The following is a 112,222-nucleotide window of genomic DNA, read 5'->3' on the forward strand; positions in this document are numbered from 1 at the left end:
TACGCTGTAGGTGGGCTCGATGCCAATCGTTCTTCATCTCGACGAGGTCATGGCGGATAGGCATATCTCGTTGAATGACCTTGCCGACAAAGTGGGGATCACCAACGTAAATCTCTCTCGTATTAAAACCGGCAAAATCAGAGCCGTCCGCTTCAGCACGCTCGACATGCTGTGCGAAGTGCTCAAATGCCAGCCGGGGGACATCCTCAAGCACGTCTCCGCCGCCGAGGCCGACGCCATGTTTCTCGACGACGAAGGCGAGCTGTAAGTCCCGTTCGTGTGCATTTTTCAAATCGGGAGCAATTGCCATTTGACAAACGGTCGCAATACAGGCAAAATATTGCCTCGCGCGAAAGCGTATTACTCCGTGGGGATGTAGCTCAGCTGGGAGAGCACCACGTTCGCAACGTGGGGGTCGAGGGTTCGAATCCCTTCATCTCCACCACGGAAACTTGATCGGGGAGGCCAACGGCCTCCCCGATTTTTTGTGTTGGGGTATACTACGCTCTGACCTGCGATTCGATACCGAAAGTTGTCACGCGATCTGCGAAAAAGAAGCCGGAAGTTGGTTGAGCGAGCGCCGGGGCGCCCGCACTATAGGGGCATCGATCGCACAAACGAAGGATGGACCCATGAGCTTTCGCGACAACATGCAACACCTGCGCGCCACGCGCAACATGACGCAGGAGCAGCTTGCCATGCTGCTGGGCGTCAGCCGCCAATCGGTGTCGAAATGGGAGGCCGAGCGCGCGTACCCGGAAATGGACAAGCTGCTGCGCATGTGCGCCCTGTTCGAATGCACGCTCGACGAGCTGGTGTGCGGCGACCTGACCGCGCGCCCGGCCGCCGAGGCCTCCAGCGTGCCAGCGGGGAAGCCGCAGGACGTGACCGGCTACGACCAGGCTATGCGCACGTTCGCGTGGAAGCTCCCGCTCGGCATCGCCGTCATCATCCTGGGCGCCGCGCTGGCGCTGTTGCTGTCCGATCCCGCGCTCATGCCGACGCTTGAGGTGCGCAACTTCGCAACCGCGCTCGTGTTCGTCGGCGCGGCCGCCGGACTCGCGCTCATCCTTCCCGCGTCGTTCGAGCGCAGCGCGTTCCGCAAGGCGCACCCCTTCGTCGACGACTTCTACACGGCCGACCAGAAAATCCAAGCTCGAACGACCCTTTCGACGGGGCTCGTGGCGGGTATCGCCGTAGTCTTGGCGGGGATGGCTGCGACCATCGTGCTGCAAGCGGACGTGTGGCTCGCAAGCGCGGTGTTCTTCATGTGCGCTGCGGTCGGCGTGTTCGTCATCGTGCGCAGCTGCCTGCTGGGATCGCGCTGCAACCTCGCGCGCTACAACCGCAGGTCGCTCGGCGGCATGAGCGAGGAGCAGATCGAGGCCATGGGCGACGACGACCTCGCCGAGCGCGCCCGCCGTGCCAGGCGCGAGAGCGGCACCTACGCGGCCGTCATGTGCGTGGCGACGGCGGTCGGCCTCGTGCTGGCGTTCACGCCCGCGGCAGCCTTCTTCTTGCTGGCGTGGCCCGTCGGCGGCATCGTATGCGCCGCGATCAAGGCGTTCCGTTCCGCGCGGAGCAGCCGCTAAGGCGTCTCGCGCGCCATTTCAAACCGCTCGTTCATATGGTTCAACGCAAGGCGAAGGCTCCTTCGCCCCGGTCAATGATGCCAAAATCCAAAGGAGAGCGCATGGGCACTGAGAGAGAACGCATGGGCACGGCAGGAGAGCGTACGCGTGCCACCGTCGTCGCACACGAGGTGAAGAAATCGTTCAGTGCGGGGAGGGGGCGCAAGCGGCGGGTCGTCGACGTGCTGCGCGGCGTCAGCCTGCGCGTTGAACCCGGCGAGATGGTCAGCATCGTGGGGCCCAGCGGCTCGGGGAAGTCGACGCTGCTGTACTGCCTGTCGGGGCTGGAATCGGCCGACGCCGGCTCCATCGAGGTGATGGGCCGACAGGTCGTGCGCGCAAGCCGCACGGCGCTGTTCAAGACGCGCCGCGACCACGTGGGCTTCATCTTCCAGTCGTACAACCTCATCCCCTCGCTGAGCGCGGGGGAGAACGTGTCGCTGCCCGCGCGCCTGGCGGGCCGTCCGCTCTCTGCAGACCGGACGCGCGCGGTGCTCGAAAGCGTCGGCCTGGGCGGTCGGGAGAAGAGCCGCCCCGGCGACCTGTCGGGCGGCGAGCAGCAGCGCGTGGCCATCGCCCGCGCGCTCGCGGGCGGCGCGGACGTGATCTTCGCCGACGAGCCCACCGGCGCGCTGGACTCGCGCAACGGCCGCGAGGTGCTGGGCATGCTGCGCGGCATCGCCGACGACCCGCAGCGCTCGGTGGTGATGGTGACCCACGACCTGGAAGCCGCGTCGCTGGCCGACCGCGTCCTCGTGTTGAAGGACGGTCGGGTGGTCGCGGAATTGGGGCGCTCGAGCGCGGCCCAGATATTCAATGCGTTGGAGGAGAAGGGGGAACGGGCATGATGCGGCTCGTGTTCTCGGACTTGCGCGACCACGCCGTCACGTGGCTCGGCGCGTTCTTCGTGGCGGTAGGCTGCGGCTACATCGGCGGCTGGGCGGCGTCGATCGAGGCGACGGCGACCGCCTATCGGAACCTCCAGAATGTCAGCTCGGTGGTGATCGCGTTCTCGGTGGTCGCCGCCGTGATCGTGCTCGCGTCGGCCGCGAACCTGACCGTGTCGGTGCAGCGGCGCTCCTACGCCTTGTGGCAGCTGGCGAACGTGAAGCCGCGGCTGGTGAGCGCGGTGGTGCTCGTCCAGCTGGCCGTGGTGTCGATGGTGGGCGCCGCGTGCGGCACGCTGCTCGCAGCGGTCACGTTCGTGCCGCTGTTCCCGCTCGTGTTCGGCGCGCGCGGCGAATATGCGCAGGTGGTTCCCGAAGTGGGCGCGACGATGATGCCCGCCGTCTGGCTCGTGGTGACCGGCGTGTTCCTGCTCGGAGGGTTGAAGGGCGCCCGCAGCGCGGGCACCACGCCGCCGCTCACCGTGCTGCGCGAGCCGGAACCCAAGCGCGCGGGCATGACGTGGTTGCGTGCGCTGCTGTTCGCCGCGCTTGCCGTCTGCACCGGATGGGTCGTCTCGATCATGGTGGGATCCACCCCCGACGTGGTCGTGAACTACTCGCTCTACGTGCCCATCCTCATGGTGGCGACGGTGGCGCCCCTCGCGCCCCTCGTGTTCTCGGCCGTGCTGAGGGCGTGGACGGCGCTCGTGCCGCAAGCGCGCTGGAACGCCTGGTATCTCGCGCGGCACACCGCGCGCTACGGGTTGAGCACCAGCACCTCGGTCGAGACGCCCGTCATGGTGGGCTTCGGCTTGGTTGCGGGCATCTATTCCAGCGTCAGCGTGTGGGCCGCATGGGCGCGGCTCCAAGGCGACGCCGATTTCAACGGCATCGACTTCACCACGGCTCTCCTCATGTTCGGCGGCCCCATCCTCCTGTGCGCCATCGGCGCAGCGGTGAGCGTGGTCATGACGTCGCGCTCGCGCACCCGCGACGTCGCCCTGCTCATCGCGAGCGGGGCGCGCCCCCAGACGATGCTGGGGGCGGCTGTCTGCGAGGCGCTCATCCACGCGGTCACCGCCACGCTTGTGGGCGCGGCGGCCGTGGTCGCGTCCAACGCAACCATCGCGTACGCGGTGGGGTTGCCCCTGTTCGCGAACCTCGCGTTCGGCGAGGGGCTTGTCGTCTCGCTCGCGGGCTTCGTCCTCGTCCTGACAGCGACGCTCGTTCCCACCTGCGCCGCCCTCAACAAGGAGCCCGCTGCGGTTCTCACGCTGCAGGAGTAGCCGCGCGCCCCGCGCCACGCCACGAGTCCCGCCGCGCCCCGCACCGCGCGACCCGTCCCCGCTAGAGCCCCGCCGCCTCGCGCGCCTGCTCTTTCGCGAGCGGCTTCTCCTTCAGGAGCAGCATGAGCACCGTCCCGATGATCGCCAGCGGCACCATGGCCACGAACATGGGAACCAGCGCGTCGGTGTACGCGCCGCCGATGGCGCGCTGCAGCTCGCCCGGCAGCATATGCACGATGCCCGGCGTGATGGAGTTCGCCTCGACGCCCAGCGCCTCGAGGCCGCCGAAGCTCGCCAGCTTCTCGGAGAGCGTGCTGGCCAGCCCCCTCGTGAAGATGGCGCCCGCCACCGAGGCGCCCAGCGTGGTGCCCACTTCGCGGAAGAAGTTGGTGGCGGCGGTGACCGTGCCCACCTCCGAGGCGGGGAACTCGTTCTGCACGATCAGCACGAGGATCTCGAAGCTTAGCCCCATGCCGAAGCCGAGGACCACGAGGAACCCTCCGACGATCAGCACCACCGACGTGTCCTGCGTGATGGTGGTCATCGCCACGAGGCCGGCGATGACCAGCGCGAAGCTCACGATCATGAGCTTCTTGTAGCGGCCGTTCCTGCTCACCAGGAAGCCGGATACCAGCGACGACACGAGGTAGACCACGCTCATCGGGATCTCCATGTAGCCCGCGGTGGTGGCGTTCATGCCGTGCACGATCTGGAAGAACGTCGGCAGGTAGGTCATGGAGGCCATGAGCGCGAACATGACGAACAGGCCGGCGAGGGTGGACAGCACGAACGTGCGGTTCTTGAAGATGGACAGGGGCATGAGCGGGGTCTTCGCGCGGCGCTCGGCTAGCACGAACAGCGCGGAGAACGCCGCCACTCCTATAAACAGCCCGATGATCTGGGGAGACTCCCAGTCGTAGCGCACGCCGCCCCACGAGGTTGCCAGCACGAGCGCCACCACGGCGGCCGTGATGAACACGGTGCCCCACACGTCGAACGACGCCAGCGACTCCTTATGCTGCGGTTTGGGGAGGAAGCGGACGGCCGCGATGGCCGCCACGAGCGCGAGGGGCACGTTGATCCAGAACGCCCAGTGCCAGCTCAGGTGATCGGTGAACAGCCCGCCCAGCAACGGCCCCACCAGCATGGGCAGCACGAAGGCCACGCCCATGACGCCCATGTACTTGCCGCGGTCACGCGCGGGGACCACGTCGGCGATGATGGCCTGCGCCAAGATCATCAGCCCGCCGCCTCCCAGTCCTTGGATGCCGCGTCCCGCGATGAGCATCCCCATGTTCGACGCCAGCGCGCATACCACCGACCCGACGGTGAACAGCGCAAGCGCGAAGATGAACAGCCCCTTGCGCCCGACGAGGTCGCCCACCTTGCCGTAGACGGGCATCACGACGGTGGCCGTCAGCACGTAGGCCGTCGTCACCCACAGCATCTGGTTCACGCCGCCCAAATCGCCCACGATGGTGGGCAGGGCGGTGGACACGATGGTCTGGTCGAGCGCTGCCGCCACCATGGCGATGACGAGGCCGACGAACACCGCCAGCACCGAGCGCTTCGGCAGGTGCGTGTAGTGCTTTCCGTGATGATGGTCGGTCGCCGCCTGCGCGTCCAACGCGTTGTCCTTGCTTTCCATGCGGCCACTCCTTTCTCGATGGTAGTCCGAAATCAGACTAATTAGTCCGGTTTCGGACTATATCAGAAGGAGCGGACCGGCGGATGCATCGGCTCGGCTTTCACAAAAGGCACACGCGCGCAGGTGCGCGGGCGGGTTCTCGTTTGCTACACTGCGTTCCATGGACCCGATGGACGCACAGGCTTCTTCCGACGCGGCTCCCGCGAAGCGGGGACGGACGCTCGCCATGATGGCGAAGTACGTCGGCGTCTCGGCAAGCCAGACGGTGGTGGAGCTGGCGGTGTTCGCGTTGCTGGGGCTGGTGCTCGACCGGCAGATCGCCAACGCGGCGGCCATTGCGTGCTCGGCCACCTATCAATTCCTCATGAACCGCTCCGTCACGTTCAAATCGTCCAGCAGCATGGGGCGCAGCGTCGCGCTGTTCGTGCTGCTGTGGCTGTGGAACCTGGCGTTCAGCAGCTTCGTGCTGGCCCATGCGCCGGCGCTCGGCGTGGACCCGCTGCTTGCGAAGCTCGGGTGCATGGCGTGCCAAGGCGTGTGGGGCTGGCTGCTTTCCCGCTACGTCATCTTCCGATAAGGCGTGCGGCAAGGCCGGCGAGGACGGATCGCGCTTTTTCACCGCGTTTCAAAAAATCGTTGACCATAAAACTTCACATTGAGCCTGATCGCGGCGCTTTACCATTCTGACCTGCGAATAGTTAGATAGGGTTTTTCCCTAGGAGGTTGGTGGGAATCCCCCAAGAACGTTGATCCTCGCACATTTCGTTAAGAAAGGTTGTATATTTTGTGGAGGAGAGATCGTCAGTCGAAGGGAGGAGAATGTATGGCTAAGACTAAGAGGAACAAACTTGCCGTCTGGACCGCCTCCGTGTGCGCGTTTGGTATGGTCATGGGGTTGGTCGCATGCGCGCCCCAGGCAACTACAGACGACAAGACGGACCAGAAGGCAGACGAGAACAAAACGGTTCAGGTGGAAACGCCTGAGGCGGACAAGTTCGGCGTTGTCGTTGCCGAGTCGTGGAAGGACGCATATCCGGATCAGTACGCATCGTACCTGGAGAACGAGTCCAATTCGCCCGATTCCGGCAAGCACAACTACCTGGAGCTGTACCCGGCTCTGAACACCATGTACAAGGGCTACGCGTTCGCGCTGGGCTACGACGAGGCGTCGAGCCACCTGTACACGCTGCAGAGCGTGAAGGAAACCCCGCGTACCACGAAGAAGGAACAGCTCGCCGGTTGCATCACCTGCAAGACCCCGCAGTTCACGAAGATGGTCGAGGACGAGGGCGAGGGTGTGTACAAGGAGAAGTTCAACGACCTGATCGATGAGTTCGACGAGCCGATCAGCTGCTACAACTGCCACGAGAACGACCCGCAGACGCTCAACGTGACGGGTTCGTACTTCGTGGATTCGCTCGGCAAGGATGCCGGCGAGGGCAGCAAGGCCCCGATGAACGCTCAGGTGTGCGGCCAGTGCCACAACGAGTATTACTTCGATGGCGAGACGAAGGCCACGTCGAACCCCTACACGGGCCTCGACCAGATGACCCCGGACGCCATCCTTGCGTACTACGACGATATGAACTTCAAGGACTGGAACCACGCTGACACGTTCGCTCCGATGATCAAGGTTCAGCACCCCGAGTTCGAGACCATGTACGGCGGCGACCAGTCGCCGATGGCCAAGGCCGGCTACGGCTGCGCCGACTGCCACATGGCTCCGGCCGAGGGCGAGAACGGCGAGTACACGTCCCACAACTGGACGAGCCCGCTCGAGAACAAGCAGCTCATCGAGAACGACTGCAGCAAGTGCCATGACGACCTGGAGAAGAAGGTCAAGGACATCCAGGCCAGCGAAGAAGAGCGCGTGACCTCGATCAGCGAGAAGATCGAAGACATGACCGGCAAGATCGCCGAGAAGTACGCCGACGAGATCGCCGCCATGAAGGCTGCCAGCGAGGCCAAGACCGACATCCCCGCTGCGTCCGAGGAGCTTGCCAAGCTGCAGACGCTCCAGCGCAACGCTCAGTTCTACTGGGATTTCGTGATGGTTGAAAACAGCGAGGGAGCGCATAACTCCAAGCTGACCGACGAGACGCTCGACAAGGCCGAGGCCGCTGTCGACGAAGCTCTGACGATGCTCGCATAGCCGACAACGACGTTCTCTCCAACGTCTTTCGAGGGATGGGGAAAGGAAGCCTGGCTTCCTTTCCCCATCTTGGGAGTTTCGACCCCTTTGCTTGAAAAATCTGCCGAAAAGGGCTTTATCACACGAAAAACGGGGGCAATCCGGGCTAATTCCCCCCAAATGGGTGATAGGTTTTTTGTCGGTTGACCGGTAGTATGCTTGTGGTAAAGTGCTTGTGTTTCCGTTTGGCACCGAAATCGATGCCAACTTGTAACGGAGACGACGGAAATACAAGACGAGAAAATCGAAAGGGGGTTAGAGAGCATGAGCGAAGAGGAAACCAAAGTGGAAGCCGCCACTGAGGCACCTGCGACTGAAGGCTCTACGACCGAGGAAGCCGCTCCCAAGAAAAAGGGAAAGAAGTGGCCCATCGTCGTGGGTGTTGTCGTGGTTGTCTTGATTGCAGCCGGTGCCGGCTTCTGGGTTTGGCACGAGCAGCCGAGCTTCTGCGCCGCCATCTGCCACACGCCGATGGACGAGTACCTTGAAACGTACGAGCAGGAAGCGGGCACGACGGGCGTCGACAAGTGGGGCAACGAAGTGAGCAACACGAACGCGATGCTGGCCGTTTCGCACAAGACTCAGGGCAAGGACTGCATGTCTTGCCATGTGCCTACGCTGAGCGAGCAGATGTCCGAGGGCTTGAACTGGGTTACCGGCAACTACGTGTATCCGCTTGAAGAGCGCGACACGGAGATGCTGACCGAGGCGCGCGGTCTTGACAGCGACGAGTTCTGCCTGAACGAGAGCTGCCACAACCTGACGCGCGACGACCTGATCAAGGCCACGAGCGACATGGAGTTCAATCCGCACCAGGCGCAGCACGGCGAGATCGAGTGCAGCGAGTGCCACAAGGCGCACCGCGCTTCCGTGATGTACTGCACGCAGTGCCACAGCGAAGCCGAAGTGCCGGAGGGCTGGCTGACCGTTGCCGAGGCCAACAAGCTTTCGACGGCGGCGTAAGCCACCAAGCACCACCGCTCGTTCGCGAGCAGAGAACTGAATAAGCAAGAGGGAGCCCGCCGAAGCGCAATCGTACGCTTGGACGGGCTCCTTTTGTCAAAGGTCCGAAGAACGAAATGGTGGCTGCACAGCTCCCGCATCGAGGCGCATCGAGCGCCGCGCATGGTGAATCTTTGAATTCCGTGCCATTGCGCTCCTCGGAACTTTGAGGTACGTGAAAATGACGGTTGGAGAGAGACAAATAAGGAGGCGAGCGTGAACGCGAAAACGAAGCGCCGCATGGTTGTGGTGACCGGGGTCATCGTCATCGTGCTGGTGGTCATTTTGGCCGTCGTGGGCGGGGCGAGTTCCGCGAAGACCGTGTCGGTGGCGGAGGCTGCAACGGGGAACTACGCGGACCAGAAAATCCAAGTGAGCGGCAACGTCGTCGAGAACTCGTTCGTGACCGAGGACAACGTGCTGACGTTCGACATTTACGATCCGAACGGGGACGCATCCCAGCAGCTTCACGTGCGCTTCGAGGGTGGCGTTTCCGCCACGTTCGGCAACGACGTGACGGCGATCTGCACGGGCAAGATCGGCCAGGACGGCGTGCTCAACGCCAGCGAGCTGGTGACGAAGTGCCCGTCCAAGTACGAAAACGCTACGGACGCGCTCACGGTCTCCCAGTTGACGGGTTACGGTGACGAGGTCGTCGACAAGCCGGTGAAGGTGTCCGGCACGGTGAAGGAAGGCACGCTGAAGGCAGCGGGCGAGGGCGATCGCTTCGTGCTCGTCGATCCTGAAAACGGCGAAGAGCTTCCCGTGGAGTTCGACGACGCGATCTCGGACGAGGTGAAGGACGGCTCGTCGCTCGTCCTGACCGGCTCCTTGAACGCGCAGGGCAAGTTCACCGCGACCGAAGTGGCCCTCGAGGGCTAAGTCGCTCCCCATGAAATGAGGGGCGGCTTCCCGCCGCCCCCGAAAGGATAGTACATGCCAACAATAGGTTTGATCGGACTGCTCGTCGCGTTCGCCGGCGTAGCGGTATCCGTCGTGTGCCTGATTGCGGGGGCGATCCTGTCCCGCAAGAAGCCCGGCGGCGTGGGGGAAACGCTGACGTGGGGCGGCCATGTCGCCGTGCTCCTGTCCATGGCGGCCCTCACCGTATGCTGCGCCATCCTGGTGTACTGCTTCTTCTCGGGCGATATGAGCATCGAGTACGTGCTGCGCTACCACAGCGACTCCTCGAGCGACCTCGCCTGGCTCTACAAGCTGTCGGGCCTGTGGGCCGGCCGCGAAGGCTCGCTGCTGTTCTGGGCGTGGCTCATCTCGCTGTTCAACTCCGTGGTTGCCGTGCGCAACATGAAGTCGGGCCGCAAGCTTGATTCCATGGCCCTGCTCGTGTCGCAGCTCGTCATGGCCGCGTTCGTGGGCGTGCTGCTGTTCTCCGAGAGCAACATGCCGTTCACGGCCACGCCGGCCAAGTACTTCGACGGCTCGGGCAACCTGACGAGCGCCGCGTCGGTGCTCGGCATGAACACGCTGCTCGAGCACTGGGCCATGGCCATCCACCCGCCCACCCTGTTCGTGGGTTACGCGGGCCTCACCATTCCGTTCGCGTACGCCATCGCCGCCATCATCGTGAACGACTCCTCCAAGGAGTGGGTCGTGCGCTCGCAGCGCTACACGCTGTTCTCCTGGTTCTTCCTGGGCGTGGGCATCGGTCTGGGCGCCATCTGGGCGTACGTCGTGCTCGGCTGGGGCGGCTACTGGGGTTGGGACCCCGTCGAGAACGCCAGCTTGCTGTCGTGGATCGTCGGCGTGGCGCTCATCCACAGCTTCACCGTGTACCGCCAGCGCGGCGCCTTCAAGCGCTGGTCGGTGATGTGCGCGTGCCTGACGTTCGCGTTCGTCATCGTGGGCACGTTCATCTCGCGCTCGGGCCTCGTGCAGTCGGTGCACGCCTTCGAGGGCGACCCGGTGTCGCTCGCGCTGTTCGGCGTGCTCATCGGCGCCTCCATCCTGGCCGGCATCGTGGGCCTCGTCGTGCGGTGGAAGAGCTTCGGCCCGGCCGGCTCCGGTGCCGACGACGTGGAGAACATGCTATCGAAGGATGCCGCCTACTACTTCAACAACGTCATCATGGTCGTGTTCGCCGTCCTGCTGACGTACATGACCATCTCCTCGGCGCTGCCCTCGCAGCTGCCGTTCGGCGGCCAGTCGGTGTCGGCCGGCACGTACAACGCCATCGCGCGCCCGCTCGGCGTGATCTACCTGGCCATCCTCGCCGTGTGCCCGCTGCTTTCGTGGGGCCGCACCGAGGGCAAGCAGTTCTGGAAGCGCGCCCGCATCCCGGCCGTCTGCGCCGTCGTGCTGTTCGCCGTGCTCATGTTCTACTTCGTCACCTACCTGCTGCCCAGCTACAACGCCATCCTGGCGGCGGGCGGCACCGAGGCCGACGGCCTCCTGGAGCAGGGCCCGTCGTGGTACTACAACGGCGTGGCCGTGGTGGGCCTGTTGGTGGCCAGCCTGCTGTTCTTCAACTCGCTGTTCATGCTGGGCCGCGCCATCCGCGGGTACCAGAAGGGCCACGGCGGCAACGTGCTGGCGTCCGCCTGGGGCATGTTGGTGAACCGCGCGTCCACGTTCGGCGGCTTCGTCGCCCACCTGGGCATGGCCGTGATCCTCGTGGGCCTCATCGGCTCGTCCATGTACGTGACCGAGAAGACGGGGTACGTGAAGTACGACGAGGAGACCGACTCGGCTCCCGAATCGTTCGTCATCCAGGACTTCGAGCTGCGCTACACCGGCAACGTCATCGACCCGCAGCCGAACGACGACGACATCCTGTACACGGTGAACTTCGACGTGTACAAGGACGGCGAGTTCGTCGGCGCGGTGAGCCCCACCGTGCAGTTCGTCCAGTCCACGCAGCAGCAGAAGCTCGTGGCCAGCGTCATCTCGTTCCCGACCGAGGACCTGTTCGTGGTGTACCGCGGCGTGAACTCCGACGGCGACTTCTCGATGGACGTGCGCGTGAACCCGCTGATCTCGCAGGTGTGGATCGGCTTCGGCCTGCTGATGGCGGGCGTGCTCATCGCCACCGTCGGCCGACGCGGCGCGAAGCGCAAGCTGGCTGACGGCACGGAGGCGCCGAAGGGCGTCGACGCCGACGCCGTGGTGGTCGAGGTGGCCGAGAAGACCGAGAAGCTCGAACCCGCGAAAGACGAGGCGTAACCCGTCATGGAGGCCGTGGTGGAACCCGCGATCAAGACCAAGAAGCTCTCGAAGGTGTTCGGCAACCGCCGGGCCGTCGACAACGTGTCGATCGAGGTGCCGCAGGGCGCGTTCCTGTCCATCTTCGGGCCGAACGGCGCGGGCAAGACGACGCTGCTGCGCGTGCTGTCCACGCTGTCGCGGGCCACGTCGGGGGAAGCCCTGCTCATGGGCGTGGACCTGAAGGAAGATCCCGACAAGGCGCGCGACCACATCGGCCTCATCTCGCATAACTCGATGCTCTACCCCGACCTGACGGCAGAGCAGAACCTGTTGATCTACGCGCGCCTCTACGGGGTGGAGAATCCCGAGGCGCGCGTCCTCGAGCTGCTGGAGGCGGTGGAGCTCAAGCATCGCCGCCTCGACGTGGTACGCACGTTCTCGCGCGGCATGACGCAGCGCCTGTCCATCGCTCGCGCGCTCATCCACGATCCCGGCGTCGTGTTCCTGGACGAGCCGTACTCGGGCCTCGACCCGCACGCGGTGGAGATATTCGACGGCCTCATCGAGCAGCAGCGCGAAGACCGCACGTTCGTCATGGTGAGCCACGACCTGCAGAAGGGCTTCGCCATGTGCACGCACGCACTCGTGCTGGCGAAGGGCAAGGTGGTGGCGTTCGACGAGAAGGGCGCGTTCGACTTCGACGAGTTCGCGGCCCTGTACCGTTCGACGGTTGGCATGGGGGTGGCGTAAATGGCGGTCACGCTGAAGAAGCCCTCGACGTTCCAGCAGTACAAGACGCTGCTGCGCAAGGACCTGGAGCAGGAGTTCCGCACGAAGGAGATGCTCACGTCCATGGGCATCTACGCGCTGCTCGTGATCATCGTGTACGGCGCGGCGCTCGCGCAGACCTCGCAGACCACCGACGTGCTGCAGATGAGCGGCGGCCTCCTGTGGGCGCTCATCGTGTTCACGTCGCTGCTGGGGCTCAACCGCTCGTTCGCGCACGAGAAGGAGCAGGGCTGCCTCGAGGGCATCCTGCTCGTGCCGATGGACCGCTCGGTCGTCTTCCTGGCGAAGGCGACGTCGAACTTGCTGTTCCTGCTGGTGGTGGAAGTGATCGCCGTGCCGCTGTTCTACTTCTTCTTCCTGACCACCACCACGCCCTCGGAGAGCTTCTGGCTGCTCGTGGTGCCCCTGCTCATCGGCACCATCGGCGTGGCGGGCATCGGCACGTTGCTGTCCACCATCACCATCAACACGCGCGGCAAGGACGTCATGCTGGCCGTGCTGTTCATCCCGCTCATATTCCCGCTGCTGTACGCCTGCGTGTCTGCGACGACCGCGGCCATCGTGGGTGCGGAGGGGTATGCGGACGTGATGCTGACGTCGTTGGCGCTGGCCGGCGGCTACGACGTGATCATGATCCTCGTATCGTGGGTCCTGTATGATTTTGTGATTAGCGCTTGAGAGAAAAGGAGCGGTATGACTGAGGAAACGAAAAAGGCGCTCAAGCTTCCGGAGGCGGGCCAATGGCCCGACCGGATCGCGCCGGCGGTGCTCATTGCGGGCGCCGTGCTGTCGACGATCGGCTTCTTGCTGGCGTTCCTTTGGGCATCGCCCGTCAACGGCGCCGCGGTGAACGGCGTCGAGATGATCGGCGGCCAGATGGTGACCAACGTGCTGCTGTTGTCGCAGAAGATCTTCTACTTCCACATGCCGGTTGCCATCACGTCGTTCGTGGCGCTTGCGTTCGCGGGCTACTACGCCGTGCGCTTCCTCATGACGAAGAACCGCCGATTCGACACCTGCTCGAAGATCGCGATGGAGATAGCGCTGCTGTTCGTTGCGTGCACCATGATCACGGGCGATCTGTGGACGCGGTTCGAGTGGGGCGTGTGGTGGACCTGGGATCCGCGTCTGACGACGTACCTCATCCTCATGCTCATCATCATCGCGTACTTCATCCTGCGCAACGCCATCGACGAGCCCGAGCGGCGCGCGACGTACGGGGCGGTGCTCAGCATCATCGCCCTCATCGACGTGCCGATCTGCTTCATGGTGACGCGCCTCATCCCCTCGAGCATCCATCCGGTGGTCGTGCGCGAGGGCGGCATGTCGGGCGATATGGGCATCACGCTCATGTTTTGCCTCGCCGGCATCCTCATGGTCGGGTACGCGCTGTACCGCTTCCGCTTCCGCCAGGTTCGCCTGACCGAACGCGTCGAAGCGCTGAAGGAGCAGTTGGAAGATTAAGGGTTCCGCCGCGGGCAACGCGGTTGAGCATGCGAAGGAAGGTTGATTGATATGAATTCGGTTCTCGCTGAGATATACAGCACCATCGTCCCGTCGATGCCGTTCGTCATCGGGGCGTATGCGCTCATGTGGGTGGCTATCCTGGTGTACGTGCTGATCATCATGCTGAGCTACAAAAAGGCCGAGGCGCAGATGACGGTTCTGGAAGAGGCCGTCGCGGAGCTGCAGGCGAAGCAGTAGCATGGCGACGGGCTTTTCGCTCGTGCTACAATAGCTGAACGCAATGAACGAGGCGCCGCTTTTGCGGCGCTTCGCGTACGTTATCGAGAAAGGTTCGTCGTATGAAGGCTCTCATTCCCGCTGCCGGCCTCGGCACGCGCTTCCTGCCCGCCACGAAAGCGCAGCCGAAGGAAATGCTGCTCGTGGTGGATCGTCCGGCCATCCAGTACGTGGTGGAGGAGGGCCTCGCGTCGGACGCCGACGAGGTGGTCATCATCAACAGCCGCGAGAAGAAGGCCATCGAGGATCACTTCACGCCGAACCCAGAGCTCGTGGAGCTGCTGCGGGCGCGCGGGAAGGACTCGTACGCCGACGCGGTGGAGCGCGTGGGCAACTACAACGTGAGTTACGTGTACCAGGACGAGGCGCTGGGCCTGGGGCATGCGGTGCGCTGCGCGCACGAGAAGACGGGCGACGAGCCGTTTTACGTGCTGCTGGGCGACGTGCTGGTGCCTGACAACAAGATGCTGCCGCGCATGCAGGAGGTATCCGACGCGCACGGCGGCGCCAGCGTCATCGCGGTCATGCCGGTGCCGGACGACCAGGTGAGCCGCTTCGGCGTCATCGCCGGTGCGGCCGTGTCCGACGACGTGTGGAAGGTGGACGCGCTGGTGGAGAAGCCTGCGCTCGAGGATGCGCCCTCGAACCTGGCCGTGTTCGGCCGCTACCTGCTGAGCGCGCGCGTGATGGAGCTGCTGGCCGACGTGGAGCCCGGCGTGGGCGGCGAGATCCAGCTGACCGACGCGCTCGACGCCGTGCTGCGCGAGGAGGAGATGTACGCGCTCGTCATCGACCCCGCCGACGGCTTCGACACCGGCACCGTGGAAAGCTGGCTCGAAACGAACAACGTGCTGTTCGCCCGCAAGAACGGGTAGAGAAGCCCCAGCGGCGTGCGAGGAAGCGCGCTCATGCCTCTGCCGGTTGCGGATGCTTTGCCGTGCGATAGAGGCTGACGACCATGGCAACGAACTGCTCCTCCAATTCGAGGAGCTTCTTGCCTTTTTGCCAGAATATCGAGAGGGGCATTGCTATCTGATTGTCGTCGGCGTCGAGGATGGGCAGGATCCGAGTATGGTCGCTTCGCGTCGTCCTCGTCGCGTGCTGGTAGGGGCGTACCGTGTACAGGTTGCGCCCTTTGATGAAATCGATATCGTTGACCGTGCGGATTTGAAGGGGCGATAGCTTCAACTCGAGCTTTTCCTTCCGAGCCTGTTCGGTGAAGAAGCTGTTGAACGCGTTGTCTTCAGGGAACAGCATGAGATGGCCGGAAGCGAGCTCCTTGATGCTGGCGGCTTTCTTGTGCGCGAACGCCGCGTCCGATCGGGGGAGCACCGCCGCCAGGGGGAAACGATGGAGCACCATGCTGTCGAATTCGTCGAGCGCGGCTCCGTCCAGTACGCTGATCCCGAAACCCACCTCGCCCGAGGCAACCGATTCGATGATGGAATTGCCGCGCATCTCGAGGAATACCGGGGCGGCGTCGCTGTGCGCGTCGGAGAATGCGAGCAGGTCGTTCCAATCGATGGTGCCCCCGTTTTCCTTGAGGCACAGCGAGTGGACCCCGACGTTCAACGGCACGGCGTTCTCCCGCTGGTACCGCGCCGCCATGTTTTGCAGCCTATCGAGCGATTCGAGGACGGTCTTCGCTTCCTCGTAGAACAGAGCGCCGAACGCGGTAAGCTCGATGCCGTTGGGTCCGCGATCGAAAAGAGATGCGCCAATGCTGTGCTCGAGTATCTGCACCCCTTTCGAGATCGCCTGGGGAGAGACGAACGACCTCTTCGCGGCCGACGAGAAGCTGCCCGACGACGCGGCGGCGACGAAGTACTCAAGCTGCCTCATGTCGAGTTTGAGCATATGGTTCAAGCTGTCCTGCATAATCGAGCATCTCCCCTTCTCGATACGCGCTCTCCGCTTTCCGTCGATCATACCAGATTCCCCATGCGGCAGGGTGCATAGGCGTCGGCCTGCCTGAGGGGCTCCTACGATGTACGTGTGCTGGGAGGGGGTGGTTCCGAAATGGTTGGGCTGCCCAACTTCTCATTGCTTCACGGGCGGGTTCGCCGGATTGTATGCTCGAAGCGCAGTAATCCAAAAGGATCGTCGGGGGGCCGACATCCAGACGCTTGTGAAAGGGGAACTATCATGGCGGAATCGGTGGGAAGGCGGGAATTCCTTAAAAAGGCCGGGCTCGCAAGTGCTGCTTTGGTGGGTGGATCCATGCTTGCAGGATGCGCGAGCGGCGCGTCGGGGTCGTCGGAAGCCGCAGCCGAGGATCTTTCGGCTTCCGCGGTCAAATGGGATCGGGAGACCGATGTTCTCGTTGTCGGCTCGGGGTTTGCCGGCTTGGCTGCGGCCATCGAGGCCATCGAGGCGGGCAGCAACGTCGTCCTCATCGACAAGATGCCCGTATACGGCGGTAACTCGGCGCTCAACGGGGGAGACATGGCGGCGGTGGGCACGCCGCTTCAAAAGGAGGCCGGCGTTGAGGACAGCACCGACCTCATGGTGGCCGATATGCTCAAGGCTGGTAAGAAGTACAACCATGTCGATCGGGTGAAAACGGTGGTCGAGAACTCCGCGGCTGCGGTGGAATGGTGCACCACGTTGGGCGTCGAGTTCACGAAGCTGAATTTCCATGGCGGCCATTCGGTCCCCCGTACCAACACGACCTCGAACGCGACGGGGGCCGATATCATCAAGGCCCAAGTCGCCAAGCTTGAAGAGCTTGGATCCGAAGTCGAACTCAAGACGAAGCTCGAAAGGCTGATCGAGGACGAGAACGGGCGCATCGTGGGAGCCGAGGTGCGAGAGCATTATACCCTCGGAAAGGAAGACGGCGGCGACATAGCCTATATCAAGGCGAACAAGGGCGTCGTGCTCGCTTCCGGCGGCTTCTCCAACGACGTGAAGATGAGGACGATTCACGAACCTCGCCTCACCGAAGAGCTGAGCTCCACCAACCATGAGGGAGCGACGGGCGAGGCGCTTCGAGAGGCGCTGAAGCACAAGGCCATGGACGTGCATATGGATTGGATTCAGCTTGGCCCTTGGACGAGTCCCGACGAGCCGGGATTCGGCTTTTGCCCGCAGTTCTGCGAGCGTCTGGTAGGATGGGGCCTCATGATCGATCCCGAGACGGGAAAGCGCTTCGTCAAAGAGACGGGCGATCGCAAAGAGCGTGCCGACAAGATGCTCGAGCTCAACCACGTCACCTTGATTATCGGCGACGCTCCTGCGGCCGAGAAACAAGTGGCACCGCGCATCATGGAGGGCGGCTTGGAGAAAGGCGTCATCCTCGAGTTCCAAACGCTCGAGGAGATAGCCGATGAATTCTCCATCCCCAAAGACGTATTCGTTGCGGAAGTGGATCGCTGGAACGGTTTCGTCAGCGCCGGCGTCGATGACGATTTCGGTTCGCTGTTCCTTGCGGACGCTGCACCCATAGCGACGCCGCCCTTCTATGCCGCCAAGCTCTGGCCCAAGGTTCACCATACCATGGGCGGCCTGATGACCAATCTTCAGGCGCAGGTGACCGATCAGGATTACGAGCCGATCCCCGGCCTGTACGCCGCAGGCGAGATCGCGGGCGGCACGCACGGGGCTGTTCGCTTGGGCAGCTGCGCCATTACCGACTGCGTCGTGTTCGGCCGTATCGCCGGGCAGGAAGTGGCTAAAGAGAACGCCGGAGCGTAGTTCCGTCGATTGCGGGAAGGCGATTCGCCCTCCCGAATTCCCCCACGAAGGGGCCGTGTCTTTCGATGCGGCCCCTTCGTGCGTGCGGGTTCGTCATCCGACCTGCGGCGCTGCACCGAAAGGGGGTTCGTCCGAAAAAAGAGATTGGCCCGGGGAGAGGGGAGCTCCACCGGGCCGCAAGGAGGGGGATGCGGTACCTATTGGGTACCGACTCTGCTTTAAGGGGTAAGCAGATGCAAACTGAAAGGAGGGGAGCCTTTCGCTTGCTGTAGCCATTATAGAAGCTGGAGTTGATCATCGTATGTCGTGCGGATGCATGTTTTATGGATCGGCGACCCCGTAGGTAACGGATGGGTAACCAAGGCGAACATGCGCCCGCCCATCACCCCGCGAAGCGCTTTCCTCTTACGCCGTCAGATGGTCGATCGTGCGCTTGATACAGGTGTGGGCGTAGTTCCAGTAGGGGTCGAGCGCGCTTTGCATGATGTCCTGGTGCGTGTGGCCGAAGTGCCACTGAAGCCGTCCGAAGATGCCCATGACGTGATATTCCGCCAGGAAATTCAAGACGTCGGGCGGGATGACCTTGCTGCCCAGCATGTACCGGATGTCGTCCTTCACCGCCGGAACGTACAGCTGCACCAGGTAGGCGAACAGGTTGTTGTACGAGCGCTTGTCTATGCGGAACATGTTGGCGTAGTAATCGCGATTGTCCACCCAATGATACGAGATGGTCTTGAAGTACGGGCCCTGCGCCAGGAACCGGTCCTCCGTCTCGATCCGCACGTAGAACGGCCAGTCGCTGTAAGGGTCGTGCAGTTCGGGATGGGGCTTGACCAAGGTGCGCCCGGCGAACTCCGTCTCCACGGTACGCTTGAACGACGAGCGGAATATCCAGATGATTAGATCGTCGACGTTCTCGAAATAGTAGTAGAACGTCTTGCGCTCGCAACCCATGGCATTGGTGATGTCCACGACGCTTACGCGACGGTTGGGCGGGGAATCCGTGACCAGGCGCATGAACGTGGCGGCGAACTCGTGCTTCCGGGCATCCTTGACGCTCACTGACCATCACTCCTTGCGAAGGGCGTTTGGTTTTCTGGGAGAGTCGGAAGTGGTTGATTGCCCCATTATAAAAGGGTGCATAAAAAACCTTCCCGAGAACTGTCACCCAGTTCCTCGAATGTGGTTCTTGATACCCTGAAAATCAACCCACTTTGAGCGAACTGGTCATAGTTTCAGCCGATCAGAACCCATTTTCAAAACTGTGGTCATATTTGTTCACATGCACAATTTCATATACTCCAATCACCTCGAGGACGGCGGGTCGCACCCGCCCAAAGGGCGCAGGGCGCGCCCGTATCTTTCATCGAGAAGGAGGAGAGACATGGCTGGAGGAACGTACGATTTCGTGGTGCTCGGAGGCGGCCATAACGGTCTGCTGACCACCGCCTACCTGGCGAAGGCGGGATTCAAGGTGTGCTGTCTGGAAGCCAACGACGAGTTCGGCGGCGGCACGCGTTCGCAGGAGATCGCGCCCGACTACATCGCCGACACGGGCGGCATGGTGCACAACATGATCTCGAAGACGCCCATCGTTCGCGGCGACGAGCTGGGGCTGTTCTCGAAATACGGCTTGGAATACTGCTATCTCGATTCGCTGTTCTGCTCGATTTTCCCGGACGACACGAACCTCGTCATGACGAAGGACATCGACCAGTCGTGTCAGAACATCGCGAAGTTCTCCGAAAAGGATGCCGAGACCTACCTCGAATTCAACCGGTACATGACCAAGATGCTGTCGGTGGCCGGCATCGGCTCCCAGTCCCCGCCGCCTCCGTACGGCGCCATGATGAACGTCATGAGCATGAGCCCCGAGGGACGCGAGTTCCAGCGCGTCCTCAACTCGTCGGCGCAGCAGATCGTCGAGGAGTGGTTCGAAAGCGAGCAGGCGCGCGTCACGTTCACCCGCTGGTGCACCGAGATGATGATCGACCCGCGCGTCATCGGCACCGCGTCGCTGCTGTACTTCACGGCGGGCTTGCACGATCCGGCGAATCCCGGCGCGCCCTTCCCGAAGGGCGGCTGCATCAACTTCGTGAACGCCCTCAAGGCGTGCTGTGAGGACAACGGCGCCGATCTGTTCGAGAACGCGTGGGTCGACGAGATCACCGTGGCCGGAGGCGAGGTCAAGAGCGTGCGCACGAAGAACGGCGATGAGTACCGCGCGGAGAACGCGGTGATCAGCACCATCAACATCAAGGACGTGTTCGACATGCTGGGCGACGACGCTCCGGCCGAGGACGCCCATTACGTCAAGATACTCAAGCACTGTGACTTCATGGCGCTCAACCAGGCCTTCGCCCTGAGCAAGGTGCCCGAGTTCAAGACGGGCCCCGAAGTGAACAAGACGTTCTGCATCGAAGCCGCGCCGTGGGAGCCCGAGTACCTCGAGACGTTCAGCGAATACACGCTGGGCGGGTTCAATCCGAAGCTGCCCCTCATCACCATCCCGTCGCTCACCGACCCCACGCGCTGCCCCGAAGGCCACAGCGTGGTGAACGTGTACAGCTACGCGCCGTGGAACCTCGACGGCGACTGGCACAACTGGGAGACGCGCGGCGACGAGCTGAAGAAGCAGGTGTGGGACTTCTTCAAGAGCATGACGACGAACATCACCGACGACGACATCATCGCCAAATGGGGCCTCACGCCGCTCGAGTACACGGAATGGGACCCTGCGTTCAAGCACGGCGACATCGGCCAGATCGGCATGCAGCCCAGCCAGATGTACGACATGCGGCCCATCGTCGGCAAGGGGCATCTGTATCACGGCGATATCGAGAACCTGTACTTCCTCGGCAGCTCCAGCCATCCCGGCGGCGGTATCGCGGCAGGTGCGCGTGCGGGCGTGCAGAAGGTGCTCGAAGACTACGGCGTGGACTTCCGCGACGTGGTGAAGTAGCCGTTCGGTCGGGGAGGGGCGACGCGCTTCGCCGTCCCTTCCCGTCGATTGCCGAAAAGGAGGTGAATCATGGCTGGAAAGCCTCAGAAGAAGCCCTCGATCGTGGCGCGCACCGAGGACGGGAGCCCCGTCGTCGAAGTGTTCGGCATGAAGTTCGACGGGGAGAAGCTGATCATGGACTGCAAAGCCCTCGACAGCATGCGCATGGACGTGGTGATCGGCGCCGACGACATCGCGGCGGGTTGGCCGGTCATCTGGGAGAACAAGTCGCCGATCATGGCGTTCGGCAGACGTGTTCCGAAGGCGGTTCGGGCATGGAAGAAGGAGCAGAAGAAAGGGGCCTCATCGGGAAGGTGACGCCGCTCTCGAATGAGAGGAGGATGGTATGGGAACTTCGCAGGGAAAGAAGAGCTTCTTTCCGTATCTCGTGGTGGCGACGGGGATCGTCGGGTGCTTCGCGCCTTGCGCGCTAGCCCTCAGCTGCGCAGGCATTTTCTTCACGCCGGTGAGCGAGGCGCTGGGAGTGGGCAGGGGCGTGTTCGCGCTCTACCTCACCATCATGCTGCTGGCAACGACGATCGCGCTGCCGTTCGAGGGCAAGCTGATGGAGACGAAGGACTTGCGCGTGGTCCTGTCGGCGGCCGTGGTGCTGATCGGCGTGCCGCTTGTCTGCATGTCGTTCTTCACGGCGGTGTGGCAGTTCTACGTGGCAGGCGCGTTCATGGGCGTCGGGTTGGCGGCGTTGCTGATCCTGTCGGTTCCGACGCTGATCAATCGGTGGTTCCGGAAGAACGTGGGCTTCTACATCGGCTTGTGCATGGCGTTCACGGGCATTGGCGGCGTGGTGTTCAACCTGGTGGGAGGCGCTCTCATCGCCAGCGGCCCCGACGGATGGCGCATGGGGTACCTGGTGTTCGGCGTCATCACGCTGGTTTTGGCGCTGCCGTTCACGCTGTTCTGCGTGCGCAGCTTTCCCGGCGACAAGGGGCTGGAGCCGGTGGGGGCGGCAGAGGCCGTTCCGGGGAGTGCGGGGGTCGAGGCCGCGAGCGGTGCGACGGCCGCCGTCGCCCTGAGGACGGCGGCGTTCTTCCTCGTCGCCGTTTTCGCCGGGCTCATCAACCTGGCCATCAATTTCTACCAGTACCTGCCGTCGTACGCGACGTCGCTCACCCAGTACCCCGACGTCGTGGCCATTTCCGCGACCTTGGCGTCGGCGGCGATGCTCGGCCAGGCCATCGGCAAGGTGGTGCTCGGCATCATCAACGACAAGGCCAGCGTGTACGTCGGCCTGTTCGTGTCCACCGGGTGCGGCGCGCTCGGCCTCGCCGTCATGTGGCTGGTTCCGGGCTCGGTGCCGGCCATGTTGGCGGGAGGGTTCGCGTTCGGCGTGTTCTACGCAAGCGCGACCGTGCTGGCGCCGCTCATGGTGCGCACGATCTTCGGCACGCGCGAGTATTCGACCATCTATTCGCGCATCGCGATGGTGGGGTCGCTGGCGGGCGCGTTCGCCGCGAGCGTATGGGGCTTCATCGTCGACGCGGCGGGATTCTCGAACGTGTTCATCATCGGCATCGCCGGCGCGATCCTCGTGGCGCTGTTCGGCGTCCTCGCCCTCAACGCCCGGAAGAACGTCCCGCAGCACTAGCATGACGCTGCCGCCGCGCCTGAGGCGCGGCGGCACATGCTACACCACGTTCTGCGGATGCCCCTCGACGAAGGCGCCTACGTTGGCGGCTACCGTGGCCAGCAGGCGGGCGCGGGCCTCGTGGGTGGCCCAGGCGATGTGGGGCGTCACGACGATGTTGAGGCCCTGCGCCTGCAGCAGGGGGTTGTCAGCGCGCATGGGCTCCACCGACACGACGTCGGCCGCGAAGCCGGCCAGCTTGCCCGAGCGCAGCGCGTCCACTGCGGCCTGCTCGTCCACGAGCGTGCCGCGCGCGGTGTTCAGCAGGTAGGCACCCTCCTTCATGCGGGCGATGGTGCGCGCGTTCATCATGCGGTCGGTCGCGGGCGTGGCCGGCACGTGCAGGCTCACCACGTCCGAGGCGGCCAGCAGCTCGTCGAGGTCCACCTGGCGCATGCCGTCGCCTTCGAACTGCGGTTTCGCCGAGCGGTTCTCGAACACCACGAGCATGCCGAAGGCGCGGGCGATGCGGCATACGGCCTGCCCGATGCTTCCCATGCCCACGATGCCCAGCGTCTTGCCCGCCAGCTCCACGAGCGGCGTGTTCCAGAACGAGAAATCCTTGGCGCGCGTCCAGCCGCCGTCCATGACCAGCTGGGAGTGCTCGCCCACGTGCAGGCACAGCTCCAGCAGCAGGGCGAACGTCATCTGCGCCACGTCGGGCGTGGAGTAGGCCGGCACGTTCGACACCGTCACCCCGCGCTCGCGCGCCGCGTCGAGGTCCACGACGTTGTAGCCGGTGGATGTGAGCGCGATCATCTTGAGGTTCGGCGCCCAGCCGAGCGCTTCGGCGTCCCAGACCACCTTGCTCGACACGGCGATGTCGGCCTCGGCCACCCGCTGCGCCAGCTGGTCGCGCGGCGTGCGGTCGTACACGGTGACGGCGCCGTACGATTCGAGGGCGTCCCAGCTGAGGTCGCCGGGGTTGTTCACGTATCCTTCGAGAACCACGATGTTCAGGGGCTTCATAGGCGTTCCTTCCCGAGAAAAAAGGATTGGCCCGGGGAGAGGGGAGCTCCACCGGGCCACAAGGAGGGGATGATGCGGTACCTATTGGGTACCGACTCTGCTTTAAGGGGTAAGCAGATGCAAACTGGAAAGGAGGGGAGCCTTTCGTTTGCTGAAGCCATTATAAAAGTTGACATTGAATATCATATGACGTACACGTGCACGTTTTGTGAATTGGGGGCCTCGAAAGTAACAGATAGGTAAACATGAGGCAAAAACATAGGGAAAAACCCGTTCGCCCCTTGACAGGCCAGGCCTACGCGGATGCGCCCGCGCCTTCGTCGCAGTCGATCGTGCAGTCGATGCCGGCGGCCACGGGCACGAACTCCTCCGCGGCGGCGGGGTCCTCGATCGCACCCGATCCGCGGCGCAGGTACGCCCGCACGGCCTGCAGCGCGGCCATATGCTCGGGCGCCAGCGTGCCGTCGGCGCGGTCGCGCTGCAAGCCTGCCGCGAGCATGCCGAGGAAGCGTGCGGACACCACGGCCACGATGGTGGTGGTCAGCAGCAGCTGCACGCCGTCGATCTGCTGGGCGACCCAGGCGACGTCGGCGTAACCCGCATCGGCGAAGGCCGTTGCGAAGCCGTTCGTGGCCAGCAGCCCTACGGCCATGGGAAACGTCATGCCCGCGTAGCCGGGATGGAACTGCACGCTGAAGAACTTCGGCAGCTTCACGATCACGTAGCCCAGCGACACCACGACGCAGGCGAACAGCAGCGCCAGCACGACGAGGTTCGGCTCGGCGAAGGCGTTGACGTACGACACGAGGCACATGCTGCACGGCCCCAGCATGATGGCCTGCGAGTGCATCATGGCCTCGGCGACCTCGCAGCGCTTCATGCGCCACAGCATGAACGGCGTCACCGCCACGTAGATGACGATGCCCCACACCACGATGCCCGCCGCCAGCGGCTCGGGCATGAACTGCATGCCGGCCACGGTGGACACCATCACGCCGTTCGTGGTGACGTACCAGCTGGGCATGAACGTCTTCCATTCGAAGCGCCGCAGGAAGAAGCGGACGAAGAACACCGCGACGTGCACCACCAGCACGCCGAGCATCGTGAAGAACACCACCTCGGCCGCCGTCCACAGCGCGGGAACGAGCTGCGCGTAGAACACGCACAGCACCATGATGAGCATGGGCACCGTGGGGTACAGCGCCGCCAGCATGGGGTTCGCGTACTCGGCCGCGACGACGCTTCTGAGGTGGAACGCGATCTTCAAACAGTACGCTAGCGCCACGAGCGTGGCCACGATAACGGCGATCCAGTGGATGAGCGGGTAGCCCAGCGTGTCGTAGAATCCGCTCAGCACGAGCAGTCCCAGCGTGGCAGGCACTACGGGCAGCGGCAAACGCGACACCTTGTCTTTGAGGTACGCCATGGAGCCCCCCCCCTTTTTTTTTTCGCAGCTTCTCTCTGCATTCCGCTCATCATCATCATACACCCGGAAGCAATCAGAACAAATGTTTCACGTGAAACAATGCGCGCGTTCGATCGCGCGCGTGCGGCCCAGGGGAGGGAGGGGCCCCGGGCCGCACGTGAGAAGGGCGTCGAAGCGCGGGGCCGTCAGATCTTGCGAGCTGCCAGGTTCCCCGCCGCGATGGCTTCGGCGATGTTGAACGGCCTGTCGCAGTCGCCGACGGAGTAGACCTCCATGCCGGACAGCGCGTCGGCGATGCTCGTGTCGGGCAGCATGTCGAGCGCTTCGATGACCGTGTCGCACGGGTAGGTCATGTCCACGCCCGTGTCGCAGCTGATGGTGATGCTGCCCCCGCCCAGCGATTTCACCGAGGCGTTGGGCCATACGCGCGTGCCGCGGGTGTACAGCATGGGGATGACGAAGCCCTTGATGTGGTCCGACTGGCCTTTGTCCAGGGCCGTGAGCGGCAGCGGCGAGGCGATGGTCACGTGCTTCCCCTCGGCGACGAGGCGCAGCGCCACGTCGACGGCTTGCGCGTTCTCTCCGACGACGGTGACCTCCTGGCCGATGTCGGCCATGAGGAAGTCGTCGATGGAGACGACGTCCGTGCCGTCCGCGCTCTGCAATCCCAAGGTGTCGCGCACGCCGCCCGTGGCCACCACCACGGCGTCGGGGCTCTGCTGCTTCACGAAGTCGGCGTCCACCTCCTGGCCCGTGACCACCTTGACGCCGGCCACTTCCAGCTGGCGTGCGAGGTAGTCCCGCGTGCGGGCGATGTTCTCGTGCGGGCCCTTCACGTTCGCGGCGAACTCCAGCAGGCCGCCGACGCTGCCCTTCCGCTCGTACAGCGTGACGTCGTACCCGCGCAGCGCCGCCACGCGCGCCGCCTCCATGCCGGCGGGGCCGCCGCCCACCACCATCACGCTCTTGCTGCCGGTGCCGGCGGGCAGGTCGGGACCTTCGGGCATCTGCTCGGTGTAGGCGCGCATGTGCGCGGCGTTCATGCGGCAGTGCTCGTAGAACGCCCCGTCCTCGTCGAGGTCGAAGTGGCAATGCAGGCAGCGGTTGCAGGGGCGGATCTCGTCGAGGCGGTTTTCGCGCAGCTTGACGATGTACTCGGGATCCACCATGAACGGGCGGTTCATCAGGTAGAAGTCGGCCTTGCCGTCCTTGAGCGCCTGCTCGAAGAAGTCGGGCGCATGGGCGGGGTCCATGTAGGTGACCGTGCCCACGGGGATGCTCACGGCGTCTTTGAACTCCCGGGCGACGTCCAGCAGCATGCCGCAGCCCGAATGGTTGGCGATGAGCTTGCCTTCGAAGTGCCGCGAGAAGTCGAACTGGTTGCCGTAGCCGGTGGCCCCGTCGATCCCGTAGCCGGTGAAGTACATATCGGAGGCGAACTCGGCAGGATGGTTGTTGAAGGGCCCGAGGCGCACGTGGAGGCTGTCGGCGCCCGCCTTCTCCAACAGCTTCGCCATCTGGAGGTTCTCCTCCACGGTGGTCAGCGTGGCGTTCTGGCCGAGGTCGTAGTCGTTCTCTTCGATGGCGTTGATCAGCACCTGCACGGGGAAGTCGGCGCCGCATGCCGCTTTGATGCCCTCGATGATCTCGTTGACGAAGCGCGTGCGGTTCTCGAAGCTCTGCGGGCCGTACTCGTCGGTGCGCTCGTTGCGGTTGCGCGAGAGGAACGCCTGGCCGATGTTGTTGCCGGCGGCGTTGATCTCAACCGCGTCGAAGCCCTGTTCCTGCAAGAACTTCGCCGCGTCGACGAAGTCGGCCTGCACGAGGTGCACTTCGTCGAGCGTGAGGTCGTGGGCGTTCGCGCATTCGAACTGGGCTGCGGTGGTGGCGTCGAATCCGCTGAACGAGGCGCCCATGAGCGACAGCTGATAGCCGCAATAGCTGCCGGCCTCGTGGATGGCGTCCGCGACTTGCGCGAGGTCGGCGTTCTCGCGCGTGCGCACCTTGTAGGAGGCGGGGTAGTGCTCGAGCAGGCTGGCGTAGTCCTCCACCCACATGAGCTCGACGCCGCCCTTCGCCCAGTGCGTGTATTCCGCGATGGTCATCTCGGTGGTCCAGAAGGGCAGGTACGCCGAGCCCGCTGCCGATTTCACCATGCGGTTGTGCAGGGTGAGCGGGCCGAACGACCAGTCGCTGAACAGCGTGGTGCCCTCCCAGTCGGTGATGGAGTTGGCCGTGTAGTCGTAGTCCTGCGGGTTGAGCTGCGCGAGCGCGGTTTGCGGCGTGAGGTTGCCTGCGGCACCCGATGCGACGGCATCGCCTCCCGCTGCGGCCGCGGTTCCTTCCGTTTTGGGCGCGCAGCCGGCGAGCCCGCTTCCGGCGACGGTCGCTCCCACCGCGCTGAGCACGGCTCCCTTCAGAAACGAACGGCGTGATACTTCGGTTCCCATGATTCCCCTTTCCTTGGTACGTGCGATTCGTCCTGTTCGGACTCCTCCATTCAACCAAGGTTGCGGGGCGGCGTGAAGAATCGACGGGTTTAGGGGATGCGCCTTCTCGGTGCACCCGGACGTGCGAGTTGGGCATGCGCGCGCATGAAGTCGATCGTGCGCTGCTCGATGTCGGAATAGGAGCGGTCGAGGTACAGGAAGTCGAGCTGCCAGCAGAACGACTCGTCGGGGAAGGGGATGAGCGCCACATGGTCTTCGGCGACCTGGTCCAGGCAGTTTTCCGGAACGATGCTGGCCCCGTGCCCGCGCTTGACCTCCCTGAGGATCACGTCGTAGTCCTTGTACTGGTGGTTGGCGCGCAGCGTCATGCCGTGCGATGCGAACAGCGCCGCGAGCGCCCGATCTTCGGGCAGGTCGTCGCCCAGCGTGAGGAACGTGAGCGATTGGAGGTCCTCGAGCGTGCAGCCTTCGAGGGGGAATGCGACCAGATCGCGGGCGACGGCGACGTACGTGGGATAGCCGATGAGCGGGATGCGAAGCAGGTTGCGGTCGCGCGGCGCGCCCGAGCAGATGACGAAGTCGACCTCGCCACCCTCCAGCAGCTCGAGGCAATGAGCGACGGAATGCTTCTCCACGTGGTGCTCGGCGTGCGGGTTCGCGTCCTCGAGGCGCTCGAGGAAATCCTCGGGAAGGGCCGTGGCCACCCCGTACGCGAATGCGAGGCGCAGGTGCTGGCGCTGGTTGGCGAGGTAGTCGTCGCGCGCTTGCAGCATGCTGCGATAGTCGCCGATGCAGGTTCTCGCCTTCGGGTACAGCAGCCGCGCGAACTCCGTCGGCTCGACGCCGGCGGCATCGCGCTCGAACAGCGCGGCGCCCAGCTCGCCCTCCAGGCTCTTGATCGCTTTGCCGAACGCCTGGCGCGAAACGAACGCACGCTCGGCCGCCTTGGCGAACGAGCGCGTGTCGTACGCATGGCAGAACCACTCAAGCTGGTGAAGATTCATCCCCGATCATCCCCTTCGTCTCCCAGGGCCAGTATACCCGATTTCGCGAGCGAACAAATGTTTCACGTGAAACATACGGGCTGCCGCGGCGCGGCGCGATGGGAGCGGGGACGGAGGGGGGCGGGTGGAGGAGGGAGGCGCGCGCAGCGGCGTGCGCGGCCCCAAGAAACAGATCGGCCCGGGGAGAGGGGAGCTCCACCGGGCCACAAGGAGGGGGATGATGCGACGCTTGCGCATCGCTCTGCTTCTAAGGGGGTAAAGCAGAGGCAAACTGAAAGGAGGGGAGCCTTTCGTTCACAAAACCCAGTATACGAGACGTTCGCGCACATCGTATGACGTGGGCGTGCGCGTTTTGTGAAACGGAACGCTCCTGAGTAACGGTTCGTTAACGGGGGTCTGGGACGGGTCGTCGCCGCGTCGCCGAGCGTCCCCAAGAAACAGATCGGCCCGGGGAGAGGGGAGCTCCACCGGGCCACAAGGAGGGGGATGTGCGGCACCGAAGTGCCGCCACTGCTTTGTAAGGGGAAAAGCAGTACAAACTGAAAGGAGGGGAATCTTTCGTTTGCAGGACCCAGTATAAAAGTAAGCCTTGAAGAACACGTGATCGACTCATGTTCGTCCTGTGAAACGGCGGCGAAGCATCGGTGAACGTCGCGCCCCCTTCCGTCCGCCGGCCCGACCGTACCGTTCGCGCGCGGAGCTTTTTGGTATCATGGGAAGCCTGACGAAAGGATGCTTCCATGCCCGATATCGCTCTGCGCTTTCATAAGGATATGCTCGTGCTGTCTTCGCCGGTGGCCGCGGTGCTGGCCCGCCAGGGGTTCGACGTCGAGCACGATCTCGAATTCGCCAACCTCGTCGAGCCGGAGGCGGTGCGCGACGCGCTGCGCCTCAACAAGGTGGCGGGCGCGCAGTGCCTCGTGGCGAACACGGCCAGCATCACGCCGGCGCGCCTGGCGCATCGCGGCATGGAGGATCGCGCGGTCGAGATCGTGCGCACGGGCCTCGCGGTGGCGCGCGAGCTGAAGCCCCAGCACCTGCTCGTGGAGGTCGGCCCCTGCGGGCTGCCCCTCGATCCTGCCAGCAAGTCGTCGCTCAACGAGAACCGCGACCAGTACGCCCGCGCCGCCCGCGCCTGCGACGGCCAGGAGTTCGACGCGTTCTTCCTCAACGGGTTCGCCAGCCCGGCCGACCTCAAGTGCGCGCTCATGGGCGTGCGCCAGGTCAGCGGCGCGCCGGTGTTCGCGTCGGTGGACGTCGACGCCGACGGCATGCTGCCCGACGGCCGCCACGCGTTCGAGGACGCGCTCGCCGTCATGGTGGACTACGAGGCGAGCGTGGCCGGCTTCGCCACCGCGGCGCCCCTCGAGGCCGCCGCGACGTTCGCCCGCCGCGCGAGCGGGGCGGGCCGGCTGCCCGTGCTCGCCCAGCTGATCGTGCGCGAGCACAACCCGAAGCAGGGCGACGCCACGCCCGAGAACCCGTACTTCTGCCCCGACGCGCTGGTGGCCGCCGCCACGCAGCTGCGCGCGGCCGGGGCCCAGTTCCTGCGTGCCGTCGGCGCGGCCACGCCGGCCTACGCGGGCGCGCTCGCGGCGGCCAGCGAGGGCTTCGACGTCGTGCGCCCGGACGTGGAGGAGTAGCATGGCCTCATCGAACGTGGTCCGCAGCCCGCACTACGGCGCGCTGCAAGACGTGGTCGACTCGCTGTACCTCGGGCTGGGCCCGAAGGAGAAGCTGCGCCGGCTCGACATCGTCGTGGCGGCCGAGGCCGCCGACCTGCCCGCCGATCTCACCGAGATCGTGTGCCTGCTGCCGCCCGGGAACTACACGCGCCAGCGGCTGTGCGATCAGTTGAACTCGGCCATCGGCGGGCACGCGTGGGGGCAGGTGTACGGCACCGTCCAATAGCGCGTTCGCCGGCGCGTAACGACTCGGTTTCGCCGTCGTGCGCGCTCCGTGGAATAAATGTGAATCGCGGCTCGCGTTATGTGTGAGCCTGGCGTTTCCGCGCTTTACCCCCTTGCGCGTCGCATCCGACGCAGGTACTATATGTTCACTTTCCGAACACAAACCACCACTACATATTGTGGAAAACAGGGCGCAGATCGTGTGGAAACCCTGCGCACAAACCGGGCGAAACCACAGCTCGCCACGGTAAAACGACGAACCGAGAAGAAGCACGAAGAGAGGACTCGAAGCATGGTCACGACCATCATGAAGCGCGACGGCCGAACGGTGGAATTCAAGCAGGACAAGATCGCCGAGGCGGTGGAGCGCGCGTTTCAGGCGTGCGGCGCCATGCAGGATCGCGCGGCGGCCGAGGATATCGCGCAGCGCGTGGTGGACAAGCTCGAAGAGGGCGCCATCGAGGGCACGCCGTCGGTCGAGGGCGTGCAGGATCTCGTGGAGGAGACGCTCATCGAGTCCGGCTTCGTGCAGACGGCCAAGTCCTACATCCTGTACCGCGCCGAGCGCAGCCGCTCGCGCGACGTGAACAGCCGCCTCATCCAGACGCTCAAGGACATCACGTTCTCCAAGGCGTCGGACTCCGATATGAAGCGCGAGAACGCCAACATCGACGCCGACACCGCCATGGGCACCATGCTCAAGTACGGCTCCGAGTCGGCCAAGCAGTTCTACGAGATGTGCGTCATCGACCCGAAGTTCGCGCGCGCCCATCGCGAGGGCGATATCCACATCCACGACATGGACTTCTACACGCTGACCACCACGTGCTGCCAGATCGAGCTGAAGAAGCTGTTCAAGGGCGGCTTCTCCACGGGCCACGGCGTGCTGCGCGAGCCGAACGACATCGCCAGCTACGCGGCGCTGGCCTGCATCGCCATCCAGAGCAACCAGAACGACCAGCACGGCGGACAGGCCATCTGCGACTTCGACTACGGTCTGGCCGAGGGCGTGCGCAAGACGTACCGCCGCCTGTACAAGAAGCACCTGGCCGAGGCCGTGGACCTGCTGGTCGGCGAGGCCGTGGAGGATGCCCGCGCGTTCGCGCAGGACACCCTTGCGCGCATCGAGGCCGAGACGGGCGTCTGGGCGAGCCTGACGATGGACGAGGGCTTCGAGGCCGCCGTGCGCGCGGCGCTCGTGGAGGCCGGCGCCACCGAGGAGGCCGCCGACAAGGCCGTGGCCTACGCGGCCAAGAACGCCATGGGCGACACCGACCGCACGACGTTCCAGGCCATGGAGGCGCTCGTGCACAACCTGAACACCATGCACAGCCGCGCCGGCGCGCAGACGCCGTTCAGCTCGGTGAACTACGGCATGGACACCACCCCCGAGGGACGCATGGTCGTGAAGAACATGCTGCTGGCCACCGAGGAAGGCCTCGGCTCCGGCGAGACGCCCATCTTCCCCGTGCAGATATTCCGCGTGAAGGAAGGCGTGAACTACAACCCCGAGGACCCGAACTACGACCTGTTCAAGCTGGCCATGCACTGCTCCGCGAAGCGCCTGTTCCCGAACTTCAGCTTCATCGACGCGCCGTTCAACGCGCAGTACTACAAAGGCACGCCCGAGACGGAGATCGCCTACATGGGTTGCCGCACGCGCGTCATGGGCAACGTGTACGATCCCGATCGCGAGATCGCGCCCGGCCGCGGCAACCTCAGCTTCACGTCCATCAACCTGCCGCGCCTGGCCATCCGCTCGAAGGGCGACCTCGACCTGTTCTTCGACCTGCTCGACGCGAAGCTGGCGCTGGCGGTGGGGCAGCTCGACGAGCGCTTCGAGATCCAGGCCCGCAAGCACGTGTACAACGCCCCGTTCCTCATGGGCCAGGGCGTGTGGATCGACTCCGAGAAGCTGGCGCCCACCGACGAGCAGCGCGAGGTGCTGAAGCACGGCACGCTGTCGCTGGGCTTCATCGGCCTGGCCGAGACGCTCGTGGCGCTGACGGGCAAGCACCATGGCGAGTCGAAGGCGTCGCAGAACCTCGGCCTCGAGATCATCGGCCACATGCGCTCGTACCTCGATCGCATCTCGCAGGAGCGCGGGCTGAACTACGGCCTCATCGCCACGCCGGCCGAGGGCCTGTCCGGCCGCTTCGTGCGCATGGATCGCGAGCGCTACGGCTCCATCCCGGGCGTCACCGACCGCGACTACTACACGAACGGCTTCCACGTGCCGGTGTACTACGACATCAGCGCGTTCGACAAGATCGAGATCGAGGCGCCGTATCACGCGCTGACGAACGCGGGCCACATCTCGTACGTGGAGCTCGACGGCGATCCCACCGAGAACCTCGAGGCGTTCGAGGCCGTCATCCGCCACATGAAGGACAGCGGCATCGGCTACGGCTCGGTGAACCACCCGGTGGACCGCGACCCCGTGTGCGGCTACAACGGCATCATCGGCGACGTGTGCCCCAAGTGCGGCCGCACCGAGGCCGAGCACGGCTCGTCCTTCGAGCGCATCCGCCGCATCACCGGCTACCTCGTGGGCACCCTCGACCGCTTCAACGACGCCAAGCGCGCCGAAGAGGGCGATCGGGTGAAGCACCAGATGTAGTTCGTTCCGCCGGCCTGACGGCCGGCGGAACGCGCCGATGCTGCGGGCGGCCGTGGCACCCGATCTCGCGGCGAGGCCGAGGACTCGCGTACCGAAGTACGCTTCGCCCTCGCCCTCCCCACGATCTCGAGTACCACGGCCGCCCTCGCTGACTTACTGCGCCAACCCGTCCGATCATTATGCGCCCTTCGGGCGCATGCGAGGTACCCATGACCCCACCCACCACCATTCGCCTCTACGGCACGGCTCCGGACTCCATCGTCGATGGGCCGGGGCTGCGCTACGCCGTGTTCGTGCAGGGCTGCTCGCATGCGTGCCCCGGGTGCCACAACCCCGACAGCCAGCCGTGCGCGGGCGGCACGGTGCGCGCGATCGAGGACGTGGCAGCCGACATCGCGGCCAACAAGCTGGTGCAGGGCGTCACCATCTCGGGCGGCGAGCCGTTCGAGCAGGCGGCCGCGTGCGCCCAGCTGGCGCGCCGCGTGCGCGAGCGGGGATTGAACGTGTGGACGTACTCGGGCTACCGCTACGAGCAGCTGGAGGCCGGCTTCCCCGATGCGGCCGCGCGCGATCTGCTCGACCAGACCGACGTGCTGGTGGACGGCCCGTTCGTGCAGGCGCAGCATTCCTTCGATCTGCCGTGGCGCGGCTCCCGCAACCAACGGTTGATTGACGTTCCCGCTACCCGAACCCACGGGCGCATCGTTTTATGGGAAACTCACGAAGACTTCCCTGAAAAGCCCCCGTCGTGGTGAGGTGCCCCCTCCTTCCCTTGGCGGCGGCATGGTCGGCATGGTAGGATAACGGCATGGAACAGCTTCAAAACGACATCGACGCCCTTGTGCGCACCGACTGGGTGACCACGGCCGTCTCGGCGGTGGTCATTCTTGCGATCACGGCCATCGTTGCGCGCCTGACGAGGCGTTTCCTTCGTCGCGTGCTCGAGATCAACGAAGAGCGCGACCTTCCCTCAAGCTCCATCTTCATCAACATCGCCCGCGGGGCCGTGTGGATCACCGGCGTGTGCATCATGCTGTCCACCTGCTTCCGCGTTGACGTGAGCGCCGCCATCACCGCGCTCGGCATCGGCGGCATCGCCATCTCGCTGGGCTTCCAGGACACGCTGTCGAACCTCATCGGCGGCCTGCAGGTCAGCTTGCTGCGCATCATCAAGCCGGGCGACAACATCGAGGTGGGCTCGTCCACGGGCGTGGTGAAGGACATCACCTGGCGCCACACCACCATCCGCAACAGCGCGGGCGAGGAAGTGCTCATTCCCAACTCCATCATCAGCAAGACCGCCCTCACGCATCTGCCGCCCACGAACCAGGTGAGCCTGGCCGTGGTGGTCACCACCGAGGGCCAGCACCTCGACGAGGTGGCCACGGCCATCGAGCACGAGGCGGGCGAGGCGGCGGCCACCGTCGGCAAGGTGGTCAAGGAGCCGAAGCTCACGTTCTCCGAGATCACCGCCCAGGGCTACGCGGGCTCCATCTCGTTCAGCATGGCCGACAGCCGCACCGTCGGCCGCGCTACCGACGCGGTGCTGCGCGCCGTGGCCCCGCTGACCCGCACGGCCGCCCCCGAGCGTGCCGAGCAAGTGCTGGAAGACGCGCAGAAGGAAGCCGACGAGGCCGCGGCGCAGGGGGCCGACGGCTCCGCGAAGCCGAAGCCCAAGCCCAAACCCAAGCCGGCCCCCAAGCAGAAGCAGAAGTCGAGCTTCCGCAAGCGCATGGCGCGGGCGCTGCGCATCGGGAAAGAGGAGCAATCGTGAGCGAGGAGGCGATGAGAACCATGTCCGAAACGCGTTTGACCGAAGGTCCGCTGCATCACCTCGACGGAGCGCTGGCCGAGTGCGGATGGGCCACGTCGCTCGTGCGCACGTACGACCGCGATCGCATCAAGGCGCCGAAGTACCGCATCAAGGAGTGGGACTACTACCTGGTGAACGACGACGAGTTCGCCGTGGCACTCACCGTGGGCGACATGGGCTACGTCGGGCTCATCTCGGCTTCGGTGATGGACTTCGCCCAGGCCACATCCCATACGGCGAGCGTCATCGCGCCGTTTCCGCTCGGCCGCTTCAAGCTGCCCGCGTCCTCGGCGGAAGGCGTCACCGCGTTCGAGAACAACCGCGTGTCGTTCCGCTTCGAAGTCGCCGAGGGGCAGCGCCGCCTCAAGGTGTGGTTCGCGAACTTCGACGATAACGACGACCTGACGTTCGAGGCCGTGCTCGACGAGGAGCCGCGCGACTCGATGGTGATCAGCACGCCGTGGGCCGAAGACCCGCTCGCGTTCTACTACAACCAGAAGATCGTGGCCATGCAGGCGCGCGGCAGCTTCAAGAAAGGCCTGCTCGTGCACGGGTTCTGTCCGGAGAACTCGTTCGGCTTGCTCGACTGGGGGCGCGGCGTGTGGACGCGCGACAACACCTGGTACTGGGCCGTGGCGCAGGGGTGGCAAGGAGGCCGCCGCTTCGGGCTCAATCTGGGGTACGGGTTCGGCGACACGTCGGCCGCCTCCGAGAACATGGTGTTCGTCGACGGCGTGGCGCACAAGCTCCACCGCGTCGACTTCGGCATCCCCGAGAAGACGGGCGGCGCGCACGCGAAGAAGACGGCCGACCGCTACCAGCTCATGCAGCCTTGGCACATGACCGACGACGAGGGGCGGCTCGACCTCGTGTTCACCCCGCTGCTCGACCGCGTGGACTGGATGGATTTCAAGCTGATCCGCTCGGACCAGCACCAGGTGTTCGGGCGCTTCGACGGCACGGTGGTGCTCGACGACGGCTCCGCGCTGCCCGTGGGGAATCTCCTCGGGTCCGCCGAGGTCATCCACAACGTGTACTGACGCAGCGTCGTCCAGCTGCCCGAACCGGGCGTCTGGACAGGCGGAAGATCGCGTTCGCGCTTGCTTTTGAGGCGTCTGCTCGTAAGGTAAAGGCGAGCCGCAGGGAGCTGGTTGCTCCCCACGGCTCTCGAATCGCTTCGGCGGTTTGGCTACTTGGTTCCGGCTCCTTGTCCTTGCGGATCGGGAGCCGCTAACGCCGATCCCGCGCCGATCCGACGCCGATCCGACGCGGGGCGCATCCTCGCGGTGCTCGCTAGTCGTCGACGCCGATGATGACCGACGACGCCTTGACGATGGCGTACGCCTCTTGGCCCACTTCCAGATCGAGATCCTTGAGCGAGCCCATCGAGATCGTCGACGTGATCAGCTGGCCCCCGTCCAGCTCGAGGATGACGATGGCGTTCACCGCGCCCGGATGGATGGCGGTGACGGTGCCCTTGAGCGTGTTGCGTGCGGAAAGTTTCATGATGCCCCTTTCGTGCCGGTATTCCCTCCATTACCCATTGTACCGTGGCCGCTTGCGCGCGCACCCGTCGCGCACGCCCAAACTTTACTCAGATTTGATCGGCTTCCGACACTCCTTTGATGCTGGTTCCTCATCATGGTTGACGCAGCGGGCCGCGGGCCCGCGTTCAAGCGAACACCATGCGCCTTCGGGGCGCCAACGAAAGGAACGAGCAACATGAAGAAACGACTGCTGATGGTGGCGATGGGGGCCGTGCTCGCGTTCGGCCTGCTGGGCGTCGCGGGCTGCGCAGGCGGAAACGGCGCGGCTGCGACGGGCGGAAGCGACGGCTCGTCGGCTTCGACGAGCCCCTCGGGCCAGATCTCAGTGTACTCGCGCGAGGACGGCTCCGGCACGCGCGGCGCGTTCATCGAGCTGTTCGGCATCGAGGAGAAGGACGCGAACGGCGACAAGGTCGACATGACCACCCCGTCGGCGGCCATCACGAACTCCACGTCGGTCATGATGACGTCGGTGTCCGGCGACGAGAACGGCATCGGCTACATCTCGCTCGGCTCGCTGAACGACACGGTGAAGGCGCTCAGCATCGACGGTGCCGAGGCGACGGCCGAGAACGTGAAGAACGGCGAGTACAAGGTGTCCCGTCCGTTCAACATCGTGACGAAGGACGGCGTGTCCGACGTGGCGCAGGACTTCATCGACTACATCATGAGCGCCGAGGGCCAGAAGGTGGTCGAGGACAACGGCTGCATTTCCGTGGCCGATAACGCGGGCTCCTACACGGCTTCCGGCAAGTCCGGCAAGATCGTCATCGCCGGCTCCTCTTCGGTGACCCCGGTCATGGAGAAGCTGTCCGAGGCGTACAAGGCCCTCAACCCCGACGTCACCATCGAGGTCAACCAGTCCGACTCCACCACCGGCGTGAACATGGCCGCCGAGGGCACCTGCGACATCGGCATGGTCTCCCGCGAGCTCAAGGACTCCGAGAGCAACGTGAAGGCCACGGTCATCGCGCAGGACGGCATCGCCGTCATCGTGAACCCGGACTCGTCGCTGGACAACCTGACGTCCGACCAGGTGAAGGGCATCTACACCGGCGAGCTGACCACCTGGGAAGACGCGCTGGCGTAAGGTAGCACCCTCTTGGCGCGGGATGGGGCTTGCGGATCAGCGAGCCCCTACCGCGCCGATTCGTAACGCGCGCGGGGTGCGGTCGGCGCGATGAAGCGCCCTGATTCCTCGTGGCACCTCGCGCCATGAGGGGCTTGAACGAGTCGCCCCTCACAGAAAACCAAGGAGCTTTCATGTCCCACCCGCACATAAAGGAAGGCATCGCGAAGGCGCTGTTCGTGGGAGCCGCGGGGATTTCGATCCTCGCGGTTGCCCTCATCTGCGTCTTCCTGTTCGCCAACGGCGTGCCGGCCATCGCGCAGATCGGCCTGCCGGAATTCCTCTTCGGCACCACGTGGCGGCCGGCCAACGACATCTACGGCATCTTCCCCATGATCATCGGCAGCATCTACGTGACGGCCGGCGCCATCGTCGTGGGCGTGCCCACGGGCCTCTTGTGCGCCATCTTCCTGTCGCGGTTCGCCAACGGCAAGGTCGCGGCCGTGCTCAAGCCCGGCGTCGAGCTGCTTGCCGGCATCCCGTCGGTCGTGTACGGCTTCTTCGGCCTCGTGCTCATCGTGCCGTTCATCCGCACGAACATGCCGGGCAACGGCCTGTCGCTGCTGGCGGCGGCCGTGCTCCTGGGCATCATGATCCTGCCCACCATCATCACCGTGGCGCAGAGCGCGCTCGATGCCGTGCCGAAGAAGTACTACGAAGGCGCGCTGGCGCTGGGCGCCGACCACGAGCGCACGGTGTTCCGCGTCATCGTGCCCGCCGCCACCTCCGGCATAATGGCCGGCGTGGTGTTGGGCGTGGGGCGCGCCATCGGCGAGACGATGGCCGTCATCATGGTGGCCGGCAACCAGCCCCTCATTCCCGAGAGCCTCTTCAACGGCGTGCGCACCATGACGGCGAACATCGTGCTGGAGATGGGCTACGCGGCCGACCTGCACCGCGGCGCGCTCGTGGCCACCGGCGTGGTGCTGTTCGTGTTCATCTTGGCTATCACCATGTTGTTCAACGTCATCAAGAAGCGAGGTGAGATGAAGTAATGAGCCCGAAACTCACCGTAGCCTACGAGGCCGGTTCGACCCCCGCGGCTCCCGCCGATTCCGACGACCGCATCGACGCCCTGTTCGCCGTCGCCGAAACGCGCCAGCGCAAAACGCGCCGCGTCGTGTCGGCGCTGCTGCGGCTGCTCGTGTACCTGGGCGCGCTGCTCACCACGGCGGTGCTGCTGTTCCTCGTGGGCTACATCCTGGTCAACGGCGTGCCGTACCTCACGCCCAGCCTGTTCGCCTGGGAGTACACCTCCGATAACGTCTCGCTCATGCCGGCGCTCGTCAACACGCTGCTCATGGCGGGGCTCTCGCTGCTCATGGCGGTGCCCGTCGGCGTAGGATCGGCTATCTACCTGGTAGAATACGCGCCGCGCGGCAGCCGCTTCGTCGCTATCGTGCGCACCACCACCGAGACGCTGCAGGGCATCCCCTCCATCATCTACGGCCTGTTCGGCATGCTGTTCTTCGTGACGGCGCTGCACTGGAACCTGTCGCTCATGGCGGGCGCGTGCACGCTGGCCATCATGGTGCTGCCCGTGGTCATGCGCACCACCGAGGAAGCGCTCATCGCCGTGCCCGACGCCTACCGCGAGGGCGGCTTCGGCTTGGGCGCGGGCCGTTTGCGCACGGTGTTCCGCTGCGTGCTGCCCTCGGCGGTCCCCGGCATCCTGGGCGGCGTCATCCTCGCGCTCGGCCGCTGCGTGGGCGAGGTGGCGGCCCTTATTTTCACGGCGGGCTCCATCGCCCAGATCCCGAACTTCCTCGAGCAGGGCGGCATGGCGCTGTTCGACTCGACGCGCACCCTGGCCGTGCACATGTACGTGCTGGCCAGCGAAGGCCTGCACGTGAACGAAACGTACGCAACGGCGGTGGTGCTGCTGGTCATGGTGGTGGTGCTGAACCTCCTGGCCACGTTCGCCGCGAAGAAGATGAGCAAAGGAAACCAAGATGACTAACGCTACCGTAGAGAAGTCGGCGCCGCGCGCCGCAACCCCCGCGACCGTGCATTCCTACCTGCCGCAGACCCGCGAGCGCGCGGCCGGACGCAACGGCCGGCAGGCCCCCGCCGACGCGCCCGTGAAGATGGGCGTGCACAACCTCGATCTGTTCTACAAGGACTTCCACGCGCTGAAGGACATCAACCTCGAGTTCCCCCAGAACCAGGTGACGGCGCTCATCGGCCCGTCGGGCTGTGGCAAGTCCACGCTGCTGAAAAGCCTCAACCGCATGAACGACCTCGTGGCGGGCTGCCGCATCGAAGGCGAGATCACGCTCGACGGCGCAGACGCCTACCGCTCCATCGACGTGAACAACCTGCGCCGCCGCGTGGGCATGGTGTTCCAGCAGCCCAACCCCTTCCCGATGAGCGTATACGACAACGTGGCGTTCGGCCCGCGCACGCACGGCATCAAGAGGCGCGAGGATCTCGACGCCATCGTGGAGCAGAGCCTGCGCGACGCCGCCATCTGGGACGAGCTGAAGGACCGCCTGAAGAAGAACGCGCTGGGCCTGTCCGGCGGCCAGCAGCAGCGCCTGTGCATCGCCCGCGCGCTGGCGGTGCGCCCGGAAGTGCTGCTCATGGACGAGTCCACGAGCGCGCTCGATCCCATCTCCACCGCGAAGATCGAGGACCTCGTGGGCGAGCTCAAGAGCAAGTACACGGTCATCATGGTGACGCACAACATGCTGCAGGCGCTGCGCGTGTCCGACAAGACCGCGTTCTTCCTGTTGGGCGAGATGGTGGAGTCCGGCTCGACCGACGACATCTTCACGAACCCGACCGACCCCCGCACCGCGGATTACGTCGCCGGGCGCTTCGGGTAGCGGCACGCGCCGCGCCCGGCGTCCGCTGCCCCGCGTGCGGCGTCCGGCGGGCCGCCCCGCGTCCGGCGCGGCCCGTCGCTTCCGCAACACTTTACGCAAATTTGACTCGTCCGGCGCTGCGGTCGCTTTCCGGCTGCTTTACAATGAGCCGAAACGGTTGGAACGTTCCACGGGAGCCCCCACGATGATTTACTACGTTGAAGACGATACCAACATCCGCGACCTGACGGTGTACGCGCTCAAGCAGGCCGGTTTCGAGGCCGCGGGCTTCCCTGCGGCGGGCGAGTTCTTCGCCGCCTGCAAGGAACGCCTCCCCGAGCTGGTGCTGCTCGACATCATGCTGCCCGAGATCGACGGGCTGGAAATCCTCCACATGCTGCGCGAGAACCCCGCGACGAAGCACCTGCCCGTGATGATGCTCACGGCCAAGGGCACCGAGTTCGACACGGTGAGCGGCCTCGACGCCGGCGCCGACGACTACCTGGCCAAGCCCTTCGGCATGATGGAGCTGGTCAGCCGCGTGAACGCGCTCATGCGCCGCGCCTCGGCGCCGCCCGTGGTGGCCGACGACGAGCTGGCGTGCGGCCCCATCGAGCTGTGCGTGTCGGCCCACACCGTGCAGGTGGCGGGCGAGCCCATCACGCTCACGCTCAAGGAGTTCGACCTGCTGCACACCCTGCTGCAGAACCAGGGGCACGTGTTGTCGCGCAGCCAGCTGCTCGAAGACGTGTGGGGCATGACGTACGTGGGCGAGACGCGCACGGTGGACGTGCACGTGCAAACGCTGCGCCAGAAGCTGGCCGCAGCGCAGGAGGGGGCCGACGCCCTCGTCCGCACGGTCCGCGGCGTCGGCTACTGCATCAAGCCCGCTTCGTGAGCACGCGCATGAGCCCCACCCATTTCAAGGTGAAGAACCTGTCCGGCAAGATATTCACGAGCGTCCTCGTGTTCACGCTGGCCATCATCATGGCGCTGTCCGTGACCATGACCACCATCTACTACCTGTCCTACGAGCACGACGCCGAAACCGAGCTGGCCGCCAGCGCCCAGGACGCCGCGCGCTACCTGAACGCCACGCCGTCGTCCGACAACGCGCCGGCGCTGAAAGAGCAGTTCAGCGGCTTGACGCGCTACACGCTCATCGCCGAGGACGGTACGGTGCTGTTCGACAGCGCCGCCGACACCGACGCCATGGAGAACCATGCCGACCGTCCCGAAGTGCAGGAGGCCGCCGCCCAGGGCGAGGCCGTCACCATGCGCTACTCCGAAACGCTCGGCACCGACACCGTGTACGCCGCCGTGAAGCTCGACGACGGCAGCATCGTGCGCCTGTCCGAGACGCGCCACTCGCTGCTGTCGTTCCTCAGCGAGATGCTCATGCCCGTGCTCGTGGCGCTGGCCGTGGCGGTGGTGCTCGTGTTCCTGCTGTCGAAGATGCTCACGCGCCGCATCATGAAGCCCATCGACGCGCTCGATTTCGCCAACCCGCTGGACAACGAGATCTACGAGGAGATGGACCCGCTGCTCATCCGCATCGACGAGCAGCAGCGTCAGCTGAAAGCCCAGAACAGCGAGCTGGCCGAGGCTGAGAACATGCGCCGCGACTTCTCGAGCAACGTGAGCCACGAGATGAAGACGCCCCTGCAGGTGATCTCGGGCTACGCCGAGCTCATGAAGAACGACATGGTGCAGCCGGCCGACCGCCAGAAGTTCGCCGCGCTCATCTACGACGAGGCGCAGACCATGCGCTCGCTCATCAACGACGTGCTGACGCTGTCGAAGCTGGACGAGTCGGCCTTCGAGAACGACGGCGCGGCGGCCATCAACCTGTACGTGGTGGCGCAGCGCGTGGCGGGCCGTCTGGCCAGCTTCGCGGCCGACCAGCACGTGGAGGTGCAGGTGGAGGGCGCGTCGGCGTGCATCGCGGGCAGCGAGACGCTGGCCGAGGAGATGCTGTACAACCTCATCGAGAACGGCATCCGCTACAACCACGAAGGCGGCAGCGTCACCATGAAGGTGGGGTCGGAGCGCGTGGAGGGCTCGCCTGCGGGCGCCGAGGCGTGGCAGACGGTCGTGCGCGTCAGCGACACGGGGCCGGGCATTCCCGCGGAGCTGCACGACAAGGTGTTCGAGCGCTTCTTCCGCGTGGACAAGAGCCGCTCGAAGGAGACGGGCGGCACGGGTCTCGGCCTGGCCATCGTCAAGCACGCCGTCATGTACCACGGGGGCGCCATCGAGGTGGAGAGCGCCGAGGGGCAGGGCACCACGTTCGTGCTGCGGTTCCCCAGCGCCTGAGGCCGCCCCCGCAGCGCGCGGGCCCCGCGCGGGGCCCGCGGCTTTCCTGAAGCGATATCGCTTTCCTTGCCTGCGTATCTGAGAACCGCGCTATACTAGGACAAAGTACTATTTATTTGTTCCGTATGGCCGCTCGCACGAGGTTCGCAACGTAGACAAGGGTTCTGGATGGCTGACTACAACGACGATCTGAACTACCCCGATCCGTTTTACATCTCGGATATCGAAACGTACGAGCTTCTCTACGTGAACGAGGCCGGCCGCCGCCTGTTCAAGGTGCCGCTCGACGCCGACCTGGACGGCGTCGCGTGCTACGAGTTCTTGCAGGGCCGTCACGATCCTTGTCCCTTTTGCACGAACCACCTGCTCAGCGTTGACAAAAGCTACGTGTGGGAGTTCACGAACCCCCTGACGAAGCACCGCCACCTGCTCAATGACCGCCTCATCAACTGGGGCGGCAAGCTGGTGCGCCTCGAGGTGGGCTTCGATCTCACCGATCAAAAAGAAGAGGGCATGCGCTTTCGGAACCTGCACAAGAACGAGCAGATCATCCTCGAGATAGCCAACGACCTGTACCGGGCGACCGACCCGCAGCGCGCCTCCGACAGCATGCTCGAGCGCCTCGGCGCGGAGCTCCATGCCGAGCGCGCCTACATTTTCTCGGCCCATAACAGCCTGTTCGACAACACGTACGAGTGGTGTGCGGAAGGGGTTGCGCCCGAAATCGGGAACCTGCAGGGCATCGACTACGCGAACTTCTCGCGGTGGCTCGATCTGTTCGGCCGCAACGAATGCGTGCTCATCGAGGACCTGAGCCTGCTGAAGGGCACCATCGACGATTTCGAATACGAGACGCTCGCCCAGCAGGGGATCGTCACCCTCGTCGTGTCGCCCATCGAGCGCGACGGCGAGCTGGTGGGCTTCCTGGGGCTGGACAACCCGCCGGTCGAGCTCATTCGCGACATCGCGCCGCTGCTGCGCACGCTGTGCTACTTCTACTCCATGACGCTGCAGCGCATCGAGAACGAGCGGCAGCTGGTGACGATGAGCTACCACGATTCGCTGACCGGCCTGTACAACCGCAATCGCTACAACGAGGACGTGCGGGCGCTCGAGAAGCTGGCCCGTCCGTTCGGCGCCATCTTCCTCGACGTCAACGGCATGAAGGAGATCAACGACCGGGGCGGCCATGCCGAGGGTGATCGCCTGCTGCAGATGTGCTCCGAGACGATGCGGCGCGTGCTGGGCGGCGCGGCGCGAATCTACCGCGTGGGCGGCGACGAGTTCGTGGCCACCGTGGTGGACACCGACGAGGAGGGGTTCCGCGCGCTTGTGGACGGCTTGCAGCGCGCATTCGCCGAAACGCCGTCCTGCAACGTCGCCATCGGCGCGCAGTGGACCGCGCGCTCGGACGAGATCGACCGGGCGCTGTTCGACGCCGACGAGGCCATGTACCGCGACAAGCGCAGGTTCTACCGCAGCAAGTACACGTCGGACCTGGCGGGCGCCCGCCATCCGCGCAGCGGACGCTACCACGAGGCGGGCAGCGGCGCGCCAAGCGAGAGTTTCGAGCGCGGCGCGTCGTTCATGAACGTGCTGGGCTTCGGATTCGCGCGCCAGCTGATGGACGAGGACTTCTCGGTCATCGCGTCCAACGACCTCTACGCCGCGCTCGTCGGCGACGACGCGGCCAGCCGCCGTGCCGTCGGGGCCCTCGCTTCGCGCGCCTTCGAGGCGGGGGAGCGGAGCTTCTGCGGTCCCGTGCGCGTGAGCCGTCGCGGCGAGCCCGCATGGGTCGAGGTGATCGGCACGTTCGCCGAGGAAGCGGTGGAGGGCACGCCGGTGGTGTGCGTGGCGTACATCGACCTCGAGGACGCGCTCGCCACCATCGCCGCGGCGGAGTAGGGCGCCTACAGGTCCTCGAACAGCCGCCCCAGCGTCGTGCCCAGGCCGAGCGCGATCTTCTCCATGAAGTCGACGGTGGCGTTGCGGTTGCCGGCCTCCACCTTGGCGAGGTACGACCGGCCCACGCCCGTCATGAGCGCAAGCTGCTCCTGCGTCAGATTGTTCTGCTCGCGAAGCGCCCGAACGCGCTGTCCGACATTTTTCCTGGTTGTCTGAGTCATAGGCAAAGAGTACGGTCTGGTGCGGTATACTAAGTGTCCTATAGGGCACAATATGCAGAGGTGCCCCAGAAGATGCAGGGAGGCATCGAAGGAGGGTCCGCATGATCCAAGACGAAGTGCTGTTCACGCCTCAATTGGCGACGGTGGTGGTCGATTTGCATCGTCGCATCGGCGAAACGATCGCCGAGGTGTGCGGGGTGTCGTATCTCGAATTCTGCCTGCTTTCGTCGGTGCGGTCCCATGGCGGTTCGTTGCTGCTGGCCGATTTCCCTCGCAACGCCCTCGCCAATGAGAATACGGTGGTGGTGGCCGCGAACGCGCTCGCACGCACGGGCTTCGTCGACAAGGGGCGCTGCTCGAACGACGGGCGGCTGACCGTCCTCAGGGAGCGTGCCGAAGGGGCCCATGCGCTCGACCGGGGCTACGAAGGGGTGTACCGGAGCCTGCGGTCTTCGGTGTGGGCGAACCATACGGACGAAGACGTCGAGGAGATCATGCGCTCCTTCCCATCGGTGGCGGAGAAGCTGGGCATCGGCATCGAGGAGATCAACCGGCTGTGCCATCGAGTGCTCACCCCTGCGTACCTCATGATCGTCGCGGCGTTGCTGCGGCGATGGGCGCGTGTCGTCGCGCAGTACGCCGGTCTGTCATTCGCTGAATATCGGTGCCTCGCGGTGCTCGAAGCGCGTCCTGCGCCGTTATCGTGCGCAACCCTCGCGGAGACGCTCATGCTCGAGCGCACCTCCGTCTCCGCTCTGGTGGCGAAGCTTTCCCGCAAGGAACTGGTGTCGTACGGCTCCGGCGTCGATCGTCGCCACAAGGTGATCGCCCTCACCGAAAAAGGGGAAGTGAGCGCCGCGCTGGTCACGGGCAAGCTGGGCCGCATCACCGCCGAGCTGTACGCCGGGGTTGACGCCTCGCTCAAATCCAAGACGAACGAATTGCACATGCGCATGCACGCAACGTACGCTCGCTCGTGAAGCCCTCCTGAATCAAACCAGGTCAAACGCCTCTATTCCCCGTGCATTCTCCCGAATTGCATGATGCGTCGCATCATGTGAAAACGTTTGTAACCGATTGGATACACCCCGTACACTTGAGGCACGGAACCACGGGGAAACGAGGGGAACCATGAAAAGGGAAGAACGAGGAACGGCCGTTTCGCCGATGCGGGTCGCGACGTTCGCGGTGCTCGCGCTTGCGATGCTGGCGCTGGCGCTTGCGGGTTGCGCGCCGAAGGCGAACGACGGCGAAGCTTCGACGAACGACGACGAGGCGGCTGCGGTGCAGGTTGACTTCTCCTGGTCGGAGACGAGCGATTGCGGCATGTGCCATGCGAAGGAGCAGTCGTCGTTTGAAGACGCAACCTGTGCGGCCTCTCAGCACGAGGGGACGGCATGCGCCGTATGCCACGCCGACGCCTCGACACTCGCCTCGGCCCACGAGGGGGCGACGGCGGAGAAAGCGGCGAAGGCCGTGTTGAAGAGCACGGCGGTGGACGCGGCAACGTGCGAAAGCTGCCATGCGCTCGACGAGGTCGCAGCCGCCACGGCAGACGTGGAGGTGCTCACCGACACGAACGGCACCGTGGTCAACCCGCATGCGCTGCCGGAGTCGGCCGACCATGCCGAAGTGACCTGCACGAGCTGCCATCAGACGCATGTCTCAGGCGCCACCATCGAGAAAAAGGCCCAGCGCGTATGCGCAAGCTGCCATCACGCCGACGTATACGAATGCTACACCTGCCACAGCTAGAACGCGCATGAGGGACGACACGGCGTCGCCGTGAAACCCCGCCGCGCCCGAGATCGGTCGTGGCGGCATATCGGAGGAAGGGAAAGGTACGATCATGGGGAACGACACACGCTTTACCCGCAGGAACTTCTTGAAGGGAACCGGCGTCGCGGCGATCGCGATGGCGGGCGGCGCCCTCGCCGGCTGCTCGACGGGCGGCAGCTCGGCAACCGCGGCAACCGAGCCGGCATCGGGCGGCGCATCCGTCGCCTGGACGAAGGAGGCCGACGTCGTCGTGTGCGGCTACGGCGCGGCCGGCGCCTCCTGCGCCATCGAGGCGGCAGCCAACGGCGCGTCGGTGATCATCCTCGAGAAAGCTGCGCTGCCGGGCGGTTCGATGGCGCGGTGCGGCGGCGCCATCATGGGCGCACCAACGAAGATCCAGCAGGCGCTCGGCATCGACGACAGCGCCGATGCGCTGTACGACTGGGTCATGACCTGCACGGACGGCACGTGCAGCAAAGAGATCGCCCGTGCGTACGCCGACGTGGCCGGACCGAACGTCGACTGGCTCGACGCGCTTGCGGAGGAGTACCTGGGCCAGCCGTGCTTCGAAGTCGCCATGGCCGAGGCCAACAGCGCGGTAGACGAGGGACGCCACAACGGCGCCGTGGGCGGCTGCCTTGACGCGACGGGTTGCGAGTACGAGAAGTTCGGCGTCAAGCAGGAAGAGGCCGTCCCGCGCACCCACTGGGCGACGGCTTCTCCCGACAACACCGCCAACTCCGGCCCCGAGCTGTTCGACCCGTTGCTGGCGTGCATCGAGAAGCAAGACAACATCGAGGCCGTATTCAACACCGCGCTCGTGAAGCTCGTGACGAACGCCGACGGCGCGGTCGTCGGCGTGGAGGCCAGCGGCCCCGATGGCACCGTGTTCTACAAGGCGAACAAGGGCGTCATGCTGGCCACGGGCGGATTCCCGGCCGGTTTGGAGATGCAGGAGCGCTTCTGCCAAGACGCCCTCGACTACGGCACCTACATGTGCAAGGACTGCACGGGCGACGGTGTGCTGGCCGCGATGGCCGTAGGCGCCGACCTGTACAACATGTGCAACTACTATCCCATCGAGGTGGCGCAGCAGTACCACTACAACGTGCAGTACAACGACGTGTACAACAGCTGGGACATGGACGCCGACGGCTACATGGAAGTGCCGGCCATGAATCTGGCCGAGACGCACGGCGGCCTCGTCATCAACACCGACGCCCAGGTGCTCGACGTGTGGGGCGAGCCCATCCCGCACCTGTACTGCTCCGGTTGCGACACCGGCTCCAACATCTTCGGCGTTCCGGGCAACTACCCCGGGTGCGGCTGCTACGTGAGCTTCTCGTTCGCGTTCGGGCGCATCGCCGGCAAGCATATGGCCGACTCGGAAGCCGTCGCCTAGGCGCTCCCTCGCCTGCGCGGCATCCCTCCCCGCTGCGCGACCTGCACGGCTTCCCAAAAGGAAAGGGGCTGCAACGTCGACGTTGCAGCCCCTTCGTTCGTTTTTCGAAGCCCTACCCCCGGCCAGAAGGATGAACCCACCTTAAAAGGTGGGTGCTCGCAGCCCGCTTCCTGGCTTTCGTGTCAACAGACACGAATCCCCATTTCACGCGCGATCTTGAGCTCCCTCATGTATCAGCATCGGTCCATCGCAAAGTATGGCTACGAGGGCAGGACCTATCTCTGAGTATATGGGTAGCACCGTCAAAATAAAGTCTTGACATCCGGTTGTTTCGTCGAATCCACAAACATGAGTAGGCAAACAGGCGTTCGCATGGTACGATACGCGGCATGGATACGCTATTTACTGAAATGGAAAACGAGCGAAAGTCGGAAGTTGCGCCCCTCGCGGTGCGCATGCGCCCGCGCACGCTCGAAGAGGTGGTCGGCCAGGACGAGGCGGTGGGCCCCGGCTCGTGGCTGCGCAACGCCATCGAGCAGGACCAGCTGAGCTCGGTCATCCTGTTCGGACCCGCCGGCACCGGCAAAACCTCGCTCGCGCACGTCATCGCCGAAACGACGAAGGCCACGTTCGTGGAGGTGTCCGCCATCGGCGGCACCGTGTCGGACCTGCGCCGCGAGATCGACGCGGCTGACAAGCGCCTGTCGGCGTTCGGCCTGCGCACCATCCTGTTTGTCGACGAGATCCACCGGTTCAACCGCAGCCAGCAGGACGCGCTGCTGCACGCCGTGGAAGATCGCGTGCTCGTGCTGGTGGGCGCCACCACGGAAAACCCGTTCTTCGAGGTGAACTCGGCGCTGATCAGCCGCTCGCGCGTCGTGGAGCTGCACGGGCTGTCGGACGAGGAGATCGTCAATCTCGTCCAGCGCGCGCTCGGCGACGAGCGCGGCCTGGGCGGTCGCTACAAGCTCGACGACAGGGCGCGCGACGCCATCGTGCTCCTGGCGGGCGGCGACGGGCGCGCGGCGCTCACCACGCTCGAGCTGGCCGCCGGCATGGTGGAGCCCGGCACGGCGAAGAAGCCCGCGAAGATCACCGAGGACAACGTGCGTGCGGCCACCCCGCACCGATCGCTGCCGTACGACAAGAACAAGGACATGCACTACGACGTCATCTCGGCGTTCATCAAGTCCATGCGCGGCAGCGACCCCGACGCCGCCCTGTACTGGCTCGCCCGCATGATCGACGGGGGAGAGGACCCGAAGTTCATCGCGCGCCGCATGTTCATCGCCGCGTCGGAGGACATCGGCAACGCCGATCCGCAGGCGCTCCTCATCGCCGAAGCCGCGTTCAAGTCGGCCGAGGTCATCGGCTATCCCGAGTGCCGCATCAACCTGGCGCAGGCCGCCATCTACCTCGCCCTCGCTCCCAAGAGCAACGCGGCCGAGGCCGGCATCGACGCCGCGCTGGCCGAGGTGCGCAAGGGCCCGTCGCGCAACGTGCCCGACCACCTGCGCGATCGGCACCGTCCCGGGTCGGAGAACTACGGCGCGTACCGGTACCCGCACAGCTATCCCAGCGGGTGGGTGGACCAGCAGTACCTGCCCGACGGCCTGCAGCGCGGCTGCTTCTACCGCTCCAGCGATCGCGGCTGGGAGGCCTACCGCAGCGACACGTTTGCGCGCGACCGCTTGGATTCCGGAGAAAACCCCACGTCGCGCGGAAAGTAACCGATTGCCTACTCCTATGGAAGCAGGGTGAAAAGTTGACCTCGGTCTGTATATCATCCAAGGTGCTCGTGCTATAGTGATGGCTTCGGAAACAGGAGGCATACCGTGGATGTAAGCGAAATTCTCAGCATAGCGTTGCCCGTGATCTACGTGATCGTGGGCGCGGTGCTGGTGTGGCTCGTCGTCGAGCTTGTCATGACCGTCCGCAAGACGCGTAAAACGGTCGACGAACTGCAGAAACAGGTCGAGCCCACGCTGGCCAGCGTGGAGCGCATCACGGCGTCGCTCGAGCCCGTCGCGGCGAAGGTCGACCCGCTCGTGGAGCGCGTGTCGCTGACGGTGGACGCCGCCAACCTCGAGATCATGCGCGTCGACCAGATCCTCGAAGACGTGAACGAGATCACCGACTCGGTGTCCTCGGCCGTCGAGGCGGTGGACACGGTGACGAACGCCCCGGTGGAGCTCGTGAACAACGTCACCGCGCGCGTGCGCAACGCGTTCAAGTCGCGCAAAGCGAGCGACGAGTCGGTGGCTCTGGGCCAGGCGAAGGCCGAGCGCGCCGAAGGCGAGCCCGCAGCCGCGGCTCCCGCCGACCGCCCGTCGTACGACCGTTCCGTCGAGCCCGCGTCGGCTCCCGCGCCCGAGCGCCCCGCTTCCGCCCCGAACACCGAGGTTCCCGTTTCGGCCACCGACGTGGTCAAAGGCGTGGTAACCACCTCGGTGAAGGCCGCGCAGGAAGCCGTGGCCGATCAGCGCGAGCAGCGTGCCGAGCAGCGCGCCGAGCGCGAGGAGAAGGCCGAGGCCAAGCGCGCCGCCGCCGACAAGACCTCCGAAGCGGCCGCCAGCATGGCGGACGCCGTGACCACCGCCGCGAACGCCGACGCCGCTGCCGCGCAGCAGTACTTCACGTACGGCGCGAGCGCGAACACGGAGCAGGGCAAGTAGGCGACGGCACACGGCACGAAAGGGCGGCTTGGTGGACACTCCCCAACCCGAATCGAAAAAAACCGATAAAGCGAAGCGCAGCTTCCTCGTAGTCTGGACGATCGTGGGCGGCATCCTGCTCACGGCCGTGCTCGTCTACCTGTTCAACATCCTCAGCGTGCCGGTGGGCATCGTCATCTGGGCCACCGTCATCGTGTTCTGCCTGCGCGGCCCCGTGAACAAGCTGGAGAAGCTGGGCGTGCCGCGCGTGGCGGGCACCACCATCGCCTACGTGCTCATGTTCCTGCTGCTCGTCCTCGTGGGCTTCCTGCTGTTCTCCCCGGCCTTCGGCTTGGGCGGCCAGTTCACCAACCTCATCGAAAGCGTTCCCGGCTACGTGCAGACCATCATCGGCTGGGGCAACGACCTGTATTCCCGCTACGCCGACCTGCTGTCCAACAGCACGGTGCAGGAATGGCTGACCCAGGCGCTCAAGGCGCTGGGCGATTGGGCGTCCTCGTTCGTGCGCGACAGCACCACGGGCGTCGTGGCCATCGGCACGGGCGTGGTGAACAGCTTCGTGGCCATCGGCTTCGCGCTGGTGGTGGCGTTCTGGATCCTCATGGAGCTGCCCGACCTCGGCCGCGAGTGCCTGCGCCTGGTGGGCCCGAAGCGCCAGGAAGATCTCGAGATGCTGCACGTCACGTTCACGCGCGTCATGGGCGGCTACATCAAGGGCACCCTGCTGCAGTGCGCGGTCATCGGCGTGGGCTGCGGCGTGCTGTTCGGCGTCATCGGCGTCCCGAACTACGCGGCGCTCGGCGGCATCGCCGGCCTCTTGAACATCATCCCCATCGTCGGTCCCTGGCTGGGCGGCGCGCTGGCGGCCATCGTCGGCGTGTTCGTGAGCCCCTGGATCGCCCTGATCGCGCTTTTGGGCACCATCGCCATCCAGCAGATCGTGTACACGTTCGTGTCGCCGAAGATCATGGCGAACTCGGTGGACGTGCACCCGGCGCTCACCCTCATCGCGTTGATGGCGGGCTCCGCCATCGGCGGCGCCATGAGCGGCTTCATGGGCTCGCTTGTGGGCATGTTGGCATCGATCCCCGCCGTCGCCGTCGCGAAGGCCGTTTTCGTGTATTATTTCGAAAAACGAACCGGCCGGCGCCTCGTGTCCGAGGACGGCGTGTTCTTCCAGGGCAGCACCGGCGCCGACGGGGCCATCGACCCCATCGCCGACGCCACGGCGCCCCATCCCGACGTGTCCGCGGCGTTCGAGCGCGTCGAACAGCGCAAGGCGGAAGCGGAGAAGAAGGCGCAGCATCGCAAGAAACGCTGATCGACCGATCGGCGTGCAGCGATCGCAAGCGTGTGGGGGAACGCGGGCGCCGGGGCGCCCGCGCGTCGATAGTGGAGCAGCGGGCCGCGCAACGCGGCCCCCGAGGAGATAGAAAGACACGACTATGAAGTACATGACCAGCGCGGAGATCCGCGAGAAGTACCTGAGCTTTTTCGAGGAGAAGGGCTGCAAGCGCTGGCCCTCGTCCTCGCTCATCCCCGACGACCCGTCGCTGCTGCTGACGAGCGCCGGCATGGTGCAGTTCAAGCCCTACTTCCTGCAGCAGAAGCACCTCGAGGCCCCCTACATCGGCACGACGACGGTGCAGAAGTGCGTGCGCACGAACGACATCGACATCATCGGCACCACGGGCCGTCACCAGAGCTTCTTCGAGATGCTGGGCAACTTCAGCTTCGGCGAGTACTTCAAGGAGGAGATGTGCGCGTGGGCGTACGAGTTCTCCACCGAGGTGCTGGGGCTGCCGGCCGAGCGCTTGTACTTCACCGTGTACCTCGACGACGACGAGACTATCGAGATCTGGAAGAAGCTCGGCGTGCCCGACGACCACATCTCGCGCCTCGGCGAAGAGGACAACTTCTGGCGTGCCGGGCCCACCGGCCCGTGCGGCCCGTGCTCGGAGATCTACTTCGACCAGGGCGAGGAGTTCGGCTGTGGCAGCCCCGACTGCGCGCCGGGCTGCGACTGCGACCGCTTCCTGGAGTACTGGAACCTCGTGTTCACCCAGTACGACGGCCAGGAGGACGGCTCGTTCGTGCCGCTGCCGAAGAAGAATATCGACACCGGCATGGGCCTCGAGCGCATCGCCGCCATCCTGCAGGGCGTCCAGTCCAACTACGAGACCGACGTGCTGCGCAGCCTCGTGGCGGTGGGCGAGCGCCTGACCGGCACCGTGTACGGCAGCGATTCGGCCACCGATCTGTCGCTGCGCATCATGGCCGATCACAGCCGCGCCGTGGCGTTCATGATCGCCGACGGCATCCTGCCTTCCAACGAGGGCCGCGGCTACGTGCTGCGCCGCTTGCTGCGCCGCGCCGTGATGAAGGGCCACCTGCTGGGCCTCGACAAGCCGTTCCTCAACGAGTACGTGGACGAGATCGTGAACCTCATGGGACACGTGTACCCCGAGATCGTGGAGAACCGCGAGCTCATGCGCCGCGTCATCCTGTCCGAGGAGGAGCGCTTCGGCGCGAACCTGCGTCAGGGCCGCGCCTTCCTCGACGAGGCGCTGGCCGAGCTCGAGGGCGACGTGCTGCCGGGCGACCGCGCCTTCACGCTGCACGACACGTACGGCTTCCCCGTGGAGGTCACGCGCGAACTGTGCGACGAGCGCGGCATCGAGGTGGACATGGAGGGCTTCGGTCGCTGCATGGACGAGCAGCGCGAACGCGCCCGCGCGGCCAACACGAAGGACGCCGAGGCGGCCTGGTCCACGTACGGCGGCGTGATGAACGAGATCCTCGAGGCTGTGGGCCCCACCGAGTTCCTCGGCTACACGAAGAACGACGCCGATGCGCGCGTGCTGGCGCTCGTGAAGGACGGCCAGCAGGTCGACGCGCTGGAGGCCGGCGACGAGGGTCGCATCGTGCTGGACGCCACGCCGTTCTACGCCGAGAAGGGCGGCCAGATCGGCGACACGGGCGCCATGACGAAGGACGACGCCGCCGTGCGCGTGCTGGACACGAAGGAGCCCGAGAAGGGCCTGATCGCCCATACCGTGCAGGTGGAGAACGGGCGCGTGAGCGTGGGCGACACCGTGCACGCCGCCATCGACGTGCCGCGCCGCGAGCGCATCCGCCGCAACCACACGGCCACGCACATCCTGCACTGGGCGCTGCGCCAGGTGCTGGGCGACCACGTGAAGCAGGCCGGCAGCTACGTCGCCGACAGCCGTCTGCGCTTCGACTTCACGCACTTCGAGGCCATGACGGCCGAGCAGATCGCCGAGGTGGAGCGCCTGGCGAACGAGAAGATCATGGAGAACCATCCCGTGCGCGCCTACGAGACGTCGCTCGCGTCGGCGCGTGAAGCCGGCGTCATGGCGCTGTTCGGCGAGAAGTACGGCGAGTTCGTGCGCGTGCTCGACATCGAAGGGTTCTCGCAGGAGCTGTGCGGCGGCACCCACGTGTCGGCCACGAGCGAGATCGGCTTCGTGAAGATCACGTCCGAGACGAGCGTGGGCGCGAACCTGCGCCGCGTGGAGGCGGTGACCAGCTTCGACGCGCTGGCGTACATGAACCGCGTGGAAGCGGAGCTCAAGGAGACGGCCGAGGAGCTGCGCGTGCCGCTGTTCGACGTGAGCGAGCGCACCGGTGCGAACGTGAAGCAGCTCAAGGATCTGCAGACGAAGATGAAGCGCAACCGCCAGACCATCGCCGACGACGGCATCAGCACGCTGCTCGAGGGCGCCGCGACGAGCGCGGCGGGCTACCCGGTGGTGTTCGGCCGTCTGCCCGAGGCCGACGCGGGGCAGATGCGCAACGCGTGGGACGTGCTGCGCGCGCGTCTCGACAAGCCGGGCGCGGCCGTGCTGGCCACCGAGAAGGAAGGCAAGCCCACGCTGCTCGCTGCCGGCACGCCGGAAGCGGTGGAGGCGGGCTTCGACGCCGGCGCCATCATCAAGGCGATCTCCCCGAACATCAAGGGCGGCGGCGGCGGAAAGGCCGCCATGGCGCAGGCCGGCGGCAAGGACGCTTCCGGCATCGACGCGGCGCTTCAGGCCGCGCGCGAACTGCTGCTGTAGGGCTGCCGGCTGGACCCGGGCGAAGGGGGTCCGCTGCTCAGACAGTCCTGGCTCGCACAAACAGCCCGCTGGGCTGTTTGGCTCGTGCGGAACTCGCCTCGGACCCCCTTCGCCCGGGTCCGAGGCGCGTCTTCCGCGGGTTGCGCCGGCTCTGCGAGCGGCGCTTCAACCTGCGGGGGCGTCCTTTTCGGCGGCTTCCCCGAGAATCGGAGAAGCCCTTTTTTCATCCCGGGAGAGTGATCGTACTGCCTCGCTTACCGCCTCGGGACGCGTATGGCCGTCTTGTCGTCCTCGTCAACCTGGGGTGTGCGAAACGGATCGAGAAATCCTATTCGGTCGTTTGGCGAGCTGATTTTGGCAAGAATTTCGAGGTAGGTAAAAGTTACATACATCTAACTTACCCAAAAGCGAGCGCGTGAGAAAACCGACCAGGTGTTTTGCGTGCAAGCTACGATGCAAAGACGGTCTTCTGGCGTTCCGCATTTACCTAGCTCAAAATTTTTGCCATATTCTCGCACCTCGACGGCAAGCCGCTGTCTATCGACCATGCAATTTCCTCAAAAGAGGTTGCGAGCATGCTTGCGCTCTTCGCCAGGTTGCCGCACTGACGTACAATAGGCTGAAAGCGGAAAGCCGCGCGTATCCGCCGGTAACATGAAAGGGCTCATCATGCGAATCATGGCTTTGGACATTGGCGAGACGCGCGTGGGGGTGGCGGTGAGCGACCCGGGCGAGCGGGTGGCGTCGCCGGTGGTGGTGCTCCCTTCTGCGGAAGTGCTCTCGTGCGCGAAGCCGTTTCAGCGCGTGCTCGAGGATTGGGAGCCGGAATTGCTGCTGTGCGGGCTTCCCTACACGATGGCGGGCGCGGAGGGGCCGCAGGCCGTGCGCATACGAGCTGCGGCGAAGACCATTTCCGACGCGTGCGGCATCCCCCACGAGTTCGTCGACGAGCGCCTGAGCTCGCAGGAGGCCAAACGGAGTTTGCGTGAAAAGGGCCTGAACGAGCGGGCCATGCGGGGCAAAATAGATATGATAGCCGCGAGTTTGTTTTTACAGGCGTGGCTTGATGCGCGCCGCGAGGCTTGGTGAAAGAAGAGGACAGTCCATGCCCCAGCACAGGAAGCAAGTCACCTATTCCCAGCGTCCGAACCACGCAGCACGCTCGGTTCACGCTCGCGGTGAGCGTCAGTTCCGCACGTACGATACCAGCTACATCCGCCCCAAGAAGAGCAAGGGACCGGTCATCTTCGCGGCCATCCTGGCCGTCGTCGTGCTCGGAGGCCTGGCGTGGGGCGCGCTCACCCTGTTCAACAGCTGCTCCGCGCAGCCGGTCGAGCTTCTGGCCGAGGGCCAGGAAGCCACTATCGTGGTGGCCGAAGGCGCCGGCGCCAAGGCCATCGGCGAGGACTTGCAGGAGGCCCGTCTGGTCACCAGCGCATCCGACTTCACGAAGCGCGTGAACGAGATGGGCGTCGACTCCCAGCTCAAGCCCGGCACCTACACGTTCGCGGGCGGCATCACGCTCGACCAGATCATCAACGAGCTGCAGACCGGCCCCGCATCGAACGCGCTCACCATCCCCGAGGGCAGCACGCTCGCGGCTACCGCCCAAAGCGTCGCGAACTTCACCGAGAACCGCATCACGGCCGACGCGTTCACCGCCGCCGCGTCCGACGCCAGCGTGTACGCGGCCGACTACGCGTTTTTGGCCGACGCGGGCACGAACAGCCTCGAGGGCTTCCTGTTCCCGAAGACGTACGAGATCGGCGAGGACGCCACGGTCGACTCGGTCGTGCGTATGATGCTCGACCAGTTCCAAACCGAGACGGCGGGCCTCGACTGGTCCTACCCGCAGAGCCAGGGCCTCACCATCTACGACGCGGTGAACCTCGCGTCCATCGTGGAGCGCGAGTCGTCGGGCGACGAGCAGATCCGCGCCCAGGTGGCGTCCGTGTTCTACAACCGCCTGAACAACTTCGGCGATCCGAACTACGGTTTCCTGCAAAGCGATGCGACCACGGCCTACGAGCTGGGCAAAGACCCCACTCCCGAGGACATCCAGAACGACACGCCGTTCAACACGTACACGAAACAGGGCTTGCCGCCCACGCCCATCTGCTCGCCGGGCCTCGACTGCCTGCAGGCCGTGTGCAGCCCTGCGCAGACGAACTACTACTTCTTCTACTTCGCGCCCGACGAGAGCGGTACGATGCAGTACTACTTCAGCGAGACGTACGAAGAGCACCAGCAGACGTTCTCGTAGGACGCAAGCGACAACGACATGGCCTTCCTCGAACCCGACCGCTACTTCGCGCGCATCTCGCGCATCGACATCGACCGCGACCTGCTGGCGCTGGGCTACCGCAACGTGCTTTTGGACGTTGACAACACCATCCTCACGCGCGACACCCACGAGGTGCCCCGCGACGTGGGGTTCTGGCTGGCGAAAGCGCGCGATGCGGGCATCTCGTTCTGCCTCGTGTCCAACAACTGGCACGAAGGCGTGTACCAGCTGGCGAACCGGCTGTCGCTGCCCATCGTGGCGAAGGCTGTCAAACCGCTGCCGCCCGCATTCCTCATGGCGCTGAGCAAGCTGGGCGCGAAGCGCGCCGAGACGGTGGTGGTGGGCGACCAGCTGGTCACCGACGTCATGGGCGCGCACTTCCTCGGCATGAAGGCCTACCTGCTGGCGCCGCTCGTGGAGCAGGACCTGCCCCACACGCTGCTGCTGCGCAACTTCGAGCGCGCCGTCATGGGCGAGCGAAAGCCGGAAGGCGCCACCACGGCGTCGCAGAACGCGGTTCCCTGCGAGGAGGACGAAGCCGAATCGCACATCGCGTCCGATCTGAACGAGCGAGCGGAAGGATCATCATGACGGAGCACCTCTACCTGCTGGGCCATCCCATCGCGCACTCGCTGTCGCCGGCGATGTACAACGCCGTGTACGAGCGCCTTGGGCTGCCGTGGCGCTACGACCTGGCCGACTGCGCAACCGAGGAGGAGGCGCAGTCGTTCGTCGACGCGCGCGACTTCCTGTCCATCAACATCACCACGCCCTACAAGCCGCTCGCGTATCAAGCGGCCACGGCGAAGGCGGCCACGGCGAAGCTCGCCCAGGGCGCCAACGTGCTGGTGAAGAAGGGTGACGCGCTCATCGGCTTCAACACCGACGGCCAGGGCTGCGCGACGTACCTGGAGCGCACGGGCTTCAGCTTCGCGGGCAAGCGCGTGGCCGTGTGCGGAACGGGCCCCACGGCGCTGTCCATCCTGCACGCGTGCGCCATCGCGGGCGCCGACGTGGTCATGCTCGTCGGTCGCGACAAAGAGCGCTCGCGCAAGGTGCTCGAAGGCTACGTCGAGCGGTTCGGCCTGCTGGCGAACGCCACGGTCGATCTGCCGGCCGCGCAGGCGCATCATCGCAGCTTCCGCACGGCCTACGAGCGCACCACCTTCAAGTTCGGCAGCTACACCACGTCCACGAAAGCCTTGGCGGCGGCCGACCTCGTGGTGAACGCGACGCCGCTCGGCATGAACGAGGGCGACGCCGCGCCGTTCGACGCCGCGCTGCTGCGTGCGGGGCAAACCGTGTTCGACGCGGTGTACGGCCACGGCGAGACGGCGCTCGTGCGCGCTGCGCGCGAGGCGGGATGCGCGGCGTACGACGGTGCCGGCATGCTCGTGGCGCAGGCGGTGGCCACGGTGCGCATCGTGGCCGACCTCGCCGAGGCGGACGTCGCCCTCTCGGACGACGAGCTGTTCGATCTCATGGCCGAGGCCGCGGGGTTCGACTGCTAGCGTGACCTGGATGTGCCGCTTCTCGTGATGCTTCTCGCGATTTGCGGGGGAGCGGTGGGGTACAATACCGTATGAACATGCTCGGGATTGTCTCGGAAAGCGACGGACTATGCGATACCTCACAGCAGGCGAAAGCCACGGCCCGTGCCTCACGGCCATCGTTGATGGCGTCCCCGCGGGCTTGAAGATCTCCGAATCGCAGATCAACACCGATCTCGCGCGCCGCCAGTCCGGTTACGGGCGCGGCGGGCGCCAGCGCATCGAGCGCGACACCGTGGAGGTCACCTCCGGCGTGCGCTTCGGCCGCACGCTGGGAACCCCTATCGCGCTCGTGGTGCGCAACCGCGACTGGGAGAACTGGACCGACCGCATGGCCGCGTTCGGCGATGCCCCGTCCGACCTCGTACGGGAGGTCACGCCGCGCCCCGGCCACGCCGACCTCGTGGGCGCGCTCAAAACCGACACGTCCGACTGCCGCAACATCCTCGAGCGCGCGAGCGCCCGCGAGACGGCGGCGCGCGTGGCGGCGGCCGGCATCGCGCGCGAGTTCCTGGCCGACCTGGGCGTGGAGGTGTTCTCGTACGTCACGTCCATCGGCGGCGCCTCCTTCGACGAGGACGACGCGCTCATGAACGCCCCCGACTACAAGCCGCTCGCCATCGAGACGAGCGAGGTGCGCTGCCCCGACGAGCAGGCCACGGAGGCTATGAAGGCCGAGATCGACCGCGCGAAAGACGCGGGCGAGAGCCTGGGCGGCACGTTCCGCGTCGTGGTGACGGGGCTCGTGCCCGGCGTGGGCGGCTACGCTTCGGCGGGCGATCGCCTGACCTCGCGCTTGGGTGCGGCGCTGTTCTCCATCCCCGCTATCAAGGGCGTCGAGTTCGGCATGGGCTTCGAGGCGGCGCGCCGTTCGGGCTCCGAGGTGCACGATCCCATCGCGCTCGACAAGAAGGTCGGCTTCGTGCGCGCGTCGAACAACGCGGGCGGCCTCGAGGGCGGCATGACCACGGGCATGCCCCTCATCGTGAGCGCGGCCATGAAGCCCATCCCCACGCTCATGACGCCGCTCGAGACGGTGAACCTCGACACGCTCGAGGTGGAGGAGGCGTCCAAGGAGCGCAGCGACACGTGCGCCGTGCCCGCCTGTGCCGTGGTGGCCGAGAGCGAGGTGGCGTTCGTGCTGGCCGAGGCGTACCTCGAGAAGTTCGGGCGCGACAACATGGCCGACATCAAGGCGGCCGTGAAGGCCTACCGCCAACGGCTCAGGACGATGGCGCGATGAGGCACGAGGCTTCGAGGCGACCCCGCGTGGTGGGGGAGCTTGCGCGCCCCGTGTTCTTCGTGGGATTCATGGGCGCCGGGAAAACCTCGGTCGCGCGCCGGCTGGCGCGCACCTGCGGCGTGGCCTCGGTGGACATGGACACGTACCTCGAGCGCCGCGAGGGCAAGCGCGTGAAGGAGATCTTCGCGCAGGCGGGCGAGGACGGCTTCCGCGCCATCGAGACGGACGTGCTGCGCGAGCTGGCCGGCAAGGAGCCGCTGCTCGTGTCGTGCGGCGGCGGCGTAGTGAAGCGCGACGAGAACCGCGCCATCCTGCGCGAGGCCGGGTTCGTCGTGTACCTGCAGGTGACGGCCGACGAGGCGAAGTCGCGCATCAGCGACACCTCCACGCGCCCCCTGTTCCAGGATCTCGACGCCGCGCGCAAGACGTCCGAGGAGCGTCTGCCCCTGTACGCCGAGGTGGCCGATCTCACCGTCGACACCGCCGGCAAGAACGTGGCAACCATCGCGCGCGAGGTGCAAAGCGCGCTTGAGAAGGAGGGCATCCTGTGCCTGCAACGAAAGTAGTCGTCACCATCCCCGGCGAGGAAACCTATGACGTGCGCATCGGCGGCGGCGTGCTGGCGAACCTGGGCGCGCACCTGCGCCGCGTGCCCGCGCTTGCCGAGACCGAGCGCGCCCTCGTCATCACCGACGAGCACGTGGCGCCGCTCTATCGCGCCGACGCGAAGGACGCGCTGGCGCAGGCCGGGTTCCGCGTGAGCGACATCGCCGTGCCCGCGGGCGAAGGGTCGAAGTCCATCGAGGTGGCCGGCGAGATTTGGGAAGCCATGGCCGGCCTCGCGCTCGGGCGCGACTGCGTGGTGGTGGCGCTCGGCGGCGGCGTGGTGGGCGACCTCGCCGGGTTCGTGGCCGCGTGCTACATGCGCGGCGTGCCGGTGGTGCAGGTGCCCACGACGCTGCTGTCGATGGTGGACTCGTCGGTGGGCGGCAAGACCGGCGTCAACTTGGCGGCCGGCAAGAACCTCGTGGGCGCGTTCAAGCAGCCGTCGTACGTGTGCGCCGACACGGCCACGCTCGCCACGCTCGATGCGCGCGAATGGGCGTGCGGCTGCGCGGAAATCGCGAAGTCCGCGGTCATCGACTCCGACGAGTTCTTCTTCTGGCTCGTCGACGCGGCCGGCGCGCTGGCCGCGCGCGACGAGGTGGTGGTCGAGGAGGCCATCGCGCGCTCCGTGGTGTTCAAGGCCGACGTGGTGGCCGCCGACAAGTCCGAGAGCAAGGGCGTGCGCGAGTGCTTGAACTACGGCCATACGCTGGGGCACGCCGTGGAGTCGCTGGCGGGGTACGGCACGTTCTCGCACGGCGCGGCCGTGGCCGAGGGCATGCGGTTCGCCGCGCGCATGGCCGTGTCGCTGGTCGACGCGCCGCTCGATCTGGTGGAAGCGCAGGACCGCCTGCTCGACGAGCTGGGCCTGCCTGCGCTCGACTGGTCGGCCGAGCCGGAGGCCATGCTGGAGGCGATGAAGCGCGACAAGAAGGCCCGCCACGGCCAGGTGCGCTTCGTGCTGCCGCGCGACGTGGGCTCCTGGCAGCTGGCCGACGTCGACGACGACACCATCCTCGAGCACCTCGCCGCCTGGCGCCGCTCGAAGGAATAGACGAACGTGCGAGGGAAGCGGAGCATGATGAAGAACATCCTGGTGCTGAACGGGCCGAACCTCAAGCTGCTGGGGGTGCGCGAGCCCGACGTGTACGGCACGGTGACGCTCGCCGACATCGAGCGCGAAGTGGCGGCGTACGCGGCCGAGCGCGGCGTGCGCGTCGACTGCTTCCAGAGCAACCACGAAGGCGCGCTCATCGACAAGCTGCACGAGGCGCGCGGCGTGTACGACGGGATCGTCTACAACCCCGGCGCCCACACGCATTACTCCTACGCGCTGCGCGACGCCGTCTCGTCCATCGACGTCCCCACGGTGGAAGTGCACCTGTCCGACATCTCCACGCGCGAGGAGTTCCGCCATCTCTCGGTCATCGAGCCGGTGTGCGTGGCCCAGATCAAGGGGAAGGGCAAGGAAGGGTACAAGGAGGCCGTGGACGTGCTCTTGTCCCTCGCGCCGGCCGAGCGCATCGTGGGCTCCGTTCCCCCAGCGCCCGCGCAAGAGGTGGAGCCCTCGGTTCGCGCGCTCGCTGCCCCGCGCCTCAACCGCCTGCGCGCCGCCTGCGCCGAGGCGGGCATCCGCTCGTTCTTTGCGCGCGACACATCGAACATCACCTGGCTCACCGCGTTCGACGGCGTGTTCGACGACGAGGACGCCCATGCGCTGCTGGTCACCCCGCACGACGCCGTGCTGCACACCGACTCGCGCTACAGCGAGGCCGCGCGCGCGGCAGCCGCCGATGAGGGCGCCATCGCGGTCGACGACGCCCGCGTCACGCACGCCGCGTTCGTGGCTTCTGCGTTCGGCGCGCGTCACGGCGAGCAGCCGACGGCCGAGGCCGAGGCCGTCGTGCTCGGCATCGAGGACTCCCTGACGCTCGGATCCTACCGCGCGCTCGAAGCGGCTTTCGCCGACGCGCCCGCGCGGCCGCAGCTGCGCGAGACGTCCGACTTCGTCCTCGACCTGCGCGCCGTGAAGGAGCCGCAGGAGATCGCCCGCATGAAGGCGGCCCAGGCCATCACCGACGCCGCGTTCGCGCACATCGTCGCGTTTATGCGTCCCGGCATGACCGAGCGCGCGGTGCAGATCGAGCTCGAGGATTTCATGCGCCGCCACGGCGCCGACGGCCTCGCGTTCCCCTCCATCGTCGCGACGGGCGCGAACGGCGCGAGCCCCCACGCCATCCCCGGGCAGACGGTGCTCGAGGCGGGGCAGTGCGTCGTGCTCGACTTCGGCGCGCGGGCGCTCGGCTACTGCTCGGACATGACGCGCACCGTGTTCCTCGGCGCGCCATCCCCTCGGATGCGCGACGCCTACGCGGCCATCCGCAATGCGAACGAGCAGGTGGAGGCCGCGCTCAGGCCCGGCGTCACCGGCAAGGCCATGCACGAGCTGGCCGAGCAGGCGCTTGCGGACGGCGGCTTCGCCGGCAAGATGGGCCACAGCCTGGGCCACGGCGTGGGCATCGACATCCACGAGCAGCCCGTGCTGTCGCCGCGCAACGAGTCTGCGCTGGTGGCGGGCAACGTGGTGACGGTCGAGCCGGGCGTGTACCTGCCGGGCGAGTTCGGCATGCGCCTGGAGGACTGCGGCGTGATCACGGCCGACGGCTTCGAGGTGTTCACCCAGTCGACCCACGACCTGGTGGTGCTGTAGCGGGCAGGCTCGCATCGCCGTTCTTACGCGCGTGCGCCTTCCCAGAGGTTCTCGAACAACTCCTCGCGCAGCTCAAGGTGCTTGCGGGTGAACGCGGGGTCGTGGTAGCGCAGCCGCTTGCCTGTGAGCTTCGCCACCTGGCGAGCGAGACGATTGAAGGCGCCGCTATCCGTGATGTGGCCGGGGAAAACCGTTATCACGGTGAATCCGAGCGCGGTGAGCGTGCTGCGCCGTCGCGCATCGCTGCTTTGGCGGCCTGGCTCGGAATGATGGAGTCGCGAGTCGTACTCTACTGCGAGGTTTGCTTCCGGCCAACAGAGGTCGCAGAGGCAATAGCTGCGGTCGGCAAGTTCGCGCAAGCTGGCCGGTACGTCGACGCGGTAGTTGAGCTTCGGCTTCTTCAACCCGTAACCGCCCAGGTTGTTCGGCAAATGCAGCAGCAGGGCGAGCAAGGTTTCCATAGCAGAGGCCGAGCCGTCCAACAGGTAGCGCGTTGCGCGCAACGCCGTGGCTCGCCCGGGTGCGCCCGCTGCGGCTTCGACGAAGGCTCTCAGCTTGGCGGCTGTCGTGAGCGGGGCCTCGCGCGAGATCGCGGGTCCGTTTTCGGCCAATGCGTACGTTCCGCATAGTTCGAGTCCAAGCTGCACGAGTTGGGCGACGGTCATCTCGCGGGCCATTTGCAGGAAGCAGAACTCCGGCGTGCTGACAAGAAATCCCTGTCCTGCATCGACAAAGGAGCTTGCCGGCAGGCTCGTCCACTTATGGCTGACCAGGCTCGCTGTTGTCGTTCTGGCTTCGGTTGTGCCGACGATCGCGCGAACGGGAAGCTTGCATCCGGCCGGTCGGCGGTTTCCTTGCGCGAGCCGCGGCTTTGAGGGGCGCGACAACGCTTTCGTCGCGCGGCGCGTTGCGGTCCTGCGTTCTTGATATCCGCACAGGAAACCAGGGCCGACCAATCGCCAGTATTCAAGAGCGGAGCGATATCCGATAAGTATATCCATGTCGGCCACTATAGAAGAATCTGGCAAAAAAATCGAGGTAGGTAAATGGAACAGCAAGGAATGACCCTTCGCGTATCGGGGGCAAGGGCAAAACGCCAGGTCGCGGCTTCAACAAGCTGTCTTTGAGAGCGGCTGCCCGTATGGAAATTTACCTACCTCGATTTTTTTGCCGTAATCGGGGATGTCGGCGACCGCGTGCGCAGGTTGGCGACCGCGTGAACAGGTGGGAGACGGCGTGCGCGTGCATCGTCGAGGTCGCCCTGCCCTGATTTTTTTCTGATACCCTTGATGTGTGAGGATCGCGCCTGCCCTTCATGAGTATAATGGAACGGTTTGAACGCTGATCGGGCCCCGCGGCACGCAGCGGACCGCCCGTGAACGAAAGGATTACCCAGTATGGCTATCTCTACCGCCGATTTCAAGAACGGCATGTGCATCGAGTTTAACGGCAAACTGTGCACCATCGTCGAGTTCCAGCATGTGAAGCCCGGCAAGGGCAGCGCCTTCGTCCGCACGAAGCTGCGCGACATCAAGACGGGCCGCGTCATCGACAACACGTTCAATGCCGGTGTCAAGGTCGAGTCCGTGCGTCTCGAGACGAAGAAGCTGCAGTACCTCTACAACGACGGTGCCGACTTCAACTTCATGGACAACGACACCTTCGAGCAGATGGCCATCCCGGCCGACACCGTGGGCGAGGCGGCGAAGTGGCTCAAGGAGAACGACGAGGCGTCGCTGCTGTACGCCGGCGACGAGCTGATCAGCATCGAGCCCCAGATGTTCGTCGAGCTCGAGGTCACGCACACCGAGCCTGGCTTCAAGGGCGACACGGCCACCAACACGACGAAGCCCGCAACGCTGGAAACCGGCGTCGAGGTGCAGGTTCCCACGTTCGTCGAAATGGGCGACATCCTGCAGATCGACACCCGCGACGGCCGCTTCATCAAGCGCGTCTAACGCGTCGCACCAAGCGAGCACGTACGTAACGAGGGCGCCCTGCAGGGCGCCCTCGTTCGTTTCGGCTACAATCGCGCGTGGTTGTCGGGCGGGGGGAGGGGGTAGTCCTCCAGCTTATAGGCGGCGAGGTCGAGCAGCGTGCCGGGGTCCACGTCGAGCGCGCGTGCCAGCTTGACGATGTCGGAGATCCGCACGTCCACGAGGCCTCCTTCGAGGTTGCTGATACGCGGGTGCTTCGTGCCCACCATCTCGGCCAGCTTGGTCTGGGGGAGCCCTTCGGAGGTGCGCACGTCGAGAAGCCGGCTGCCCAAGTCAGCGGACAGGCGCTGGACAAGGGGATCCTTGCGCGCCATCTTCTCGTTTTTGCTCATCTCGCTCATGCAGAAAGCGTAACGGCGCGCAAAACCCAACCCGTCATCCAGCGGTTACAATGCTGCGTCTTTTTGATGAGCGCACCGCACACGTATGCGCGCATGAACCTCCCGCCGCTCAAAATCTGTTGCTTGTCGGTGAATTTGTCCCGTTGTGGCTCATGCGGCGTGGGGTTACTCTATAATTCTTGTTTCGATCTTTGACTAACTGCAAACCGAAGGGGGTGTGAGTTCATGCCAAGGCTTCAGATCATGGATACCACCATCCGTGACGGCCAGCAAAGCCTCTGGGCCACGCGTATGCAGATCGGCGATATGCTGCCGATCCTGCCTAAAATGGACCGTGTCGGGTACTGGGCCATCGAGGCGTGGGGCGGTGCGACGTTCGACACGTGCATGCGCTTCCTCGACGAGAACCCGTGGGAGCGACTGCGATCCATCAAGGCGCAAACGCCGAACACGCCGCTCGCTATGCTGTCCCGCGGTCAGAACCTGGTGGGATACAAGCACTATTCGCGTGACATCTGCAATCACTTCATCAAGGCTTCCAAGCGCAACGGCATTCATGTCTTCCGCGTATTCGACGCGCTCAACGACATCCGCAACGTCGTCGACAACGCCGAAGCCATCAAGGAATGCGGCGGCCACTTCGAGGGCGCCATCTCCTACACGATGTCGCCGGTGCACACGCTCGACAGCTTCCTCGACTACGGTCAGAAGCTCAAGGACCTCGGTGCCGACTCCATCTGCATCAAGGACATGGCGGGCATGCTCACGCCGTACCGCACCGAGCGCATGGTGAAGGCCTTCAACGCCGAAATCGGTTTGCCGCTGCACATCCACTGCCACTACGTCGGCGGCATGGCGCCCGCCAACATCCTCAAGGCCGCCGAAGCCGGCGCCGCCATCGCCGACACGGCCCACGCGCCGCTGGCGTTCGGCAACTCGCATCCGGCCGTCGAGATGATCGTCGCCGCCCTCCAGGAGAGCCGTTATGACACCGGCCTCGACCTCGACCTGCTGTTCGAGATCGCCGAATACTGGGAGGGCGTGCGCAAGCGCGGCCACTACAAGCGCGGCGTCTCGTCGCTCACGCACATGCAGGTGTACTCGCACCAGGTGCCGGGCGGCATGATGTCGAACCTCGTGTCGCAGCTGGAAATCCAGAACGCGGCCGACCGCCTGCCCGAGGTCATGAAGGAGATCCCGAAGGTGCGCGCCGAGGTGGGCTATCCGCCGCTCGTGACGCCGATGTCGCAGATCGTGGGCACGCAGGCCGTGTTCAACGTGCTCACCGGCAAGCGCTGGAGCGTTGTGTCCAAGGAGATGAAGGACTACATCTGCGGTTACTACGGCAAGGCGCCGGGCCGCATGGACAAGGACATCGTGGCGAAGGTCGTGGGCAACTCCGAGATGCTGCCGCCCGACGTGGCGCCCGGCTCGCTCGTCACCACCACCTATGCGCAGGTCGAAGAAGAGATCGGCGACCTCGCGAAGAGCGAGGAAGACGTGCTCATGTACGCCTTGTTCCCGAACGAGGCGCGCACGTTCCTCAGCAAGCACCGCACATCGGAGAAGGTCGACTTCCTCATGGAGCAGGAGTCGAGCCACACCAAGGAGGACGATTACGTGGACATCAATCAGATTCGCGAGTTGGTTCGCGTCGCCGAGGAAAGCGGCGTCGGCGAGATCGTAGTTGAGGAAGAGGGCACTCGCATCGCCGTGCGCATGCCGGGCACCCTGTCCTCCGAAGCCGCCGCCGTCGCTGCGGCCGCCGCTCCGGTTGCCGCCGTGGCCCCGGCCCCTGCCGCCGCCGCTCCGGCCGCCGCTGACGACGACGTCGAGCGCCCCTCCGACTGGTATGCCGTCACGGCTCCCATGGTGGGCACGTTCTACTCGTCCCCCGCGCCGGGCGAGCCTCCGTTCGTGCAGGTGGGCGACGAGGTTGCCGCCAACCAGACGCTGTGCATCGTCGAGGCCATGAAGCTGATGAACGAGATCACCGCCGAGGAGATGGGCACCGTCCGCGAGGTGTGCCTCGAGGACGCGTCCCCTGTCGAGTTCGGCACGGTGCTGTTCTACGTCGAGCCGCACGGCGCGCCGGCCCCGGCCCCGGAGACGGCGTAATGTTTAAGAAGATCCTGATCGCCAACCGTGGCGAGGTCGCCCTGCGCGTGATGCGCGCCTGCAAGGAGCTGGGCGTGAAGACGGTCGCGGTCTACTCGACCGAGGACGCCAACACCTACCCCGTGCAGTACGCCGACGAGGCCGTGTGCATCGGCCCTGCTCAGGCGAACAAGAGCTACCTCATCATACCGAACATCATCGCGGCGGCGAAGACCACCGGTGCGGAGGCCGTGCATCCCGGCTACGGCTTCCTCGCCGAGAACGCCGACTTCGCCCGCGCCTGCGCCGACAACGACCTCGTGTTCATCGGGCCCAGCCCCGAGTGCATCGAGCGCATGGGCGACAAGAGCTCCGCGCGCGAGACCATGAAGGCGTGCGGCGTGCCCACCGTTCCGGGCTCCGACGGCTGCATTGACACGGCGGCCGAGGCCAAGGCGTTCGCCGACACCGTCGGCTACCCCGTGCTCATCAAGGCCACGGCGGGCGGCGGCGGCAAAGGCATGCGCGAAGTGCACGACCCGGCCGACCTCGAGGCGCAGTACGCGGCGGCCCGCAACGAGGCCGGCGCCGCGTTCGGCAACGACGGCGTGTACCTGGAGAAGCTCGTGCTGCGCCCGCGCCACGTGGAGATTCAGGTGCTGGCCGACGACTTCGGCAACAACATCGCCCTGTGCGAGCGCGACTGCTCCGTGCAGCGGCGCCACCAGAAGCTCATCGAGGAAGCGCCCTCGCCGGCGCTGACCGAGGACCTGCGCCGCGCCATGGGCGTGGCGGCCATCAAGGCCGTGCGCGCCACGAACTACAAGAACGCTGGCACCATCGAGTTCCTGCTCGACGAGCGCGGGTCGTTCTACTTCATGGAGATGAACACGCGCGTGCAGGTGGAGCACCCGGTGACCGAGCAGATCACCGGTACCGACATCATCAAGGAGCAGCTGCGCATCGCCTCCGGCGAGCCCATGAGCTGCGCCGATCGCGCGCCGTTCTCGCCTGCGGGCCATGCGATGGAATTCCGCATCAACGCGGAGGACCCCCAGCACGGCTTCCGCCCGTGCCCCGGCACCATCACGAAGTTCGAGGCTCCGGCCGGCCCCGGCGTGCGCGTGGAAAGCTACGTGCGCACGGGCTCGCGCATCTCGCCGTACTACGACTCGCTCGTGGCGAAGCTCGTGGTGTACGGCCAGGATCGCGAAGAGGTGCTCGCGCGCGGTCGCCGCGCCCTCGACGAGTTCGTGATCGAGGGCATCGAAACCACGATCGCGTTCCATCGCCGCGTGCTCGACAACGCGGTGTTCTGCTCGGGCGACGTGACCACCGACTTCATCGAAACCCAGATGGGAGACGTACTATGACAGAGCTCAACGTCGACGGCATGGCGCTTGCGCCGGGCGTCGTCGAAACCATCGTGTCCATTGCGGCCAACGACGTGGAGGGCGTGGCCTGCATCGGCCCGTCCAGCACGAGCGGCCTGCGCTCCGTGTTCGGCAGCAAGCCGACCACGCAGGGCATCGAGATCACCGTGGGAGAGGACGACAAGCTGCAGATTTCCATTCGCGTGGACGTGTACTACGGCTTCGTGCTCCCCGACCTCGCCGCCAGCATTCGCCAGGCTATCTCCGATGCGGTGACCAGCCAGGTGGGCATTCCCGTGGGTGCCGTGGACGTGTACATCGACGGCATGCAGTTCGCCCGCTAAACGCCCGGAGGCTTTAAGAATCTATATGGCTGCCAAACGACATGAACGAACCAGTGCGCGCCGTGCCGCGCTCCAAGTGCTCTACACGAGCGAGATAACCGACGAGTCGCCTGCGGCGATCGCCGAGGGCAACAGCCGCCTCGATGAGGAAGGTCCGCTGCCCGAGTACGCGCTCAAGCTCGTGCTGGGCGTGGAATCCCATCGCTGCGCCATCGACAACCACCTCGCGGCCACGTCCGAGAACTGGTCGCTGGCCCGCATGCCCATCGTCGACCGCTCCATCCTGCGGTTGGCCACGTTCGAGATGATGTACATCGACGACGTGCCCACCTCGGTCACCATCAACGAGGCGGTGGAGCTGGCGAAGGACTTCGGCGGCGAAGACGAGTCGCACCGTTTCGTCAACGGCATCCTCGGCCGCATCGCCAAGATGCTGGAAGGGGAGGAAGACGAAGGGACGGCATCGGAGGGCGACCCCGAGGTGCCCGCCGATGGCGACGTCGCTTCCGACGACCCCTCCCAGGGCGCTGCGGATAACGAGCGCGACCAGGAGAAGCCCCTCGCGGCGCAGAACGACGAGTCGCCGGAAGGAGAGCCTTCCCATGGCGCTTGAGTCGTATGATAGCTTCGAGGCGGTGAAAACCCGCCTCGACGAGATCGTCGACGCGGTGAGCGACGACGAGCTGGCGCTCGACGATGCGCTCGCCCTGTACGAAGAGGCGGTAGGACTCGGGCTGCGCGCCAGCGACCTGCTCGAGGAGAATATCGAAACGCAACAGAGCGTCGAGGAAGCGGACGGGGAGTCGGACGAGCCGTCCGACGACGCGCCCGCACAGGAGACGGGTGCGCCGGTTTCGGCGTAGCCCCTGGTAAGGATGCATATGGATAAGCGTATTCTCGATATGGTGTCGTCCCCTGCCGACCTGAAGCTGCTCACGAACGAGGAGCTGTCCATCCTGGCGCAGGAGGTGCGCGAGGAGATCGTCACGACGGCATCCCAAACCGGCGGCCACGTGGCCTCGTCGCTCGGCGCGGTGGAGATCATCCTCGCCACGCACAGCATGCTCGACTGCCCCCATGACAAGATCGTGTTCGACGTGGGCCACCAGGCCTACGCGCACAAGCTGATCACCGGTCGCCTCGACGATTTCAGCACGCTGCGCACGTACGGCGGCCTGTCCGGGTTCCCGAAGCCCGACGAGAGCCCCTACGACGTGCACCCGTCCGGCCACGCGTCCGACTCGCTGTCGGTGGCGCTCGGCCTGGCGCAGGCGCGCGAGCTGTCGGGCGGCGACGAGAAGATCGTGGCCGTCATCGGCGACGCGGCGCTGTCGGGCGGCATGGCGTTCGAGGCGCTCAACCACATCGGCCAGGCGCAGACGCCCATGGTGATCATCCTCAACGACAACGAGATGTCCATCTCGCGCAACGTCGGCGCGCTCATGAAGCACCTCGGCTACATGCGCGCCACCCCGCAGTACCGCCAGACGCGCGATTCCCTGCAGGAGGCGCTCGAGAGCAGCGGAGCGCTCGGCAACGCGCTCGCGAACTTCGGGCGCAACATGAAGGAGTCGATGAAGCAGTTCGTCATCCCGCGCTCGATGATCTTCGAGCAGCTGGGCATCCTGTGCACGGCGCCCATCGACGGACACGACATCGGCCTGCTCAAGGAAACGCTGGCTACCGTGCTGCACACCGACGTGCCCGTGCTCGTGCACGTGGTCACGCGCAAGGGCGCCGGCTACGCGCCGGCGGTTCAGAACCCCGAGAAGTTCCACGGCGTCGCGCCGTTCGACATCGCCACGGGCGACGTGAAGAAGAAGCCCGCGTCGGCGCCGTCGTACACGAGCGTGTTCGGCAAGGCGCTTGCCGCCGAGGCGCGTCGCGACGAGCGCATCGTGGCCATCACGGCCGCCATGAAGGGCGGCACGGGCCTCGACGCGTACGCCGAGGAGTTCCCCGACCGCTTCGTGGACGCCGGCATCGCCGAGGAACACGCGGTGGGCCTGGCCAGCGGCTTGGCGTTGGGCGGCAAGAAGCCGGTCGTGGCGATCTACTCAACGTTCCTCCAGCGCGCCATCGACCAGGTCATTATCAACAACGCCCTGCCGAATCTCGACGTGGTGTTCGCTATCGACCGTGCCGGCATCGTGGGCGAGGACGGCCCCACGCACCACGGCATGTTCGATCTCGCGTACATGCGCATGATCCCGCACATGCGGGTGCTGGCCCCCTCCGACGAGGCCGAGCTCGTGCATGCGCTGCACACGGCGCTCGAGCTGGGCGGTCCCTTCGCCATCCGCTACCCGCGCGGGGCGGCCGAAGGCGTCGCGCTGCCCGATGAGCCGCAGGTGCTGGAGGAGGGGAAGGCGCGCGTGGTTCGCGAGGGCGACGACGTGGCCATCCTCGCGTTCGGGCGCATGGTGTCGCGGGCCAAGGCGGCGGCGGCCCTGCTGGCCGTGCGCGGCATCGACGCGCGCGTGGTGGACATGCGTTGGGCCAAGCCCCTCGACGTGGACGAAATCGCCCGCGCGGCGAAGACGAAGCTCGTCGTGACGGTGGAGGGCGGCATCATCTCCGGAGGCGTGGGCGAGGGCGTGCTGAACGAGCTGGCCCGCCAAGGCGCCGCCGTCCCCGCGCTGACGCTGGGCATCCCCGACACGTTTGTGCCCCAGGGCTCGTCGAACCAGCTGCTGCACGATCTGGGCCTCGATGCCGAGGGCATCGCCGACGCCGTGGAGCAGCGTCTCGCTCGCTGAGGCTGCATTCCGCTCGACCCTCGAGCGCCGCCCGCACCGCGCGGGCGGCGCTTTTCTTTACATTCAGCCGGGCGGTTTTGGGCGTTCGACGAGCGATTTTACCTAAACTTGATCTTTCCGTTGCCCAATCCTGACAATTTATCACTATCATTGCTCCGAGTGCTTTGTCCTGAACGATCGGGTGTGGAGGAAACCGGCATGAGCTATGATTTAGGGGCGTTCGTCGGGGCGCTCATGGGCGATCCGGTACTCGCCCTCATCGTTGTTCTGACGCTCGGCGCGACCGTGGTGAACGGCGCGACCGACGCTCCCAACGCGATCGCCACCGTGGTGGGGACGAAGGCCATGAGGCCGGGTCCCGCCATCGCGATGGCGGCGGTGTGCAACTTCGTGGGACTCGCCGCCATCACCGCCGTGTCGTCGGCCGTGGCGTTGACCATCTTCAAGATGGTCGATTTCGGCGGCGATAACCATGCGGCGCTCATCGCGCTGGCCGCCGCCATGGTTGCCATCATCGTATGGGGCGTTACGGCGTGGTATTTCGGCATCCCCACGTCGCAGAGCCATTCGCTCATCGCCGGCATCACCGGAGCGGCCATCGCCTTGCAGGGCGGCCTGGCCGGCGTGAACGGCGACGAGTGGGTGAAGGTCATCTACGGCCTGGTCATCTCCACGTTTTTGGGCTTCGGCACCGGATGGCTGTTCACCCGGCTCATCAAGAAGCTCTGCTGGCAAGCCAACCGTGCGAAGGCGAACTCGTTCTTCAAGTGGGCGCAGATCATCTCGGGTGCGGGCGTGGCCGTGCTCCACGGCGCGCAGGACGGCCAGAAGTTCCTGTCGTTGTGCATGCTGGGCATCATGATCGGCATGAGCGGCGCGGTGGACTCGAACGTGGAATTCCCGTTCTGGCTGATCATCCTCGTGTCGGCCACGATGGCGCTGGGCACGGCCGTGGGCGGCAAGAAGATCATCAAGTCCGTGGGCATGAACATGGTGAAGATGGAGCAGTACCAGGGCTTCGCGGCGTGCCTGTCGGCCTGCTTCTGCATCGGCCTGGCCACGTTCACCGGCATGCCCGTGTCCACCACGCACACGAAGACCACGGCCATCATGGGCGTGGGCGCCGAGAAGAGCATCCGCACGGTGAAGTGGGGGCTGGCCGGCAGGATGGTGCTCACCTGGATCCTCACGTTCCCCGGCTGCGGCCTCCTGGCCTTCGCGTTCACGCACCTGTTCCTGATGCTGTTCTAGAACGGGCGCGCCCGAAAGCACGCACGCCGCGCCCGTTCGTGACGGACGCGGCGTGCGAAGTGCGCGGCTGACGACGCTCGTATCCCCGAGCCTCTGCCGCGCCAAGCGATCTCGGACGTGCTCGCTAGTCCTCTTCCACCACGTTGGCTTCGGGGGCGTTCTTCTTGACGCTCTCGATGCCCTTCTTGCAAGATTCCTTCGTCGTGTACACCTGCGACGTGGCGATGATCTCGCCGTTGTCGGCCTTCAGCACGAAGTGGCATCCTGCATCGGTGGTCCTGATCACGAACTTTCCCATACGACTGCACCTTTCTCGAATGTTGAGCGGGTGCGTCGATCATACACCGCTCGGCGAGCGCGGTTCGACCTGCTCAGGCGATTAAACCAAGGGTTGAGGTTTGAGGCGTTTCTCCATGATGAAGTCGTCCATGACGAAGCCGTTGCCGATGTCGGTCTCAACCGCGTCGACGGTTTCGAATCCCTTGCCGAGGTAGGCGCGAATACCCAGGTCGTTGTGCTTGTTCACCGTGAGGTACATCGCCTCGAGGCCGCGCTCGCCGCAGAGCCGCTCGTAGAACGCGATGGCCTGCGAGGCGAATCCCTTGCCGCGCTCCTCGGCCCGCAGGTACACCTTCGAGATGAAGTAGCGGTTCGTCTCGGGCTCCACGCGGCCCCCCGTGTACCCCACGATGCGCCCGTCGTCCTCGGCGCGCAGGAACCAGTACTCGTAGGCGTGCTCGCGCATGTCGCGCTCGATGGCGCCGAGGCTTTGGAAGTTCTCCACCATGTAGTCGGTTTGCGCGTCGCCGATGAGGGCGGGCCAGTACTCGTGCCAGATCTCGTCGGCCAGCGCGGCGAGGCGCTGTCGATCGTCGGCGGTTCGAACGGCGTCGAATGCGATGCTCATGGAAGGCAACCTTTCGCGGGTGGGGCGGTCGTGCATGTTTCCCTATTGTAACGCGGCCGCTTCGTGTTTGTTACAAGACGTTTCCCGGCGTGTTAACAGTGGCAGATGCGACTCAACACCAGGTCAAAGCGTGGGATCATCGAGGCGTAACCGATGGGACGTGCGATTTTCAAGGAGGTAGATGCATATGTTCGACACAGGGTCGACGGGCTTCATGATCGTTTGCGCGATGCTCGTCCTGCTGATGACGCCGGGTCTGGCGTTCTTCTACGGGGGCTTGAGCCGCCGCAAGAACGTCGTGAACACGATGATCATGTCGTTCGCGGTGCTCGGCATCGTCGGCATCACGTGGACGGTGTGCGGCTGGTCGTTCGCGTACGGCGGCGACGGCTCGATTCCGTTCTTCGGGGGCTTCGATCAGATCGGCTTGCAAGGGCTCGTGGCCGACATCACGAGCGAGGCGCCCGAAGCGCTGAGTCACGACGCGTATCCCGCGATGGCCGACGTGGTGTTCCAGCTGGCGTTCTGCATGATCACCACGGCCATCATCACGGGCGCAGTGGCCGGTCGCGTGAAGTTCGGCGCGGTGTGCGCGTTCGTGGCCGTGTGGACCGTGGTGGTGTACCCGCCGCTCGCGCACATGGTGTGGGGCGGCGAGGGCAGCCTCGTGGGCGACACCATCGGGGCGCTCGATTTCGCGGGCGGCGACGTGGTGCACATCTCGTCCGGCCTCACGGGCCTCATCCTCTGCCTGATCGCAGGCAAGCGGCGCGGGTTCGGCATGGTGAGCTACCGTCCCCACAACGTGCCGTTCGTCGCGTTGGGCGCCACGCTGCTGTGGTTCGGCTGGTTCGGTTTCAACGCGGGTTCCGAGTTCGCCCCCGACGGCGTGGCCGCGCTCGCGCTGGTGAACACCGTGGTGGCGTCGGGCGCGGCGCTCGTGTCGTGGATGCTCATCGAGCGCGTGCGCGCGGGCAAGCCCACGCTCGTGGGCGCGGCGACGGGGCTGGTGGCCGGCCTCGTGGTCATCACGCCGGCGGCGGGCTTCGTGGAGCCGTGGGCCGCGGTGGTCATGGGCCTCGTCGTGTCGCCCGTGTGCTATTTCGCCGTCTCGTTCCTCAAGCGGAAGCTCGGCTACGACGACGCGCTCGACGCGTTCGGCATCCATGCCATCGGCGGCGTCACGGGCGGCGTGCTGACCGGCCTGTTCTGCGTGCCCGAGCTTTCGTGGACCGAATTCGGCGGTCTGTTCTACACGGGCGATCCCGCGCTGCTGGGCGCGCAGGTGCTCGGCATCCTCGTGACGGTCGTGTTCGTGGGCGTGCTCGACGTGGTGCTGGGCTTCATCATCAAGGCGTGCTTCAGGGGCAGCCTGCGCGTGAGCGAGGCCGAGGAAGCGCAGGGCCTTGACGTGGCCGCCCACGGCGAGAGCGCCTACCCGGCCTACGTGGGCCTCGATTAGGAAAGGAGCGCGAACATGAAGAAGATCACGGCTATCGTGCGGCCCGAGAAGCTCGAACCGCTCAAGGAGGCGCTGTTCGCCGCGCAGGTGTCGGGCATGACCATCTCGCAGGTGCAGGGCTGCGGCAAGCAGCATGGCTGGAAGGAGTACTACCGCGGCACCGAGGTCATGTTGAACATGATTCCCAAGGTGAAATTCGAGCTCGTGGTGGACGACGCGGAGGTGGGCCCGCTCGTCGACCTCATCCGCGCCACGGCGCGCACCGGCGAGGTGGGGGACGGCAAGATCTTCATCTTCCCGGTGGAAGACGTCGTCCGCATCCGCACCGGCGAGCACGGCCCGGAAGCGCTGTAAACGACGCGGGGGAGGGCGTCCTCGGCGTCGCCCTCTCCTGCGTCGGTGTGCGCACGGGGCGCGAAGCTGCGTCTCTGGGGCGTGTTTCCGATTGCGGAAGGACCGCGGGGAGGGGCGCGGTCCTTCCGCCGGGTGTGAATTGATGGAGGGCGTGCCTAGCCCTTGATGTACGCAGCTGCGTTCTGGGCGGCTTCCCTGCCCGAGTTCACCTGGTTGCCGAAGGCGGTGCCGCCGATGTTGATGGTGTAGACATGGCGGTACAGCATGTTGCCGTCGTTGCCCACGGCGTACAGGCCGCCGACGGGGTCGCCGTTGCCGTCCAGCACGCGACGCTGCTTGTCCGTCACGATGCCTCCGGTTTCAAAGAAGAAGCTGTACCCCAGCTGGGCGATGTAGAATGGGCCTTGATCGAGGGCCATCATCATCTCGGGCTTTTTGCCGAAGTCGTCGTCGTTGCCCTTTGCGCACAGCTCGTTGTAGCGATCGACGGTTGCCTTGAGCGCTGCCTTGTCGAGCTTCACCGCATCGGCCAGGCCGTCGACGGTGTCGGCTTTGAACAACGTTTCCGTTTTATCGTTGGCAAGCGCGTCTTCGAACGTGGTGCGTGCATCGTCGGTGATGCCGAAATGTTCGTCGAATATGGCCTGGTTGAACACGACGTAGTTGGCCCGATTGTCTTTGCTGGGTATGCATTGGAGCACCAGATTGTCGTCGGTGAGGTTTTCCCGGGTATAGCGATCGGCGTGTTCGTTGACCCACAGCACCGGACCGCCGTGGGCGATGCCGAAGTAGCCGTTGATCGGGTTCATAGCGTCGTTGTGGAAGTCGATCGGAGGGAGCGCGGGAATATTGAACAGGATGCTCTGCGCCGTGTCGATCATGAAGTCCTGCGCGCCGATCTCCATCGCCATGCGGTACGCGTCGCCCGCCGCCTTGTCCGAGCCGACGATGAACAGGTTCGTCGTATCCCACCCCTGCTTCGCGATGAACTCGGGATTCCCACCGAAGCCGCCCGTGGCGAACACGACCGCCTTCGCGTTGTATTGGACGACGCCGTCGGGGCCTTTCGCGTACGCGCCCTCGATCTTGCCGTCCTTCACGATGAGCTGGTTCACGGCGGTTTCGAGGTGCGTTTGTATGCCCAGCTCGTCGACGCGCTTGACCATAGGCTCGACGTAGCCGATGGCGGCTTTGTTGCCCTTGAACCAGTGGAAGGTGGGGTAGAGGCAGGTGCCGTTGTAGTCGTCGACAATGCCCGAGTACAGGACACCCTGATCGAGGCACCAGTCTATGTTCTCGGCAGACTTGGCGCAAAGACTGGTCCACAGGGCGCCGTTCTGGCGGTGCTGGCCGTCTTCCAGCTCCTTCTCGATGACGTCCGCCGGCAGGACGCTCACCCCGTTCTCCTCGGCCAGCTTGGAGCCGATGCCGAACATGCCTTCCACGAAGCTCGCATTGCCTCCCAGTTGATTGTTCTTCTCGACGAGGATCAGGTTCGTGCCGTCGAGCGCGGCCTGCACGGCGCAGGCCAGCCCGCTGCCGCCGCCTCCCACGACCAGCAGGTCGGTGTCGTAGGTCTTGTCGACGGACGCTGGTGGCGTGGACGGCGCTGCGTCGCCCTGCACCACGCTTTCGGCCGCCCCGTCTTTCTGCGGGGCGCATCCTGTCAAGCCGCCGATGGCCGCGAGGGCCCCGACGCCGACTGCTCCTGTCAGAAACGAGCGGCGCGAAAGCTTCGTATCGTGTTTCCCTCCGAGCATGTTTCCACTTCCTTTCGTGTGCGGTATGTTGAGCGCATCGCCGCGGGCGACGTGCCGACGCTTCTCAGTTTGGTTCGCGTGGGATGTGCTAGTCTTCCCAAGATGCGGGGGAAGTGGTTGGTAACCGTCCAATTCCCCCGAGTCGGGGGAGGACGTATGTTCTAGCTTTTTGCTAGGGTGGACGCAGGGGAGGGATGCTTTCATGAAAGCGAACCAGGTTATCAACGAGCAATCTGAACGCGTGCACATTCTGAAGAAGCTGGGGCACAGCATCGCCCATCGGCCATACCTGCTAGCTGCGCTCACGCTCTATTGGACGTGGGTGAACCTGGCGTTCCAGGGTCCGTTGTTCTTTCCGTCGGTCGAGCTGTCATCGGGCTTGTTGTTTCCGGCTTGGATCGGCCCCGTGGCAGCCTACGCGCTCGCCTACGCCGTAGTCGGTCGATGGTTCAAGCCTCTGACGCCGATGTTTCGCAAGCGTTGGTATGTGAAGCTCGTCGCGGCGCTCATGATGACGGGCGCGCTGGCGTGTTTCGCATGGATGCACTGGCTTGGGGCGGCGCTGACCGCTCCGATCCATTACCTTCTGTACGGCCTCGGCTCGGTTTGCGTCGGGGTGGGGACGGCATGCTTGTTGGTGGAGTGGGCGCGCGTGTTCGGTTATCTGGGTCCGCAAGAGGTGCTTTTCCACGGTATCGTCGCCATGCTGGGCTCGGCGCTCGCCATTTGCCTGCTTTCGTTTCTCCCGCTCGTGGTAGGGCAGCTGTTGTTCGTGCTCATCCCCGTCCCCTTGGCCATGTTCTTCTCCCGCGTCATGCATGATCTGCCGCGAAAGACGGTGTTCGAACACGGCATGGACGCCGATTTGCGCCTGCCGTACAAGCTTGTGATCACCGCCTTCATCCACGGCCTCGCCCTCGGGGTGCTGCTTGGAAGCCTTGTCATGCAGGCGAGCGAGCCCGACACCATCCTCATCAACGCGGTGAGTTTCGTGTTCGCCGCACTCCTCCTGCTGTTAACGGCCGTGTTCGTGAAGATGGACTTCAATCATCTGGTGTATCAGGTGGGGTTCTCCATCATGGCGTTGGGCGCCCTGTTGGCTTCCTGCCTGCGGGGCGTTCCCGTCGTTGGCGAGTCGTTCCTGCTCATCGGGTTCTGCTACGTGCATCTTCTCATGTGGGGCGTATGCTCGTATCTGACCAAGACGTTCACGCTGCCGGCGGCTTGGGTGGTCGCCTGGCCCACGTGCGCCGCGATGGCAGGACAGATCTTGGGCGGTTCGGCGTCGGGGTTGCTCGCCCAGATGCCCGATTCGGCAGACTTGCTCCAGATCGCGGCGGCGGTGATGTCGTTCGTATTGCTGTTCTCGGCCTTGCTTATGCTGAGCAACCGGAACCTGACTACGGGGTGGGGCATCGCGCGTCCGGGGAACGCGGTCAACGCCGACACCACGTTCGAGGCGGTCGCGCAGATTCTGAGCACCGAGAATAGTTTGACGCCGCGCGAGTCGGAGATACTCGGTCTCATGGTGCGAGGGCGCAATCGCAAGTTCATCAGCGAGAAGCTCGTCGTTTCCGAAGAGACGATCAAGACCCACGTATACGGCGTGTATCGCAAGCTGGGCATCCATTCCCAACAAGAGCTTCTCGATCTCGTGGAGGTTCGCGCTTCGGGCGTCGAGGAGACGCCGCAGAAAACCGTGTTCGAGTGAGCTCGGCGCGTGCGGGGCTGTTGGTTGTGGTCGTTCGCGGGAGGGTGGGGGCCGTTTATCCTGGGCGCTTTCCATCGCCATGCTAATGATATATAATCCTAATTGATCAATAGTATGGTTAGGTATGCGAACGACAGGATTACCATGGCTACGGAAACTGCAGAGCGCGCGACCACGCGCAACACCATTCAGCGAGCGCTCGTCCTGGAGGCGGTGCAATCGCTGCACAACCACCCGACCTCGGCCGACGTGTACGAAGTGGTGCGCGAGCGCCACCCCAACATCTCGCGCGCCACGGTGTACCGCAACCTCGGCGTGCTGGCGAATCGCGGCGAGGTCCTGCGCGTGGAGGTTCCCAACGGCGCCGACCGCTACGACTTCCTCAACAAGCCGCATTATCACGCGAAGTGCCGCGTGTGCGGCGGCGTGTTCGACATCGACATGCCCTATCAGGACGACATCGTGTCGCACGTGTCCGACGCGCACGGCTTCACCATCGAGCACCACGAGATCATCTTCGACGGCGTGTGCGCTGCATGCCAGGCGAAGGGGTAGCGCCTCGGAAATTATCGTGAGGGTTCGCTAAAAAGAGCGCAGACCTCAGGTGCCGCTGTGCTATACTACTATGGCTTATAATGCACAAGCTGTAAGCGTATAGTAATGTAGGCCCCCGAGACATGTTTGTTACACCGCTGCACGGGCAAGTTTCTTGCACAAGCGAACATGGTGAAGTAGCAAGTAATCATGACGAAGGGTCCCCGATTGGCAGGAATTTGAAAGGGGTCCGTTTTGACCGAAATCAAAAACACGTCCGTCATCGACTTCGAGGACATCTCCGATGAGCAGATGAACGCGATGATCGACGGCACGCTGACCGAGTTCGACGAGGGCGACCTGGTCGACGGTACGGTCGTCAAGATCGAGCACGACGAGGTGCTCGTCGACATCGGCTTCAAGAGCGAGGGCGTCATCCCGTCGCGCGAGCTGTCCATCCGCAAGGATGCCGACCCGTCCGACATCGTCGAGCTGGGCGAGAAGATCGAAGCCCTCGTGCTCCAGAAGGAAGACAAGGACGGTCGCCTGATCCTCTCCAAGAAGCGTGCCGAGTACGAGCGTGCTTGGATTCGCGTCGAAGAGAAGTTCAAGGCCGGCGAAGTGGTTACGGGCGAGGTCATCGAAGTCGTCAAGGGCGGCCTCATCCTCGACATCGGCCTGCGCGGCTTCCTGCCGGCGTCGCTGGTCGACCTCCGTCGCGTCAAGGACCTCGACATGTACCTGGGCACCGAGATCGAAGCCCGCGTCATCGAGATGGACCGCAACCGCAACAACGTCGTGCTGTCCCGCCGCGTGCTGCTCGAGGAAGGCCGCAAGAACGAGCGTGCCGAGATCCTCGCGAAGCTCTCGAAGGGCATGCGCCTCAAGGGCACCGTTTCCTCGATCGTCGACTTCGGCGCGTTCGTCGACCTCGGCGGCATCGACGGCCTGGTGCACATCTCCGAGCTGTCTTGGAACCACGTCAACCATCCGTCCGAGGTCGTCAAGGTGGGCGACGAGGTCGAGGTCGAGGTTCTGGATGTCGATCTGCAGCGCGAGCGCATCTCGCTCGGCCTCAAGCAGACGACGGAGGATCCGTGGGTCAAGCTCGTCGAGAGCTACCCGGTGGGAACCATCGTCGACGGCAAGGTGACGAAGATCGTGCCGTTCGGCGCGTTCATCGAGCTTGGCCAGTCCATCGAGGGCCTCGTGCACATCTCCGAGATGGCCATGCGCCACATCGACACCCCGGCTCAGGTCGTGAAGGCCGGCGACGAGGTGAAGGTGAAGGTCATGGAGATCAACCCCGAGCGTCGCCGCATCTCCCTGTCCATGAAGGCCGCCGCGGCCGACCTGGGCTTCGAGATCGAAGTGGACGAGTCCATCCAGGTTGAGGAGAAGCCGGCCAAGAAGAAGGTCGAGAAGGCCGACGCTCCCGCCGAGGAAGCTGCCGCTCCCGAGGCTGCGGAGTAACCTCCCGCTTCATACCACGCACGAATAAGAGGGCCGGTCGCAAGACCGGCCCTCTTTGCGTTGCCGGGCCGTCGCGTTCGCGCGCGACGGCCCCTGTTTTGCGTGCGTTGCCCCTACGCGAAGACGAACGAGGCGAGGAAGGCGAGCGCAGCCACCCACATGAGGGGCTTCACGTCGCGAACCTTGCCCTGCGCGGTCTTGATGATGCAGTAGGAGATGAAGCCGAGGCCGATGCCGTTGGCGATGGAGTACGTCATGGGGATGCCGACGATGGTGAGGAACGCCGGGAACGCCGACGAGATGTCGCTCCAGTCGATCTCGCCGATCTCGGTCATCATGAGGTAGCCCACCACGACGAGCGCGCCGCAGGTGGCCGAGCTCGTCACCATGCCGATGACGGGCGCGAGGAACGCGCATACGACGAACGCGATGCCGATGACGATGTTCGACAGGCCGGTGCGCGCACCCGCCGCCGCGCCGGAGACGGACTCCACGAACGACGTGATGGAGCTCGCGCCGATGAAGCCGCCGGCGGCCGCTGCGGCTGAGTCGACGATGAGGATGGGCTGCACGTCCTCGACGTCGCCCTTCTTGTCCACGAAGCCTGCGCGGCTGCCCACGGCCACCACGGTGCCCATCGTGTCGAAGAAGTCGCTCATGAGCAGGCTGAACACGAACAACAGCAGCACGGGCTGCACGATGACCTGCGCGATGGCCAGCATGCCGTCGGGCGTAGTCTGGAACGGCGCCGCGAAGGCGGAGAAGTCGGGCGCGAACGTGAAATCGGTGATGGGAGGCGTCACGCCCATCGGGATGCCGACGATGGTGGCCGCCACGATGGAGATGAGCAGCGCGCCTTTGAGGTTGATGGCGGTGAGCACCACGGCCACGATGATGGAGATGGCGGCCACGATGGCGGCCGGGCTCGTGAGGTCGCCCAGTGCGAGGAACGTCGACTCGTCTGCGGCGATGAACCCGCCGCCCTTCAGCCCGATGAACGCGATGAACAGGCCGATGCCGATGCCGATGGCGCGCCTGAGCGACACGGGGATCGCGTCCATGACGGCCTTGCGCAAGCCGCACAACACGAGCAGCAGGATCAAGATGCCCTCGAGGAAGACGACGGCCATGGCCACGCGCCAATCGACGCCCAGGCCAAGGCACAGCGAGTACGCGACGATGGCGTTGATGCCCATTCCTGAAGCGAGCGCGATGGGACGGTTTGCGAACAGGCCCATCGCGACCGTCATGATGGCGGCGCCGAAGCAGGTCGCGGTCAGCGCGGCGTTGAACGGGATGCCTGCCGCCTCCATCATCGCCGGGTTGACCGCGATGATGTACGACATGGCGAGAAACGTCGTCAAGCCGCCGATGATCTCAGTGGAGACGGTGCTCCCTCTCGCTGAAATCTTGAAGAACTTGTCCAGCATGAATAAACCCCCTCGTGATTCGTGTGGGCCTGCTTAGCAGGAAATCCCCCTTTGTACACTGCCACTTTCGCATTGTACAGGGCCGATTACGAAACGGAAAGGGTTTCCGCGTTCTATTGGGGAGGTCGGACGGTCGTCGCCGTTGCGCTACTGCTGGGGTTGGGGTGCCATGCCCTTCGCCGCGCTGGCGACGAGGGCATGCACGGCGTCGGACGCGGCCTTCTGCGCGTCTTCGGAGGCCAGCTCCAGCGGCGACTTGACCACCGCGGCCTCGTCGCTTTCGGCGTGTTCGGGCAGCAGCGGCTCCACGGTGTCGTGGATGAGCCCGATGTAGGCCTGCGCGCCCTCCTCGGTGAGGTGCGTGCCGTCGCCGTCGAAGTACTCGTCGTGATCGGCGCTTGCGGTGTACCAGTCGATCACGTGCACGTTGTCGTGGCGGTCGGCCGCATCGAACATGGCGCCGTTGGTCTGCCCGACCCACGATTGCGGGCTGCGCGTGTTCACGAAGAACACCTGACGATCGGGGCCGGCCGCCGCGATGAGCTCGTCGAGCTGCTCGTCGCTCGCCGCGCCGTTCGTGCCGAGGGCGAACACCACCACGCCGCCCACGATGTTCTGCTCGTTGTAGAAGTCGAACGTTTCCTGGCCGGCGTACAGCTGGCGGTTCACGGCGGCATCGAGGGCGCCGTAGGGGAACGCCTCCTCGAACTGCGGGATGGCGCGCACCGATACCGAGTCGCCGATCATGAGCACGTCGAGCTTGGGCGGCTCGGCCGCCGTGTCGTCGACGGGCAGCTCGGGCATCTGCGAGGTGTGGGCCTGCTCGTCCTTCAGCAGGTCGGCGGCGCCGATGGCCGAGGTGGGAGGGACGACGATAAGGCCGACGACGGCCACGATGACGACCAGGGCGCCGGCACCGTACAGCAGCGCATGACGGGTCATCCAATCCCGCAGGTCGATGGTGTGCTCGCGCACGCCCTTCACGAACGTGCCGATGGCGCCCTTGCGCAGGGGGTTCTCCACGAAGCGGTACGAGAATGCGGCGCAGGCGAACACGACGGCTACCTGCACGAGGTACATCCACCACGGCGTCTCGCCCGTGAAGTTGCGCGGGTTCATGAGCAGGAACAACGGGAAGTGCCACAGGTAGATGCCGTACGAGCGCAGACCGATCCACACGAGCGGCTTCGCTCCGGCGATGCGCCCGAGGAGGCTGGCGGGATGCACCATCACCGCGATGACGATGGCGGTGAGGATGGAGGCCAGCAGGATGCCGCCGCGGTAGAGGAACGGCGAGAAGCCGTCCACGAACACGATGAGGCCCAGAAGCGCCACGAGCGCGGCGAGCCCCACGCCGTCGAGGATGCTGCGCACCTGCTTCGTGAGGTGCACGCCCTCCTGAGCGCCCAGCAGGTGCGAAGGCCACACGAATGCGAGCCATGCGCCGATGAGCAGCGAGAACGCGCGCGTGTCGGTGCCGTAGTACACGCGGCTCGGGTCGTCCAGCGGGTTGTACAGCAGCGCCATCTCGAGCGCGGACAGCAAGGCCACCGCGAGGGTGGCGTTGCGCATGGTGGTGCGCTTCACGCCCAGCTTGTGGGCGACGAGCAGCACGACGGGCCAGATGAGGTAGAACTGCTCCTCGATGGCGAGCGACCAGAAGTGGGTGAGCGGCGACGGGGCGCCCAGCGCGTCGAAGTACGACACGTCCTGGAAGATGTACCACCAGTTCGTCACCCAGAGCAGCGCGGCCCACATGTCCTCGCGCAGTTTCGTGAGCAGGCTGTGATCGAGCAGCACGCACAGCGCGGCCGTGCACACGATGACCAGCACGATGGCCGGCATAAGCCGCCGCACGCGACGCAGCCAGAACTGCGGCAGGTTGATGGTGTCGGTGTTGTCCCATTCGATGAGCAGCAGGCTGGTGATGAGGTAGCCCGACAGCACGAAGAACACCGTGACGCCCAACAGGCCGCCCGGGGCCCATTGCATGCCCAGGTGGTAGGCGATGACGGCGAGGACGGCGAATGCGCGCAATCCGTCGAGCGCAGGAATGTAGCGTGATTTCGTCCCCGACATCTTTAGTATGACCCTCCTGCATAGCAGCTCTCAGCGCGTAAGGCGCAAGTTTTCAGTATAGCAATGTTTGCACAACGGGACGGCGCTGTAGCGGTAATGGATCGCGAAGACGGGTCTTTCCACGAAATATTGAAACATCGGTTTCGCCGTCGGCTTTTCGGCTCGGCAGCGGCGTGCGAGTTTGCGCGTCTCCCTTCGCGACAGGCGCGTGGCGCGCCTGTGCCAAAGGGAGGCTTCGTCCCCAAGAACTCCCCGCTTCCTTTATACTGGGGGCGAACCAGGCGAACGCGGGCGCGTGCGAGGCGTCCGCGCGACGGGAAAGGACGTGCCGCGTGTCGGACGATCGAGGGAACGGGCGCATCGCGCTCGGGATGAGCGGCGGGGTGGACAGCGCGGTGTCGGCGGCGCTGCTCATGCGCGCCGGGTACGAAGTGGTGGGTGTCACGTGCCGCTTCCGCGATAACGCCGCCACTGAGCGCGCGGTGGCCGACGCGGCAACCGTGTGCTCCCAACTGGGCATTCCCCACGTGGTGCCGTCGTGCGTCGACGCCTTCGAGCGTTGCGTGGTGGAGCCTTTCGTCTCGTCGTATGCGGACGGCCTCACGCCCAGCCCGTGCGTGGGCTGCAACGCGCGCTGCAAGATGCCCACGCTGCTGCGCGCCGCCGACGAGTACGGATGCGAGCGCATCGCCACCGGTCACTATGCGCGCATTGCCCGCCTTGCCGACTCGGGCCGATTCGTGGTGAAGACGGCCCTCGATGCCCGTAAGGATCAAAGCTACATGCTGTCGCTGCTGAGCCAGGAGCAGCTGGCGCGCCTCGTGCTGCCGCTCGGCGCCATGACGAAGGCGGAGGTGCGCGTGATCGCGGCCGACCTGGGCCTCGTCGTGGCTGAGAAGGCCGAGAGCCAGGACAACTGCTTCATCGAGGGCGACTACCGGCCGTTCTTGCGCGCGCATGGCGTGGAGGACGCGCCCGGCGCGATCGTGGACCGCGCGGGGACGGTGCTCGGCCGCCACGACGGTTTATCGAACTACACGGTGGGACAGCGCAAGGGCATCGGCGTGGCCGGTCCCGAGCCGTATTACGTGGTGGAGAAGCGTCCCTCGACCGGCGAGCTCGTGGTGGGGTTCGTCGACGACACGCTCATCGACGGCGTGGTGGTGGGCGCCATGAACTGGCAGGCTTTTCCAACGCTCGGCGACCCGTATGACGCGATGGTGAAACTTCGCTACCGGAGCCGTCCCTGTGCGTGTATCATAGAGCCGGAAGACAACCAGCGCGTATCGATCGCGCTGCGGAGTCCGCAGCCAACCACGGCGCCGGGCCAATACGCCGTCCTCTACGACGGCGATACCGTATTGGGAGGCGGCATGATTGAGGAGGTAGTGCACGCATGAAGAAGCTGTTCATCATCGGCGGCATGGGAGCCGGCAAGTCCACGGCCCGCAAGGTGCTCGTCGAGCAGGGTTTGCCGAACATTGATCTCGACCAGGTAGGCCACGACGTCCTCACGTGGGATACGGTGAAGGCCGAGCTCGTCGAGACGTTCGGCGAGGATATCCTGGGAGCCGACGGCGAGATCGATCGCCGCGCGTTGGCCGCCAAGGCGTTCGTGAGCCCCGCGGAAACGCGCAAGCTCAACCGCATCACGCTGCCGCGCATCGAAGAAGCGTTCACCGACCGCATCGCCGAGCTGGAGACCGAGGGCCACAAGGCCGTCGTGGTGGAGCACTCGGTGTTCAAGAACCGCCAAACTTCGCTCGCCTACGATGCCGACGTGGTGATCGCCGTGCTCGCGCCCATCGACCTGCGCATCGAGCGCGCCGTGAAGAGCGGCTGGGATGAGACCGACGTGCGTCGCCGCATCGCCCAGCAGATCACCGACGCCGACCGCATCGAGGCGTCCGATGTGGTGTTCAACAACGACGGCACCCCCGACGAGATGCGCAACAAGGTGCTCGCCTGGTGGGGAGACTACTCGAAGGATCTGTAAGAGCGTAGCGCTACGTGTGGGAGGGGCCCCGGTTCGGACGAACCGGGGCCTTTTTTGTCTGGGCCGTGCCGCGACCCTCCCGGCTTTCCGGCGGGTTACCAGAGGCCCAGGACGTGCTGCATGCCGAGGCTGACGGCGGTGATGGCGATCCAGCAGCACAGGCCCATGAGGATGGGCTTGCCGCCCGTCTTCACGAGGTGCACGATGTCGGTGTTCAGGCCGATGGCGGCCATGGCCATGACGATGAAGAACTTCGACAGCGTCTTGAGCGGCTCGAACAGCGCGACGTCGATGCCTGCGGCCACGGCGACGGTGGTGATCACGGACGCGGCCAGGAACAGCACGATGAACACGGGCAGCGCGCGGCGCAGGCTGAAGCCGCCGAGCTTGCCGGTGGGCTTGACCACGCTGCGGGCCTGCGCTTCGAGCGCAGCGGGATCGCGGCTCTCGCGGCGCGCCACCCAGATACCCAGCACGAGCGTGATGGGGACGATGGCCAGCGTGCGGGTGAGCTTGACGATGGTGGCCTGGTCGAGCGCGTTCGAGCCGGGGTGCATGCCGTCCCACGCCGCCGCTGCGGCCGTCACCGAGGACGTGTCGTTCACGGCGGTGCCGGCGAACAGGCCGAAGCCCTCGTTGGACATGCCCAGCGCGTTGCCGAGCGACGGGAAGATGAGGGCGGCCAGCACGTTGAACAGGAAGATGACCGAGATGGCCTGAGCCACGTCCTTGTCGTGCGCTTTGATGACGGGCGCGGTGGCGGCGATAGCCGAGCCGCCGCAGATGGACGATCCGACGCCGATGAGCGTCGAGATCTCGGAGGGCATGTGCAGCACCTTGTGCAGCGCGAACGCCGTGATGAGCGCCGTGGCGATGGTGGATCCGATGATGGGCAGCGACATCATGCCTACTTCGGCGATCTGCGCGAGGTTCAGCCCGAATCCCAGTAGCACGACGGCGGCCTGCAGCACCTTCTTGCCGGCGAACGCGATGCCCGTCTGCACGGGGCCGCGCGTGGGCTGCTTCCAGAACACGGCGATGGCCATGCCGGCCAGGATGGCGAACACGGGCCCGCCGATGATGGGGAACAGCTGCCCGACGAACCAGCACGGAACGGCGATAGCCACGCATACCGCCAGCCCGGGAAGATTCTTCAGCGCGTTGGTCACGATCAGTCCTTCTATCACGAACGGGGCTCGCGCCCCGTATCCGTCATTAACGGCGAGAGAGTATATCACTGCCGCCACAGCGCCGCCAATTCTGAGTCCACCCCGTTTTCTTTTATTTGCGAACAAATGTATGTATTTATGTGCTATACTGCTAATGTGAGAAAAAGAGCCAGTGCAAGCGCCTTCGAATCACTTGAATGGTCGGATGTCCATAGATGGTGACGGTGTTCCGCGTCGCCCGTACCACGCTTGCAAGATCCGCGAGATCCTCTCAGGTTTCGGAACGCCTCAGAGAGGTGCATGCTCCATGCCTAATCGCGAGAAGATCAATGCTCGAGGTATCGAAGTAACTTTGCTTGACGTTCCGCAAAGCGAAGACTGCATATCGTTGACCGATATCGCACGTTATCGCAGCGATAAACCCGCGGCCGTTGTCGCGAACTGGCTTAGAAACCATGATGTGATCGAGTTTTTAGGATTGTGGGAGGCTCTGCCGTCGGCATGGTGTCGCGCCCGGGACGTGGAGGAGAACCTCGTTCCCAGCGAGGTAGACGAAGCTCAGCTCATCGTCCTGTCGAACCTGGAAAGCTACAACGCCGAGATGGTCAAGAGAGGGCTCGACCAGGGGTGTCGGCTGGAAGCGCTCAATGGAGCAGCTCGCGAGCAGCTCTCGCTGTTGCTCCGCTCCGGTACGGCCGAAGGGTTGGAAAGCGGCAGGATGAGTTCGGAGCACGGACTACCTCCTGTTTCGTAACCATTTACTAACGAACATATGTTCATATCGAAGGGGCTGTGCTACACTGGTTCCCTTGTGAGATTTTTCGTCGCGCGGCCCGACACGTCGGCGCTCCGCTGTTATTCGGAAGGAGCAGCATGGCTCATCTTTCCAATATCGAAGGCATCGAAATGGAGGGCAAGCTGCCCGAGGTTCGCCTTGCCGCCACGCCCTTCGAGGTGGTTTCGCCGTACGAGCCGGCAGGCGACCAGCCGCAGGCTATCGAGAAGCTGGCGAAGGGCATCGAGGATGGCCTGCGCTATCAGAACCTGCTGGGCGTCACCGGCTCCGGCAAGACGTTCACGATGGCGAAGGTGATCGAGGCCGTGCAGAAGCCCACGCTCGTCATGGCGCCGAACAAGACGCTTGCGGCGCAGCTGGCAAGCGAGCTCAAGGAATTCTTCCCCGAAAACGCCGTGGTGTACTTCGTGTCGTACTACGATTACTACCAGCCCGAGGCGTACGTGCCCTCGTCCGACACGTTCATCGAGAAGGACGCGTCCATCAACGAAGAGGTGGAGAAGCTGCGTCATGCGGCCACGTCGGCGCTGCTGTCGCGGCGCGACTGTATCGTGGTGGCGTCGGTGTCGTGCATCTACGGCATCGGCTCGCCGATGGACTACGCCGGCATGGCCGTGTTCGTGGACAAGCAGAAGGACATGGATCGCGACCAGGTCATCCACGAGCTCATCGACATCCAATACGACCGCAACGACTACGAGCAGAAGCGCGGCACGTTCCGCGTGCGCGGCGATGCGCTCGACGTGTTCCCGCCTTATGCCGACCATCCTATCCGCATCGAGTTCTGGGGCGACGAGATCGAGTCCATCACCGAGATCGACAACGTGACGGGCGAGGTGCTCAACGAGTTCGAAGCGCTGCCCATCTGGCCCGCCTCGCACTACGTGACCGCGCGTCCGAAGATGGATCGCGCGCTGGGCACCATCCGCGACGAGCTGCGCGAGCGTTTGCAGCAGTTCAAGGAGGAAGGCAAGCTGCTGGAAGCGCAGCGCCTCGAGATGCGCGTGAACTACGATCTGGAGATGCTGGAGACGATGAACTTCTGCTCCGGCATCGAGAACTACTCGCGCCACATGGACGGACGCGAGCCGGGCGAGCCGCCCTACACGCTGATCGACTACTTCCCGAAGGACTTCTTCTGCATCATCGACGAGAGCCATGTGACGGTGCCGCAGATCCGCGGCATGCACGAAGGCGACCGCTCGCGCAAGATCACGCTGGCGGAGCACGGGTTCCGTCTGCCCAGCTGCCTGGACAACCGCCCGCTGCGCTTCGACGAGTTCGAGGATCGCATCCCCCAGTTCGTGTACGTCTCGGCCACGCCGGGCGATTACGAGCAGAAGGTGTCGCAGCAGCAGGTGGAGCAGATCATCCGCCCGACCGGCTTGCTGGATCCCGAGATCATCGTGCGCGGCTCGGCGTCGCAGATCGACGACATCATCGACGAGTCGAAGGAGCGTGCTGCGCGCAACGAGCGCGTGCTCATCACCACGCTCACGAAGAAGATGGCCGAGGACCTGACCGACCACCTGCTGGACCAAGGCGTGAAGGCGCGCTACATGCACTCCGACATCGCGACGCTCGAGCGCGTGGAGATCCTGCGCGACCTGCGCCGTGGCGAGTTCGACGTGCTCGTGGGCATCAACCTGCTGCGCGAGGGCCTTGACCTGCCGGAAGTGTCGCTCGTGGCCATCCTCGACGCCGACAAGGAAGGTTTCCTGCGCAACCACCGCTCGCTCATCCAGACGATCGGGCGTGCGGCCCGCAACGTGTCGGGCCAGGTGATCATGTACGCCGATAAGATGACGGATTCCATGGCGCTGGCTATCGACGAGACGAAGCGCCGTCGCGCTATCCAGATGAAGTACAACGAGGAGCACGGCATCGAGCCGCAGACCATCCGCAAGGCCATCAACGACATCATGAGCTATGTCACCGACGAGATGGGCACCACCACGGCCGAGCAGGTGAACAAAGAGCTGGCCGAGCTGTCGCGCGAGGAGGTGCTGCGCATCATCCAGTCGATGGAAGACGACATGGCCTCGGCGTCGAAGAGCATGGACTTCGAGGAAGCCGCACGCCTGCGCGATCAGGTGGTCAAGCTGCGCGTCCAGGTGGAGGGCGGCAGCGAGGACGACGTGCTGAAGGACCTCAAGAAGAACGCCCGCAAGGGCAGTGCCTACGGCAATCGCAAGAACGCTGCCTACGGCAGCGCCCGGAGGTCGTAGGGATCGCGTCGCACGCGGCAGCGTGAGGGGCGAGCGCCTCGTGCCGCAGCGTCGTCTCGCACGGCGAACGCCTCGCGCTGCGGTGCCGTCTCGCACGGCGCGGCAGCGCGCGTGGGGCTTCAGCTTCGGTCGCGTCGCTTCTCGTCGGCGCGCCTGCCTGCGCGCTTGCCGATGCGCGCGAGCAGGCGGTCGGTGCCCACGTACGCGTAGCCCAGGGCGATGAACGCGGCCAGCAGCACCGCCGCGGTGGCGGCGACCGTACCCGCACCGTTCGCGTCGATGTCGATGAACGGGTAGGGGTAGCGCGACGCGCCGTCGTAGCCCATGTTCGCTCCGAACAGGTTGACCAGGGCTATCGCATAGGCGAAGTACGCTAACGGGAACACCATCCACACTAGCGGCCCCGTCTTGCTCATGCGGCCCTTCTCGTCGAACAGCAGCCAGTCGAGGACGCAGCCGATGGGCACGAGGTAGTGCAAGGCGAGTACCGCGAAGCTGAAGCTCCCGTCGGGCAGTCGCACCCCGCCTCCCAGCAAAAACGTCGCCACCAGGCAGGTGACGGTCACGGCCATCAGGGCGGCGTACTTGAGCCGCGGCGCCCACGCGGCGCCGTCGCCGGGATGCCGCACGAGGTGAGCGATCGCGCCGATGAAATAGGCGACGGCAACCGCGTTGCTGAGGTTCGTGAAGTAGAAGAAGAACCGGGGATTGAACGACCCCTCGAAAAGGCCCAGCTGATCGAGCAAGCCTACGGCTCCTACCAGGACGATCAGGCACTTGAACGCGATGGACGCCACGCGGCTTCTCAATCTCATGAACGCTCCCCTCGGGTTGCCGTATCTCCGATGGTAGCGCGATTCGGCGCGGGGACGCGGGTAGAATCGGGCCTCATCTCCGAGTTGAAGGTGATTCGTAAGGCGCGTGCCGCAGGGGTCGCACCGCGCGCGGCGTCCCGCAAGAAGCGCGCGTGCGCTAGAATGTCGACGAGATCGGAAGGTCGAGAAGCGACAAAGGGGAGGGAGGGACCGTGGGCGGATTCTCGGTCGTGGTCATGCTGTCCGTGCTGGGCGCGGTTGCGTTCGTCATCTTGGGCGTGGTTGCGGTCGCGTTCGGGCTGTTCGTGGCCGCTACCGTCGTGAGCATCGTGTTCGCGTGCCGTACGAAGACGCGGCGCGAGCGAGGCAAACGACTGGGCGGGCTCGTCGCCGTGCCTATCGCGCTGTACGCGGTGAGCGTGCCCGTGCTCGTATGGTTCGTGCTCATGTGGGTGGTTCCGATCGCCGGCGATGGGAAGGGTGACGAGTTCTCCGACTTCTCCCAGGCCATCACCCGACACGAGCCGGAAGCGTTGCAGGCGTGTTTCGACGCCGATGCGTTCTCCTTCCCGTCGGAGGGGCCCGAATCGCTCGCTTCGCTGCTGGAGGTGGCCATCGCCTATGGCGAGGCCCCGTGCGCTCAGACGGTGCTCGCGGCCGCCGAGAAGCGGGGAGCGCCCCTCGACGTGAACGAGACACTGCCGTCGTACACGGTGAGCGGCGACCCGTACGGTGCCGAACGCCCGCTCGCGCGCGCCGCGGGCAGCGACTACAGCTCCGCCCGCATGCTGTCCGTACTGCTGCAGGCAGGCGCCGACCCGAACGCTGCGAGCCTGCTCGATGTCGAAGGAGGGCGCCCGCTGCATCTGGTGTGCGACAACGTGGGATGGGCAAGCATGTCGGCCGAGGATCAGGAGCGGGCGCTTGCCGACTCGGGGGAGTCCATCGACCTCTTGGCGGCGTACGGCGCCGACCCCGCCGCCGTCGATGCGACGGGCCTCACGGCGGGGGATCGCTTGACCGGTCGTCTGGACTCCCTGGTGGAGGGCGACGCGCTCACGCGCGAGCAGGCCAACCGGTTCGTCGCCGAGCACGCTGAGAGCCTCGGCCTCGCCTACAGCTCCGCGCGCACCGCTTTGAGGGCCGCCGCGTAGGCTTCGGGCTGCTCGAACATGGGGCTGTGCCCGGCGCGCGGGATGATCGTCAGGGCTTTGCGCTGCGCGCGCAGCTCGTCGAAGTACGCGCCGGCGAGGTCGGTGGGTGTGGTCGAGTCGTTCATGCCGAGGAGGTAGTGCACGGGGCAGGCGTAGCGGCATCCGTGGGCGCGCAAGTCGAAATCGACGAGCTCGCGCAGCAGGGCGGCGTTGGCGCTCGACGCGCGGACGAGGCTGCCGAGGTCGCGCAGCGTGAACACGCGATCGGCCAGCGTCTTCACGAGCAGGGTGCCGATGCCGGGTCCCTGCTCGTACGCATCCTGCACCTTGCGCACCTTGGGCAGCGCGCGGAGGAACTCGTCGGCGTCGGCGGGCGGATAGTCGCCCACCTGCTCGAGGAGGGCGAGGCTCTTGCGGTCGTCCGCCGCCTGCGCCTGGCGTTTCACCTCCTCGAACCCCACGCGTTCATTCTCGCGCAGGCTCACCACCTGGCCGCTGCCGATATAGGCGGCAACGTTCTCGGGGTGGCGCAGCGCGTACAGGCTGCCGAGCGCGCTTCCCCAGGAATGCCCGAGGAGCACCACCTTCGGCACCTCGTAGCTGCGCTTGAGGTGCTCGACGATGCCGTGCAGGTCATCGACCATCTGGTCGATGGAGCGCGGATGCGCGTCGTGCCCGTTGCGCGCCAGCGTCATGCCCGCCCCGCGCTGATCCCAGTGCACCTGCGTGAACATGCCCTGCCACGCGCGCTCGAGCTGCAAGGCGAAGAAGTGCTCGGGGTATCCCGGCCCCCCGTGCAAGAACAGCAGGACCGGGGCGCCGCGGTGCTCGGGGCCGTGCAGCAGGAAGTGCTCGATTCCCTGGACGGGCACGTATTCGGGGGTGAAGTCTTTTCTCATGGCGATGCTCCTTGCTCGGGCGCTGTCTGCATGGCTCCATCGTGGGGTTGCGGCTGCGAGCGCGCCACCTATTCTGGTTGGCAACCGCCGCAACTCTGAGGTGCGCGTGCGGAGCGCAGGCCGTTCGGCGCGCGAACCACGCCGCTTGATGTGTGCGTTTCGAGAGGCGAAACCGCTGGCCGAACACGTCCTCGAACTCTCGGAGCGCGAGATTTCGCCCTTGGTCGACCGCGCTACCATACGTCCCAGACGGTGCAGTCGAATCGAAGGAGTCGAGCATGGACATGGGTTTGAAGGATAAGGTGGTGCTGATCACCGGTGGCGGTGGCGGCATCGCGCGCGGCATCGAGCGGGCGTTTGCGACCGAGGGTGCCAAGTTCATCCTCACCGACCTGTTCCCCGGCGGCATGGAGGCGGCGAAGGAGGAACTCGAGCGCGACTTCGGCTCCGAGGTGTTCACGGTCATCGCCGACGGCGCGAACGAAGACGAGGTGAAAGCCGCCATCGACGCGGGTGCCGCGCATTTCGGCGGGCGTGTGGACGTGCTGATCAACAACGCGCAGGCGTCGGCTTCGGGCCTGACGCTCGTGCAGCACTCCAAGGAGGACTTCGACCTGGCCGTGCAATCGGGCCTGTACGCGACGTTCTTCTACATGAAGCACGCGTACCCCTATCTCAAGGAGGCCGGCGGATCCGTCATCAACTTCGCGTCGGGCGCGGGCATCGGCGGCAACCCGGGGCAGAGCTCCTACGCGGCGGCGAAGGAGGGCATCCGCGGCATGAGCCGCGTGGCCGCCTCGGAGTGGGGCCCCGACAACATCAACGTGAACATCGTGTGCCCCATCGTCATGACGAAGGCGCTCGAAGAATGGCGCGAGCGCGAACCCGAGATGTACGAGAAGAACATGAAGGCCATCCCGCTCGGCCGCTTCGGCGATGCGGAGAAGGACGTGGGGCGCGTGTGCGTGTTCCTGGCCAGCCCCGACGCCTCGTTCGTGACGGGCGACACCATCATGGTGCAGGGCGGATCGGGCATGAAGCCGTAGGGCTCGCACCTACTCGAACCGCGATCTCCCGTATTCGTGGATGGCGGTGAGCAGGTCGCCTGCCACCTCGGCAACCGTTTGAGAATCGTCTTCGTAGCGCGGCAGCAGGTTCAGGATGCCCGTCAGCATGAACGTGGTCATCATGCTGCCGCGCTTGTCGTCGACGACCGGCTTGAACTCGCTCAGGCGCGCATGCGTGGCGCTGGCGAACGCATCGAGATAGGAATGCATGATCCCGTTGCGTCCGAACACCAAGCCTTCTTCCTTGTTGGCTTCGAAGTCCGCCACCAGATGGGCCGCGAATGAACGGGGATCGTCGAAGTACTCGTCGAGGTACTCCATGCCGTCCACGCGCGCTTGCGCGACGTGGCGGACGTACGCTTCGGCAAGGTCGTAGATGTCCCGATAGTGCAGGTAGAACGTCGCCTTGTTGATGTCCGCCGCCGCGGCCAGCGACGTGACGGTGATCTTGTCGAGCGGGCGCTCGTTCAGCGCCGCGCCGAACGCCTCGAGCAGGTAGCGCTCGGTGCGTCGGTACCGGAGGTCGGTGTTCGCCATCTCTCCATCCTTTTCTTGACGATTTCCCCGGATTGGTCGCGTAAGCGACGCCTCGCGAAGATCGTCGCTTGTTGCCATGCTAGAAATAGTAGACGATAGTCAAGTAATTGACAAGCGACGAAAAGAGGATGCATATGGGTGACGAGGTTCGGGGGCAGCGCGGGATGACGAAACAGGCGGGCGGCACGGGCCGCCCGCCGCAAGCGGAAGCGGCGCCGGAGCACGGCGAGATCATCAGCAAGCGCTCGCTCATCGCCGTGTTCGCCGGACTCATGCTGGCCATGTTCGTGAGCTCGCTCGACCAGACGATCGTGTCCACCGCTCTGCCCACCATCGTGGGCGAACTCGGGGGCGTGGACCACATGCTGTGGGTGACCACGGCGTACGTGCTGGCATCCACCTGCATGATGCCCGTCTACGGGAAGCTGGGCGACCTCTTCGGGCGCAAGCCGCTGTTCATCGGCGCGTTGGTGCTGTTCACCCTGGGATCGGTTATCTGCGGCACCGGCGGCAGCATGTTCTCGCTCATCGCCGGGCGCGCGGTGCAGGGCTTGGGCGGCGGCGGGCTCATGATCTTGTCGCAGGCCATCATCGCCGACGTGGTGCCTCCGCGCCAGCGCGGCAAGTACATGGGCGTGATGGGCTCCGTGTTCGCCGTGTCGACGATCGTGGGGCCGCTGCTGGGCGGATGGTTCACCGAAGTGGTGGGATGGCGCTACATCTTCTGGCTCAACGTGCCCATCGCGCTCGCCGCCATCGTGCTGGCGGTCGTGTTCCTGCCGCGGGCGAAGCGGGCGGCGGCGTCGTTCAGCCTCGATGTTGTGGGCACGGCGTTGCTCATGGGCGGGACGGTCTGCCTCGTGATGTTCACGGTCGTGGGCGGCGGCAGCGCCGGATGGGCCTCTCCCGAAGCGCTGGCGCTGGCGGTTGCGTGCGTTGCGTGCTTCGCGCTGTTCGTGCTGGCTGAGCGCCGCGCGGAAGAGCCCGTCATGCCGCTCGGCTTGTTCAAGAACAAGAACTTCGTCGTGACGTCGTTGGCGGGGCTGCTCATCATGGTGGCCATGATGGGGACGGTGTCCTACCTGCCCACGTACCTGCAGATCGTGAACGGCGCATCGGCCACCGAATCGGGCTATATGATGCTGCCCACCATGATCGGCATGATGCTGATGTCCGTGGTGTCGGGCTTCCTCGCCTCGAAGACGGGCCGGTACAAGTGGATGCCCGTGACGAGCTGCCTCGTCGCGGCGCTCGCGCTCGCGCTCCTGTCCACCATCGCGGTGGATTCCAGCGTGGTCCTGCTGTTCGGGTACCTGTTCGTCCTGGGCTTCGGCATGGGGCTGGGCCAGCAGATCCTCGTGCTCATCGTGCAGAACGAGTTCCCCCAGGCCATGGTGGGGACGGCCACGTCGGCGAACAACTACATCCGCGAGGTGGGCGCCACGCTGGGCGCGTCGGTCATCGGCGCGCTGTTCACGTCGCGCCTCGCCGGGCAGCTTGCCGGTGCGGGCGAGGCGCTGGCGGGTTCGGGGCTCGATGCGAACTCCATCACGCCGGCGCTCGTGGCCCAGCTGCCGGCCGACGTGCAGCTGCTCGTGCAGAACGCCTACCATGACGCGCTCGTGCCCATCTTCCTGTACCTGGCACCGTTCTTGCTGGTGGGGGCCGTGCTGTTGCTGTTCTTGAAGGAGAATCCGCTCAAGGAGAGCAACGAGGAGCCGTCCGAAGCGCCTTCCGGGGCCGCCGAGGGCGCCGCGTCGGCCGAGGGTGCGAACGGTGCGTCCCGGTTGACGGGACGCACCGCGCCGAACGAAAGCTAGCGGGGGTCGGAGTCGGCTTCGGGGGCGCTGCCGACCACGGCGCGCGGATCGTCGTGGTCGAGCGCCCGCACGCTCTTGAACAGGTACACCGTCAGCCCCAGCACGATGCACACGAAGCCGTCCACCACGAAGAACGCGGCCACGCCCATGGTCTCGGCGGCCACGCCGCCGATGGCGATGCCGATGGGGGAGGCGAGGCCCATCGCCGCCATGGCCAGGCCCAGCGCGCGGCCCGTCTTCTCCTCGGGAACGTTGCGCTGGATGAGCGTGATGAGCGGCCCGTTGAACCAGGCGCAGGCCAGGGCCATGACGGCGCACAGCACCACGAACGTCCAGAACATGGTGGGCGCGAGGAACCCGCACGCCGTGGTGGTGACGCCCACGATGAGCGCCGCCACCGCGATGAGTCCGGCCAGGCGCTTGCCGCCGCCCCAGGCCATGAGGACGATCGAGCCCGCGATCATCCCCACGCCGAACGCCGCTTCAACGATGGACGCCATGTAGCCGTCGCCGCCGAAGTGGTCGTACGTCATGAGCGGGAAGATGGCGCCCAACGGGGCGAACGCCATCATGCCGATGGTGATGCCCACGATGAGGATGACGAGCCCGCGGCTTGCCGACAGCGCCTTCCAGCCGTCGCGGAGGTTCGCCAGCACGTGCTGGTTCTCGGTGGTCTCGTCGGTCACCGTGGGGATCTTCGCCAGCGCGAGGCCCGCCACGGCCACGAGCGCGCCCGCGAAGTCGAGGAACATGACGGAGTGGAACCCGATGGTGGTGTACAGGAAGATGCCGAACGCCGGCGCGCCGATGGACGCGACGGACATGAGCAGCTGGTCGAGCGTGTTGATGCGCAGCAGGTGCTTCTCGGGCACGAGCAGCGGCATGGCGGCCATCATGGCGGGACCGTGGAACGCCTGCCCGATGCTGCGCACGATGACGAGCACCATGAGCAGCGGGAACGACACCTGCCCGAACAGGATGACGATGCCCAGCCCCAACGACACGATGCCCACCGAGAGGTCGGCCACGATCATGACGGTTTTGCGGTTGTACTTGTCGGCGATGACCCCGCCGAAGGGCGAGAGCAGCCCCTGCGGCAGATAGGCGCAGATGGCAGCCGCGGCCAGCATGAGGGCGCTGCCCGTGGTCTCGGTGATGTACCACACCACGGCGTATCCCGCAGCGTAGCTGGTGATCATGGACACGGCTTGGCCGCCCCAGATGGTTGCGATGATGGCGAGCCAGCGCTTCGGCAGCTCGCGACCGGCTGCGCTCAGGGGCGCGGTCGATGCAGTCATGGAAAACTCCTTGAGGACGAGATGATCAACTGAACATCAGTGTGCGGTAGCGAACGCGGTTGCGCTACCTATTCTGGATGGAAGATGCCGCTCAGAGGGCAACTATGCGTTGCACGGGCGTGCCGTGCGGGGTGAACGTGCGAAATCGCGCAGGCGATTTAGAGATAGAGTTGTCCAGCCATCGGTCAGGCTCCTCGTTGATCGAGCGAAAAGTGAAGGCCAGTGTAGCACGTATGGATTCGAGAACCAACCCCCGCAGGCTCGGGAAGCGCGCATGGCGTATACTGACGGAAACGCATCGCGCAAGGGAGGGGCGATCATGGCGGAAGGCACCGTGCAGGTTCTCGATCGAGCTTTCGACCTGTTGGAGGCGCTCGCGCGCGGCCACGGCCCCCTCGGGCTGAGCGAGATCGCCCAACGGACGGGCATGAGCAAGTCCACGGTGTTCCGCATCCTGCAGACGATGGTCGCGCGCGGCTACGTGGAGAAGACGCTCGAAGGCGCCTACACCATCGGCCCCAAGATGTTCGATACGCTGAGCTACCACATCAACTCGCTAGAATTGCAGACCGAGGCGAAGCCGTACCTGGCCGTGCTGAAGCGGTCGCTGGGCCTGAGCGCCCATCTGGGCATCCTCGACGGCGCGTTCGTCTCGTACATCGAGAAGGAATCCACCGATTGGGGTGACGAGCGCTACACGGAAGTGGGCTACCGGTCGCCGGCCTACTGCTCGTCGATGGGGAAGTGCCTGCTCGCCTGCCTTTCGAGCGGCGAGCTGGAAGAGGTGCTGTACGGCTACGACTTCAAGGCGTACACGGCCAACACCTTCACGAGCAAAAGCGAGTTCGTCCGCTACCTGCACCAGGTGCGCAAGCAGGGATGGGCGATGGACAACGAGGAGTACGAGCTGGGGCACTGCTGTGTGGCCGCCCCCGTGTTCAACTACCGCGGCGACGCCATCGCCGCGGTGGGCGTGAGCGGCACGCCCGAGAGCATCCCGCAGGAGCGCGTCGACGACGTGGCCCAGCAGGTGAAGCTGGCCGCGCAGCGCATATCGGAGCGCATGGGCTACGTCGAGTAGGCGAAGCGGGCGGCTCGGGGCCGCCCGCTTCGAAGGAGGGCCTAGGCGACGGCAGCGGCCGATTTGCCGGCGATGCGGCCCCAGTTGAGCGCGCCCTGCAGGCAGGTGCCGCTTCCGGGGTAGTAGGGGCCGATCCAGCCGGCGGTGTTCACGCCGGCGCCGAACAGGTGGGGGATGGGCTCGCCCTCGGTGTCGAGGATGGCCGCGTCGGTGTTGATCAGCAGGCCGCCGATGGAGCCGATGTTCGTGTTCTGCGTCTTCCAGGCGTAGAACGGCGCGGCGTCGAGCGCGGTCAGCTGCACCGTGCGCCCATAGGCGGCGTCCGTCCCGGCGGCGCAGGCCGCGTTCCAGGCGTCCACCGTGGCCTGCAGGTTGCCGGCATCCATGCCGAGCGCCGCCGCCAGCTCGTCGATCGTGTCGGCCTGCACCATGCTGCCATCGGCAAGCGCCGCCTCGCGGGCCTTCGCGCCGCCCTCGGCATTGTCCGACCAGGCGCACTTCGCGTCCGACGAGGTCATCTTGGAGTCCATGAGCATGTAGGTGGCGCCATCCATGCCGCCCTGCGCCATGGCCGCGTTGAACATGGCGCGGCAGTGGAACGCGTAGGTGGTGTCCTCGCGCACGAAACGGTTGCCGCGCTGGTCGACGAGGATGTAGGGGATCTCGGGGTTCTGGTTGTTCGTGTAGCTCCACGTTTGCAGGATGAGGTCGACCGCGCCGTGGAACGCGGAGTCGGCGCCGTGGGCCATGCCGATGCGGATGCCGTCGCCCGTGTCGGTGGCCGCCGTGGCCACGGCCTGCGTCTTGAGGTCCCAATAGTGCTGCTGGTTGTACTTGAACGCCATGTCCTCGTTGTGGTCGATGGAGGCCATGGCCAGCACCACGCCCTTCTTCGCCTGGTAGTTCTTGCCGTCGGCGCAGGCCACGCCCACGACCGTGCCGGAATCGTCCTGGTAGATGTCGGTGACCTCGGTTTTCGTCTCGATCTGGCCGCCCTTCTCCTCGACGGCCTTCTGGGCGTTCGTCGTCCACACGGCGCCGCCGGTCTTCGTCTCGTCGGCCGCGTCGGTGATGAGGTGGATGCGGTCGCGCAGGTACTCGTCCTTCATGTAGGGCGTGGGGTAGCAGCCGAACACGTTGGAGAACGTGATGCCGAAGCTGTCGGCCATCCATTGCAGGTTGTCGGCGGCGTTGTCGGCCATGCACGCGACGAGGTCTTCCTTCACGAGGCCCTCGGCGTCGGTCATCCAGAACTGCTTGTGCAGCTCAGGGCTGTCGTCGGTGACGCCGGCGATCTCCTTCTGCCACGTCGTGCCGGACGCCTGCACCGCGCCCTCGGCGAGCGCCGTCGTGCCGCCGCACATCGTGCCCTTCTCCAGCACGAGCACCTTCTCGGCGCCGTTCTCCAGCGCGGAGTACGCCGCGGTCAGACCGCTGCCGCCACCTCCGCACACGATGACGTCGTACTCGCCGTCCCACTGGACGCCGGCCGCGTTGCCCGACGCCCCGCCCGGCTCCTCGCCGTCCGCGGCGGTCGCCTTCGGCGCGCAGCCTGCCAGCCCGCCCACGGCGAGCGCGCTCAACCCGAGCGCGGCCCCGCCGATGAAGTTGCGGCGCGACATACCCTGCTTGACGATGGATTCCTTCATGAGTGCCCCTTCCCTCGCTGCTTCCCAAATCGTCATGACCTGGTGTTGCCTGGGATTATAGGGAGCGGCCGAGAAGGCCGCCATGCCCGGAATCCGCTCTGCGAACCACTCGTTCCACGATGCGGAACAAGGGGGGGCGGAGGGGGGATTGCGAACGAAGGGGCGCGTGCCGCGCCGATTCGTGACGGGTGCGGCGTGCGGTCGGCGCGGGGAGGGACGCGCGATCCCCGAAGCCTCCGTCGCGCCATGGGGGTGGGGGGCGCGGAAGCCGCCTTACTCGATGGGCGGCAGGAGCAGATTGAGGTCGACGGCGGTGGCGATGCCGGCCACGGTGCCGCCGTTGGTGTACTGCCAGATGGCGAAGTCGAACTGCGCGTGGGGTTCGGCGCTGTCGTACTCGGCGAACCAGACGGGGCGCTCGCCCAGCTCGGCGCGATCGTAGCGCGCCATGTCGCCGCTGTTGCCGTAGATCATCGTGTCGTAGCCGCCCTGCTCGAGGCGTTCGCAGAACGCGCGGGCGCAGGCGGTGAGCGTCTCGCGGTCCACGTTGTTCGCGCGTCCCGCCGCGTCCGCGACGGGCTCGTGGTCGTACGCCACGGGCATCGCCAGATAGCGGCCGGCTAGCAGCTGCAACACGAAGTCGGCCTCCTCGCGCGCCTCTTCGACGCTTGTGGCCTGCGAGAAGAAGTACGCGCCCACCTCGAGGCCGGCGCTCGTCGCGTTGTCGATGTTCTCGGCATAGCGGGCATCGGCGTACAGCGCGCCCTCGGTGTAGCCGCGGTTGCCCACGCGCACGAAGGCGAAGTCGACGCCGTCACCCGCCACGGCGTTCCAGTCGATGGCGCCCTGGTGGTCGGACACGTCCACGCCCAGCTGGGAGCGCACTTCGCCGTCCACGCGGTAGGCGAGGCGATCGCCCTGCGCGCCGGAGCGCTCGAGGGCGCTCCAATCGTAGGGGCTCACGTAGGCCTGCTCGGCGGGTTCGGTTGCAGCGCCGCCGCTGCACGCCGTCATGAGGCCGAGCGATCCCAGCAAGGCGATGGCGGCCAGCGCGGCGGCCACGGTGGTTTTGAGTCGTTTCATGCGGCCTATCCTACCAAAGCTCCCGGCGTTCGCGCCCGCGAACCGCCCGTCGCTACGACGACTACAGAACCCGCGCGCGGCCGCGTGTCGACGACCGTCCGCGGCGCATCACGCGGCCTGCGCGCGCAGGTTGCCCAGGATGTGCTGGGCCGCGCTCTGGTCGAGGTAGTCGTAGGATACGAGCTTGCGCAGCACCTCCTGCTGGCGCTCGCGCGCGAGGTCGGGGTTCTGGGACAGCGCGTAGACGCTCGGCGCGTTCGGGATGCCGGCCAGCAGCGTGCACTCGTTGGCGTCGAGCGCGCTCGGGGCCTTGCCGAAGTAGCCCTCGCTGGCGCTGCCGATGCCTTCGTAGCCGTCGCCGAAGTAGATGGAGTTCACGTACAGCTCGAGGATGGTGCGCTTCGAGAAGTGCTGCTCCATCGTGAACGCCATGAACACCTCGGCGATCTTGCGTTCGATGGTCTGCTCCTGGGTGAAGTACTGGTTCTTCGCCAGCTGCTGCGTGATGGTGCTGCCGCCCTCCACGATGGCGCCCGCCTTGAGGTCGTTCACGAGGGCGCGCGCCGTGGCGATGGCGTCGAAGCCCGGATGCGCGTAGAAGCGATGGTCCTCCACGGCCACGACGGCCTGCAGGTACAGGTCGGGCAGCTCGTCGATGGGGGTGTACGTCTCGCTGCTTTGGATGGCGGCGGCCATCTCGTTGAGGTCGGTTCCCTCGAGCGCTTCGCGGTACAGGTTGAACCCGCGCGCGAGGAAGTACACCTCCACGAGCACGATGAGGATGAGCGCCACGAGGGCGATGCGTCCGAGGAACGCGACGACGGGATGCGCCGCCGTAGTTCGATGCGCCGTTCCTTTCATGGTTCCGCCTTTCACTTCGAGGGTCTGTATACGTTATACCAAGCCGTCCTTAACGCTGCCTTACCGACCGCTTGCCCCATCCTTACATTCCTGCAAGAAAGGCGCGATCTATCAGGCAAATGATGGGCTATACTTGCGGAAACAGCATGAACGACGAAAGGGCGGGGCGGCGACCATGATGATTTCGACACGGGGACGTTATGCTTTGCGGCTCATGATCGACATCGCGCGGCAAGGGGAAGCGGGCGCGTTGGTCACCATGCGCCAAGCGGCCGAACGCGAAGACCTGTCCGTCAAGTACCTCGAACAGCTGGGCGGCGCGCTCGTGAAGGCGGGCGTGCTCAAAAGCGTGCGCGGCGTGAGCGGCGGCTACCTGCTGGCCCGGCCGGCCGATCAGATCACCGCAGGCGACGTGCTGCGCGCCACCGAGGGCAGCTGCGCGCCGGTGTCGTGCCTCGAAGACGGTGCGGAGGCGTGCCCGCGGCGCGCCGAGTGCGTGGCCGTCAACTTCTGGCGCGGCCTCGATCAGGCCATCGAGAACTACGTGGACAACGTGACGCTGGCCGATCTCGTGCGGATGGGCTAGAGGTCGCGCGCCGCGTACCCGCGCAGGGCCGCGCGCTCCGAGACGACGTACAGCGCGAGGGCCGCCGCCGTGACGCAGGCCGCGACGAGCAGCGATCCGCCCAGCGTCTGCGCGGTGGCGATGACCTGGCCGACGATCGGCAGAAACGCGTCGAAGTCGATGCTGCGGAACAGGTAGATCCACCCCATGAGTGCGAGCATGAACGCGAAGGGGATGTAGCTGGCGAGCTTGCGGTAGCTGTTGGCGAACATGAAGGGCAGCACCGCGCTGAACATGGCGATGGTCAAGGCGAACGTTCCCGCTGCGAACGACACGGCCCCCGGCGCGTCGAACCCCCGGGTGAAATGATGCATGAGCGGAAGCCCCGGCACGACGGCGTTCAGGACGCATGCCGCGCCATAGGCCGCGATGCCGAGCGCCACGCAGCCGGCAACGACGACCGCGATGCTCGCGTAGCGGCCCCTCACCACGTCGGCGCGCGAGAGCGGCAGCGCCTGGCGAAACGCCATCCACTCGCGCCGCTGATCGCGCGTCAACAGGGGCATGAGCACCATGTTGGACATGGGGAAGCCGGTGAGCAGGATGATGGGGGTCGCGTTCCCGGCCACCAGGCAGACGCCCGTCGCGAGGAGCGCCCATAGCACCACGTTCTTCGACAGCGATTTCGCCAAAGCGAGGAAATCGGCAAGCATCATGGTCTTCATCGGGCGCCCCTTCTATCCGCTCGCCTAGAGCTCACGCTTCTTGTACAGGCCCATGGAGATGATGGCCGAGACGACGTACACGACGGCGACGATCGCGAGGATGCCGGCGGCGACCGCGACGGTGCCGGCGGGGGTCTCCAGCAGGTTCAGCACGTCGAGCGCGAACGCGGGGGGAGGGCCGTCGCCGCTGAACGAGAACGCGATGAACACGCCGAAGATGATGAGCAATGGCAGGTAACGCACGCCTTTCGTCATGCCGAATCGCGAGAACACCGGCATGGTGATGGACAGCATGACGAGGATGATGCTGATGCCGACGACCGACACCATGAGCAGGGCCTGCCAGGAGAAGTTCACCATGAGGTCGGCCAGCTGCGGCACGTTCGGGGCGACTTGCGCGGCGATGATCACCAGGAACGTGGTGAGCAGTCCCACCGCGATGCCGCACAGGGCGAGCAGCAGGAAGCTCGCGTAGCGTCCCTTGATCACGTCGGCGCGCGAGATGGGCAGCGCGAGGCGGAACTGCTGCCAGTTGGCGCGCTCGTCCAGCGAGAGGATCATGATGGTCAGCGAGAAGGGGATCATGACGCCCACCGCAGGGGGGACGACGTAGAGGTTCCCGATCATGATGCAGATGAAGATGCCCACGACGATGGCGATGCCCAGCTGCTGGAGCAGGTATTTCTTGGCGATCAGGAGGTCGGACATGATCATGGCTTTCATCGGACCTCTCCTTTCAGCATCAAGCCCATGTAGGCGTCGATATCCGCCTTGTCCAAGGCGATGTTCTTGAAGTTCTCGGCGAACGCAAAGCGGTCGGGCGCCAGCACGTCGATGCCGTAAGGGTGCCGCATGCTGCGCAGCTCGCCAGGGGCGAAGAAGCCGCTTTCGGCAATGCGCTCGTAGTCGGCCACGCGGCAGTGCGCGATGCCCGCCAGGTCGGTGATGGCGTCCTTCTCGACGGCGAACACGATGCGGCCGGCGTCGATGCACACGATGTAGTCGGCGATCTTCTCGAGATCGCTCGTGATGTGGCTGGACATGAGGATGCCGTGGCGCTCGTCGCGCATGTAGACGCGCAGGATGTCGAGCGCCTCCTCGCGGGCGAGCGGGTCGAGCCCGGCGGTGGCCTCGTCGAGGATCAGCAGGTCGGGATCGTGCGCAAGCGCGCAGGCCAGCGACAGCTTCATGCTCATGCCGCGGGAGAGGTCCTGCACCGTCTTGCTCTTCGGCAGCTCGAACTGGGCCAGGCGCTGCTCGAAGTCGGCGGCGCTCCACGTGTTGTAGCTGTACTGCATGAGCTTGCCCACCGAGGCGATGGTCATCTCCTCGGGGAACGAGCAGGTGTCGAACACCACGCCCGTGCGCTGCTTGGCGTCCTTGACGGCCTTGCCGCTGGCGTGCTCGCCGACGTTTTGGCCGAACAGCTCGATGGAGCCGGCGTCGGGGTATACGAGGCCGAGGATGGCTTTGATGGTGGTGGTCTTGCCGGCGCCGTTTGAGCCTATGAAGCCGACCACGCTGCCTTGCGGCACGGTGAGGTCGACGTTTTGCAGGTCGAACCCGTCGTAGTGCTTCGACAGGCTGCGTATGCGAAGGAGGTCGTTCATCAGTCGTCACTTTCTGCGATGAGGTCGAGCATGTTGTGGAGGTCGTGGACGTCGACGTTCGCGCCGTGCGCCTCGTCGACCGCTTGCGCGAGCAGCTCCTCGATGCGCCGGAGGCGTTCCTCGCGCAGAAGCTCGAGGTTGCCGCCGGCCACGAAGCTGCCCTTGCCGGGCACCGTCTCGATGAAGCCCTGCGCTTCCAGCTCGGCGTACGCGCGCTTCGTCGTGATGACGCTGATGCGCAGGTCGCCGGCCAGCGCCCGGATGGAGGGCAGCTGCTGCCCTTCGCCCAGCTCACCCGTCAGGATGAGGGCCTTCATCTGCGAGACGATCTGGTCGTAGATGGGCTTGTCGCTCGCGTTCGAGATGATGATGTCCAACTCAAGCTCCCTTTCGTGTTCCGTATCCGAACGCGCGGGCGTCCCCTGCGCTCGGGTGGCACGTCGCGGCGTCCCGCTTCGCGCCTGGAAGGGTTGCAAGCACGTTCCCTGCTCCCCCTCCGCTCGGGTAATGCCGCCCGTAACGTGTTGAGCGTATATACCCGATATGCACACTATAAACAATAGATACACACCCGTCAAGCGTGTTTGACAGACATATGGTGTCTCTTGCATGTAATACGGTATTACCGCATATTGATGCCAACGAAGGGAGGCTGCTCATATGGCCGTCGTCAAAGAAAAGAAAGCTGCGCGGCAAACCGCTGGAAAAACTCAGGTAACGTGCACTGCCAAGAAGGAAGTTTCGGATAAGCCCGCCCGCGCGGATTCCATCGTGACGGCCCGCGTGCCTTCCGAGATCAAAGAGCAGGGGAACGCCGTGCTCAAGAAGATAGGCTTCACGCCTACCGAGCTGGTGAACGCCGCATACAAGTACGTGCTTGAGCACGAGGAGCTTCCGTCCACGTTTTCCTCGTTTGAGGATTTGAGGGGCCAGCATCGTATGCTCACGCCTGAGCAAAAGGAGAAGTTGCAGGAACGTATGCGCGCAATGACGCTCAAGGCGCCTGATGGATGGGGAGAGCGCCCATTCAAGGAGCTGCTCGACGAGGCGAGGGGGGAACGCTATGCGCGCTTTGCTTGATGCGAATGTCATGATCGACCTGTTTACTTGTCGCCCTCCCGAGGGCGAGGCGGCTGTTAAGCTGCGCGTTATGCAAGAAATTGGCGATATCGAACTATGGGTGTCGGCAAAATCGTTCGCGGACATCTTCTATGTGATGTTCAAAGATAACAAGAGCGAGGATATCCAACAGACGCTTCTGCAAAGCTTGGAGTACCTTGACGTGTGCTCCGTCGATGCCGCCGATATTCGCGAAGCCTGCGAGCGGAGTTGGCCCGACTTCGAGGATTGCTTGGTCGATGTATGCGCCGAGAAGGTGAAAGCAGACTATCTCCTCACGCGCGACCGCAAAGGCTTCGCGAAGTCGCGTCAGGCCGTGTTTTCTCCGAAAGAGCTGTTCGATAGCCTGGAGACGGAACTCGGCTTGACGTATGAGGTCATCGACTGGTAGTGCGGCTCAGGCGCGCCGGGGGGCTTTTGCGAGGACGGGGTTGACGTAGCGGCCGCGGCGTTCGGTTTTCGAGCCGTATTGGATGGCGTTCACGGGGCAGCGATGCAGGCAGGCGAGGCACTGCGTGCAGCCGAGCTCGGCCCAGCGGGGCGTGCCCTCGATGAGCGTGATGGTGTTCGTGGGGCACAAATCGGCGCATTGACCGCAGCTGATGCAGGTGGGAAGCGCGAAGAACTCGGCCGTGGAGCGCGGCTTCTCGTCCTTCTCGGTGAGCTTCGACAGGATCACGCCGGCAGGGTTGCGGTGTTCGGCGCGCACGTGCTCGCGGGCGACGATGCGCTCGGCCACCGTGCGGGTGGCGAGTTCCGCGGCGGCCAGCAGGCGCTCGCGCTTCTCTCCCTGGGCGGGCGCGTACAGATAGGTGCAGTTGCCCACCGACTTCACGCTGAACGAGGCGTCGAGGTTGATGCCCTGTGCTTCGAGCAGGCGGTCGCCGAAGATGCGCGCGGCGTTGCCGACGAACGCGCCGCAGCTGAGCACGGCGAAGCAGTAGCCGGGTGTGAACGTCTCCTTGTTGCCCGTGCGGAACTGCGCGCGCTTGACGAACGCGTCGACGATGGGCGGGGTGGTCCAGGCGTAGGTGGGGAAGACGAAACCGAGCTGCTCGTTTTGCGCGAGCGTGAAATCGAAGTCCTTGTACTTGTACGCCGCGCCGATGTCGACGAGCAGGTCGTCCGTCGCGCGTGCGATGGTCTGCGCCGCGGCGAGCGAGTTGCCGGTGCCGGTGAAGTAGAAGATCATGAGAGGCCTTTCCGTCTGGATGCTCCCAGTATAGCAAGGTGCGCCCCCGCGCGCTCGTTTCGCTACCCGGATGTATCTCGCCGCCGCTCGAATCAAGACGTGCAAGTGTCCTTGCTCCCTATTCTACGTGTCAGCCCCGGTGCATCTCCGTCCCCGCCGGGTGCGTCGCCCTGCGGGCGCCCCCCGTGCATCCTCCCGACGCTGAAAGGGCGAAAACCACCGGATTGGGGTGTTCGCGACCCGCCTTCGGGCGGGGCGCTCCGGGCAGGTTTGGCTGTCGCGCGCCGTGAGCCGAATAGGAAGCACGAACGAATGTTTCACGTGAAACATTCCACCGCCGCGGTGCGCGGGCTCGCGCACGTTCGTCCGCTTCACGGTTGTGGGCGCCGCTCTGGTATGATGGGCGGCATGCGAAAAGATGCGAACCGAGGAGGAACCATGGCGGACGTGCTGTTCATCGAGTACCCGAAGTGCTCCACCTGCAAGAAGGCGAAGGCATGGCTCGACGCGCACGGCGTGGCGTACGTCGATCGCCACATCGTGGAAGACAACCCGACGGCCGACGAGCTGGCCGCGTGGCACGCGAGAAGCGGGCTGCCGCTGCGCCGCTTCTTCAACACGAGCGGCATGCTGTACCGCGAGCGCAATGTGAAGGCCCTGCTCGATGCCGGCATGAGCGATGCGGAGGCCTACGCGCTCTTGGCCGAGAACGGCATGATGGTGAAGCGTCCGCTCGTGGTGGGCGACGATTTCGTGCTCGTGGGCTTCAAGGAAGCCGCGTGGGAGCACGCGCTGCTCTAGCGCAAGCGCGCTAGAGCGTGCTGAGGGTGCGCTACAGCGCGTCGGTGTCGAGCCACAGCGTGAACGGGCCGTCGTTGACCAGGCTCACGTCCATGTAGGCGCCGAAGCGTCCCGTCTCCACGCGGCGCGCATCGCGGCGCGCCCGTTCGACGAACCGCTCGTACAGGCGATTCGCCTCGTCGGGCGCGCCCGCTTCGGTGAACGAGGGGCGGTTGCCCCGTCTGCAGTTCGCGAACAGGGTGAACTGCGACACGACGAGCACCTCGCCGCCCACGTCGGCCAGCGAGAGGTTCGTCTTGCCGTCGGCATCCTCGAAGATGCGCAGGCGGGAGATCTTGCTCCACAGACGTTCAACCTGGTCATCGGCATCATCGTGGCCCACGCCCAGCAGGATGAGCAGCCCTCGCTCGATCTCGCCGACCGTCTCCCCGGCGATGTCCACCCGCGCGCTCGACACGCGCTGCACCACGGCCCTCATCGGCTGCCCGCACCTTCCTGCTCGCGACGATAGGCGGCCTTCACCTCGTCGATGGGCTTGCCGCCGATGCCGATGTTCTCGTCGGGCAGCTCCTTGATGGTGACGAGGAAGAACTCGGCCGGCACGTGCATGATGGCGGACGCGGTGGCGGTGAGCTCTTCGATGAGCGCCTTCTTGCTGGGGGCGTCGAGCGGTCCGCCCTCGACGGTGATGTAGGGCATGCGGCATCCTTTCTCGCGGTCATGGGGCCATTATCGCATACGTGGGAGGGGCGGGGCGATGCAACGGTTTGTTGCGTGAGGCGGCCGTGCTGATCGTGTGCGACCTGTTTACGATGCAGGTGGGCGGGTGTATAACGGTCGAAACGACAGAGGGCGCGCGATGCGCGCCGCGCACGAGGGAGGACGCCCATGACCTACGCGATCGTGTACGAGAGCAGCACCGGCAACACCGAGCAGCTGGCGCAGGCGGTGGCCGCCGCGCTGCCGAGCGGGGAGTGCCGGGCATTCGGACGGGTGGACGAAGTCGACCGCGCCGCCGTCGCGCAGGCCGACCGCGTGTACGCGGGGTTTTGGACGAATCGCGGCGACTGCGGCGACGAGCTGGCCGAGGTGCTGGCGACGCTCGCGGACAAGGACGTGTTCCTGTTCGGCACGGCCGGGTTCGGTGCCGATGCGACGTACTTCGCGGGCGTGATGTCGCGCGTGGCGGTGCACCTGCCCGCTTCGGCGCAGGTCGTCGGTTCGTTCATGTGCCAAGGCCGCATGCCCGCAAGCGTCCGCGCGCGTTACGCGCAGACGGCCGCCGCCAAACCCGAGCAGGCTGCGCGCATGCAGCAGCTCATCGACAACTTCGACGAGGCCGCCAACCATCCCAACGACGACGACCTCGCGCGCCTGCGCGCGGCGGTCGAGGAGGCGAACTAGCATGGCAAACACAACGAAGCTGACCGACCTTCCCAACATCGGCCCCCATGCCGCGAATCAGCTGGCCGAGGTGGGCATCGCCGCGCCCGAGGACTTGCTGGCCATCGGCGCCGAGCAGGCGTGGCTCAAGCTGCAGACCATCGATCCGGGCGTGTGCGTCATGCAGCTGTACGATTTGGAGGGCGCGGTGCAGGGCGTCCCGAAAAAGCTCCTCGACCCGGCGCGCAAGCAGGAGCTCAAGGAGTTCGCCCGCGCGAATCAGCCCGCAGCCGAGTAGGCCTCGGAACGCTACGCTTCGGCGGGCTCCTCCAGGCGCGACCTGAGCAGCTGGAGCCCGCCCACCACGGCGCCGCCGACGATGAAGAACACGATGCTGAACGTGTCGATGCCCATGGCGGGCTGCGGCTCGCTCAGCGTGAGCGGCCCCTGCGTGATGGAGAACAGCGAGCCCAGCATCATGCCGATGATGGCGTAGATGGTCTGCGAGCGGAAGCGCTCGAGGCACATCCTGATGAGGCGCACGAACACGAGCACGCCGCACGCCACGCCCGCCGCGAACACGAGCAGGACGGGCAGGTAGGCCATGTCGAGCCCCATCACCGCGCGCACCGCGCCCATGATGGGCACGTACAGGCCGAAGATCAGCAGCAGCGAGGAGCCCGAGATGCCGGGCAGCACCATCGCGGAGATGGCCACCATCGCCGCCAGGAACACGTACACCACGAGGCCGACGTCGAGATTCCCCACCGCCACGTCGATGCCGGTGCCCGACACGGGGCTCAGCAGGGTCACGGCCACCACGAACGCGATGCCCGCGACGGCGAACGCGACGTTCGGCAGGCGCCCCCGCAGCGCGCCCAGCTCCTCGCGCACGACGATGGGGATGGCGAACACGATGAATCCCATGAACAGCGAGCTGACCTCGTAGATGTGCGAGTCGAAGAAGCTGGTCAGCACGAGCGCCGACAATCCGAAGCCGATCACCCAGCCCACGCCCAGCTTCAGCAGGAAGCGCACGGCCGCGAGGCGCGCGGCCTTCGTGCCGTGGAACAGGTCGTCGAGCGAGCCGATGAAGCGGTCGTAGAAGCCCAGCAGGAAGGCGACGGTTCCGCCCGACACGCCGGGCACGCTGTCGGCCAGGGCCATGCAAAACCCGCGGACGGAGTTGACGATGAGTTCGGTAGCGCCCTTCATAGATGGCTCCTTTTCGGTTTCCGATGGCACCAGCATGGCGGACAGATGAAGAAAAACCCAGGTCGTACGCCGATCGACGGAGGATATTCAGATCGCTTAAGAATCGGTAAAGCCTGTGTAAAGGGACGGTAAAGCCGCCGCGCCCTCCGCCGCATTGC

The 112,222-nt window shown here is 65.4% G+C and carries 106 protein-coding genes, 1 tRNA gene and 1 pseudogene (1 of these 108 only partly in view); 76 read left to right on the forward strand and 32 right to left on the reverse strand.

Annotation, left to right across the window (positions count from 1 at the left end; translation table 11 throughout):
• From H8S61_RS08745 to H8S61_RS08770, 6 genes are all read left to right on the forward strand, one after another.
• Positions 1-10, forward strand: partial view of a hypothetical protein gene (locus H8S61_RS08745; RefSeq protein ID WP_186938716.1) — the 3' portion only. The gene continues 515 nt to the left of window position 1, outside the view; the window shows 10 of its 525 coding nt (coding positions 516-525); the start codon falls outside the window, past its left edge; its stop codon occupies positions 8-10.
• A 9-nt stretch (positions 11-19) separates the two neighbouring features.
• On the forward strand, positions 20-268 hold the full coding sequence (locus H8S61_RS08750) for a helix-turn-helix domain-containing protein (protein WP_186938717.1): 249 nt from the start codon (positions 20-22) through the stop codon (positions 266-268).
• 101 nt (positions 269-369) lie between these two features.
• Positions 370-445, forward strand: a tRNA-Ala gene (locus H8S61_RS08755).
• A gap of 187 nt (positions 446-632) precedes the next feature.
• The gene (locus H8S61_RS08760; protein WP_186938718.1) at positions 633-1,592 is read left to right on the forward strand and encodes a helix-turn-helix transcriptional regulator; all 960 of its coding nucleotides are present in this window, start codon (positions 633-635) and stop codon (positions 1,590-1,592) included.
• A 101-nt stretch (positions 1,593-1,693) separates the two neighbouring features.
• Positions 1,694-2,479 carry an ABC transporter ATP-binding protein gene (locus tag H8S61_RS08765; RefSeq protein ID WP_255466535.1) on the forward strand — a complete coding sequence of 262 codons (786 nt, stop codon included), beginning with the start codon at positions 1,694-1,696 and terminating at the stop codon, positions 2,477-2,479.
• Positions 2,476-3,804, forward strand: a complete 1,329-nt coding sequence (locus H8S61_RS08770) for an FtsX-like permease family protein (RefSeq protein ID WP_186938719.1) — start codon at positions 2,476-2,478, stop codon at positions 3,802-3,804. Before H8S61_RS08765 ends, H8S61_RS08770 begins: the two co-directional genes overlap by 4 nt.
• A 61-nt stretch (positions 3,805-3,865) precedes the next feature.
• Here H8S61_RS08770 and H8S61_RS08775 read toward each other — a convergent pair whose 3' ends face one another.
• Positions 3,866-5,452 carry an MDR family MFS transporter gene (locus H8S61_RS08775; RefSeq protein WP_186938720.1) on the reverse strand — a complete coding sequence of 529 codons (1,587 nt, stop codon included), beginning with the start codon at positions 5,450-5,452 and terminating at the stop codon, positions 3,866-3,868.
• A gap of 169 nt (positions 5,453-5,621) precedes the next feature.
• Here H8S61_RS08775 and H8S61_RS08780 point away from each other — a divergent pair, with 169 nt between their 5' ends.
• The 10 genes from H8S61_RS08780 to H8S61_RS08825 all read left to right on the forward strand — a co-directional run bounded on the left by H8S61_RS08780 (position 5,622) and on the right by H8S61_RS08825 (position 15,214).
• The gene (locus tag H8S61_RS08780) at positions 5,622-6,029 is read left to right on the forward strand and encodes a GtrA family protein (RefSeq protein WP_218958871.1); all 408 of its coding nucleotides are present in this window, start codon (positions 5,622-5,624) and stop codon (positions 6,027-6,029) included.
• Positions 6,030-6,275: 246 nt separating this feature from the next.
• Complete coding sequence (locus H8S61_RS08785) at positions 6,276-7,604, forward strand: ammonia-forming cytochrome c nitrite reductase subunit c552 (protein ID WP_186938721.1); 1,329 nt, start codon at positions 6,276-6,278, stop codon at positions 7,602-7,604.
• 303 nt (positions 7,605-7,907) lie between these two features.
• A complete protein-coding gene (gene cgr1, locus H8S61_RS08790) occupies positions 7,908-8,606 on the forward strand; it encodes a cytochrome c-type protein Cgr1 (protein WP_160941256.1) in 699 nt (232 codons plus the stop codon).
• Positions 8,607-8,861: 255 nt separating this feature from the next.
• Complete coding sequence (locus tag H8S61_RS08795; RefSeq protein ID WP_186938722.1) at positions 8,862-9,527, forward strand: cytochrome c maturation protein CcmE domain-containing protein; 666 nt, start codon at positions 8,862-8,864, stop codon at positions 9,525-9,527.
• Positions 9,528-9,581: 54 nt separating this feature from the next.
• On the forward strand, positions 9,582-11,825 hold the full coding sequence (locus H8S61_RS08800; protein WP_244977574.1) for a heme lyase CcmF/NrfE family subunit: 2,244 nt from the start codon (positions 9,582-9,584) through the stop codon (positions 11,823-11,825).
• An 18-nt stretch (positions 11,826-11,843) separates the two neighbouring features.
• Positions 11,844-12,557, forward strand: coding sequence for an ABC transporter ATP-binding protein (locus tag H8S61_RS08805; protein WP_436231603.1), 714 nt, complete (start codon positions 11,844-11,846; stop codon positions 12,555-12,557).
• The gene (locus H8S61_RS08810; RefSeq protein ID WP_160941253.1) at positions 12,558-13,274 is read left to right on the forward strand and encodes a heme exporter protein CcmB; all 717 of its coding nucleotides are present in this window, start codon (positions 12,558-12,560) and stop codon (positions 13,272-13,274) included.
• A 15-nt stretch (positions 13,275-13,289) separates the two neighbouring features.
• Complete coding sequence (locus tag H8S61_RS08815) at positions 13,290-14,060, forward strand: cytochrome c biogenesis protein (RefSeq protein ID WP_160941252.1); 771 nt, start codon at positions 13,290-13,292, stop codon at positions 14,058-14,060.
• A 51-nt stretch (positions 14,061-14,111) separates the two neighbouring features.
• On the forward strand, positions 14,112-14,300 hold the full coding sequence (locus H8S61_RS08820) for a hypothetical protein (protein ID WP_160941251.1): 189 nt from the start codon (positions 14,112-14,114) through the stop codon (positions 14,298-14,300).
• A gap of 101 nt (positions 14,301-14,401) precedes the next feature.
• Positions 14,402-15,214, forward strand: coding sequence for a UTP--glucose-1-phosphate uridylyltransferase (locus tag H8S61_RS08825; protein ID WP_186938723.1), 813 nt, complete (start codon positions 14,402-14,404; stop codon positions 15,212-15,214).
• Positions 15,215-15,245: 31 nt separating this feature from the next.
• Here H8S61_RS08825 and H8S61_RS08830 read toward each other — a convergent pair whose 3' ends face one another.
• Positions 15,246-16,268: a LysR family transcriptional regulator gene (locus tag H8S61_RS08830; protein ID WP_186938724.1), complete on the reverse strand. Its 1,023-nt coding sequence runs from the start codon at positions 16,266-16,268 to the stop codon at positions 15,246-15,248.
• Positions 16,269-16,484: 216 nt separating this feature from the next.
• On the opposite strand from H8S61_RS08830, the gene H8S61_RS08835 reads away from it, so the two are divergent.
• Positions 16,485-18,035 (forward strand): flavocytochrome c, encoded by a 1,551-nt coding sequence (locus H8S61_RS08835; protein ID WP_186938725.1) that lies wholly within the window; start codon positions 16,485-16,487, stop codon positions 18,033-18,035.
• 405 nt (positions 18,036-18,440) lie between these two features.
• On the opposite strand, the gene H8S61_RS08840 is transcribed toward H8S61_RS08835, so the two are convergent.
• On the reverse strand, positions 18,441-19,097 hold the full coding sequence (locus H8S61_RS08840) for a hypothetical protein (RefSeq protein ID WP_186938726.1): 657 nt from the start codon (positions 19,095-19,097) through the stop codon (positions 18,441-18,443).
• Between the two features lie 322 nt (positions 19,098-19,419).
• On the opposite strand from H8S61_RS08840, the gene H8S61_RS08845 reads away from it, so the two are divergent.
• From H8S61_RS08845 to H8S61_RS08855, 3 genes are all read left to right on the forward strand, one after another.
• Complete coding sequence (locus tag H8S61_RS08845) at positions 19,420-20,997, forward strand: phytoene desaturase family protein (protein WP_186938727.1); 1,578 nt, start codon at positions 19,420-19,422, stop codon at positions 20,995-20,997.
• Positions 20,998-21,066: 69 nt separating this feature from the next.
• On the forward strand, positions 21,067-21,354 hold the full coding sequence (locus tag H8S61_RS08850; RefSeq protein WP_160941247.1) for a hypothetical protein: 288 nt from the start codon (positions 21,067-21,069) through the stop codon (positions 21,352-21,354).
• 28 nt (positions 21,355-21,382) lie between these two features.
• Entirely contained in the window at positions 21,383-22,642 is a 1,260-nt protein-coding gene (locus H8S61_RS08855) for an MFS transporter (RefSeq protein WP_186938728.1), read from the forward strand.
• Positions 22,643-22,681: 39 nt separating this feature from the next.
• Here H8S61_RS08855 and H8S61_RS08860 read toward each other — a convergent pair whose 3' ends face one another.
• From H8S61_RS08860 to H8S61_RS08875, 4 genes are all read right to left on the reverse strand, one after another.
• Entirely contained in the window at positions 22,682-23,650 is a 969-nt protein-coding gene (locus H8S61_RS08860) for a D-2-hydroxyacid dehydrogenase (protein ID WP_255466536.1), read from the reverse strand.
• Positions 23,651-23,945: 295 nt separating this feature from the next.
• The gene (locus H8S61_RS08865) at positions 23,946-25,076 is read right to left on the reverse strand and encodes a TDT family transporter (RefSeq protein WP_186938729.1); all 1,131 of its coding nucleotides are present in this window, start codon (positions 25,074-25,076) and stop codon (positions 23,946-23,948) included.
• Between the two features lie 185 nt (positions 25,077-25,261).
• Positions 25,262-27,526: an oxidoreductase gene (locus H8S61_RS08870; RefSeq protein WP_186938730.1), complete on the reverse strand. Its 2,265-nt coding sequence runs from the start codon at positions 27,524-27,526 to the stop codon at positions 25,262-25,264.
• Between the two features lie 89 nt (positions 27,527-27,615).
• Complete coding sequence (locus H8S61_RS08875; protein ID WP_186938731.1) at positions 27,616-28,530, reverse strand: LysR family transcriptional regulator; 915 nt, start codon at positions 28,528-28,530, stop codon at positions 27,616-27,618.
• Between the two features lie 740 nt (positions 28,531-29,270).
• On the opposite strand from H8S61_RS08875, the gene H8S61_RS08880 reads away from it, so the two are divergent.
• The 6 genes from H8S61_RS08880 (at position 29,271) to H8S61_RS08905 (ending at position 35,913) form a co-directional block, all read left to right on the forward strand.
• Positions 29,271-30,173, forward strand: a complete 903-nt coding sequence (locus H8S61_RS08880; protein WP_160941242.1) for a homocysteine S-methyltransferase family protein — start codon at positions 29,271-29,273, stop codon at positions 30,171-30,173.
• Position 30,174: 1 nt separating this feature from the next.
• On the forward strand, positions 30,175-30,441 hold the full coding sequence (locus H8S61_RS08885; RefSeq protein ID WP_160941241.1) for a hypothetical protein: 267 nt from the start codon (positions 30,175-30,177) through the stop codon (positions 30,439-30,441).
• A 291-nt stretch (positions 30,442-30,732) separates the two neighbouring features.
• The gene (locus H8S61_RS08890) at positions 30,733-33,060 is read left to right on the forward strand and encodes an anaerobic ribonucleoside triphosphate reductase (RefSeq protein ID WP_160941240.1); all 2,328 of its coding nucleotides are present in this window, start codon (positions 30,733-30,735) and stop codon (positions 33,058-33,060) included.
• 209 nt (positions 33,061-33,269) lie between these two features.
• Positions 33,270-33,815 carry an anaerobic ribonucleoside-triphosphate reductase activating protein gene (gene nrdG, locus H8S61_RS08895; protein ID WP_160941239.1) on the forward strand — a complete coding sequence of 182 codons (546 nt, stop codon included), beginning with the start codon at positions 33,270-33,272 and terminating at the stop codon, positions 33,813-33,815.
• A gap of 53 nt (positions 33,816-33,868) precedes the next feature.
• The gene (locus H8S61_RS08900; RefSeq protein ID WP_160941238.1) at positions 33,869-34,834 is read left to right on the forward strand and encodes a mechanosensitive ion channel family protein; all 966 of its coding nucleotides are present in this window, start codon (positions 33,869-33,871) and stop codon (positions 34,832-34,834) included.
• A gap of 20 nt (positions 34,835-34,854) precedes the next feature.
• Complete coding sequence (locus H8S61_RS08905) at positions 34,855-35,913, forward strand: DUF2804 domain-containing protein (protein ID WP_255466537.1); 1,059 nt, start codon at positions 34,855-34,857, stop codon at positions 35,911-35,913.
• 253 nt (positions 35,914-36,166) lie between these two features.
• Here H8S61_RS08905 and H8S61_RS08910 read toward each other — a convergent pair whose 3' ends face one another.
• The gene (locus H8S61_RS08910) at positions 36,167-36,379 is read right to left on the reverse strand and encodes a TOBE domain-containing protein (RefSeq protein WP_154333021.1); all 213 of its coding nucleotides are present in this window, start codon (positions 36,377-36,379) and stop codon (positions 36,167-36,169) included.
• A gap of 216 nt (positions 36,380-36,595) precedes the next feature.
• Between H8S61_RS08910 and H8S61_RS08915 the strand changes: the two genes are divergently transcribed.
• From H8S61_RS08915 to H8S61_RS08945, 7 genes are all read left to right on the forward strand, one after another.
• Positions 36,596-37,510 (forward strand): substrate-binding domain-containing protein, encoded by a 915-nt coding sequence (locus H8S61_RS08915; protein WP_186938733.1) that lies wholly within the window; start codon positions 36,596-36,598, stop codon positions 37,508-37,510.
• Positions 37,511-37,683: 173 nt separating this feature from the next.
• On the forward strand, positions 37,684-38,544 hold the full coding sequence (pstC, locus tag H8S61_RS08920) for a phosphate ABC transporter permease subunit PstC (protein WP_160941235.1): 861 nt from the start codon (positions 37,684-37,686) through the stop codon (positions 38,542-38,544).
• Complete coding sequence (pstA, locus tag H8S61_RS08925) at positions 38,544-39,509, forward strand: phosphate ABC transporter permease PstA (RefSeq protein WP_154333024.1); 966 nt, start codon at positions 38,544-38,546, stop codon at positions 39,507-39,509. Before pstC ends, pstA begins: the two co-directional genes overlap by 1 nt.
• Positions 39,502-40,377, forward strand: coding sequence for a phosphate ABC transporter ATP-binding protein PstB (gene pstB / locus H8S61_RS08930; protein ID WP_160941234.1), 876 nt, complete (start codon positions 39,502-39,504; stop codon positions 40,375-40,377). The genes pstA and pstB overlap by 8 nt, the downstream gene beginning before the upstream one ends.
• A gap of 184 nt (positions 40,378-40,561) precedes the next feature.
• Entirely contained in the window at positions 40,562-41,254 is a 693-nt protein-coding gene (locus tag H8S61_RS08935) for a response regulator transcription factor (RefSeq protein WP_160941233.1), read from the forward strand.
• 8 nt (positions 41,255-41,262) lie between these two features.
• Positions 41,263-42,672 (forward strand): sensor histidine kinase, encoded by a 1,410-nt coding sequence (locus tag H8S61_RS08940; protein WP_160941232.1) that lies wholly within the window; start codon positions 41,263-41,265, stop codon positions 42,670-42,672.
• 168 nt (positions 42,673-42,840) lie between these two features.
• Positions 42,841-44,577, forward strand: a complete 1,737-nt coding sequence (locus H8S61_RS08945; protein ID WP_186938734.1) for a GGDEF domain-containing protein — start codon at positions 42,841-42,843, stop codon at positions 44,575-44,577.
• Between the two features lie 5 nt (positions 44,578-44,582).
• Here H8S61_RS08945 and H8S61_RS08950 read toward each other — a convergent pair whose 3' ends face one another.
• Positions 44,583-44,798, reverse strand: a complete 216-nt coding sequence (locus H8S61_RS08950) for a helix-turn-helix domain-containing protein (RefSeq protein WP_154333030.1) — start codon at positions 44,796-44,798, stop codon at positions 44,583-44,585.
• Between the two features lie 101 nt (positions 44,799-44,899).
• Here H8S61_RS08950 and H8S61_RS08955 point away from each other — a divergent pair, with 101 nt between their 5' ends.
• From H8S61_RS08955 to H8S61_RS09030, 16 genes and pseudogenes are all read left to right on the forward strand, one after another.
• Positions 44,900-45,778 carry a MarR family winged helix-turn-helix transcriptional regulator gene (locus H8S61_RS08955; protein ID WP_160941230.1) on the forward strand — a complete coding sequence of 293 codons (879 nt, stop codon included), beginning with the start codon at positions 44,900-44,902 and terminating at the stop codon, positions 45,776-45,778.
• Between the two features lie 187 nt (positions 45,779-45,965).
• Positions 45,966-46,553, forward strand: a complete 588-nt coding sequence (locus H8S61_RS08960; protein ID WP_160941229.1) for a cytochrome c3 family protein — start codon at positions 45,966-45,968, stop codon at positions 46,551-46,553.
• A gap of 94 nt (positions 46,554-46,647) precedes the next feature.
• Entirely contained in the window at positions 46,648-47,979 is a 1,332-nt protein-coding gene (locus tag H8S61_RS08965; protein WP_186938735.1) for an FAD-dependent oxidoreductase, read from the forward strand.
• Between the two features lie 389 nt (positions 47,980-48,368).
• The gene (locus H8S61_RS08970) at positions 48,369-49,709 is read left to right on the forward strand and encodes a replication-associated recombination protein A (RefSeq protein WP_154333034.1); all 1,341 of its coding nucleotides are present in this window, start codon (positions 48,369-48,371) and stop codon (positions 49,707-49,709) included.
• A 105-nt stretch (positions 49,710-49,814) separates the two neighbouring features.
• Entirely contained in the window at positions 49,815-50,654 is an 840-nt protein-coding gene (locus H8S61_RS08975) for a DUF948 domain-containing protein (protein ID WP_186938736.1), read from the forward strand.
• A gap of 31 nt (positions 50,655-50,685) precedes the next feature.
• Positions 50,686-51,975 (forward strand): AI-2E family transporter, encoded by a 1,290-nt coding sequence (locus H8S61_RS08980; RefSeq protein ID WP_186938737.1) that lies wholly within the window; start codon positions 50,686-50,688, stop codon positions 51,973-51,975.
• A 124-nt stretch (positions 51,976-52,099) separates the two neighbouring features.
• The gene (alaS, locus tag H8S61_RS08985) at positions 52,100-54,736 is read left to right on the forward strand and encodes an alanine--tRNA ligase (protein WP_186938738.1); all 2,637 of its coding nucleotides are present in this window, start codon (positions 52,100-52,102) and stop codon (positions 54,734-54,736) included.
• 669 nt (positions 54,737-55,405) lie between these two features.
• Positions 55,406-55,825, forward strand: a complete 420-nt coding sequence (ruvX, locus tag H8S61_RS08990) for a Holliday junction resolvase RuvX (RefSeq protein ID WP_154333037.1) — start codon at positions 55,406-55,408, stop codon at positions 55,823-55,825.
• 16 nt (positions 55,826-55,841) lie between these two features.
• The gene (mltG, locus tag H8S61_RS08995; protein WP_186938739.1) at positions 55,842-56,999 is read left to right on the forward strand and encodes an endolytic transglycosylase MltG; all 1,158 of its coding nucleotides are present in this window, start codon (positions 55,842-55,844) and stop codon (positions 56,997-56,999) included.
• Positions 57,000-57,017: 18 nt separating this feature from the next.
• The gene (locus H8S61_RS09000) at positions 57,018-57,611 is read left to right on the forward strand and encodes a YqeG family HAD IIIA-type phosphatase (RefSeq protein WP_160941223.1); all 594 of its coding nucleotides are present in this window, start codon (positions 57,018-57,020) and stop codon (positions 57,609-57,611) included.
• Positions 57,608-58,531 (forward strand): shikimate dehydrogenase family protein, encoded by a 924-nt coding sequence (locus H8S61_RS09005; RefSeq protein WP_186938740.1) that lies wholly within the window; start codon positions 57,608-57,610, stop codon positions 58,529-58,531. The genes H8S61_RS09000 and H8S61_RS09005 overlap by 4 nt, the downstream gene beginning before the upstream one ends.
• A 109-nt stretch (positions 58,532-58,640) precedes the next feature.
• The gene (aroC, locus tag H8S61_RS09010) at positions 58,641-59,813 is read left to right on the forward strand and encodes a chorismate synthase (protein WP_186938741.1); all 1,173 of its coding nucleotides are present in this window, start codon (positions 58,641-58,643) and stop codon (positions 59,811-59,813) included.
• Positions 59,814-59,839: 26 nt separating this feature from the next.
• The gene (locus tag H8S61_RS09015) at positions 59,840-60,379 is read left to right on the forward strand and encodes a shikimate kinase (RefSeq protein WP_160941220.1); all 540 of its coding nucleotides are present in this window, start codon (positions 59,840-59,842) and stop codon (positions 60,377-60,379) included.
• On the forward strand, positions 60,361-61,473 hold the full coding sequence (gene aroB, locus H8S61_RS09020) for a 3-dehydroquinate synthase (protein WP_186938742.1): 1,113 nt from the start codon (positions 60,361-60,363) through the stop codon (positions 61,471-61,473). The genes H8S61_RS09015 and aroB overlap by 19 nt, the downstream gene beginning before the upstream one ends.
• Before the next feature lie 27 nt (positions 61,474-61,500).
• Positions 61,501-61,917: pseudogene (aroQ, locus tag H8S61_RS09025) on the forward strand (type II 3-dehydroquinate dehydratase); the annotation flags it as partial.
• Positions 61,918-61,977: 60 nt separating this feature from the next.
• Positions 61,978-63,129 (forward strand): M24 family metallopeptidase, encoded by a 1,152-nt coding sequence (locus tag H8S61_RS09030; RefSeq protein WP_186938816.1) that lies wholly within the window; start codon positions 61,978-61,980, stop codon positions 63,127-63,129.
• Positions 63,130-63,152: 23 nt separating this feature from the next.
• Here H8S61_RS09030 and H8S61_RS17455 read toward each other — a convergent pair whose 3' ends face one another.
• The gene (locus H8S61_RS17455; protein WP_255466538.1) at positions 63,153-64,187 is read right to left on the reverse strand and encodes an endonuclease domain-containing protein; all 1,035 of its coding nucleotides are present in this window, start codon (positions 64,185-64,187) and stop codon (positions 63,153-63,155) included.
• Positions 64,188-64,526: 339 nt separating this feature from the next.
• Between H8S61_RS17455 and efp the strand changes: the two genes are divergently transcribed.
• Positions 64,527-65,087 carry an elongation factor P gene (gene efp, locus H8S61_RS09040; RefSeq protein ID WP_154333043.1) on the forward strand — a complete coding sequence of 187 codons (561 nt, stop codon included), beginning with the start codon at positions 64,527-64,529 and terminating at the stop codon, positions 65,085-65,087.
• Positions 65,088-65,152: 65 nt separating this feature from the next.
• On the opposite strand, the gene H8S61_RS09045 is transcribed toward efp, so the two are convergent.
• Positions 65,153-65,458, reverse strand: coding sequence for a helix-turn-helix domain-containing protein (locus H8S61_RS09045; protein WP_244977571.1), 306 nt, complete (start codon positions 65,456-65,458; stop codon positions 65,153-65,155).
• 234 nt (positions 65,459-65,692) lie between these two features.
• Between H8S61_RS09045 and accB the strand changes: the two genes are divergently transcribed.
• From accB to H8S61_RS09080, 7 genes are all read left to right on the forward strand, one after another.
• A complete protein-coding gene (accB, locus tag H8S61_RS09050; protein WP_160941217.1) occupies positions 65,693-67,585 on the forward strand; it encodes an acetyl-CoA carboxylase biotin carboxyl carrier protein in 1,893 nt (630 codons plus the stop codon).
• Positions 67,585-68,937 carry an acetyl-CoA carboxylase biotin carboxylase subunit gene (gene accC, locus H8S61_RS09055; RefSeq protein ID WP_160941216.1) on the forward strand — a complete coding sequence of 451 codons (1,353 nt, stop codon included), beginning with the start codon at positions 67,585-67,587 and terminating at the stop codon, positions 68,935-68,937. The genes accB and accC overlap by 1 nt, the downstream gene beginning before the upstream one ends.
• Entirely contained in the window at positions 68,934-69,281 is a 348-nt protein-coding gene (locus H8S61_RS09060; RefSeq protein WP_154333047.1) for an Asp23/Gls24 family envelope stress response protein, read from the forward strand. Before accC ends, H8S61_RS09060 begins: the two co-directional genes overlap by 4 nt.
• A 25-nt stretch (positions 69,282-69,306) precedes the next feature.
• Entirely contained in the window at positions 69,307-69,894 is a 588-nt protein-coding gene (gene nusB, locus H8S61_RS09065; protein WP_186938743.1) for a transcription antitermination factor NusB, read from the forward strand.
• A complete protein-coding gene (locus H8S61_RS09070) occupies positions 69,884-70,144 on the forward strand; it encodes an exodeoxyribonuclease VII small subunit (RefSeq protein WP_160941214.1) in 261 nt (86 codons plus the stop codon). The genes nusB and H8S61_RS09070 overlap by 11 nt, the downstream gene beginning before the upstream one ends.
• An 18-nt stretch (positions 70,145-70,162) precedes the next feature.
• The gene (gene dxs / locus H8S61_RS09075; RefSeq protein ID WP_186938744.1) at positions 70,163-72,040 is read left to right on the forward strand and encodes a 1-deoxy-D-xylulose-5-phosphate synthase; all 1,878 of its coding nucleotides are present in this window, start codon (positions 70,163-70,165) and stop codon (positions 72,038-72,040) included.
• Between the two features lie 198 nt (positions 72,041-72,238).
• On the forward strand, positions 72,239-73,291 hold the full coding sequence (locus H8S61_RS09080) for an inorganic phosphate transporter (RefSeq protein ID WP_154333051.1): 1,053 nt from the start codon (positions 72,239-72,241) through the stop codon (positions 73,289-73,291).
• 124 nt (positions 73,292-73,415) lie between these two features.
• On the opposite strand, the gene H8S61_RS09085 is transcribed toward H8S61_RS09080, so the two are convergent.
• Complete coding sequence (locus H8S61_RS09085; protein ID WP_154333052.1) at positions 73,416-73,589, reverse strand: YegP family protein; 174 nt, start codon at positions 73,587-73,589, stop codon at positions 73,416-73,418.
• Positions 73,590-73,670: 81 nt separating this feature from the next.
• Positions 73,671-74,198 (reverse strand): GNAT family N-acetyltransferase, encoded by a 528-nt coding sequence (locus tag H8S61_RS09090; protein ID WP_186938745.1) that lies wholly within the window; start codon positions 74,196-74,198, stop codon positions 73,671-73,673.
• 181 nt (positions 74,199-74,379) lie between these two features.
• Between H8S61_RS09090 and H8S61_RS09095 the strand changes: the two genes are divergently transcribed.
• Complete coding sequence (locus H8S61_RS09095) at positions 74,380-75,660, forward strand: ammonium transporter (RefSeq protein WP_255466540.1); 1,281 nt, start codon at positions 74,380-74,382, stop codon at positions 75,658-75,660.
• 15 nt (positions 75,661-75,675) lie between these two features.
• Positions 75,676-76,014, forward strand: a complete 339-nt coding sequence (locus tag H8S61_RS09100) for a P-II family nitrogen regulator (RefSeq protein WP_154333055.1) — start codon at positions 75,676-75,678, stop codon at positions 76,012-76,014.
• A 155-nt stretch (positions 76,015-76,169) separates the two neighbouring features.
• Here H8S61_RS09100 and H8S61_RS09105 read toward each other — a convergent pair whose 3' ends face one another.
• A complete protein-coding gene (locus H8S61_RS09105; RefSeq protein ID WP_186938746.1) occupies positions 76,170-77,774 on the reverse strand; it encodes an FAD-dependent oxidoreductase in 1,605 nt (534 codons plus the stop codon).
• Positions 77,775-77,976: 202 nt separating this feature from the next.
• On the opposite strand from H8S61_RS09105, the gene H8S61_RS09110 reads away from it, so the two are divergent.
• The 3 genes from H8S61_RS09110 (at position 77,977) to rpsA (ending at position 81,492) form a co-directional block, all read left to right on the forward strand.
• Positions 77,977-79,485: a helix-turn-helix transcriptional regulator gene (locus tag H8S61_RS09110; RefSeq protein ID WP_186938747.1), complete on the forward strand. Its 1,509-nt coding sequence runs from the start codon at positions 77,977-77,979 to the stop codon at positions 79,483-79,485.
• 144 nt (positions 79,486-79,629) lie between these two features.
• The gene (locus tag H8S61_RS09115; RefSeq protein WP_160941209.1) at positions 79,630-80,040 is read left to right on the forward strand and encodes a Fur family transcriptional regulator; all 411 of its coding nucleotides are present in this window, start codon (positions 79,630-79,632) and stop codon (positions 80,038-80,040) included.
• 234 nt (positions 80,041-80,274) lie between these two features.
• Complete coding sequence (gene rpsA / locus H8S61_RS09120; RefSeq protein WP_154333057.1) at positions 80,275-81,492, forward strand: 30S ribosomal protein S1; 1,218 nt, start codon at positions 80,275-80,277, stop codon at positions 81,490-81,492.
• Between the two features lie 113 nt (positions 81,493-81,605).
• Here the strand turns inward: rpsA and H8S61_RS09125 are convergent, their stop codons facing one another.
• Positions 81,606-82,922 (reverse strand): NCS2 family permease, encoded by a 1,317-nt coding sequence (locus H8S61_RS09125; protein ID WP_186938748.1) that lies wholly within the window; start codon positions 82,920-82,922, stop codon positions 81,606-81,608.
• A gap of 147 nt (positions 82,923-83,069) precedes the next feature.
• Positions 83,070-85,001 carry an acyltransferase family protein gene (locus H8S61_RS09130; RefSeq protein WP_186938749.1) on the reverse strand — a complete coding sequence of 644 codons (1,932 nt, stop codon included), beginning with the start codon at positions 84,999-85,001 and terminating at the stop codon, positions 83,070-83,072.
• Between the two features lie 332 nt (positions 85,002-85,333).
• On the opposite strand from H8S61_RS09130, the gene mnmA reads away from it, so the two are divergent.
• Together mnmA and coaE are read left to right on the forward strand one after the other, a co-directional pair.
• Positions 85,334-86,401, forward strand: coding sequence for a tRNA 2-thiouridine(34) synthase MnmA (gene mnmA / locus H8S61_RS09135; RefSeq protein ID WP_366458159.1), 1,068 nt, complete (start codon positions 85,334-85,336; stop codon positions 86,399-86,401).
• A complete protein-coding gene (coaE, locus tag H8S61_RS09140) occupies positions 86,398-86,997 on the forward strand; it encodes a dephospho-CoA kinase (RefSeq protein WP_154333060.1) in 600 nt (199 codons plus the stop codon). Before mnmA ends, coaE begins: the two co-directional genes overlap by 4 nt.
• Before the next feature lie 95 nt (positions 86,998-87,092).
• Here the strand turns inward: coaE and H8S61_RS09145 are convergent, their stop codons facing one another.
• Positions 87,093-88,166, reverse strand: a complete 1,074-nt coding sequence (locus H8S61_RS09145; RefSeq protein WP_186938750.1) for a YeiH family protein — start codon at positions 88,164-88,166, stop codon at positions 87,093-87,095.
• A 307-nt stretch (positions 88,167-88,473) separates the two neighbouring features.
• Between H8S61_RS09145 and H8S61_RS09150 the strand changes: the two genes are divergently transcribed.
• Together H8S61_RS09150 and uvrB are read left to right on the forward strand one after the other, a co-directional pair.
• Positions 88,474-88,920, forward strand: a complete 447-nt coding sequence (locus H8S61_RS09150; protein WP_186938751.1) for a hypothetical protein — start codon at positions 88,474-88,476, stop codon at positions 88,918-88,920.
• A 119-nt stretch (positions 88,921-89,039) separates the two neighbouring features.
• Positions 89,040-91,190 (forward strand): excinuclease ABC subunit UvrB, encoded by a 2,151-nt coding sequence (gene uvrB / locus H8S61_RS09155; protein ID WP_154333062.1) that lies wholly within the window; start codon positions 89,040-89,042, stop codon positions 91,188-91,190.
• 119 nt (positions 91,191-91,309) lie between these two features.
• On the opposite strand, the gene H8S61_RS09160 is transcribed toward uvrB, so the two are convergent.
• On the reverse strand, positions 91,310-92,005 hold the full coding sequence (locus H8S61_RS09160) for a Pr6Pr family membrane protein (protein ID WP_186938752.1): 696 nt from the start codon (positions 92,003-92,005) through the stop codon (positions 91,310-91,312).
• Between the two features lie 212 nt (positions 92,006-92,217).
• On the opposite strand from H8S61_RS09160, the gene H8S61_RS09165 reads away from it, so the two are divergent.
• Complete coding sequence (locus H8S61_RS09165) at positions 92,218-93,159, forward strand: ankyrin repeat domain-containing protein (RefSeq protein ID WP_186938753.1); 942 nt, start codon at positions 92,218-92,220, stop codon at positions 93,157-93,159.
• Here the strand turns inward: H8S61_RS09165 and H8S61_RS09170 are convergent.
• The gene (locus tag H8S61_RS09170; RefSeq protein ID WP_186938754.1) at positions 93,120-94,058 is read right to left on the reverse strand and encodes an alpha/beta fold hydrolase; all 939 of its coding nucleotides are present in this window, start codon (positions 94,056-94,058) and stop codon (positions 93,120-93,122) included. The genes H8S61_RS09165 and H8S61_RS09170 overlap by 40 nt on opposite strands.
• A gap of 278 nt (positions 94,059-94,336) precedes the next feature.
• Between H8S61_RS09170 and H8S61_RS09175 the strand changes: the two genes are divergently transcribed.
• Positions 94,337-95,104: a 12alpha-hydroxysteroid dehydrogenase gene (locus tag H8S61_RS09175; protein WP_160941201.1), complete on the forward strand. Its 768-nt coding sequence runs from the start codon at positions 94,337-94,339 to the stop codon at positions 95,102-95,104.
• A 9-nt stretch (positions 95,105-95,113) separates the two neighbouring features.
• Here H8S61_RS09175 and H8S61_RS09180 read toward each other — a convergent pair whose 3' ends face one another.
• Positions 95,114-95,662, reverse strand: a complete 549-nt coding sequence (locus H8S61_RS09180; RefSeq protein ID WP_160941200.1) for a TetR/AcrR family transcriptional regulator — start codon at positions 95,660-95,662, stop codon at positions 95,114-95,116.
• Between the two features lie 134 nt (positions 95,663-95,796).
• Here H8S61_RS09180 and H8S61_RS09185 point away from each other — a divergent pair, with 134 nt between their 5' ends.
• Entirely contained in the window at positions 95,797-97,482 is a 1,686-nt protein-coding gene (locus H8S61_RS09185; RefSeq protein ID WP_186938755.1) for an MDR family MFS transporter, read from the forward strand.
• Here H8S61_RS09185 and H8S61_RS09190 read toward each other — a convergent pair.
• A complete protein-coding gene (locus H8S61_RS09190; RefSeq protein ID WP_160941198.1) occupies positions 97,479-98,780 on the reverse strand; it encodes an MFS transporter in 1,302 nt (433 codons plus the stop codon). The two genes, H8S61_RS09185 and H8S61_RS09190, sit on opposite strands and share 4 nt — an antisense overlap.
• Before the next feature lie 319 nt (positions 98,781-99,099).
• On the opposite strand from H8S61_RS09190, the gene H8S61_RS09195 reads away from it, so the two are divergent.
• A complete protein-coding gene (locus tag H8S61_RS09195) occupies positions 99,100-99,861 on the forward strand; it encodes an IclR family transcriptional regulator (protein WP_160941197.1) in 762 nt (253 codons plus the stop codon).
• Between the two features lie 41 nt (positions 99,862-99,902).
• Here H8S61_RS09195 and H8S61_RS09200 read toward each other — a convergent pair whose 3' ends face one another.
• From H8S61_RS09200 to H8S61_RS09210, 3 genes are all read right to left on the reverse strand, one after another.
• Complete coding sequence (locus tag H8S61_RS09200; protein ID WP_186938756.1) at positions 99,903-101,510, reverse strand: FAD-dependent oxidoreductase; 1,608 nt, start codon at positions 101,508-101,510, stop codon at positions 99,903-99,905.
• A 273-nt stretch (positions 101,511-101,783) separates the two neighbouring features.
• On the reverse strand, positions 101,784-102,593 hold the full coding sequence (locus H8S61_RS09205; RefSeq protein ID WP_186938757.1) for a glycoside hydrolase family 25 protein: 810 nt from the start codon (positions 102,591-102,593) through the stop codon (positions 101,784-101,786).
• Positions 102,594-102,701: 108 nt separating this feature from the next.
• Positions 102,702-103,454 (reverse strand): transglycosylase domain-containing protein, encoded by a 753-nt coding sequence (locus H8S61_RS09210; protein ID WP_186938758.1) that lies wholly within the window; start codon positions 103,452-103,454, stop codon positions 102,702-102,704.
• Positions 103,455-103,629: 175 nt separating this feature from the next.
• On the opposite strand from H8S61_RS09210, the gene H8S61_RS09215 reads away from it, so the two are divergent.
• Entirely contained in the window at positions 103,630-104,040 is a 411-nt protein-coding gene (locus tag H8S61_RS09215; RefSeq protein ID WP_154333073.1) for an RrF2 family transcriptional regulator, read from the forward strand.
• Here H8S61_RS09215 and H8S61_RS09220 read toward each other — a convergent pair.
• The 4 genes from H8S61_RS09220 to H8S61_RS09235 are packed head-to-tail and all read right to left on the reverse strand — an operon-like array spanning position 104,037 to position 106,731.
• Positions 104,037-104,744, reverse strand: a complete 708-nt coding sequence (locus H8S61_RS09220; protein WP_186938759.1) for an ABC-2 transporter permease — start codon at positions 104,742-104,744, stop codon at positions 104,037-104,039. The two genes, H8S61_RS09215 and H8S61_RS09220, sit on opposite strands and share 4 nt — an antisense overlap.
• Positions 104,745-104,768: 24 nt before the next feature.
• Positions 104,769-105,467: an ABC-2 transporter permease gene (locus H8S61_RS09225; RefSeq protein WP_186938760.1), complete on the reverse strand. Its 699-nt coding sequence runs from the start codon at positions 105,465-105,467 to the stop codon at positions 104,769-104,771.
• Positions 105,464-106,354, reverse strand: a complete 891-nt coding sequence (locus H8S61_RS09230) for an ABC transporter ATP-binding protein (RefSeq protein WP_186938761.1) — start codon at positions 106,352-106,354, stop codon at positions 105,464-105,466. The genes H8S61_RS09225 and H8S61_RS09230 overlap by 4 nt, the downstream gene beginning before the upstream one ends.
• On the reverse strand, positions 106,354-106,731 hold the full coding sequence (locus tag H8S61_RS09235) for a GntR family transcriptional regulator (RefSeq protein ID WP_154333077.1): 378 nt from the start codon (positions 106,729-106,731) through the stop codon (positions 106,354-106,356). The genes H8S61_RS09230 and H8S61_RS09235 overlap by 1 nt, the downstream gene beginning before the upstream one ends.
• A 283-nt stretch (positions 106,732-107,014) precedes the next feature.
• Between H8S61_RS09235 and H8S61_RS09240 the strand changes: the two genes are divergently transcribed.
• Positions 107,015-107,434, forward strand: coding sequence for a type II toxin-antitoxin system RelB/DinJ family antitoxin (locus tag H8S61_RS09240; protein ID WP_186938762.1), 420 nt, complete (start codon positions 107,015-107,017; stop codon positions 107,432-107,434).
• Positions 107,418-107,864, forward strand: coding sequence for a PIN domain-containing protein (locus H8S61_RS09245; RefSeq protein WP_186938763.1), 447 nt, complete (start codon positions 107,418-107,420; stop codon positions 107,862-107,864). The genes H8S61_RS09240 and H8S61_RS09245 overlap by 17 nt, the downstream gene beginning before the upstream one ends.
• A gap of 6 nt (positions 107,865-107,870) precedes the next feature.
• Here the strand turns inward: H8S61_RS09245 and H8S61_RS09250 are convergent, their stop codons facing one another.
• On the reverse strand, positions 107,871-108,665 hold the full coding sequence (locus H8S61_RS09250; protein ID WP_154333080.1) for an EFR1 family ferrodoxin: 795 nt from the start codon (positions 108,663-108,665) through the stop codon (positions 107,871-107,873).
• Between the two features lie 438 nt (positions 108,666-109,103).
• On the opposite strand from H8S61_RS09250, the gene H8S61_RS09255 reads away from it, so the two are divergent.
• Entirely contained in the window at positions 109,104-109,466 is a 363-nt protein-coding gene (locus H8S61_RS09255; RefSeq protein ID WP_160941187.1) for an arsenate reductase family protein, read from the forward strand.
• 31 nt (positions 109,467-109,497) lie between these two features.
• Here H8S61_RS09255 and dtd read toward each other — a convergent pair whose 3' ends face one another.
• The gene (gene dtd, locus H8S61_RS09260; RefSeq protein ID WP_186938764.1) at positions 109,498-109,944 is read right to left on the reverse strand and encodes a D-aminoacyl-tRNA deacylase; all 447 of its coding nucleotides are present in this window, start codon (positions 109,942-109,944) and stop codon (positions 109,498-109,500) included.
• Positions 109,941-110,165: a 4-oxalocrotonate tautomerase DmpI gene (gene dmpI, locus H8S61_RS09265; RefSeq protein WP_186938765.1), complete on the reverse strand. Its 225-nt coding sequence runs from the start codon at positions 110,163-110,165 to the stop codon at positions 109,941-109,943. Before dmpI ends, dtd begins: the two co-directional genes overlap by 4 nt.
• Before the next feature lie 189 nt (positions 110,166-110,354).
• Here dmpI and bilS point away from each other — a divergent pair, with 189 nt between their 5' ends.
• Positions 110,355-110,870, forward strand: coding sequence for a flavodoxin family protein BilS (gene bilS / locus H8S61_RS09270; RefSeq protein ID WP_186938766.1), 516 nt, complete (start codon positions 110,355-110,357; stop codon positions 110,868-110,870).
• Position 110,871: 1 nt separating this feature from the next.
• A complete protein-coding gene (locus tag H8S61_RS09275) occupies positions 110,872-111,147 on the forward strand; it encodes a TfoX/Sxy family protein (protein WP_186938767.1) in 276 nt (91 codons plus the stop codon).
• A gap of 11 nt (positions 111,148-111,158) precedes the next feature.
• On the opposite strand, the gene H8S61_RS09280 is transcribed toward H8S61_RS09275, so the two are convergent.
• Entirely contained in the window at positions 111,159-112,064 is a 906-nt protein-coding gene (locus tag H8S61_RS09280; protein WP_186938768.1) for a DUF368 domain-containing protein, read from the reverse strand.
• Positions 112,065-112,222: the final 158 nt, after the last annotated feature.

The organism is Eggerthella hominis (assembly GCF_014287365.1).
In the GTDB taxonomy this organism is placed as follows: Bacteria; Actinomycetota; Coriobacteriia; order Coriobacteriales; family Eggerthellaceae; genus Eggerthella; species Eggerthella guodeyinii.

Excerpts from the sequence above, each read along its gene's own strand:
- H8S61_RS08750 (WP_186938717.1), top strand. The coding sequence starts at position 20 with ATGCCAATCGTTCTTCATCTCGACGAGGTCATGGCGGATAGGCATATC.
- H8S61_RS08760 (WP_186938718.1), top strand. The coding sequence starts at position 633 with ATGAGCTTTCGCGACAACATGCAACACCTGCGCGCCACGCGCAACATG.
- H8S61_RS08765 (WP_255466535.1), top strand. The coding sequence starts at position 1,694 with ATGGGCACTGAGAGAGAACGCATGGGCACGGCAGGAGAGCGTACGCGT.
- H8S61_RS08770 (WP_186938719.1), top strand. The coding sequence starts at position 2,476 with ATGATGCGGCTCGTGTTCTCGGACTTGCGCGACCACGCCGTCACGTGG.
- H8S61_RS08775 (WP_186938720.1), bottom strand. The coding sequence starts at position 5,452 with ATGGAAAGCAAGGACAACGCGTTGGACGCGCAGGCGGCGACCGACCAT.
- H8S61_RS08780 (WP_218958871.1), top strand. The coding sequence starts at position 5,622 with ATGGACGCACAGGCTTCTTCCGACGCGGCTCCCGCGAAGCGGGGACGG.
- H8S61_RS08785 (WP_186938721.1), top strand. The coding sequence starts at position 6,276 with ATGGCTAAGACTAAGAGGAACAAACTTGCCGTCTGGACCGCCTCCGTG.
- cgr1 (WP_160941256.1), top strand. The coding sequence starts at position 7,908 with ATGAGCGAAGAGGAAACCAAAGTGGAAGCCGCCACTGAGGCACCTGCG.
- H8S61_RS08800 (WP_244977574.1), top strand. The coding sequence starts at position 9,582 with ATGCCAACAATAGGTTTGATCGGACTGCTCGTCGCGTTCGCCGGCGTA.
- H8S61_RS08810 (WP_160941253.1), top strand. The coding sequence starts at position 12,558 with ATGGCGGTCACGCTGAAGAAGCCCTCGACGTTCCAGCAGTACAAGACG.
- H8S61_RS08815 (WP_160941252.1), top strand. The coding sequence starts at position 13,290 with ATGACTGAGGAAACGAAAAAGGCGCTCAAGCTTCCGGAGGCGGGCCAA.
- H8S61_RS08820 (WP_160941251.1), top strand. The coding sequence starts at position 14,112 with ATGAATTCGGTTCTCGCTGAGATATACAGCACCATCGTCCCGTCGATG.
- H8S61_RS08825 (WP_186938723.1), top strand. The coding sequence starts at position 14,402 with ATGAAGGCTCTCATTCCCGCTGCCGGCCTCGGCACGCGCTTCCTGCCC.
- H8S61_RS08830 (WP_186938724.1), bottom strand. The coding sequence starts at position 16,268 with ATGATCGACGGAAAGCGGAGAGCGCGTATCGAGAAGGGGAGATGCTCG.
- H8S61_RS08835 (WP_186938725.1), top strand. The coding sequence starts at position 16,485 with ATGGCGGAATCGGTGGGAAGGCGGGAATTCCTTAAAAAGGCCGGGCTC.
- H8S61_RS08845 (WP_186938727.1), top strand. The coding sequence starts at position 19,420 with ATGGCTGGAGGAACGTACGATTTCGTGGTGCTCGGAGGCGGCCATAAC.
- H8S61_RS08850 (WP_160941247.1), top strand. The coding sequence starts at position 21,067 with ATGGCTGGAAAGCCTCAGAAGAAGCCCTCGATCGTGGCGCGCACCGAG.
- H8S61_RS08855 (WP_186938728.1), top strand. The coding sequence starts at position 21,383 with ATGGGAACTTCGCAGGGAAAGAAGAGCTTCTTTCCGTATCTCGTGGTG.
- H8S61_RS08860 (WP_255466536.1), bottom strand. The coding sequence starts at position 23,650 with ATGAAGCCCCTGAACATCGTGGTTCTCGAAGGATACGTGAACAACCCC.
- H8S61_RS08865 (WP_186938729.1), bottom strand. The coding sequence starts at position 25,076 with ATGGCGTACCTCAAAGACAAGGTGTCGCGTTTGCCGCTGCCCGTAGTG.
- H8S61_RS08870 (WP_186938730.1), bottom strand. The coding sequence starts at position 27,526 with ATGGGAACCGAAGTATCACGCCGTTCGTTTCTGAAGGGAGCCGTGCTC.
- H8S61_RS08875 (WP_186938731.1), bottom strand. The coding sequence starts at position 28,530 with ATGAATCTTCACCAGCTTGAGTGGTTCTGCCATGCGTACGACACGCGC.
- H8S61_RS08880 (WP_160941242.1), top strand. The coding sequence starts at position 29,271 with ATGCCCGATATCGCTCTGCGCTTTCATAAGGATATGCTCGTGCTGTCT.
- H8S61_RS08885 (WP_160941241.1), top strand. The coding sequence starts at position 30,175 with ATGGCCTCATCGAACGTGGTCCGCAGCCCGCACTACGGCGCGCTGCAA.
- H8S61_RS08890 (WP_160941240.1), top strand. The coding sequence starts at position 30,733 with ATGGTCACGACCATCATGAAGCGCGACGGCCGAACGGTGGAATTCAAG.
- nrdG (WP_160941239.1), top strand. The coding sequence starts at position 33,270 with ATGACCCCACCCACCACCATTCGCCTCTACGGCACGGCTCCGGACTCC.
- H8S61_RS08900 (WP_160941238.1), top strand. The coding sequence starts at position 33,869 with ATGGAACAGCTTCAAAACGACATCGACGCCCTTGTGCGCACCGACTGG.
- H8S61_RS08905 (WP_255466537.1), top strand. The coding sequence starts at position 34,855 with ATGTCCGAAACGCGTTTGACCGAAGGTCCGCTGCATCACCTCGACGGA.
- H8S61_RS08910 (WP_154333021.1), bottom strand. The coding sequence starts at position 36,379 with ATGAAACTTTCCGCACGCAACACGCTCAAGGGCACCGTCACCGCCATC.
- H8S61_RS08915 (WP_186938733.1), top strand. The coding sequence starts at position 36,596 with ATGAAGAAACGACTGCTGATGGTGGCGATGGGGGCCGTGCTCGCGTTC.
- pstC (WP_160941235.1), top strand. The coding sequence starts at position 37,684 with ATGTCCCACCCGCACATAAAGGAAGGCATCGCGAAGGCGCTGTTCGTG.
- pstA (WP_154333024.1), top strand. The coding sequence starts at position 38,544 with ATGAGCCCGAAACTCACCGTAGCCTACGAGGCCGGTTCGACCCCCGCG.
- pstB (WP_160941234.1), top strand. The coding sequence starts at position 39,502 with ATGACTAACGCTACCGTAGAGAAGTCGGCGCCGCGCGCCGCAACCCCC.
- H8S61_RS08935 (WP_160941233.1), top strand. The coding sequence starts at position 40,562 with ATGATTTACTACGTTGAAGACGATACCAACATCCGCGACCTGACGGTG.
- H8S61_RS08940 (WP_160941232.1), top strand. The coding sequence starts at position 41,263 with ATGAGCCCCACCCATTTCAAGGTGAAGAACCTGTCCGGCAAGATATTC.
- H8S61_RS08945 (WP_186938734.1), top strand. The coding sequence starts at position 42,841 with ATGGCTGACTACAACGACGATCTGAACTACCCCGATCCGTTTTACATC.
- H8S61_RS08950 (WP_154333030.1), bottom strand. The coding sequence starts at position 44,798 with ATGACTCAGACAACCAGGAAAAATGTCGGACAGCGCGTTCGGGCGCTT.
- H8S61_RS08955 (WP_160941230.1), top strand. The coding sequence starts at position 44,900 with ATGATCCAAGACGAAGTGCTGTTCACGCCTCAATTGGCGACGGTGGTG.
- H8S61_RS08960 (WP_160941229.1), top strand. The coding sequence starts at position 45,966 with ATGCGGGTCGCGACGTTCGCGGTGCTCGCGCTTGCGATGCTGGCGCTG.
- H8S61_RS08965 (WP_186938735.1), top strand. The coding sequence starts at position 46,648 with ATGGGGAACGACACACGCTTTACCCGCAGGAACTTCTTGAAGGGAACC.
- H8S61_RS08970 (WP_154333034.1), top strand. The coding sequence starts at position 48,369 with ATGGATACGCTATTTACTGAAATGGAAAACGAGCGAAAGTCGGAAGTT.
- alaS (WP_186938738.1), top strand. The coding sequence starts at position 52,100 with ATGAAGTACATGACCAGCGCGGAGATCCGCGAGAAGTACCTGAGCTTT.
- ruvX (WP_154333037.1), top strand. The coding sequence starts at position 55,406 with ATGCGAATCATGGCTTTGGACATTGGCGAGACGCGCGTGGGGGTGGCG.
- mltG (WP_186938739.1), top strand. The coding sequence starts at position 55,842 with ATGCCCCAGCACAGGAAGCAAGTCACCTATTCCCAGCGTCCGAACCAC.
- H8S61_RS09000 (WP_160941223.1), top strand. The coding sequence starts at position 57,018 with ATGGCCTTCCTCGAACCCGACCGCTACTTCGCGCGCATCTCGCGCATC.
- H8S61_RS09005 (WP_186938740.1), top strand. The coding sequence starts at position 57,608 with ATGACGGAGCACCTCTACCTGCTGGGCCATCCCATCGCGCACTCGCTG.
- aroC (WP_186938741.1), top strand. The coding sequence starts at position 58,641 with ATGCGATACCTCACAGCAGGCGAAAGCCACGGCCCGTGCCTCACGGCC.
- efp (WP_154333043.1), top strand. The coding sequence starts at position 64,527 with ATGGCTATCTCTACCGCCGATTTCAAGAACGGCATGTGCATCGAGTTT.
- H8S61_RS09045 (WP_244977571.1), bottom strand. The coding sequence starts at position 65,458 with ATGAGCAAAAACGAGAAGATGGCGCGCAAGGATCCCCTTGTCCAGCGC.
- accB (WP_160941217.1), top strand. The coding sequence starts at position 65,693 with ATGCCAAGGCTTCAGATCATGGATACCACCATCCGTGACGGCCAGCAA.
- accC (WP_160941216.1), top strand. The coding sequence starts at position 67,585 with ATGTTTAAGAAGATCCTGATCGCCAACCGTGGCGAGGTCGCCCTGCGC.
- H8S61_RS09060 (WP_154333047.1), top strand. The coding sequence starts at position 68,934 with ATGACAGAGCTCAACGTCGACGGCATGGCGCTTGCGCCGGGCGTCGTC.
- nusB (WP_186938743.1), top strand. The coding sequence starts at position 69,307 with ATGGCTGCCAAACGACATGAACGAACCAGTGCGCGCCGTGCCGCGCTC.
- H8S61_RS09070 (WP_160941214.1), top strand. The coding sequence starts at position 69,884 with ATGGCGCTTGAGTCGTATGATAGCTTCGAGGCGGTGAAAACCCGCCTC.
- dxs (WP_186938744.1), top strand. The coding sequence starts at position 70,163 with ATGGATAAGCGTATTCTCGATATGGTGTCGTCCCCTGCCGACCTGAAG.
- H8S61_RS09080 (WP_154333051.1), top strand. The coding sequence starts at position 72,239 with ATGAGCTATGATTTAGGGGCGTTCGTCGGGGCGCTCATGGGCGATCCG.
- H8S61_RS09085 (WP_154333052.1), bottom strand. The coding sequence starts at position 73,589 with ATGGGAAAGTTCGTGATCAGGACCACCGATGCAGGATGCCACTTCGTG.
- H8S61_RS09090 (WP_186938745.1), bottom strand. The coding sequence starts at position 74,198 with ATGAGCATCGCATTCGACGCCGTTCGAACCGCCGACGATCGACAGCGC.
- H8S61_RS09095 (WP_255466540.1), top strand. The coding sequence starts at position 74,380 with ATGCATATGTTCGACACAGGGTCGACGGGCTTCATGATCGTTTGCGCG.
- H8S61_RS09100 (WP_154333055.1), top strand. The coding sequence starts at position 75,676 with ATGAAGAAGATCACGGCTATCGTGCGGCCCGAGAAGCTCGAACCGCTC.
- H8S61_RS09105 (WP_186938746.1), bottom strand. The coding sequence starts at position 77,774 with ATGCTCGGAGGGAAACACGATACGAAGCTTTCGCGCCGCTCGTTTCTG.
- H8S61_RS09110 (WP_186938747.1), top strand. The coding sequence starts at position 77,977 with ATGAAAGCGAACCAGGTTATCAACGAGCAATCTGAACGCGTGCACATT.
- H8S61_RS09115 (WP_160941209.1), top strand. The coding sequence starts at position 79,630 with ATGGCTACGGAAACTGCAGAGCGCGCGACCACGCGCAACACCATTCAG.
- H8S61_RS09125 (WP_186938748.1), bottom strand. The coding sequence starts at position 82,922 with ATGCTGGACAAGTTCTTCAAGATTTCAGCGAGAGGGAGCACCGTCTCC.
- H8S61_RS09130 (WP_186938749.1), bottom strand. The coding sequence starts at position 85,001 with ATGTCGGGGACGAAATCACGCTACATTCCTGCGCTCGACGGATTGCGC.
- coaE (WP_154333060.1), top strand. The coding sequence starts at position 86,398 with ATGAAGAAGCTGTTCATCATCGGCGGCATGGGAGCCGGCAAGTCCACG.
- H8S61_RS09150 (WP_186938751.1), top strand. The coding sequence starts at position 88,474 with ATGCCTAATCGCGAGAAGATCAATGCTCGAGGTATCGAAGTAACTTTG.
- uvrB (WP_154333062.1), top strand. The coding sequence starts at position 89,040 with ATGGCTCATCTTTCCAATATCGAAGGCATCGAAATGGAGGGCAAGCTG.
- H8S61_RS09160 (WP_186938752.1), bottom strand. The coding sequence starts at position 92,005 with ATGAGATTGAGAAGCCGCGTGGCGTCCATCGCGTTCAAGTGCCTGATC.
- H8S61_RS09170 (WP_186938754.1), bottom strand. The coding sequence starts at position 94,058 with ATGAGAAAAGACTTCACCCCCGAATACGTGCCCGTCCAGGGAATCGAG.
- H8S61_RS09175 (WP_160941201.1), top strand. The coding sequence starts at position 94,337 with ATGGACATGGGTTTGAAGGATAAGGTGGTGCTGATCACCGGTGGCGGT.
- H8S61_RS09180 (WP_160941200.1), bottom strand. The coding sequence starts at position 95,662 with ATGGCGAACACCGACCTCCGGTACCGACGCACCGAGCGCTACCTGCTC.
- H8S61_RS09185 (WP_186938755.1), top strand. The coding sequence starts at position 95,797 with ATGGGTGACGAGGTTCGGGGGCAGCGCGGGATGACGAAACAGGCGGGC.
- H8S61_RS09190 (WP_160941198.1), bottom strand. The coding sequence starts at position 98,780 with ATGACTGCATCGACCGCGCCCCTGAGCGCAGCCGGTCGCGAGCTGCCG.
- H8S61_RS09195 (WP_160941197.1), top strand. The coding sequence starts at position 99,100 with ATGGCGGAAGGCACCGTGCAGGTTCTCGATCGAGCTTTCGACCTGTTG.
- H8S61_RS09200 (WP_186938756.1), bottom strand. The coding sequence starts at position 101,510 with ATGAAGGAATCCATCGTCAAGCAGGGTATGTCGCGCCGCAACTTCATC.
- H8S61_RS09205 (WP_186938757.1), bottom strand. The coding sequence starts at position 102,593 with ATGAAACGACTCAAAACCACCGTGGCCGCCGCGCTGGCCGCCATCGCC.
- H8S61_RS09210 (WP_186938758.1), bottom strand. The coding sequence starts at position 103,454 with ATGAAAGGAACGGCGCATCGAACTACGGCGGCGCATCCCGTCGTCGCG.
- H8S61_RS09215 (WP_154333073.1), top strand. The coding sequence starts at position 103,630 with ATGATGATTTCGACACGGGGACGTTATGCTTTGCGGCTCATGATCGAC.
- H8S61_RS09220 (WP_186938759.1), bottom strand. The coding sequence starts at position 104,744 with ATGAAGACCATGATGCTTGCCGATTTCCTCGCTTTGGCGAAATCGCTG.
- H8S61_RS09225 (WP_186938760.1), bottom strand. The coding sequence starts at position 105,467 with ATGAAAGCCATGATCATGTCCGACCTCCTGATCGCCAAGAAATACCTG.
- H8S61_RS09230 (WP_186938761.1), bottom strand. The coding sequence starts at position 106,354 with ATGAACGACCTCCTTCGCATACGCAGCCTGTCGAAGCACTACGACGGG.
- H8S61_RS09240 (WP_186938762.1), top strand. The coding sequence starts at position 107,015 with ATGGCCGTCGTCAAAGAAAAGAAAGCTGCGCGGCAAACCGCTGGAAAA.
- H8S61_RS09245 (WP_186938763.1), top strand. The coding sequence starts at position 107,418 with ATGCGCGCTTTGCTTGATGCGAATGTCATGATCGACCTGTTTACTTGT.
- H8S61_RS09250 (WP_154333080.1), bottom strand. The coding sequence starts at position 108,665 with ATGATCTTCTACTTCACCGGCACCGGCAACTCGCTCGCCGCGGCGCAG.
- H8S61_RS09255 (WP_160941187.1), top strand. The coding sequence starts at position 109,104 with ATGGCGGACGTGCTGTTCATCGAGTACCCGAAGTGCTCCACCTGCAAG.
- dtd (WP_186938764.1), bottom strand. The coding sequence starts at position 109,944 with ATGAGGGCCGTGGTGCAGCGCGTGTCGAGCGCGCGGGTGGACATCGCC.
- dmpI (WP_186938765.1), bottom strand. The coding sequence starts at position 110,165 with ATGCCCTACATCACCGTCGAGGGCGGACCGCTCGACGCCCCCAGCAAG.
- bilS (WP_186938766.1), top strand. The coding sequence starts at position 110,355 with ATGACCTACGCGATCGTGTACGAGAGCAGCACCGGCAACACCGAGCAG.
- H8S61_RS09275 (WP_186938767.1), top strand. The coding sequence starts at position 110,872 with ATGGCAAACACAACGAAGCTGACCGACCTTCCCAACATCGGCCCCCAT.
- H8S61_RS09280 (WP_186938768.1), bottom strand. The coding sequence starts at position 112,064 with ATGAAGGGCGCTACCGAACTCATCGTCAACTCCGTCCGCGGGTTTTGC.